Origin of the sequence: Maribacter sp. UBA3344 (assembly GCF_002362375.1) — a bacterium.
GTDB lineage: Bacteria > Bacteroidota > Bacteroidia > Flavobacteriales > Flavobacteriaceae > Maribacter > Maribacter dokdonensis.
Genome location: NZ_DERI01000008.1, coordinates 171,435 through 286,777, shown reverse-complemented (window position 1 = coordinate 286,777; position 115,343 = coordinate 171,435). Strand labels below are relative to the sequence as shown.

Genomic DNA, 115,343 nt, shown 5'->3' with positions numbered 1-115,343 from the left:
AAGATCTTGCAACCAAGTTTCTGCTACACCTTGTTTAAAAAGATGATAGGCTAGGGGTAAAAATTCTAGCACTGTGGCATTAATATCCGGTTTTAAGCAGCAATTTCCGCAATTGGCTACGCAGCCTAAACCTGTGGATTTTTGAAAGGAGCCCAACTCCTTTTCCAATTGGTAGAACATACGGTCTACCGCTCGAACTTTATGGTATATACTCACAAGTAGTTTAAAAAGTTGCGCGAAGGTAGTCTAAGTTTTCATACAAAAATCATAAAAATAAACTATTGTTAGATGGTAATTTTAAGAATGTAAATTGCTGATAAATAAATAATTAAAATTTTGAAGTCTTAAGTTTTAATGGTTTTGGATGGGTGTTCAAGACTATATTGAAACCAATAACGCCTAACACTTGTTCTTCTTCGGTCAGTACTTGTACTTCCCATTCACCGGGAGTAATATTTGATTTATACGTATAGCCTCTAAAACCACCATCTCTACCACCCGTAATATCATAGCCAATATCTTCTACCGTTACCCATTCATTGGTAAGTTCATTGTATTTTCTCCATCGATGAAATATTGACTTCTTTAAATCTGTAGGAGCAAAAATGGAAGAAAATATATACACACGTTGGTCTGGAGAATAACTAAAATCTAGTTTGTGTTTGCGCCAAAATATATGTGATTCTTCAGACTCATAGGTTACTTCATAGTTGCCATTTTTTTGAACAACGTTGTGGGCTACTATTCCTTTATCCAACGCCAAGGGAACCGGTGGTATCAATCTTAAAAAATAGAAAAGATTGATCAAACCGTATATGGCAATGATAATGAAGATCATTTTACCTAGCTTTATTTCTTTACGCGTACTTGGGCTTTTGCCATAAATGAACGTAAGCAACACTAAAGTGCTTACTAAGCTAACTGCACCTGATATTAAAAATATCGTAGAATTGAGCTCTTTTAGAAATACGGGAATCATGAACGTAAAAAAAGTGAAGCTAATAAAGTAGTACACCCCAAATTGTAAATATTTGTTGGAGATCCGTTTTTTTAGAAACTCATTGGCAATTAGTAATAAAACAAGGATAATAAAGAATGATGCCGTTTTGGATAAAGACACACTTCTTGAAAAATAGATGACATAGGCACTTGATAATCCCCCAAAAAAGAACTGAATGGCCAGTGGTAGGTATTCTTCATATCGTTCTAGTAAGGTACCCTGCCATTTGCCATCGTCTACCAAATTATATAAGTATAGTGTGATGGATAACGATGTCATATGCAAACATAAAACCGTTAAATCATAGGTACGGTCAATACGACCTAAGGTTAGGGTGTCAAAAATAAAACCACCAATAAAGAAAAGAATAGGGGCATACTTAGAGTGCTTTCTAATAAAGCTTCTAAAAGCGCTATTTCTATATCTGGCAAGGGTCTTTTTCATGTTGGTCTAGGTGCTGAGCAAAAATAGGTGTTTAAAAGCACTACAATTGACCGTAAATAATATTTGATGAACGTTAAAGGTTTACATAGACAAAGTAGTTATATCAACTCTTTGTTTCAACGTAAAAATTTGGATCTACGCGTAAGGATTCTAGGTTGCCTTTTATCTTTTTGCTTTGCCATGTTGTAGACGGGTTCAACCACACAGGTTGGTCATCAACAAAAACTTTTAATGGAATTGTAAAGTCTTTGACCGTATTAGTAAAACGATAAGATATTTTTTTATCCTTGATCGTATATTCAAATACGGGTATTTTGACAGTTCGTAAATACTGGTCAAAAAAAGGATCAAGATCAAGTTTCATTTTAGTAGCAATATACTCTTCAATCTGTGCGGTAGTAACCGTTTTATGATAGAATTCAGAATTGAGTCCACGTAAAATTGTTCTCCATTCTTTATCATCATTTACTATTTGGCGTAGCGTATGTAGCATATTGGAACCTTTATAATACATATCTCCACTGCCTTCATAATTTACATTATAGATGCCTATAATGGGTCTGTCGTTTCTAATATTGTTTCTAATACCTTGAACGTAGGCATTGGCAGCTTCTGTACCATAGTGGTAATCTAAAAACAAACTTTCAGAATAGCACGTAAAACCTTCGTGCACCCACATATCTGCAGCATCTTTATAGGTTATGTTGTTTGCAAACCATTCATGGCCAGCTTCATGGATAATGATAAAATCGAACTTTAAGCCCCAGCCGGTTTGTGAAAGGTCTCTACCCAAATAACCCTTTAAGTATTGATTACCATACGTGACTGAACTTTGATGTTCCATACCCAGATAAGGGACTTCAACCAGTTTAAACGAATCTTCATAAAATGGATACGGACCAAACCAATGCTCAAACGCCTTCATCATTTTTGGGGCATCTTTAAAATGTTCCTTTGCGTTTTCTAGATTATCCTTTAAAACATAATAATCCATATCCAAGGCACCCTTCTCTCCTTGGTATACTTCATCAAAATGAACGTAATCACCAATATTGACATTTACACCATAATTATTGATGGGATTGCCCACGAACCAGTTATAAGTATTGGTTTCTTTATGTACACTTCGTAACCTACCATTAGAAATATTCATAAGTCCTTTTGGAGCCTTTACACTGATCAGCATACTATCTACCTCGTCATACATATGATCTTTGTTGGGCCACCAGACACTGGCCCCTAAGCCTTGACAAGAGGTTGCCACAAAATCTTTACCATTATTATCCTTTTTCCAAGAAAATCCGCCATCCCATGGTGCATTGACCGCTTCTTTTGGGTGCCCTGAATAGGAAACAACAATTTCATTGAACTCTCCTTTTACTTGGGGTTTGGTCAACTGTACAAAATGTGCATTTACATTATGGGTTACGGTAAGTTCTTTTCCGTCTTGAGTAACCTTTTCAATGCTTAAAGGAGGTTGAAGGTCTACTTGTAGCACTTGATGGGATTTTAGCACCTTATAGCGAATTGTGTTGCTCCCACTTATGTATTTCTCATCTGGGTCAACGGCAATATCCAAATGATAGTAATTTAGATCCCACCATTCACGTTCTGGGGTAATGCTACCTCTTAACGTATCTTGTTTGGTAAATGTCTGTGCCTGTGAGAAACTCAAAGTTCCCAAAGCAAGAAAAAGTATGAATTTGTTCATGTATGGTTTGAATAGAATTTATCTGAATACTCCGTTTGGAAAAACGACCGGACTCTCAAATCCGTCTTCACTAACCGCTGAAACTCCGAAAAAATAGTTATCAATAACGATGCCGTCTAAAACAAATTCGGTAACATCGCCAACGTGTCTGCTATAATCCCAAGTAGGGGATGTGGTGTCTCTCCAGTAAATTTTATAGCCTTTTGCTCCATCAACCTTACTCCATTGAAATTTAGCTGCAGGTTCAACAATACCACCAATTTTAACTGTTTTTGGTGCAGGTGGGGCCCATGCTATAGATGCCAGGTTAATTGCGTTTACCGCGGTCAATTTGGCGGCGTACTCAAAATTCACATGCTCTAACACATCACCGTAGGCAATACCATCCTCTACACGAATATCTTGGTGTTGTTGCGTATAGTTTTCGTGAGCTTCCATAATACGTATGCCAGGAAAACCAGCATCATTAAAAGGTCTATGATGACCTCCACGACCAAAACGATCTAAGCGATAGATCATCATTGGGTTCATTTCTGGCATGTATTGCTTTACATTTTTGTGTACGTATCGTGCCAGTTGTCTTGAAACACCATCCACCTCACCGCCGTAAAACCTTCTGGTTTTACGTTGTTCCTCTGTTTCTGTTGGAGGTACGGGTTCAGAGAATATTCTAAAATCAACGTTACTGATAGTGCCGTCAACTCCCTTTATATTACCGATCATATCATTATTGAATATTCCAATAACCTCCCAGCCTTGGTCTTTGGCATATTGTGCTATACCGCCACCGCCAAAAAGACCTTGTTCTTCACCTGAAAGACCCATGTAGATAATACTATTTTCAAAAGTGTATTTAGAAAGTACACGAGCGGCTTCCAACGTACCTGCCATGCCACTTGCATTATCATTTGCACCAGGCGAATCATCAGTGTAATTGGTTGGGTCGCTAACGCGAGAGTCAATATCACCGCTCATAATAATGTAACGATTAGGGTATTTTGCTCCCTTTTGAATAGCAAGCACATTTACCACTTCAACATCTTTTACAATACGGTTGTTAGCACCTTTTTTGACCAAGTCTTTTTGAAAAAAAACAGTAAGACAACTGTTACAAGCTGCAGAGGTTTTTTCAAATTCACTTTTGATCCATCTTCTTGCCGCACCAATTCCCCTAGTATTGGAAACTGTATCGCTTAACGTATGTCTTGTTCCAAAATTTGCGAGTTTGGTAACATCGTTTTCTATACGTTCGGCAGAAACCGCATCAATAATATCATAAATACGTTTGTCCGTTTGTGCTGAAAGGTGAATAGCCGAGATGAATAAAGCGAGAAGTAAAAATTTTTTCATTTTAATTCTTTTGAGTGAGTAAAGTTAGTTTGGGTAATCGGTTTCTAAAATTAAGTAAAATATAGGGGCGACCATAATTTGATGTGCAAATCTATAGCTGACCAGATTGTATTTAAAAAGTTTTGTAGCATTGTTTAATACGGGTTATTTCGTTTTCTTTTTTATGAGGTGATAAACGCCCAGCAATGGTCCTAGACCTAGTGGAATGTATAAAAAATTTATCGGGATACTATTTTGAAGTAATCCTAGAAGTTGAATGCTAATTATAGTAATGGCATAACCTAAACAATTTACAATGGTTAATGCGGTACCTTTTAATTGCGGAGCTACCGATGATGCCACCAAATTGGAAAATTGAGGAGAATCTGCAGTAACGGCTATTCCCCATAGGCACCAGCTTGCCAAAAAGAGATATTGGGGCAATAGGAACAAAACAGGAGAAATAAAACAGAACACACCAGAAATAATTAAGGCAGTTAATGCTACTTTTTTGCTTCCTAAGCTATGAGCAATAATACCGCCTAGCGCACAAGACAATCCGCCAAATGCGATCACGATCCCAGTCCATAAAAATACCGATATATCACTACCGGTTTCAATGGCAAACCATTGTATGGCAATAGGGGTAAATGCCCAAAAGGCATAAAGTTCCCACATGTGACCAAAATACCCAAAAGCTGCTTTCTTAAAATCATAGTTTTTAAAAAGTCGTGGTCCCGCGTTAAACTGTAATGACGTACTTGCTACCCGATAGGGACCGTTAGGTACAAGGCCTAATAACAGCAAGCCACCCATAACGGTAATGCCAGAAGTTAGTTGAATAACACTATCTGAATCATTTGCCCATGAGGTTCCTTTAATTAAAAACGGAAAAGCAGTGCCTAAAACCAATGCGCCAACCAAAAAGCCCAATGCTTTGCCTAACCCTTTTTCAAAATAATCGGCTGCTATTTTCATACCTACAGGATAGATTCCCGCGAGGAAAAAGCCGGTACCGAATCTGGCTATCAACAAGCCGGTCACATTTAATTGTGGAACAATTAGGGTTAAATTGGATAAGGCCGCTAAACATGCACAGACCATAAAGACTTTAGAAGGTGAAAACCTATCGGCAATCATTAGAATTCCAAAAATCAATGTGCCTATGATGAACCCGAATTGTACCGAAGAAATGACGTAACTAACAATATCTGCGCCAAAATCTAATTTTTTGGTCAACGATTCTATGATGGCATTACCGGCAAACCATGTAGAGGTACAGGCAAACTGAGAAATAATTATTATGGGGAGAATATGTAACTTTTGCTTCAATAGATCAATGTAAAAAAGTAACCTTGGCTATTTTATTATTTTCTATTTCATAAATACCTATTACAGTATAAGAATCACCGTTGACGGTAATGAATTCTTCATCAATAACTATATTACCGATTACAATCCTATTCTTGATTTCACAATGAAGGTTTGGGGTAGTGCTAAAAAAGCGATCATAGCCATTTCGCATATTTTCAATACCCTCGGTTCTTAGTTCGCCGTTAGCACCATAAACTTTCACGTTTTTGGCGTATGGCTCCAAAAAGGCATTGATGTCTTTAGTATTATAACCTTCAAGTTGTTGTTGTACAGGTATTTCTGGATCTTCATTGATAGACATATCTTTTATGAAAGTCATGCTATTTATAAGTCCGTCAACCTCATAAATGGCAACTTGTTGAAATTGTTTATCGCCAATGGCTATCTGTTCTTGATCAATAACGGTCTTTCCCAAATGAATTCTAGAGGATACTTTTACATCAATATTTGGCGTACGGTCATAAAAGCTCTGATATTTTTCCTTTAAAATTTCCCGCCCAATGTACAGGGTGTCTTTTGGGTAGTTTTTTACCACAACATTTTTTGAAAAACAGTTAGCAAATGCTTGTAATTCTCGTGCGTTGAATGTTTCTACTTGTTTGTCCACAATATTTTTTTGCGAATCTTTAGAAACGAAACTTAGATAATTTCCATCTGGACTAATTGCTAATCTAGAGATTCCATTGATATCTGGGTTATTAATTTCATGAGCTATTTTCCATTCTGTATCTACTTTGGGGTCAAAGGAAAGAATGGTTGATTCAATGGCAGTAATTAATTGATTACTGCTCATCCAGCAAATGTCATCGGTGATTTTAGGTAATGAAATTATATCCTTGGTTTTTAATGATATTGGATGCAGTGATTTTACCATATTCCCATTATCCGATTTGGAAATGTAGCTTACTAGGTCGCTATTTGGTATGTTATGTAGCGATCTGCCAACATTCTGTTGAACCGTTATATTGGTATGATCTTTTAAGTTAGCTATTACAAGGTCCATTCTATTCTCGCGAAGAACTGTACAGATTATAATATCTTCAGCATACCAAACATGATAACCAACTTTTAAATCTTCTAGAAGAAGGTTTTGTTCATTGGTATCTAAGTTATATTCATAAAGTCTTTGCAATCCATCCTCATCTAATCTAATTGCCGAAACAGCATTTTTTCCGGGTATTTTTAATGGTGAATATTCGCTGCCATTTGGGGTATCTGTAATCCATGAAAGGGTTTTATCTTTTATATGAAACAGTACAATATCTGTTTGTCCATTTCTTGTTGCAGCATATAGGACCCTGTCATTATCCAAAAATGAAGGCTGATTGTCATAGCCTTCATTTTTAGATATATTTATTGCACCATTAATAATGACCGAATCTTTTTCCAACCCTAAATTGGTCAAATATACTTCTGTGCTCTGTTGTGCATGTAGCTGTATGCAAGATATAGCACTTAGCAAAAGGATAAAGCACTTCAATTTCAAGGACATAAAAAGAGATTTAGATTAGTGTTTTTCTGCAAATCTCTTTAAGATGGCACGTACATTTTTAGTATTGTCAACAAAGTATCTTGCTTGGGTTTTTTGTCTGCCCACCTTTACGGTAACAGCATCTTCTGGCAGTTCCTGGAACATAAATTCATCTGTCCAGTCATCACCTATGGCAAAAACAAAATCGTAGTCATGCTCGGTATACACACGCATAGATGCTCTTCCTTTATTTACGTTGCTGCTTTTGATTTCCATTACCTTATTACCATTGAGTACGCTGAGGTCATCGTTAGCAATAAGACTGGTTAATACCGTATTCAATTCAACCGATCTCTTCTGACCAAAATCTGGATCTGTATTTCGGTAATGCCAAGCCAATGAATAGTTTTTCTCTTCCACGAAACTACCTGGCGTACGATCTACAAAAGATTCAAGAACTGGTAATATTTTCTCCATCCAATCTTTTTTCACCGTTTCTAGCATTCTAAATTCCTCACCACCTTGAGAGATCCAAACACCATGCTCAACGATCATATTGTATTTCTTAGGAAGAAACCATTTGGTAAAGGTCTCTTTATCCCTTCCGCTAATTAAATACATATCCGTATTGGGTTGAGACGAAATTTGGTCCAATAATGCGTAAAGCTCCTCATCTGGTGACGCTTTTTGCGGATCATTATGAAACCCTGCTAAAGTACCGTCATAATCTAAAAAGACCAGTCTTCTTTTGGCGTTTTTATATTTGCTCATTACGGTATTCATAAGGTCAACCGATAATTTTTTAGATCGGTAAGTCTGATCTTTTTCTTTCTGGCTCACTAGGGAATTCATAAAATCGTTGGCCCATTTTTCTACATTATAGCGTTCCAGTCTTTTTTGTAGCAATGTATTTCTTGATACCTGCTCTTCTTCGGGCATATTGATAGCTTCATAAAGAGAGTCGGCAATTTGCTCAAAATTATTGGGGTTAATCAATAATGACTCGTTCATTTCATTTGCAGAACCTGCCATTTCACTTAGTATAAGCACCCCTGTCTTATCTGTTCTAGTGGCAATGTATTCTTTTGCTACCAAATTCATACCATCTCTTATGGGCGTTAGCCATGCAATATCAGAAGAGGTATAAAGGTCAATTAGGTTTTCAAAAGGCATAGATCTATAGAAATACCATATTGGCGTCCAGCTAACAGTGGACAACTCCCCGTTAATGCGTCCTACAAGTTCATCAACTTCCCGTTTTAATAATTGGTATTGCGGTACGTTAGATCTAGACGGAACCGCAAGAATAATAAGTCTTACTTTCTCTTTATACTGCGGATATTTTTTTAAAAAATACTCAAAGGCATTTAAGCGTTTTGCAATTCCCTTGGTATAATCTAAACGATCTATAGAAAGGAAAAATTTGGCATCGGGAGCAGATTTTTTATGAGTATCCAGTCGTTTCTGCAATTCAGACTTTTGATCCTCGGTACGTTGAGAATGTTCTTTTGCTGCATCGCTAAACTTCTTATAATCGATACCCATAGGGAAAGAGTCTACTTTTATAACCCTATCATCTAAATAGATATCGTTAAAGCTTACCTCTAAACCTAATAGCCTTCTAACAGAGCTTAAAAAGTGGCGTTCGTAGTCATAGGTATGAAAACCGATCAGATCAGACCCCAGCAAACCTTGTAATACTTCACGTCGCCAAGGTAGGGTTCTAAAAATCTCATACGATGGAAAGGGAATATGTAAAAAGAAGCCTATAGAAATATCCGGTCTTTCAGCTCTTACCATTTGGGGCACCAACATTAATTGATAGTCATGTATCCAAATAGTGTCTTCATTGTTTGCTTTTTCAAGGATGGCATCGGCAAATTTTTGGTTTACCGCTTTGTATGTTTCCCAGCTACCCAGCTCAAATTCAGAATATTCTAAGAAGTAATGAAATAAAGGCCATATGGTTCTATTACTAAATCCATAGTAAAAACCATCTACCTCTTTCTCCGTTAAATTAACTTTTGAAGATCCATGCTCCGCTAAGGCGCTATCAATTTTAGGAACCAATTCTTCGGGAATTTCTTCATCCGTTAAACCGCTCCAACCAATCCAAAGGCTATCACCGCCGGAGTGTACAGATTTCATTCCTGTGGCCAGTCCACCTACACTTGGTACAGCAGTAATGTCGCCATTGCTAATTTGTAATTGTACAGGTAGTCTATTTGAGATAATGATAGTTTTCGCCATAAAAGAGAATTTTTTGCTTCTTCTTGATAATTATTTCTCTAAATTTCGGGAAAAAGGAGGGCAATACCAATTGAAACCTCAAATGAATCAAGAATTTTATTGAATGGATAATTTAGACTACGGAATAATAGGGAATTGCAGAAGTGCAGCATTAATTTCAAAGACAGGAAGCATAGATTGGTGCTGTTTGCCAGAATTTGATAGTCCGTCTGTATTTGCCAAATTACTGGATGAAAATATAGGTGGAAGTTTTGAAATAAGGGTTGATGACAGCTATGAGATTACTCAGAAATATGAGAGGTACACCAATATATTGATTACCTCTTTTAAATCTGGCGAAGATCACTTTGAAATTCATGACTTCATGCCCAGATATCGTAAGTTGGATGGAAGTCACCATGCGCCACCAGAGTTGATCAGGTATTTTAAATTAATTTCAGGTAAGCCAAGTTTTTCTGTTTTGTATGATCCAAGATTGGAATATGCCATGGGGAAAACCGAAACTTTTATCAAAAAGGATTTTATAGCCAGTCTCACTTACGATGTTAAGTTCGATACCGTATTTCTATACACTTCTTTTGATCAAGAATCTATAGTCAATAGTGTTGAAGTAGAACTTCTTCAAGATGAGTACATGCTTATGGGCTACAATGAAAAATTGTTGTTGCCAACCACAGAAAGGGCTTATCTTGATTTACAGAACACCAAGGTATATTGGTTAAACTGGACAGATTTAACCCCAACTTACAAGAAATTTAACGATGAAATTTCCAGAAGTGCCTTGACATTAAAATTATTGAGCTATGATAAGACCGGAGCTGTTTTGGCTGCAGCTACCACCTCTTTACCAGAAACCATTGGTGAAGTACGTAATTGGGATTATCGTTTCTGTTGGATAAGGGATGCATCAATGGTGATTAAAGTAGTATCTGAATTGGGACATAAGAACGTGGCAAGACGATATTTACAGTTCATTATAGATTTGATACCCGATAAGGCAGAGAAGTTACAGATCATGTACGGGATCAATAAAGAGAAAAAACTGACCGAAGAAACCTTGGAGCACTTAGCTGGTTACAAAGGTTCTAAACCGGTGCGTATTGGTAATGCGGCATATCACCAAAAGCAGAATGATATTTATGGTATTCTGATGGATGTGATTTATGAACAAATGGTGAAATTCAGCATAGATATAGAAAATGGTGAAGACTTATGGGCCATTACCAAAGGTATTGTTTGGATCGTAAGCAACAATTGGAAGGATGCCGATAAGGGAATTTGGGAGTTCCGTACAGAGGATAGACATTTTACATTTTCTAAAGTATTATGCTGGACAGCCTTGGATCGTGCCATAAAAGTTGCTGAAATGCTGGGCAAGCAGCATAAAATTGATAAATGGGAACCAATAAGAGCGGAAATTTGGCAAGATATCTATGATAATGCCTGGAACGATGAAGTAGGGGCTTATACCCAATCTTATGGTTCTAAGGATTTAGATGCATCTGTCTTATTAATGGAATCTTATGGATGTGTTGATGCAAAAGATGAAAGATATATTAAAACCGTTAATGCCATTGGAGACGAATTAAGTAATGATGGATTGTTGTATAGATATAAGAATGAAGATGATTTTGGTTTGCCATCCTCTTCATTTACGGTTTGTACATTCTGGTACATCAATAGTTTATTTAAAATAGGGGAAGAGAAGAAGGCGTTGGAGTATTTTGAGAGATTATTAGGTTATAGTAATCATTTAGGTCTATTTAGTGAAGATATTGACTTTAAGACTAAAAGGTTACTAGGGAACTTCCCTCAGGCATATTCACATTTAGCGTTGATAGAATGTGCCATAAACTTTTCCAAGAAAGAAAGTGAGGATCAAATGTTAGAAACTTTGAGAGAATAATTACCTTATAACATAAGCCTTAATTTTATGGATTAGGGCTTTAAAATGTTCTTCCGTTGAAAACGGATTCATAACGGTTACTCTTAAGAAATGAACATTTTTTAATTTGGTCTGTACAATATAAAATTCGCCATCTTCTAAAAGATATTGGCGAATTTTTATGTTTAAGTTGTTTTGCTCTTCAAAATTGGAGTTAGGGTTTACATATCTAAAACATACAATATTTGACATTGGACGTAATGCCAGTTCAAAATTAGGTTCAGCCTCTATAAGGTCGGCAAATAAGGAACCCAAATCATATAATAGGGTAACATTGGCATCAAAAACTTCTTCACCATAGAGTTTTAGAAGTGTAAACCAATGTATGGCCATCATATTTTTGGTGCATTCAAAAGTACGCTTGCCGGAATTGTACCAATCTTCATGTTCTGAGTCGGTCAATAAGTAATCCGCTTTTTGACTAAATGTAGCCTTGGCATTGTTTTCATCCTTAAAGAGTAGGGCGGTGGTCAATGCTGGCATCATCATCATTTTGTGACCATCAATAACTACTGAATCTGCTTGAGCAATGCCTTTTAGCGTATGCTTGTATTTTTTAGAAAAAATACCGGCACCGCCATGTGCACCATCCACATGAAACCATATATTATGTTCTTGGGCAAATTCAGAAATGCATTCAAGATTATCAAAAATACCTGTAGCAGTAGATGGTGCACTACCGATTATGGCAAAGACCTCAATTCCTCTTTCTTGCGCTTCCTTGAATTTAGCTTCTAAAACATGGGTGTCTATTGCAAAATCTTTGGTAACGGGTACTTTAATTATGCCTTGATCCCCTAAACCCATAATTCTTGCCGCACGGTCTACACAGTAATGCGCTTCTTCACTGACCATTATACCTAGTTGATTTTGATTGCCATCATTCCAAATATCCTTTTTGGTAATCGCTTTTCTAGCACTTAATAATGCGGTAAGATTGGCAAGTGTACCACCAGATGTTAATAATCCTCCAGCAATACTATTAAAGCCAATTTTATGACAAATCACTTCAATGATAATGCGTTCAATAGCATTGGAAGACATGCCCATTTCATATACCGCAGTACCGTTATTTAATAGCGAACTCAATAATCCTGTGAGTGCGGTAATTGGGGCTGGAGGACTCACCTGATGACCAAGGTAATGTGGATGGTGAATGTGTGTGGTACGCTTGTTGATTTCCTGGAACAAATTCTTGCTATTTCCGTGATAAAGAAAATCCTTCCAAAACTGGAGTTCATCCTCAGGGTCGTTCCAATGAATGGCATTTGGGGATTTTTCATTTAACTTATCCTCTAAATGAGCGGTCAACTGGTCTATAAGTGCGTGCCCGTTGGTGTTAAAGTCAGGGGATGAATACACTTGTTGGAGTAATTTTTTATGCATGGCTCAAAAGTAGTCGCAATAACGATTTATACCAAACAAAAAAACCGCCCCAATTGGGACGGTTTAACATTCAAGTTACCAAACAACAAAAGTAATCTGAATTAGTCAAAGGTATACCCGTTATCTGCAGCTACCTTATCGGCAATTTGTGTGCGTAAAGCTACTACATTAGGGTAATTTGTATATTTTGTAAAACGTTTAAGTCCCATTAACATCATTCTTTGTTCATCACCTTCAGCGAAAGATACAATGGCTTCCTTACCTTTTTTAATAATAGTTTCGGTTGCATTGTACAAATATAACTTAGACATAGCAATTTGAGTGGCCTGTGCCTCTTCTCCAAAACGTTTTGCGTTTTTCTCTGTACGTAATAATGCAGATTCTGCCATATATACTTCAATAAGAATGTCAGAAGCAGCTAACATCAATTGTTGGTGCTTTTCCAATTCTGGACCAAATTTTTGAACTGCAGATCCAGCGACCATTAAGAACACTTTCTTCAGTCTTTTTAAAATATCCTTTTCTTCTGCAAACAGTTCAGAAAAATCAGGAGTATCAAAAGAAGGAATTCCCATGAGCTCTTCGCCAACTGCGGTTGCAGGTCCTAAAAGGTCTACATGACCTTTCATAGCCTTTTTAACAAGCATACCTACAGCTAACATTCTGTTGATTTCATTGGTTCCTTCGTATATACGTGCAATTCTTGCATCTCTCCAAGCGGATTCCATTGGTGTATCTGCGCTAAAGCCCATACCTCCAAAAATCTGCACACCTTCATCTGCCGTATGTTGTACATCTTCCGAAACCGCCACTTTTAAAATAGAACATTCTATAGCATACTCTTCAACACCTTTTAATTCAGCTTCTTGGTGAGTATTGCCTTCGCTTTCACGTATTGCAATTCTATCTTCAATGTTCTTTGCAGCACGGTAACAAGCAGATTCACCAACATAAGCATTGGTGGTCATATCGGCTAATTTTGCTTTTATGGCACCAAAGTTAACGATCGGAGTTTTGAACTGAATTCTTTCGTTCGCATAATTAACAGCCTCGTTGATCACCCTTCTTTGCGCCTCTAAACAAGCAGCGGCTAATTTAATACGACCAACGTTTAGGGCATTCATTGCAATTTTAAAACCGTTTCCTCTGGTGGAAAGCATATTTTCAACAGCAACTTTTGTTTCATTAAAGAATACTTGGCGGGTAGAAGAGGAGTGAATACCTAATTTCTTCTCTTCATCACCTAAGGTAATACCATTACTAGGGTCATTTTCTACGATAAACCCGGTAATATTTTTGTCATCTTCAATACGTGCGAATACGATAAACAAGTTACAGAAACCAGCATTTGAGATCCACATTTTTTGACCGGTAATACTATAAGTTTTACCATCTTCTGATAAAACGGCCTTTGTTTTACCTGAATTTGCATCTGATCCAGCACCTGGTTCGGTAAGACAATACGCTCCAAACCACTCGCCTGAGGCTAGTTTAGGTACATATTTTTGTTTTTGTTCCTCAGTACCGTATAAAGTTATTGGCATAGTACCAATACCAGTATGCGCCCCGAATGCAGTACTAAAGGATCCGGTTGCACCAGAAATATAATCACAGACTAGCATTGTAGAAACAAACCCCATACCCATACCACCGTATGATTCTGGTACTGCTACGCTCAGTAAACCTAGTTCACCGGCTTTACGCATGGTTTCTTCGGTATATGCGTAATCTTTTTTCTCAAAACGTTCCCAGTGTGCCCATAATTCTCTATCAACGAATTCTTTGGTGCTTTCACGCATCATTTTTTGTTCTTCGTTCAAATCCTCTAAAGTGAAAATATCATCACAGTTGGTTTCTTTGACAAGGAATTGTCCTCCTCTAAGAATGTCTTTATCCGATGTTTCTGTACTCATGTTGTTAATTGTATTTAGAAGTTAGAATTGAGAGAATAGAGAAGAGAACTATACGAGGCTATTTTGAAACCCCATGGTCATTTTCTGAAATTCTTCAATCTTATCTTCGAGTAATTTTAATTTAATATCTGTTATATAATTTCTATGATATGCTATTAATAATTGTGTTCCCAGTTCAAAAGAGGAACCTAAAGAAATACTTAAAAAATGACTAAACGACCTATCTGTTCTTGCAGAGCCTTCCGCAATATTGCTAGGAATAGAGATTGAACATCTGCTCATTTGTGAGCTCAAATCAAATCTCTCATGCTTAGGGAAACTTAAGAGAATATCAGATATATCATTAGCTATGCTTATACCTAATTTCCATATTTTCAAATTTCTATAGTTATGCCTTAAAGCCATATACCATTAATCTTATCTCTTTTTTCTAATATCTATATTCTATCGTTTATTTTAAAAATTCGAATATGCCTGCGGCACCTTGTCCAGTACCTACGCACATAGTAACCATACCGTACTGTCCTTGCATATTTCTTTTACGCATTTCATCAAAAAGCTGAACCGATAATTTAGCTCCTGTACAACCTAACGGATGACCTAAAGCAATAGCGCCACCATTAACATTTACAATATCTTGATTTAAGCCTAGTTCTCTAATAACTGCAAGGGATTGAGATGCAAAAGCTTCATTCAATTCAATCAGTTTTATATCATCTTGTTTTAGACCGGCTTGTTTAAGTGCTTTTGGCACCGCGGCTACAGGACCAATACCCATAATTCTTGGTGGTACACCAGCAGCGGCATAATTAACAAGACGGGCAATAGGCTCAAGATTTAATTCTTTTACCATTTCTTCGCTCATCACCATTACAAAAGCAGCACCATCACTCATTTGAGAAGAGTTACCAGCTGTAACACTACCACCGGCTGCAAATACTGGCCTAAGCTTGTTCAATACAGCAGTTGATGTTCCCGCTCTTGGCCCTTCATCTTTTGTTACGGTATATTTTTTGGTCGCTTTTTTACCATCGGCACCTACATAGGTTTCTTCTACCTCAATAGGCACTATTTGGTCTTGAAAGCGGTCTTCCGCTTGAGCACGAAGGGCTTTCATATGAGAATTATAGGCAAATTCATCTTGATCCTCACGAGATACTTTATACTCGTTGGCAACTGCCTCTGCGGTATTTCCCATTCCCCAGTAGTAATCTTCATGACCTGCTTTTACAACGTCATAATTTAATTCTGTTTTGTAACCGGTCATAGGTACTGAACTCATACTTTCAGCACCACCTGCAATAATGCAATCTGCCATTCCAGATTGAATTTTTGCAGTTGCTATACCAATAGTTTCAATACCAGATGAACAAAATCTGTTGACGGTAACTCCAGGAACATCAACAATGTCCAATCCCATAAGTGAGATTAAACGTGCCATGTTCAAACCTTGGGAACCTTCTGGCATAGCATTACCAACGATGACATCGTCAATTCGTTTTTTATCTAAATTTGGCAATTCTTTCATCATATACTCGATGGTTTCCGCTGCCAATTCATCGGTACGTTTAAAGCGAAAAACTCCCTTAGGTGCTTTACCTACCGCTGTTCTATAACCTTTAACTATATATGCTGTTTTCATTTTTTACTCTTGCTTTTAGCTATCAGCTTTACACTCATAGCATTATTTGTTGTTAAATAAGATTGCCAATAACCATAAGCTAATGACATATAGCTGCGTAAATTAATTACGTAACGGTTTTCCGGTTTTCAACATGTGTTGAATTCTTTCTAACGTTTTTCTTTCGGTACACAGTGAAAGGAAAGCTTCTCTTTCTAAATCTAACAGGTACTGCTCGTTTACCAAAGTAGGTTCAGATAAATCGCCACCTGCCATTACATACGCAAGCTTATTCGCAATTTTCTTATCATGTTCACTGATATAATGGCTAGCCTCCATAGAATCTGTTCCAACTAAGAACATACCTAATGCCTGTTTTCCTAAGACTTTGATATCTGAACGTTTTACAGGTTGCGTATAACCTTGCTCCGCCATTAATTTTGCATATGCCTTAGCAGTTGCAATTTGCCTGTCCTTATTTACCACAACTATATCTTTGCCATGTTGTAGTATTCCTAGGTCGTAAGCTTCATATGCAGAAGTGGAAACTTTTGCCATACCAATAGTTAAAAAGTATTCTTGAAGAACATTTAATTCTACATCGTTCTTTTTAAAAGTGTCTTGTGCTCTAACGGCAAATTCCTTAGAGCCACCACCGCCAGGAATAACCCCAACACCAAACTCAACAAGTCCTATATAGGTTTCAGCTGCTGCGACTACCATGTCTGCATGTAAGGAAAGCTCGCAACCACCACCTAAGGTCATACCATGAGGGGCGGATATTGTTGGAATAGCGGAATAGCGCATACGCATCATGGTGTCTTGGAACATTTTAATGGCCATATTCAGCTCATCATATTCCTGCTCTACCGCCATCATAAAAATCATACCAATATTGGCTCCAACAGAGAAGTTTGCAGCTTGGTTACCAACGACCAAACCTTGAAAATCTTTTTCGGCCATATCAATGGCTTTATTTAGTCCGGCTAAAACATCGCCACCAATGGTATTCATTTTAGATTGGAACTCCACATTCAGGATTCCGTCTCCTAAGTCTTCAACAACAACACCGCTGTTTTTGAATACTTCCTTGGATTTTCTAATATTATCAAGAATAATGAAGGAATCTTGTCCTGGTATTTTTTCTACGGATTTTTTAGGGATATCATAGTAATAGGTAGCCCCATCTTTAACGGCATAGAAAGAATTATTACCAGACGCTTTCATTTCATGTACCCAAGCAGCAGCTTCTAGACCTTCTGCTTTTATGAACTCCAATCCTTTGTCAACGCCAACGGCATCCCAAATTTGGAAAGGACCATGTTCCCAACCAAAACCAGCTTTCATTGCATCGTCAATCTTATAAAGCTCATCGGTAATTTCAGGAATTCTGTGCGATACATAGGCAAATAATTGTCCAAAACTTTTTCTGTAAAATTCTCCTGCCTTGTCTTTTCCACCAACGAGTACAGCAAAACGATCAACAACTTTATCAATAGTTTTGGTCAACTCTAATGTGCCGAATTTTGCGCTCTTTTTAGAGCGATACTCCATCGAATCCAAATCAAGGGTCAAAATTTCGGTCTTGCCCTTATCATCTTTAGACTTTTTATAGAATCCTTGTCCGGTTTTACTGCCCAACCATTTATTTTCCATCATGGTGCTGATGAAATCAGGTAATTTAAACAGGTCGTGGCGCTCATCATCGGTACAGTTATCGTATATACCGTTAGCAACATGAACAAGGGTGTCTAAGCCAACTACATCAACTGTTCTAAAGGTGGCCGATTTTGGTCTACCAATAACCGGACCTGTAAGTTTGTCTACTTCTTCAACGGTCATGTCCATTTCCTTAACCATATGGAAAAGGCTCTGGATGCTGAATATTCCTATTCTATTACCTATAAATGCAGGAGTATCTTTAGCAACTACTGAAGTTTTTCCTAAGAATTTTTCTCCGTAACCGTTTAAAAACTCTAATACCTCAGGCGAAGTTTTAGGACCTGGAATAATTTCAAAAAGCTTTAGGTAACGTGCTGGGTTAAAAAAGTGAGTGCCACAAAAGTGCTTTTGGAAATCTTCACTTCTACCTTCCGACATAAACTTGATTGGAATACCAGAAGTGTTGGAAGTAATTAGCGTACCAGGTGTACGGTACTTTTCTAAATTTTCAAATACCTGTTTTTTAATATCTAAGCGTTCAACAACTACTTCAATGATCCAATCTACCTTAGATACTTTTGCGATATCATCTTCTAAGTTTCCAGTTGTAATACGATTTGCAAATTTCTGATGATAAATAGGAGATGGTTTTGATTTCAACGCTGCCGTCAAAGAATCGTTCACCATTCTATTGCGTACTACTTTGTCTTCTAATGTTAAGCCTTTGGCTTTTTCTTTATCATTTAGTTCACGAGGAACAATATCTAGCAATAAAACCTCTACGCCAATATTTGCAAAATGGCAGGCAATACCACTACCCATTATCCCTGAGCCAATTACTGCTACTTTTTTAATGTGCTTGTTCATGTACTTTATGCTGTATTAATTGATAAGTTGAATTAAAATAATTTTTTATCTGCGATAAGCTTGTTTATGGCTTCGGTAACTTCAAAAAAATGGGCAAGCTTTTCATCGGTAACTTCATCTTTAACTACTTCATTAAATCTAATGACCGTGTTTTTTGAATCGTTTCTTTTTTCCAATCCAAATTCGGTCAAATAAATAAGAACACCCCTACCATCTTTAGGATTTGGTTTTCTTATAATTAGACCTTTTTGCTCCATACTTTTTAAAATTCTGGAGAGGCTGGTAGCTTCCATTCCCATTTTTGGTCCAAGGGAAGTTGAAGGTGTACCTGCTTTTGGGTCAATGCTCAATAAAGTAAAGCCAACGGCCATAGTAGAATCAAATTTCTTTGCTTCCTCATTATACATTCTTGCTACCGCTTGCCATGTAGCTCTCAACGCATAATCTATCGTTGCTTCTTTCATACTCCTTTAGTTGGTTCCCAAATATAATAAAATTTATTATGCATGCATAATAAATTTTATTATATTTTATTTAATTGGGTGTTACCAAAGTTATTTAAGCTAGTATAATTTAACTGTTGCTATATAGTTAGTTATAGTTGTGTGTATTCTTATCAGGTTTGCGGGCTAATAAATTAAAAGCAAGACACCCAACTAAATATTAAATGATGATTCAGTTGGGTGTCATTGTTATAATGTAAAATGGTTTCTTATCTGTTAATGCTCATAAATATTATTATACAGAGAAATGTATTTTTCCTTTATAACTTTTCTCTTCAACTTCATGGTGGGTGTTAAGTGTCCACCGTCAATACTCCAAATATCTGGGGTAAGTCTAAACTGTTTTACCTTTTCCCATTTTGCGAACTTTTCGTTGGCCTCGTCAATTTCTTGTTGATACCTTGCTAATACTTGCTCGTTCGCAATAATATCTGAATTCGTCTTAATATCAATTTTGTGTATTACAGCCCATTCTTTTAAAAATTCAAAATCTGGCTGAATAAGTGCAGCCGGCATTTTTTCGCCTTCGCCTACTACCATTATCTGCTCAATGAATCTAGACTGCTTAAATCGGTTCTCCAATAATTGTGGTGCTACATATTTACCTCCAGAGGTTTTGAACATTTCCTTTTTACGATCGGTTATTTTTAGGAACCCCTCGCTATCAAGCTCACCTATATCACCGGTTAAGAAATAGCCATCAACAATAACCTCTTTGGTTTTTTCAGGATCTTTGTAATACCCCATCATTACCTGAGGACCTTTTATGCAAATTTCACCGTCTGCTGCAATCTTTACTTCTGTACGGTCTATAGGTTTACCAACAGTTCCAATTTTAAAGCCACCATCACGCATATCGTTCACTGAAATCACTGGGGAAGTTTCAGATAAACCATAGCCCTCCATTAATCCAAATTCGGCAGCGTTGAAAATTCGTGATAATCTTGGTTGTAGGGCTGCGCTACCCGACGCGATCAAACTAAGATTGCCTCCCAGTCCTTCTTTCCATTTACTAAAAATTAGTTTTCTAGCTATTGAAAGTTGTGTTTCATACCACCAACCATTTTTACCGTATGGTTCATATTTTAATCCGAGCTCCACGGCCCAGAAGAACAATTTCTTTTTTATACCGGTAAGTTCTGTACCCTTGGCGTAAATTTTATCATATACTTTTTCTAAAAGTCGTGGTACCGCTGTCATAACATGCGGACTGGTTTCTTTTAGATTGTCACTTATTTTATCCAATGATTCAGCATAATAAATGGTTACGCCTCTAAATTGGTATAGGTAAATTAACATGCGCTCGTAAACATGGCACAGAGGTAAAAAGCTTAACGCCTTGGTTTCACCATCTACAATAGGAAAACGTTTAGAGCTTTCAATGGCATTGCTTACCAAATTGTTGTGTGAAAGCATTACACCTTTAGGTCTTCCTGTAGTACCGGAAGTATAAATTAACGTTGCCAAATCATCTGGAGAAACCTCATCTTTTAGTCTATCGACTTCCTTTTGGTTAGTGGTGTCTTCGCCTAGTTCCAATACTTTTTCCCAACTTTCACAATCCGATAGGTCATCAAATGAAAAGATGTTTTTTAAACTAGGCACCTGATCTTTGATCGCTGCTACTTTTTCATATACTTCACCACAGGAAACAAAACAATATTTTGCCTCAGAATGGTTTAGTACATAGGCATAATCTTCTTCGGATATGGTGGGGTACACCGGTACGTTCTGTGCACCAAGTTGAAGAATGCCAATATCCATAATATTCCATTCGGTTCTATTGGTAAGTGAAATAACGGCGATTTTATCGTTGGGCTGCACGCCTAATCGTAATAACCCACGACTAATGGCATTTGCTTTGTTGATATATTCTTGCGTAGATGTACTAATCCACTTTCCATTTTTTTTTGACACCAAGGCCTTATCTAAGGCATGCTTTTCTAGCTGATAATATGGGAAGTCAAAAAGACGGGTAACTTTTTGCATACTTAATTTCTAATAAGAATTGCAAAATAGTGAAAGAACTCCATATTTTAAAATTGTATTATTAAATTAATCAGCTTATCATTACAATATTCTTAATTCTAGCCTTTTATGTAGAAATATATCGATTTTAACCATTTGTCTACAATAAATTGTATTTGAGCGTGTTATGTAATCAACTTAACTTTTTGTAGGAATTTTCCTTATCAAATATAGTTAAGTTTGTTTCAATAAATGTTACCCAAATCGTAGAAAACATGAAAAAAAACTACATAACAGCTTATTTTTTCAAATTTGCAACCGTCTTCGCGTTATTAATAGGAGGGAAGGCTAAGGCGCAATCAGAACCTTTCAATTGTGATTACAATGCCTATTTATTCCAATACAATGATATTTATGCATTGGACCTAGCTTCAGGTAGTTCTTATTTAGTTGCAGAAAATATTACTCCCGGTAATGTAAATGGTGTAGGTTATAACCCTACGGATGGTTATTTATGGGGTTATTTAAAAACACCTTCAAGCACTATTGTAAGAATAGGTAAAGATTATTCTGTTGATCAATATACCATTCCGGAATTACCTACCGGAAATAAATATGTAGGTGATATTTCGCCCGATGGTATTTACTATTTTAAGGCAGGCGGCTCTTCATATTATAAAGTCGATATTAATCCAGATTCAGATACATATCTACAATATTTAGGTGCTTTTGAACTAAGTCAGAGTTTAAATATTGCAGACTGGGCTTTTAATGCTGCCGATGGTATGTTGTATACTGTAGAGGGAAGTACAAGATTGTTATATAAAATAGACCCTGCTACAGGTACGGTCTATAACTTGGGAGCCGTTCCAATTCTTGATGGTTTAAAGTATACTTTTGGCGCCGTTTATTTTGATGTGGATGGTAATTTCTACATTTCTGCCAACCAAACCGGTTCTGTTTATAAAATTGATAATGTTCAAGATATTACCTTAGGTATAATACAGTCTAACATATTTGCATTTGGTCCTGCAGCTTCTAGTAATGACGGTGCACGTTGCCCTACGGCACCTGTGCCTCAAGAAGATTGTTTAAATGGTATTGATGACGATGGTGATGGTCTTGTGGATTGCGATGACCCATCTTGTTCAGGTGTTGCTTCCTGTCCTATGATAGTTACTACCTCTAGTGCAAATAAGGGAGGGTTGGAAAGCAATGATAGATTGGCGAACTTAATCAGTAAAAGAAATTTTAACCGAGCTAAATCCAACTATATCTTTGATAAAACCAAAGCAAAAAAGTTGGTTAAAAGTGCGCTGTACGGATTAAGTTCTAAGAACGACGTAAATAACATTCCTTTAAATTCTCTTGTTCCTTTGGGTGTTGTAGGAGAAACCAGTACCATTGAATCTTCACCAAGTGATTTGTTGGATTTGACCAATGCATCGGATATTTATTCCGTAGATTATTTAAATGGTTCAACAAACTTAGGTTCTTTAATGGTGATCAAAACAGATAACACCGTTTATGAGCATAGTAAATTTATTTGTGACCGTTTTCTAGGAGCACAATTGCTATCGGTAAGTAATATTCAGTTAAGAGAAAAAGATTTTATAAAGTCTATTATTAAGCAGCCAGATGGTAGTTTGGAATTCGCCTTGACATTTTCTGCCAGAGTAAACGCAGAAGGTAACTTTACAATAGAATCGCATTGGAATATAGATGCTTATACCAGTAATACCGCTTACTACAATTTTCAAATCTGGTCTAATTCAGTAGATGACCTATTGTTGTTGGCAGACGAGATTCTTGATTTGTTGGAAGCCAATTCAGAAATATCCGGATATACCGGGTCTACACCACCGCCTGTTTTTGTAAAATCGGCCAGTTATAAGAATGGAGAAGTATTGTTGAATATCGTAAACAATAATAATTCTGAAAGCATTGACCTTGAAGGCGGTTTGAAACTAACGGAAACCAGTGTTACTGAAGTTTTGGGCGTATCCGCGGAAATAGATGGATATTTAGATTCTGTTGCCTTAAAAACAGGTACTTTATTTGATCTAGGTTTTAGAATTAGTTCTGGATCAGGTGCAACGCCAGATGATTTATTTGTGGCAGATGCTCCATGGGGCTTAGATGATTCTGCAGATGCAACTACGGTATCTACCTATGAGGTGTTGCCGGCAGAAGGTCCATATGTTGGTGATGGTTACCCTATAGAACGTAATATTAAATTATCAGGTACAACAAGTAATTACGTTGGAGTGTACAGGGCCCTGAATCCAAGGTTTACGGCGGTAGATTTAAGTGATTATTCTAAAATTAGTTTTGAAGCAAAGGGTACTGCCAATATGGATGTGCAATTGATAAAAGGTGACGGTACCATCTATAAGACCAACGTTGGTTTAGAGAATGAACTTAAAGTGTACACCTTGTCTGAAACTGATTTTAAGAATGATGCAGGTGAAGAAACTGATTTTTCCGATATAAAAGTGTTGTCCTTTAATTTGGTTGCAGAGAATGGTTATGCTGAAGAAAAATCTTTAGAGTTGCAAAATGTTGATTTCCACAATAGAGAGCCAGGTCAAGAATTTGTAGACACAGATTTAAATAAATCGGTAGTGTATCCTAATCCTATGATCGAAAGTGCCAGCCTTTATTTTTATGAGGAAAATGCAGATACTTATGAGTTGGATATATATTCTTTAAGTGGTAAGCTTATTGGCAGCCATCATATGGAAGGTGAAAGTATTGCCGGGCAAAATGAAATTATTGTAGAAAGAAAAGATTTGGCCCCAGGCCTGTACCTGTACAAACTTCAAAACTCCAAAGAAAAAACATGGAGCGGAAGGTTGTTGGTGAGATAATATGTTTTGGTTGTAAAAAAAAGCTGTGTACCCATCTATTGGTAGTACACAGCTTTTGTGGTATTAAAAGGTTGTAATTATTTCTGATTTATGATCCATTCCTTGGCATTTACAAAAGCGGTGACCCAAGGTGAAACTTCATCATTTCTGTCTTCAGGGTAATGTGCCCAGTTCCAAGGGAAAATAGAACGTTCTATATGTGGCATGGTTACAAGGTGTCTACCGGTTTTATCACAAAGCATTGCTGTGTTAAAATCACTGCCATTAGGGTTTGCCGGGTAACCTTCATAACCGTATTTAGCAACGATATCATAATTGTCCTCTGAGAGTGGTAAAGAGAATTTACCTTCGCCATGAGAGATCCATACCCCAAGTTTACTGCCTTCTAATGATGAAAGCATAACGGAGTTGTTCTTTTGTATTTCTACTGATGTAAAATTGCTCTCATGTTTGTGAGAATCATTGTACGTCATTTTGCCATGTGTTTCATGCTCCGGATTAATTAGATCCAATTCCATGAACAATTGACATCCATTACAAATTCCAACGGATAAGGTGTCTGGTCTAGCAAAGAAGTTCTTTATAACCGTATTTGCCTTTTCGTTGTATTTAATGGCGCCTGCCCATCCTTTTGCGCTACCTAAAACGTCTGAGTTAGAGAAACCGCCAACGGCTCCTAAGAACTGAATATCCTCTAGATTTTCACGACCAGAGATAAGGTCGGTCATGTGAACATCTTTAACTTCAAAACCAGCTAAATACATGGCGTTTGCCATTTCACGTTCAGAGTTACTTCCTTTTTCACGCAGAATAGCTGCTTTTGGTCTACTTTCGCCAGTGTTAAGCGCACGGCTAGGAAGGGTTAATGGAGTTGAAGAGGGAAAAGTATATTGTAACGGTTGTATTTTATAATTTTCAAATCTATCTTTTGCTAAACCATTTGCGGTTTGCTGATTGTCCAATAGATAAGATGTTTTAAACCATGTATCGCGTAGAGTCTCAATGTTAAGTCCCATTTCCATCCCGTTATTTTTAATAGTAAGGACGGCTTCATTAGAAACGGTTCCTAGTTTAACGGCATCTATAGCATTCGATTCAAAAACAGATTCAATACTGTCATCTTCTGCTTGCAACACAATACCTGCATTTTCTGAGAACAAAACTTTTATAGTATCGGTCTCACCCAAAGCGGTAAGGTCAAGGTTTGCTCCTAAATTGGTATCTGCAAAGCACAGTTCAAGAAAGGTGGTGATCAATCCGCCAGAGGCAACATCATGCCCAGCAACAATTTTATCATCTTTAATTAAAGATTGAACCGTATTGAACACAGTTTTAAAGTAAGCGGAGTCTGTAATTGTAGGCGTTTCGTTACCAATACTATTTCGGGTTTGTGAGAATGAAGATCCACCTAATTTAAAAGCATCTTTAGAAAGGTTGATGTAGTAGATAGATCCAGCATCTTTTTGTAATACCGGTTCTATTACTTTGGTAATATCATTACAATTTCCGGCAGCGGAAATGACAACGGTACCTGGGGAAATGACATCACCATCCTTATATTTTTGTTTCATGGACAGCGAATCCTTTCCGGTGGGTACATTAATACCTAGTTCAATAGCAAAATCAGAAACCGCTTGTACCGCTTTATATAAACGGGCATCTTCCCCTTCATTTTTACATGGCCACATCCAATTGGCAGATAAAGAAACAGAAGCCAATCCGTCTTTTAAAGGAGCCCAAATAAGATTGGTCAAAGATTCCGCAATACTATTTTTACTTCCCGCAGACGGGTCTATAAGTGCAGAAATGGGGGAGTGGCCAATACTAGTGGCTATCCCTTCTTGACCTTTAAAATCCAAAGCCATTACACCACAATTGTTCAAAGGTAATTGTAATGGACCTACACATTGCTGTTTTGCTACACGGCCACCTACACAACGGTCAACCTTGTTCGTTAGCCAATCTTTGCTGGCAACGGCTTCTAGTTGGAGAACGGCGTCAAGGTAATCATGAAAAAAATCTAATGAATAATTGGCATTGGCGTAATTGCGTTCAACCGTATGATCTGTCATTACGGTTTTAGGGGAGCTGCCGAACATATCCGATAATTCCAAATCCATAGGCTTGGCACCATTGGTGTTCGATTCAAAAGTAAAACGGTCATCACCGGTTACATCACCTACTTCATACATTGGTGAGCGCTCGCGATCCGCAATACGTTTTAGTAAATCGATATCTTTTTTACCGATGACAAGACCCATACGTTCTTGAGATTCGTTACCAATAATTTCTTTGGCAGATAGGGTAGGGTCGCCCACTGGTAATTTATCCAAATCTATTTTCCCACCAGTTTCTTCAACAAGTTCAGAAAGACAGTTAAGGTGGCCACCAGCTCCGTGATCATGAATGGAGACAATGGTATTTTCATCACTTTCTACCATGCCACGAATAGCGTTTGCAGCTCTTTTTTGCATTTCTGGGTTAGAACGTTGAACGGCGTTCAATTCTATGGCAGAACTAAATTCTCCTGTATCTGCACTAGATACTGCAGCACCGCCCATACCAATACGGTAGTTGTCACCACCTAGAATTACAATTTTATTACCAGTTTCAGGCTCAGCCTTAATAGCTTGTTCCACTTTGCCATAACCAATACCACCGGCTTGCATTATTACTTTATCAAAGCCTAATCTTCGTTTACTTGTTGAAGTGGATGTGTTATTTTCTTCGGATGAATCAAAAGGAGTGGAATTTTCATCATACTCAAAAGTGAGCACCGAACCGGAAATTAATGGCTGACCAAATTTATTTCCAAAATCGGATGCACCGTTAGAGGCTTTTATTAATATGTCCATTGGGGTTTGGTACAGCCAATCTCTTTCTGTCATGCCTTGCTCCCAAGTACGATTTTTTTCCAGTCGGCTATATGCGGTCATGTACACTGCAGTACCAGCTAATGGCAATGAACCTTTACCACCGGCCAATCTATCTCTAATTTCGCCACCGGCACCTGTAGCGGCACCATTAAATGGCTCTACCGTAGTAGGGAAGTTATGTGTTTCCGCTTTCAGGGAAATAACGGAGTCGAATTCTTTTTCTTGGTAAAAATCGGGTTTATCTGCACTTTTGGGGGCAAATTGTACCACTTTAGGTCCCTTAACGAATGCCACGTTGTCTTTGTATGCAGAAACGATATCGTTAGGAAATTCCTGTGATGTCTTCTTAATTAATTTGAATAAGGAAGTAGGCATCTCTTGACCATCAATAACGAAAGTACCGTTGAAAATTTTGTGTCTACAGTGTTCAGAGTTCACTTGGCTAAAACCGAATACTTCAGAATCGGTTAATTTTCTACCTAGTTTTTTACTAAGATTGTCTAAGTAAGCAACTTCTTCATCATTAAGAGCCAATCCTTCCTGTTGGTTAAAGGCGCTAATGTCCTCTATGTTCAATATAGGTTTTGGCTCAACATTTATAGTAAAGATTTCTTGGTCAAGTACCTTATATTTTTGAGAAATCATAGGGTCAAATCCCATAAAGTCTTCCTTTACACTATTGAATTCCTCAATGCGAATAATACCATCAATACCCATATTTTGAGTAATTTCAGTAGCATTGGTACTCCAAGGAGTAATCATAGCGGCCCTCGGACCAACAAAAAAGGCGTCTAGAGACGCCGCATTTATTTTAGGTTGGTTGCCAAACAACCATATCAATTTATTTGTTTCTTCTGATGAAAGCTCCTTAGCGGCCTGTACCGCAAAAACCTTGTTCGTAGGTTCCCCAAAAAAGTGAATCATTTTCGTGTGTCTGGTATTGATTTTTAAAGTACAAAATTAAGGTTTTACCCGCTACTATTTACGGGAATTTAAAACACTTTTAAACACTGATTGTTAATGAAAATAATGAGATATTGTTTTATCTTTATCCATCAAAATAAAACACCTATTCAAGTATTACTTTTAAGTCTAAAATTTAGATTAACGTTTTTAAATATATTTAAGTTTGATTTTTAGACTCATGTAGAATATTCTGATTTAGCGTTGTATTAAGTAGAAGTTATAGTAAAAAGCATGGCAAAAGAAAATATAGAAACGAAGGCTCTTGAATATTGTATGGATATGTTAGGTGGAAAGTGGAAGCCTATTATTCTCTATCATGTTTCTAAAGGAACCAATCGTTTTAATAAACTTTTTAATGAAATTGAGGGTATAAATAGACAAATGCTAAGTAAGCAATTAAAATCATTGGAAAGGTCTGGTATTCTTGATCGTACACTTTACGGGGAAATTCCTCCTCGTGTAGAGTATACGTTAACACCTTTGGGAAAATCACTTTTGCCTGTAGTTCAAGCAATGACCAAATGGGGGCAAAAACAAACAAAAGAGAAAGTTGAGGTGGTTGAAGTACCACAAAATCAACAACTACCCCTTTTTTAGCCAATTTTTCACTACTTTCTGATAACATCATTTCAATTGGGGTAAAATTCCTATTTCTTCAAAATAAGGTAAATAAGTTTTCAATTAGATAAAAATAAAGGCTAGTGCATTTTGTGCCAATGAATTTGTGTACCTTTTAGTAACTAATTCAAACTAAAATGAAACAAAAAACTACCTTATGTACATTTATGTGCTGTTTGTTTACTTTAATGGGGACATTTGCACAAAAGAAAAGATCTAATAAACAGATTGAAAAGTTAAAATCTGAAGCTGCAGTATTAGTGGAGGAGAACAAAAAATTATCGCAAGTTATGGTCGATAAAATTTTTAGTTTTTCTGAGCTCGGGTTTCAAGAAGTTGAATCTTCTAAATATTTAACGGGAATACTCGCTGAGAACGGATTTGAAATTGAGCATTCCATTTCAGGTATACCTACGGCTTGGTTTGCAACGTGGAGTAATGGAGACGGACCGGTAATTGCTTTGGGCAGTGATGTAGATTGTATACCAAAAGCGTCTCAATATCCTGGTGTGGCATATCATAAACCTATTGTAGAAGGAGCTCCTGGGCATGGGGAAGGTCACAATTCTGGAATACCCATGAATATTTCATCTGCCCTGGCGGTCAAGAAAATTATGGAGCGTGAAAATATTGGCGGAACATTATTGGTATGGCCGGGAATTGCAGAGGAATTGGTCGCCGCTAAAGCATGGTACGTAAGAGACGGTCTTTTTGATGATATTGATATGTGTATTTTTACCCATGTGGGTAACAATCTAGGAGTTTCTTACGGTCCTACTAGAGGTACAGGTTTAATTTCTGTTGAATATAGTTTTGATGGGGAAGCAGCACATTCAGCCGGTTCACCATGGAGAGGGAAAAGTGCTTTAGATGCTGCGGAGCTTATGAACATTGCCTGGAATTATAAGAGAGAGCATTTGCATCCGCTAAAACGTTCTCACTCTATATTTACGGATTCGGGAGATCAGCCAAACGTTGTACCATCAAAAGCTTCTATATGGTTTTACTTTAGGGATATTAAGTATGAAGGAATCATGGAAATGTATGCTATGGCCAATGATATGGCCAAGGGTGCGGCGTTGATGACAGGTACGACCATGACGTCTAAAGTGTTGGGTACGGCATGGCCAAGGCATTATAATAAGGTAATTGCCGAAACCATGTATAATAATATAAAAGAAGTTGGTCTGCCGCAATGGTCTGCCGCTGACCAAAAATTGGCTAAAGCGGTGCAGACAGAAGTGAACTCGGAAAAAATAGAGGGATTGCCCACTAAATTGGATGATTTAGGTTTGCCGGTAGTTGATCCAATAAGCGGAGGTTCTGATGATATTGGGGATATCTCATGGAAAGTGCCAACGGTAACTTTAAGGTATCCTTCAAATATTCCCGGATTGCAGGGGCATCATTGGAGTAATGCTATTGCCATGGCTACGCCAATTGCACATAAGGGAGTGGTTGCTGGAGCCAAGGTAGAGGCTATGACCATTATCGACTTTTTACTGAAGCCGGAACTTATGAAAGGCGCATGGGATTATTTTAATAATGAACAGCAAAAAGAAACCAAATATCAGCCGATGATATCAGAAAGTGATATGCCGCCTATTTACTTAAATAAAGACAAGCAGGATCAATTTAGACCGGCTTTGGAAAAATACTATTACGACGAAACCAAATACGATACATATTTGGAACAGCTAGGTGTTGAATACCCAACGTTAAAGGAATAGGTTGTCAAAAGTCTATTTAAAAAAAGGCTTTCTGTTTAAAAACCGAAAGCCTTTTTAATAATTGATTTATATGCTTTTCTCCAATAAAGCCATGTAAAAACCGTCATAGCCACTTTTGGAGGCATAGATTTTCTTGTCCTTTACCAAAGTAAAATCTTTCCCTTCTTCAGACTTTAAGAAAGACTGGACTTGGTGACTGTTTTCTTGCGGTAAAATAGAGCAAGTTGCATACACCATTTTACCACCGGGTTTTACAATTTTACTGTAGTTTCTAATAATTTCATGTTGAGTTTTAACAATCTTGTCTAAAAACTCTGGTTGCATTTTCCATTTTGAATCTGGATTTCTTCTAAGTACTCCCAATCCTGTACAAGGTGCGTCGATCAGAACCCTATCTGCACTTCCGTAAAGTTTCTTGTAAACCTTTGTAGAATCTATTTCACGTACTTCAATATTGTGCGCGCCGTTTCTTCTTGCTCTTCTTTTAAGTTCTTTCAATTTACTTCCGTAAATATCCATGGATATTAGCTGCCCTTTGTTTTCCATTAAAGCAGCTAAGTGTAATGATTTTCCACCTGCACCCGCACAAGTATCTACCACGCGTTGTCCTGGTTCAATATCTAAAAAGTCAGATACCAGTTGAGAAGATGCGTCTTGTACTTCGAACATTCCGTTCTTAAAAGCTTGGGTCACAAAAACATTAGCTCTTTCTACTAATTTTAGCGCAGAAGGGTAGCCTCTTATTGGTTCTGCTACTATATTTTCATCTAATAACGCTTTTCGTAAAGTCTCTTTGTCAGTTTTCAGCGTATTGGTGCGTAAAATTACTTCTGCCGGCTCGTTTAGTTTAGCAAGTTCTTCTGTCCATAATTTATCACCAAGAGCTTTTTCTCCAAGTTCGTCGATCCAATCTGGAACAGCCTCTCTAAATTTTCTTATTTGAGAAAGTTCATCGAATTTTCCTTTAATCCTTCTTTCCGGTGTAGGTTCTATCTGTTTCCAATCTGGCAATTTTATACCTTTTAATACAGCCCAAACTGCCCACATGCGAAACAGGTCTGGTCTGCTGAAAGGTGCTTTAACTTCAGCTATTTCAGTATAAAGACGTTTGTAACGAACCATTTCATAAGTTGTTTCAGCAATAAAACCACGGTCACGAGAACCCCAGCGTTTATCAAATTTTAGTACTTTTTGAACAACCTTGTCGGCATATTCGTTTTCGTTAAATATTAGGTTTAAGGCGTCTATTACGGCAAACACCAAATTTCTGTGTAATTTCATTAGAAGTGTTATTGTTACTAGTCAGAAGATTTGAAGCCGTTAATGAATTCAATGTTATTGATATAGGCTTTTGTCCTCCAAAAAATTATGGCTGCAAAGGTATTGTTTTAGAAGCGATTCCATTTATTTTTGATAAACTTTATACCCTATTTACATGCGTTATGTCATTCTTCTGGTAATTTTATTGGTTTCATGTTCAGAAAGTGTGCAACATAAGCCCTTTAATTCAGTTAAAATTGAGACTATTTATTCAGATTCTATAAGTATCAGGGCAATTGAGCTTATGGGGAATAATGTGGCTTTTGCAGCTAATAAGGGCACCTTTGGTACAGTAGATTTAATCTCTGGTAAAATCAGGGCAAACGTTCAAAAATATCATACGGGAATACCTGCTTTTAGGTCTGTGGCCCATACGTCAACAGATTTTTTCATGCTGTCAATTGAATCTCCTGCATTACTTTATAAAATAGGTGATAGCGGACGAATGGAAATAGTTTATAAAGAGGAAGGTGAGGATGTTTTTTATGATGCCATGACTTTTTTAAATGATATGGATGGTATTGCAATAGGTGATAAAGTTGGTGATTGCTTAAGTGTTATTGTAACTAAAGATGGTGGTAATACCTGGACTAAAGTTCCTTGCAGTCAATTGCCCGAAGGAATTATTGGCGAGGGTGCCTTTGCGGCAAGCAATACCAATATTAAATCAATTGGAGATAAGGTTTGGATGGCGACGACAACTGGTAGGGTTTTATTTTCTTCGGATAAAGGAAAATCTTGGGAAGTTTATCAGACACCCATACAACATACAGAACCAACACACGGTATATATTCTATAGATTTTTATGACAAAAATTTTGGAATAGCCTTTGGGGGTGATTACACCAAGCCAGATAATTCAACTGCGAACAAAGCAATCACAAAAGATGGGGGCAAAACTTGGAAATTACTGGCAGATGGTAAACAGCCGGGATACAAAAGTTGTGTGCAGTTTGTGCCAGGAAGTAAAGGTAAAGAAATCGTTGCCGTAGGTTTTACGGGCATATCTTACTCTTCTGATATGGGTGAAAGTTGGAAAAAATTATCCAATGAATCTTTCTATACCGTGCGCTTTCAAAACGATTCGGTTGCTTATGCAGCGGGTAAAAATCGCATAGCAAAACTAGTGTTCAAGTAGTTATCTACCACCTTTGTTTTGACGATACTGCTTCATTAATTGACGTTTGAATTCTTCTTCTGATCGTAGTAATAACAGTGTTTTTTTTGCCGTAATTACCTTACTGACATCTTTTAAGAATTTAGTGTCTAATGCTTCCTCTTCTTCTTCAATTTTAATGTGAAGTGCTAAAAGACTTTCCGCCTCTTTTTCGGTAAGCGCATCGGCATCCTTTATTTTACCTCTTATTTGGTCGTGATTCTTTTTCCTTAAGGCATTTCTTTTCTCTTGGTACTCGTTGTAAACGGGCCAGAAATCTTGTGCTTCCTTACTGCTTAAAGAGAGTTTTTCGGTAATAAAGGCAACTTTAAGCGTGTTTATTTTTTCCCAATTTTGGTTTCTTTGTCCAAAAGAAAGCGTGGTGATAAACAGAAATATAATAAGTACAAGTCTATTCATTTTCGTAAAAATTTAATTCGTCAAAATCACTTACATTTTCATTTAAGTAATCTAGAAGGTTATCACTCTCAATAGGAGAGCTTAAAAAATCTGAAAACTCGGTATCGGTTACCGGTAGTACTTCAGCTATCTCATAAGGAGATAATTCAAAATCATTATTTTCAAAATAGGCTTCAATATCGGTATTTGCCAAATCATTGAAACTTAGTTCTTGGCTACTGTCCCAATTGTATCCTAAAGCTATAATGGCAATTGCGGCTATAGATGCTGCTATGGCAAAAATTTTCTTGTATGGGAAAAGAGGAATCACCTTCGTCTCTGTATCAAGCTTGTTTTGTAGCCTGTCATTGAACGTTTCAAAATAATTATCGGGCACCTTGAATGCACTTTCTTCTGGAAAAGTACTTTCTGGTTGAGACAATTTATCCATCAATCTTTCTTCAAAGCTATCAAAGTAGCCTTTGGGAGTTTTAAACGGAATGTTATTTTTTTTGTTCATGATATACGTTTGACAATCAATTGTATAAAAGGTTTAATCTTCTTTTAAATACTGTTCTAATTTTTTTACTGCTAGGTGATACGATGCTTTTAATCCGCCAACGGAGGTGTTTAAAATTTCTGAAATTTCTTCATATTTCAATTCTTGAAAATATTTCATATTGAACACCAATTTTTGCTTTTCAGGGAGCGTGGCTATCGCTTTTTGTAGTTGAAGTTGTATTTCATCTCCTTCAAAATAAACGTCTGCTTCCAAATTTTCAACCAATCTATCTTGGTAGTCGGTGTCCGATACGCCCTGTAACTTTGCTTTTTGTTTTATAAAATTTAAAGCTTCATTGGTGGCAATACGGTACATCCAAGAGAATAGTTTACTATCTCCTTTAAATCCGTCTATATTTTTATAGACTTTAATAAAGGTGTTTTGTAGCACATCATCAGCATCATCATGATTTAAAACAATACTACGTATTTGCCAGTACAAGCGTTCTTTATAGGTATTTACCAATACCTCAAAAGCCTGAGCTTGTCTGCTCTTTGTTTTTAAGTCGATAACTAATGTTTCCTCTTCGATCACCAAAAATTGAGGTTTGTTTATTCTTAGACAATGAATTTAGTCAAAGGTTTAATTGTTGAAAAGAGTTATTATCATTATAACGAAGATTTTCAATATAATAAGGTTCTTTACGTTGTAAGATAAACCAAAATTAGATTTAATGATTTTACAGAAAAAATTTTACTATGTGCTTATCTTGTTCGTATCAATCTCTATTATTTCTTGTAGTGATGGTGATGAAGATGTAATTATTACTGATGTAGTTGAAGAAACCGAAACCGAAACCGAAACCGAAACCGAAACCGAAACTGAAACTGAAACAGAGACAGAAACCGAAACTGAAACAGAGACCGAAACGGAAACTGAAACTGAGGAAGAAGTTGTTGAAGAGGAGGCCGAAGAACTTGATAGTTTTATGGTTTATGAGAACGTAGCATTTGATGTTGACACAAATGGTTTGGACACAAAGAGATTTTTCTCAACCATAACAGGTGAAATATATACGTATAACGAAATTGACGCTGAAAATGGTGCTACTATAGATTTGGCATGGTATGATATGAGTCCGTCGAATCCAGGGTTTTTGTTTTGGATGAGTCCCGATGATTTATTTCAAGATGAGCAAATTGAAGGAGCAACAACTACAAAAATGGAAAATACGGCTGATCAAATGACGGTAGAAGAATTTGATGCCATTAATGAAGGTAGTCAATTAATAGATTTAGTTATTGAAAATGAGGATGAGGCAATGGGACCACAAGATTACCCGGTTGTAGTTTTATTTGAGAATGCAGCAGGTCATAAAGGCGCCATTAAGATGAAAAGTAACAATGGTGAAATAATGGTAGTAGATATTAAAGTTGCGAGGTAAACATCATTCGGATAATATGAAAAAAGCCATCTTTTATAGATGGCTTTTTTATTTTTCAGCAATATTTATGTGTTAAGCCAACGATTGCATCTCAACCAGCTTTTTATAAGTGCCGTTTAATTCTAAAAGTTCAGCATGTGTACCTTGCTCAACTATTTCTCCTTTTTGCAGTACCACGATCGTATCAGCATTCTGAATGGTTGATAACCTATGTGCAATGACGATAGAAGTTCTGTTCTTCATCATTTTTTCAAGCGCATCTTGCACCAAACGTTCGCTTTCAGTATCTAGGGCAGAGGTGGCTTCATCCAATATCATAATTGGAGGATTCTTTAGAACCGCTCTAGAAATGGATAAACGTTGTTTCTGACCACCACTTAATTTATTGCCGCTGTCCCCAATATTAGTGTCGTAACCCTTTGGGAGATTCATTATAAAATCATGTGCATTGGCAATTTTTGCGGCAGCTATAATTTCTTCGTCAGTGGCATTTTCCTTACCTAGGCCAATATTGTTCTTAACCGTATCATTAAATAGGATAGAGTCTTGTGTAACCAGACCCAACAGACCTCGGAGCGATTTTTTGTTTAGGTTTTTTATATTGTTTCCGTCAATGCTGATTTCGCCTTCATTGACGTCGTAAAATCTAGTTACAAGATTTGCGATAGTACTTTTTCCACTTCCGGATTGCCCCACAAGAGCTACTGTTTTTCCTTTTTCAACGGTTAGGTTGAAGTTTTTTAGCACATATTCATCTTCATATTTAAAGGAAATATTATCGATTTTAACAGCCTTGGTGAAATTGTCCTGTTGAATAGGGTTGTCAATTTCGGAAATAGGGTTCTCCGTTTCTAAGACTTCTAGAACACGTTCTGCAGCAGCATTTCCTTTTTTAACTCCGTAAGATGCTTTACTTATTGCTTTCGCTGGCGTTAAAATTTGGTAAGACAAAGCCATGTAAGTTATAAAAAGTTCAGCTTCAAGTGTTTTTTCAACAAGAACCATTTGTCCACCGTACCATAGAATTACACCAATGGCTGCAATTCCGAAAAATTCACTTGTTGGGGAAGCCAAGTTTTGTCTGTTTAGCAAACTGTTCGAAAAATTAAAAAATCTTTTCGTAGAAGATTGAAATTTTCTGGCGAATACAGATTCTGCATTAAACGCCTTTATAACTCTAAGCCCCCCCAAAGTTTCCTCCAAAATGGATAAGAAGTAACCTTGCTCTTGTTGAACTTTGTCCGATTTACGTTTTAACGATTTACCGATCAAAGAAATTAAGAATCCAGATAACGGAAGAAACAGAAAAACGAACAACGTCAGTTTCGGACTAATGGTGAGCATTGCTATAATCGTAAAAATTATAGTTAAGGGCTCTCTAACGATTAGCTCCAATATAGATAGAAACGAATGTTGAATTTCTAGTACATCTGAAGTTATACGGGCAATAGTATCACCTTTTCGTTTTTCAGAATAATATGAAATAGGTAATTCTACAGTTTTATCATATAGTTCATTACGTAAATCTTTAAGGACACCGTTACGTAGAAACGTAATAAAATACATTGCTAAATAATTGAAAAGATTTTTTAATAGAAACATGGTAATAATCAGCCCAACCATGTACATAAGAACTTCGCCTGAATCTGTTTGCTGGCTTTGTTTTGTTATGTAAAAGTTTAGAGAATCTGTTACGTAATCTTTTAGATCGGTTATACCGCTCCATTTTGGTTTAGTATATATTTTTTCCGTTTGGTTAAAAAGCACGTTCAACATTGGAAATAATGATATCATTGCCAATGTTGAAAACAGTGCGTAAAAGATGTTAGATATAATGTTTAAAATTGCATATATCTTGTAAGGCTTCGCAAAGCGAAGAATCTTTTTGAAATAGTTCATTAAGCTAAATTAAGCTCAGCAAGAATGCTTTTGACTTTATTGTCAAGTTCTGCCGCCACTTTTTTATAATCTTCGGTTTTTTCCAATTTTGTATTGGTACTAATGTAGAATTTTACTTTTGGTTCCGTTCCACTTGGTCTAGCGGCAATTCTTGTGCCATCTTCGGTTTCGTAGATTAAAACGTTGGATTTTGGAATATCAATAGTTTTTTCCTCACCTGTCAGTACATTTTTGGCAGTAGAAGTATTGTAATCTTCAATCCACTTTACTTTAGATCCAGCAACTGATTCTACTGGGTTCTCTTTAAAATCTTTAAGCATTTGCTTAATTTCTTCTGCACCACTAATACCTTTTTTGGTAATAGAAACTAAGTGCTCCTTATAGAAACCATAATCAACATAACATTGAATTAGGTCTTTATAGAAAGAACTGCCATTAGCTTTTGCTTGACTGGCAATTTCGCAAGCCAATAGGGTAGAGGTAACCGCATCTTTATCGCGAACAAAATCACCTACCATGTAACCAAAGCTTTCTTCGCCACCACCAATAAAGTCAGATTCAGGGAAGTCCTTGATCATTTTACCGATCCATTTAAATCCGGTCAAAGAAGTTTTGAATTCTACACCGTACGCTTTTGCCATGGCTTCCATCATTGGTGTGGAAACTATAGTTGTGGCAATAAATTCATTTCCTTTGAATCCTTTTTCCTTTCTCTTCTCCAAAAGAAATTTTGTCATAAGTACCATAGCCTGGTTACCGTTAACAATTTCCATTTCACCGTCAAGGTTTCGTACGGCAATACCTAAACGGTCGCTATCAGGATCTGTACCTACAACCATGTCTGCACCAATTTCTTCAGCCTTTTTTACAGCCATTGAAAGTGCTTCTGGTTCTTCTGGATTAGGAGATTTAACCGTTGGAAAGTTTCCGTCTGGTTTCGCTTGTTCATCAATGATGGTTACATTTTCATAACCACCTCTTTTCAGAACTTCTGGTATGGCAGTAATTGATGTACCGTGTAACGACGTGAATACAATTTTAAAATTTTCTTTCCCTGCAGCGTTAAAATTACCTGCAGCAACAGATTGAGAAATAAAAGCCTCATCAACTTCCTTATCAATTACCTCAATAAGGCTGTCATTAGGGGTGAATTTAATATCCTCAAAACCAAGCGAGTTTATTTCAGAAATAATTTCCCCATCTTGTGGTGGAACAATTTGTCCGCCATCGGTCCAATACACTTTATATCCGTTATATTCTGGTGGATTGTGAGATGCGGTCAAAACAATACCTGCATGACAATTTAGATGCCTAACGGCAAATGAAAGTTCTGGTGTGGTACGTAATTCTGAGAAAAGAAAAACTTTTATACCATTTGCAGAAAATACTTCAGCAACCGTTCTTGCCAGCGTATCGCTGTTATTACGGCAATCAAAAGCAATGACTACTTTGATTTCTTCGCCTTTGTATACTTTGTTTAAATAGTTGCTAAGGCCTTGCGTGCTCTTACCTAGAGTGTATTTGTTGATTCTGTTGGTGCCAACACCCATAACGCCTCTCATTCCACCGGTTCCAAATTCCATATTTTTATAGAAACGGTCGTTCAATTCTTCTTTGTCGTTGGCAATTAGGTGCTCAATTTCTTTTTTTACGGCTGGATCAAAAAAGTCGGTTAGCCAGGTTTTTGCGGTATCTAGGATGTTATCCATAGGTTTATAGTTTTATGTGCATTTAAGTTAATGAGAATTTTATTATTCTAAAAGAGTCGTATTCAATTCTTTGGAAATAATATATCTCTTTTCTTCTTTTTTAGAACGTATTAATATTTCTCCAATAAAACCGGCCAGGAACAATTGGGTTCCAATGACCATGGCTATTAGGGAAATATAGAATTGTGGTCGGTCTGTAATTAACCTGCCGAATTTATTTATAAATAGCTTGTCAATACCTAAATATATTGCAAATCCAAATCCAATTAAAAACATTAAAACGCCCAAAGCTCCAAAAAGGTGCATGGGCCTTTTGCCAAATCTAGAAACGAACCAAATGGTCAATAAATCTAGAAAACCATTGATGAAACGTTCCATTCCAAATTTTGTTTTACCGTATTTACGTGCTTGGTGTTTTACAACTTTTTCTCCAATTTTTGAAAAACCCGCATTTTTTGCCAATACAGGTATGTACCTATGCATTTCACCAGATACTTCAATGTTCTTTACCACATCTTTAGCATAGGCTTTAAGTCCGCAATTAAAATCATGTAGGCGCACTCCAGAAGTGCGTCTTGCGGCCCAGTTAAATAGTTTTGAAGGAGTGTTTTTAAAAATGATTGAATCGTAACGTTTCTTTTTCCAGCCAGATACCAATTCGTAACCTTCATGGGTTATCATATGATATAACTCGGGAATTTCTTCAGGGTTGTCTTGTAAATCGGCATCCATGGTAATAATGACATCGCCACTTACGGCTTTAAAACCGGCATGTAATGCTTGGGATTTTCCAAAATTGCGTAAAAAGTGAATTCCTTTTACAGAAGGGTTTTGTTGTGATAATTCTGTAATGATCTTCCAAGAATTATCCGTACTGCCATCATCTACAAAAAGTATTTCGTAAGAAAAATGATTGGATTGCATTACAGATACAATCCAATCATGAAGTTCTTTAAGTGATTCTTCTTCGTTAAGTAACGGAATTACTATTGATAATTGCATGCGCGACTTCTGGTATTCTCTCCAAAAATACTACAATTACTTAGTATTAATAAGCTGCATCTTCTTTTTTCAGAATTAATCCGGTGATTAATCCTACTATAGTAGCGAAAATTGCAGATATAAGCATAAAAACACACATTAATACCCAAAAGAAATCTTGTTGTATTTTCATACCCTGATCAAATTGTTCAGGAGTCATTTTAGGATTTTCGGCTAATGTTTTAACTTTTGCAATTTCGGCGCTTTTAGCCATGAAGTCTGGTTCTATCACATTTGAGAAGAGAAGAAACCAAATTATACCTATTATAAAGCTTATAACTGCTACTCCAGGAGCGATTTTGACCGCTTCTATAACCTTAAGTAATCCAGAATTAGATTTTTTAAATTGGATTATAGCAAGAACAACAAATGTGGCTAGAATAAGAAATTGTATTACTTGAATTGCAAACCCTTGTTCATATTGCATGTCCATTAAATAAAGTAATACGGAAAAGACTATTCCAGTAATTCCTGAAAGCCCTCCAAAAATAAGTGCAAGTTTTCCTGTTTTGGGTTGATTTTCTTCCATTGTATAAAGAGATTATAGGTTGTTTTATCTATTAGTATAGTGGTCCTCAATTTTGTTACAAATGTGATGAAATATTATTTTTGATTTTTTTACGATTTGTAATTGTTCATTTATAGATTTTCACTATTTTTGCAGCCTTAAAATGAGTGCCCGTCGGAATGGGTGCGTTAAAGTTTTTAAAATGAAAAAAGATATACACCCAGAAAATTATAGAATCGTGGCCTTTAAGGACATGTCTAACGAAGAGGTATTTTTAACAAAATCTACAGCGGATACTAAAGAGACTTTAGAGGTTGATGGTGTTGAGTATCCATTGGTTAAATTGGAAATCTCAAGAACTTCTCACCCTTTTTACACTGGTAAAGCCAAATTATTGGATACAGCTGGTCGTATTGATAAGTTCAAGAACAAGTACAAGAAATTCTCGAAAGAAGAGAAATAATTTTTTTCTTTCTTTTATAAATATAGCGCCTTCGAATTTTTTTTCGAGGGCGTTTCTTTTTCTTTTAACTTTTATATAATGGAAGTCATCCATTATTTAAAAATGCTCAAGGGATAATTGTTAATTTTGAAAAAAATCATCTAGCATGAACTTTGTTCTTTTTGATGGTCCGCGTAGAGATCATTTATTACCATTTACTTTTACCCGTCCGGTATCGGAAATTCGAGTTGGTATTTTGACTTTGAGAGAAAGGTGGGAAGCTTATTTGAAAGTGGCTGTTTCTTCCCTTACAGAAGATTATTTAAGCATTAAATATCCCGTTAATATTGAAAGTGAAAATGTATTTATAGATGCATCGGTTTTGCCTACTCCAGGTTTGGTAAATGCCTTAAATACATTGGAAGATGGGCAAGTCTTGAAATCCAAAAATTTAATGATTGCTTATTGTAGTAGTCATGTTAAAGGGGCGGAAGAGTTGGCTTCATTTTCTATTGTAGAATTTAATAATGATTTAGTCCAGATCAATAATACTTGGGATATTTTTGATAAGAATGCGGACATTTTGCAATCGGACTTTGATTTTATTACAAAAGGAAGAAAGAGTCAGCCTATTTCGGAAACCAATCAATTAATACATCCTGAGCGTATATTTCTTGAAGAAGGGGCAAAAGTTGAATTCAGTATTTTAAATGCAACGGACGGACCTATTTACTTAGGTAAGAATGCTGAAATTTGGGAAGGAAGCCTTGTAAGAGGTGCTCTTGCACTTTGTAACAATGCAATAATAAAAATGGGAGGTAAGCTTTACGGGGCAACAACTATTGGTCCCTATAGTAAAGTCTGTGGTGAAGTTAGTAATTCTGTTATTTTTGGCTATTCCAGTAAAGGTCATGAAGGCTATTTGGGTAATGCGGTATTGGGAGAGTGGTGTAATATTGGTGCGGATTCCAATAACTCTAACCTTAAGAATAACTACGCAAAAGTGCGCTTGTGGGACTACGCTACAGAGCGTTTTGAGCAAACAGGTCTCCAATTTTGCGGTTTAATGATGGGTGATCATAGTAAAACGGCCATTAATACCATGTTCAACACGGGAACTGTAATTGGGGTTAATTCCAATATTTATGTGCCGGGGTTTCCTAGAAATTTTGTTCCTAGTTTTAGTTGGGGCGGAGCTTCTGGTTTTACAGCTTATCAGCCTGCAAAAGCATTTGATGCTGCTAAGGTAATGATGGCTAGAAGAGGGGTGGAGTTCAATGAAATTGAAGCCGATATTCTTACCCATGTATTCGAGATAACTAAAAAATGGAGAAAGTATTAAGTCTTTAAATCTGAATATCAATTAGTTGTATTTTTTTAAACTAGTTGAAGTTTAAGTATTTTTGCATTCTCAAAAGAGAAGATTAGATGAAGAAAAAAGTGGCATTTTACACTTTAGGATGTAAGTTGAATTTTTCGGAAACCTCTACAATTGCCCGTAGTTTTGCAGATGAAGGATTTGAAAGGGTTGATTTTTCTGAAAAAGCAGATATGTATGTAATAAATACATGTTCTGTAACAGATAATGCAGATAAGAAATTTAAGACCATTGTTAAAAAAGCTCAGAAAATAAATGCAGATGCCTTTGTGGCCGCTGTTGGCTGTTATGCACAATTAAAACCTGAAGAGCTGGCAGATGTTGATGGTGTTGATCTTGTGTTGGGTGCTACCGAAAAATTTAAGATAACCGACTATATAAACGATTTAACTAAAAATGATCATGGTCAAGTGCATTCTTGTGAAATTGCCGACGCCGACTTTTATGTAGGTAGCTATGCAATTGGTGACAGAACCAGAGCTTTTTTAAAGGTTCAAGATGGTTGTGATTATAAATGTACCTATTGTACAATTCCGCTTGCTCGTGGAATTTCTAGAAGTGATACCTTGGAAAATGTACTGAAAAATGCTGCGGATATATCTGAACAAGGTATTAAGGAAATAGTATTGACAGGAGTAAATATTGGCGATTACGGTAAAGGTGAATTCGGTAATAAAAAGCACGAACACACTTTTTTAGATTTGGTAAAGGCGTTGGATGATGTAGATGGTATTCATAGGCTACGAATCTCTTCAATTGAGCCCAATCTTTTGAAAAACGAAACCATTGAGTTTGTTGCTCAAAGTAAAATTTTTGTACCTCATTTTCATATACCATTACAAAGCGGTAGTGATGATCTTTTGAAATTAATGAAGCGTAGGTATATGACCAATCTTTATAAGGAGCGCGTTGCAAAAATTAGGGAGGTAATTCCAAATTGCTGTATTGGTGTTGATGTTATTGTAGGTTTTCCGGGAGAGACCGAAGAGCATTTTTTAGAGACCTATCATTTCTTAAATGATTTGGATATTTCATATTTACATGTTTTTACCTATTCGGAAAGAGATAATACGCCAGCTGCCACAATGAATGGGGTAGTGACTAATAAAGTGCGTAACAAGCGAAGCAAAATGTTAAGAGGTTTGTCTGTAAAGAAAAGAAGGGCTTTTTATGAAAGTCAATTAGGTAATGATCTTACTGTTTTATTTGAAGGCGAGAATAAAGAAGGTTATATTCATGGATTCACGGAGAATTATGTTAAGGTGAAATCACCCTGGAATCCGTCGTTGGTTAATACCTTGCATAAAGTGAAGCTAACAGAAATAGACAATGATGGATTGGTTAGGTTCAATTTTGTAAAAGTAGAAGTTGAAGCGTAAAAAAAAAAGCCTTTCCGAAGAAAGGCTTTTAAATTTTGTTAGATGCGTATACCTATAGGTAGCATCTCTTTGTATTGTCTTCTATTTTTACGTAGAAATCCTGCAATATGAGGACTTGTTGGAACAACTCTAAGATTTCTTTCTTGAATAATACTTAGAACGGCTTTGATGAAGTTTTCCCTAAAACTTTCGTCTGTAATTTCTTCTGGAACTACCAATTTGGTAAGAAAGACTTTTCGTTCTTGAGAAGAATATTCTATTCTAGCAAGATGACCGTTTACCGTAGTTTCAAACTGGCGCAGAAAAGAATTGTCATTAATGATAACATCGTTCATATAGGTAATTTTAGTGTTGTTGTTAGACAAAAAAATTACGATGTTCTCAAATCGTAATTTTGTCGTTTAGAAATGCTATAAAGATTAAAACACAATGAAAAGAAAGTGTTTTTCACATTCTCTTACAAAACTAGTTAAAAAATACTTAATTTCCTAGTTTTTACTACGTTTCATGGCTATGGAAGATAATAAAATTCATTTGTATTGTATGCCGGGTATGGCTGCGAGTTCTTCAATTTTTGAATATTTAAATTTACCGGAAGAGACATTTGTAGTGCATTTGCTGGAGTGGGATATTCCTACAAAGGGTATATCCTTTACTGATTATGCAAAGAAAATGAGCGAAAAGGTAAAAGAGGATAATGTGGTTTTACTGGGTGTTTCCTTGGGTGGTCTTTTGGTGCAAGAAATGGTCAAATATATCCAAGTAAATAAGGTTATTATTGTTTCAAGTGTAAAATCGAGATTTGAATTACCTAAAAGGATGTTATTTGCAAGATATACCAGTATTCATAAATTGCTTCCTACCGGGCTCGTCAACAATGTGGAATTAGTTGCCAAATATGCATTTGGTGAAAGTGTGATAAAAAGGTTGTCTTTATACGAACGATATTTGTCCGTAAGGGATAAGGGTTATATAGATTGGTGCATACATGAATTGGTGAATTGGAAGCAAGAAGTACCGTGTGATAATTTGGTTCATATTCATGGGGAGAAAGACACGGTGTTTCCCATGAGAAATATTGCTCATTGTATACCTGTTAAGAATGGGACACATACCATGATCATACATAGGGCAAAATGGTTTAACGAGAACTTGCCAACAATTATTTTGGAATAAGATAGTTCTATATATACCTTTGGTAGACTTATAATCGGAAGAAATAATTTAAAATATAGAATTCATGAAAACTATTAAGAATATATTGATGTTGTTAGGGGTTGTTTTTGTTGCGGGTACATTGATATTTGCGGTGGGTAATACCAACAATACGGCTGTAGTAGATAATGTTGTGGTTAATGATAGTGTTCAAAAAAATGTAGCTAAATCATATAAAATATCATCCATAGAAATTCCTGAAAACTTAAATTTTGCAGGAGAGGTGGTTCCTCAAGAAGACCCGGAAATTTTAGAACGTATTGATAGGGAATTTTTGGTAAATACCTATTGGCAGTCAAATGCAGTATTGCTTATAAAAAGGGCTCATAAATATTTTCCGGTAATAGAACCTATTTTGGCAAAAAATGGTATTCCAGATGATTTTAAATATTTGGCAGTTGCAGAAAGTGGTTTAACCAATGTGGTGTCTCCTGCAGGTGCTACCGGTTTCTGGCAAATAATGAGAGATACGGGCAGGGAGTATGGTCTAGAAGTTAATTCAAATGTAGATGAGCGCTACCATTTAGAGAAGTCAACAGAAGTTGCGTGTAAGTATTTAAATAGATGGAAAAATAAATATGGAAGTTGGGCTTTGACCGCTGCGGCATATAATGCCGGTCCAGGAGCAATTAACAAATATATGGGCATACAGCAAGTAGATAATTATTGGGATCTGTTATTGGGTAGTGAAACCGGTAGATATGTATTTAGAATTATGGCAATAAAAGAAATACTGTCTAATCCTGAAAAATATGGTTTTCATATAGAAAAAGAGGATATGTATGAAGCTGTGCCAACGTTCACTGTAGAAATAGATGAGCCTGTAAGTGATTTTGCGGATTTTGCTCAAGAATATGAGATAAACTACAAAATATTAAAGCGCCATAACCCATGGTTGAGAGAGGCGCATTTAAATAATAGTTCTCGTAAGAAGTATGCTATTGAAATACCTAACAAGGGGTATTATCATATAGGTAAATGATAAATTAGATTTTTTTCATCTGTTGCTGCATCATTTTAATTTGATCGGTCAACATGTTGTTTTTGTCTAATTTCTTAGCCTCGTTCAAAAGAGTAGTTGCTTCTCTTTTACGTCGTTTCTGCATAGATATACCAGCTAAGCTTAGTTTTGCCATGGCTACATCGTAATCCATCGTTAGACCAAGCTTTAAGGCTTTCTTAAAGTATTTTTCCGCTTGGGTCAAATTGGTCTGTGAAAAAATGATACCGTGCAGGTAATTGTAATAACCTTGTTGTTTAACGGTTAGTGCAGCCTCGGGATTTTTAATCTTGTCTAACCAGTTTTTAGTTCCGGTCAAATCTTGCTTACGCATTCTTAAAAATGCTAAAAGAATAATTTCATTTCTAAAATAAAGAAATATAAAAATTAAGGAAAGTAGGATTAGAAATATACCATTTCCTATATTACCTTCTATAAATTGGTACACGGCATAGGCAATTATAAGTCCTGCAATGATTAATTTTAAATTTTTATTGAACATATTTAATTTATTTTGATCTAATAGATAGTTAAGAAAAGTTTTGGGTTTTTATTGAAACCCTATTAAAATATAGTGATTACGGCGCTAAATTTCAGTTCGGGCAAAATTAATCAAAAGCTTGGTTTTGAGACGTACGGATTTATAAAAATATTTTTTTTCATAACCCTTGCTAAAGCAAAAACTCTTTGTATATTTGCGCCCAGTTTTACCTGTCCCTTGAAAAGGACAAATTTCAAAATTAATACAAAGCATTTAATTATATAGGCGATGAGCAAGAGAACGTTTCAACCATCAAAGAGAAAAAGAAAGAACAAACACGGTTTTCGTGAGCGTATGGCTTCCGTAAATGGAAGAAAAGTTCTTGCAAGAAGAAGAGCAAAAGGAAGAAAGAAATTAACTGTTTCCTCTGAACCAAGCCACAAAAAATAATGATTTCATTGTTTTAAAAATATTTAGGTGTTACTTTTCTGAAAGTAACACCTTTTTTTTGTCCAATTCCCATATTAAATTGTTATAAAATGCCAAAAAGAAAAGATTTAAACTCTATTTTATTAATAGGATCAGGTCCTATAGTTATCGGTCAAGCATGTGAATTTGATTATGCAGGTAGTCAATCATTACGTTCATTACGTGAAGATGGTATTGAAACTATTTTGATAAATAGTAACCCGGCAACTATTATGACAGATCCGTCAATGGCGGATCACGTATACCTAAAGCCACTTACCACAAAATCTATTGTAGAAATTTTAAAAGCGCATCCGCAAATAGACGCCGTTTTACCAACAATGGGAGGTCAAACTGCATTGAATTTGTGTATAGAGGCGGATAAAAAAGGAATTTGGGAAGATTTTGGAGTAGAATTGATTGGTGTTGATATTGATGCAATTAATATTACTGAAGATAGGGAACAGTTTAGAGAGTTGATGTTGAAAATAGGAGTGGGCATGGCACCACAAGCCACTGCGACCTCTTTCTTGAAAGGAAAAGAAATTGCTCAAGAGTTTGGTTTTCCTTTAGTAATTAGAGCTTCATATACTCTTGGTGGTGCAGGTGCATCTATAGTATATAAACCGGAGGATTTTGACGAACAGTTAAGTTACGGTCTGGAAATTTCACCCATACACGAGGTAATGATAGATAAAGCCCTTATGGGGTGGAAAGAGTATGAGTTAGAGCTTTTACGTGATAAAAATGATAACGTAGTTATTATATGTACTATTGAAAATATGGATCCAATGGGTATACATACCGGAGATTCCATTACAGTAGCCCCAGCTATGACATTATCCGATAGGACTTTTCAGAAAATGCGTGATATGGCCATTAAAATGATGCGTAGTATTGGAGACTTTGAAGGAGGGTGTAACGTTCAGTTCGCTGTGAGTCCAGATGAGGAAGAGGATATTATAGCTATTGAAATTAACCCACGTGTATCTAGGTCATCTGCTTTGGCTTCAAAAGCTACCGGTTACCCTATTGCAAAAGTTGCTACAAAATTAGCTATAGGTTATTCTTTAGATGAATTGGATAATCAAATTACAAGGTCTACATCGGCGTTATTTGAGCCAACGTTGGATTATGTAATCGTAAAAATTCCACGATGGAACTTTGATAAGTTCGAGGGTTCTGACCGTACCTTAGGTCTTCAGATGAAATCTGTTGGAGAGGTAATGGGAATAGGTCGTTCTTTTCAAGAAGCCTTGCACAAAGCAACCCAATCCTTAGAAATTAAGAGAAACGGTTTAGGTGCAGATGGTAAGGGCTATAAGAATTATGAGCAGATCATTAGTAAACTAACTATACCAAGTTGGGATCGCGTCTTTGTAATTTATGATGCTATCCAAATGGGTATTCCATTAAGTCGCATTCATGAAATCACTAAGATTGACATGTGGTTCTTAAAGCAGTATGAGGAACTGCACTTTTTGGAAAAAGAAATTTCAAAATATACCATTGCTACGCTTTCAAAAGATTTGTTGTTAGAAGCAAAGCAAAAAGGATTTGCCGATAGACAAATCGCGCATATGGTAGATTGTTATGAGAGTGAAGTATACAATAAGCGAACAGAACTCAATATTAATAGGGTATATAAGTTGGTTGATACTTGTGCAGCTGAGTTTAAAGCTATGACGCCATACTATTATTCTACTTTTGAAGCTGAAATTGAAAAGCCAGATGGTACGCGTTATGTGGAAAATGACAGTGTAGTTACTGATAAAAAGAAAATAGTAGTTCTTGGTTCAGGACCAAACAGAATCGGTCAAGGTATAGAGTTCGATTATTGTTGTGTACATGGAGTATTGGCAGCAGCTGAATGTGGTTATGAAACCATCATGATCAATTGTAACCCAGAGACTGTATCTACTGATTTTGATACTGCCGACAAATTGTACTTTGAGCCGGTATTCTGGGAGCATATTTACGATATTATCCGTCATGAGAAGCCAGAAGGAGTAATTGTTCAACTAGGAGGGCAAACGGCACTTAAGCTTGCTGAAAAATTGTCTAAATATGGGATTAAGATTATTGGAACTAGTTTTGAGGCTCTAGATTTAGCAGAGGATAGAGGAAACTTCTCCGATCTTTTAAAAGCAAATGATATTCCTTTTCCACAGTTTGGTGTTGCGGAAACTGCAGAAGAGGCGTTGGCCCTATCTGATGAGCTGGATTTTCCATTATTGGTAAGACCGTCTTATGTTTTAGGTGGTCAAGGCATGAAAATTGTAATTAATAAACAGGAATTAGAAGAGCATGTAGTTGGGTTGCTTAGAAAAATACCAAATAATAAGCTGTTGTTGGATCATTATCTAGATGGTGCAATTGAAGCTGAGGCAGATGCTATTTGTGATGGAGAAGATGTTTATATTATCGGGATTATGGAGCACATTGAGCCATGTGGAATTCACTCAGGTGATTCTAATTCAACCTTGCCTCCTTTTAATCTTGGAGAATTTGTAATGCAACAAATAAAAGATCATACTAAGAAAATCGCTTTGGCATTAAATACAGTAGGTCTTATAAATATTCAATTTGCCATTAAAGATGATGTCGTTTATATCATTGAAGCAAACCCAAGAGCATCTCGTACGGTACCATTTATTGCAAAGGCTTATAAAGAACCTTATGTGAATTATGCGACCAAGGTAATGCTAGGGGAGAAGAAGGTGAAAGACTTCAACTTTAATCCTCAATTAGAAGGATTTGCAATTAAGCAACCAGTATTCTCTTTTAATAAATTCCCAAATGTGAACAAGAATTTAGGACCTGAAATGAAGAGTACGGGAGAAAGTATTTTATTTATTGACAGCCTAAAGGATGATGAATTTTACAATCTTTACGCTAGACGTAAAATGTATTTAAGTAAATAGTCTTGTAATTTGACTAATACTGTAAAGCAAAGGAAAACTCTAAAATTTAGAGTTTTCCTTCTGCATACAACCTTCTTATTTCTTTCTTGTCAAATTTCCCTACACTTGTTTTTGGTATCTGTTTTATGGTAATGTATTGATCTGGTATTTGATACTTTGCAAAGTCTTTAGATAAATATTCTTTCAATTCTTCGCTAGAAATAGTACTACTTTCATTGGTTAAAACTAAAGTTGCCAAGGGTCTTTCAGACCATTTTTCGTCAGGAATAGCAATTACGGCGGCTTCGCTAATTTTGGAATGAGACATTAGGGCAGATTCTAGAGCTACACTTGAAATCCATTCACCTCCACTTTTTATTAAATCTTTGGTGCGATCGGTAATCTGCATATATCCATCAGCATCAATGGTGCTCACATCTCCAGTTTTGAACCATCCATCGTCAGTAAAGTTATCTCGGCTATTAGTCTTAAAATAAGACTTAATGACCCAGGCTCCCTTAACTTGTAATTCGCCCATGGTTTCACCATCTCTAGGTGCTATATTTCCATTTTCATCTATAATTCTCATTTCTATTCCAGGAAATTCAAATCCTTGTTTAGCACGAATTTTCAATTGTTCTTTTCTGGTCAATTTTTCATGCTTTTTCTGTAGTCTACTAGCGGTACCTAAAGGAGATGTCTCCGTCATTCCCCATGCTTGAACACCTTTTATCCCAAAATCTTTTTCAAAATTCTCTATTAGACTTGCAGAGAGGGCAGAGCCACCTACCAAATATTCTTCTAAGGCTAATTTTGTTTTGGGCGGATTTTTTTTCATTTCTTCGTACACCCCTCTCCAAATAGACGGTACGCCATTTGCTTTGTTAATCTGTTCACTTTCAAGAATATTAATGATTGCCTTAGGTTGTAAATGAAGAGATGGCATCACCATATCAGAACCAGTCAGTAGGCACATGTATGGAAATCCCCAAGCCATGACATGAAATTGTGGTACAATTAATAAAATTTTATCACTAAAATTATAATTGCCGGCATTGGGTGAAAGAATTGTCATAGCATGCAAATATGTAGACCTGTGGGAGTATAGTACACCTTTAGGCATGCCTGTGGTTCCACTTGTGTAACACATGCCACTTGCATCGTTTTCATTTATTTCGGGCCAATCTATGGTGTCTAACTGTTCGCCAATTAAATCTTCATAATGTACAATGTTGCCAAGGCTGGTGCTAAAGTTTTTTGTGGCGTTTATTATTACATATTTTTCAACGGTTTCTAGTTTAGGTGCAATTTTTTCTAAAAGAGGAACTAAAGTAGCGTCCACAAAAATGACTTTATCTTCAGAATGGTTGATAATAAATTCTATTTGCTGAGCTGATAGTCTAATATTTATAGTGTGACAAACAGCACCAATACCTGGAATTCCATAATATAGTTCAACATGCTGATAATGGTTCCAAGCGAAAGTACCGACCATGTCACCTTTCTCAATTCCTAATTTATTTCTTAGCCCATTGGCTAATTGACAACAGCGTTTGTAAAGCTGTGCGTAAGAATACTCATGTCTAGAACCATCGGGTAAGTATGATATTAATTTTTTATCAGGAAAAGCACTATTTGCATAATTTAATATGGTGGTCGTAGTTAGGGGGTAATCCATTATTAGTCCATTCATGATAATTAGGTGTATTTCTTTGTTGATTATTAAAATAAAATAAAACGAGTATTTAATCTAGTATATAATCAATAATTTAACAATATATATTCAATAAATACATTGTTTGTGAGGGAATTGTGATAAGGCTGTTTTTACGGTTAAAAATTAATTTTATCAGGTAATCTAGTTTTTGATTTTATAGGTAAACTTGAAGGAATTAAAAGAGTATGTGTTGAAAAAATTACTATTAGGTCTTGGGGTTTTGGTGTTGGTCTTTTTGGTGATGACTTATTTTTCGCTATCAAGTACTTCAAAATCATTTAAGACTTGTGAGATTTTAGAATTGCCCGATGTTGATCAAATTAATTTTCGGGATTATGATTCAGTATTGGTTGCAGCAAGCACTTTATACGAAGGCAATGGGGTCAAAACCATAATGCAAGGCGAGCAATATAGAAAAGCCTGGTCTACTCCGGTAAAGGTTCCAATTTTGTTTCTAAACGAAATGGAAGGTAAGGTAACAATCATGGAAGAAGGAGGAGGCAACCAGACACATTCTTTAAAATTACAACTAGAAAATGGTGTGTTAATGACATTAAGAAGTGTGACTAAAGACCCATCTCCTTTAGTGCCTAAAGTAGCGGAGACTTTGGGAATAGAAAACATAATTGTTGACGGTATATCGGCTCAGCACCCTTATGCGGCATTAGTTGTTGCTAAACTTTCAGATAAGGCGGGAATATTGAATACTAGGCCAAAATTAGTGTTTGTCCCAAAGCAAGAGCAGCTTGCAGAGTATAATGATAAATTTGGTAATAGGTTGTTTCTCTTAGAGTATGAAACCGAAGGAAATGCTCAGTGGTTAGAATTAAAGAATGTTGATTCTCTTATAGATACCGATAACCTACAAAAGCTTAAAATTAAGAACTCAAACAAAGTAGTTCTTAATTCCGAAGCACTGGTAAAGGCAAGATTGTTTGATTTGTTGATAGGGGATTGGGATAGGCATGCCAAGCAATGGGGATGGGCACTTGAAAATAGGGGCGATTCTTTTCTGGCAACACCGCTACCATGTGATCGAGATAATGCCTTTTTTAATTTAGAAGGAATACTGCCGACACTTATATCTAATAATGTCTTTTTGCCGGAAGTTCAAAGCTTTGAAAATGAAATAGATTTTTTACCGGGATTGATTTCTTCGTTCGATATTTATTTTATGCGAGGCATCCCAAGAATCACATTTAAGAATGAGGCGGAAAAATTACAATTGCTGTTAACAGATGAAGTTATAGAGGAATCTTTTTCAGTATGGCCGGAATCTATTTTTGAATTAGATGGAAAGGAATTGATATCAAAAATTAAACATAGGCGCAATCAACTTGTGGAATATGCTGGGCAATTTTATGATCAATTGGATAAAAGTGAAAAACTGACTACAGCATTAAAAGGTTCAGAAGATATAGAGATGACCAATGAGGAAATGGAATGCTTTGACTGTGTTAATAAATAAGCTCCAATAAGATATAATCTAGGCAGTGTAATGGTAATTAAGGGCAATTATAAAGGAATATTATGACCAACAAACTAGTAAATACAACTGAAAAATACGTTAAGAATTTATTGGCGGAACAAATGAACAAGAATTTTCTTTTTCATACCCAGGGTTATGCCATGAAGTCTATAAGCAAGGCAAAGAAAATATTGGAAACAACTGATCTTACCAATGTTGAGGTCAATTCTATTTTAATTGCAACGTGGTTTATGCATTCTGGTTTTGCGGTGAATTATGAAAATCATTTAAACGAAAGCTTAAACTTAGCCACGGATTTTTTAAAAAATAATGGTATAGATAATGAAAATATCAACAAGGTATTGGAGTTGATTACGAGCGCTTGGGGCAAAGATGAACCTAAAAGCGAATCAGAAAAAATTATGAAGGATGTGCGAACCTGGTTTTATGCATCTAGTGATTTTGAGGAATTGTTACAGCTATTAAGACTTGAGCTTGAAAATTTTAATAAATCCGTTCCTGATATAGATACTTGGCGATTAGATTATGTTGAAGAACTTAGGGTTAGGCATAGGTTTTATTCTGATTATGCCAAGGAAAATTGGCAAGAGCAGAAAGAGGATAATATACTTTCTTTGATCTCAAGATTACAAAAGGCGGAAAAAACAGAAAAGAAAGAAGTTTTAAAGGCTAGATTAAAAGATGAGAGCCCGCAGAGGGCTATTCAATCATTATATCGAATAGAACTTAGAAATCATATAAAACTGAGTGATATAGCAGATACTAAAGCCAATATTCTTTTATCGGTAAATGCCATTATAATTTCGCTCTTATTGGCTAACCTTTTGCCTAAGTTAGACTCGCCTTCAAATTCATACTTAATTTATCCCACGGTAATATTTGTACTATTTAGTATAGCTTCAATGATAATGTCGGTTTTGGCTACAAGACCAAAAGTGGATAATGCCGAGGTGGTTGAAAATGATATTAATAAAAAGGATACGAATTATCTGTTTTTTGGAAATTTCCACACTATGGAAATTAAGGACTTTAAAGCAAAATTAAGGGATATCATAAAAAGCAAAGAATCTATTTATGATTCATTGAGTATGGATCTGTATTACTTGGGCAAGGTGCTACAAGAAAAATATAGGTTGTTAAGGTGGACCTATACGGTGTTTCTTGTGGGTATAATACTTTCTGTAATTGCCTTTGGTTTCGCATTAAAATATTATGGAATGGAAGACGAACTATTAGATGCCGTAACGCCTTTGCCAAAAGAATAAGCTATGGCTAATTAAACCAAATAGCATACTTCATTCTTCTTAATTCCAGTGCTAACTCTTTTTCAAGTTTTAAAGCTTCTGCTCTTGTTTGTACAGGGTCAATGTGGTTAAATAAACTACCACGTAAGTAAAGGCCATATTTTTCTACAATTTTTGAAGAAATATTGTGTCCTTTTTTGCTTAAACTACCACTTTTATGCTGTTCAAAACGTTCTTTTGGAGTTTTACTGGTCATGCCAACGTAAAGGCACTCAAGAACCCCATTAAATTGTGGATTGGCTTCCCTGAATTTTTTGTTCTCGGTGTATACTTTTTTTGATAATTCTATGACATAAACAGTATACATAAAAATAGGTGTGAAAAATGGACTTTAGAGTAAATATTAGGTTTTGTACTATTATTCAAAAATTTCAATACCTTCAGTAGTGAATGAAAATGCCTGTGCTCCCAAACCACCCACCATAACAGCTTGAAATAATGGATTTAATTTTCTCTTGGAATACCAATCAATCATAAAATTTGCTCCACTACCACCAGATGTATCTTGTTGCTCAATGACATAATCAATAGATTCCATTGGAGTAAGGTAAATAGGGGAGTCTATATAACTTCTTACAAGATCACCTTCTGTATTGTAATAGTCGATCTTACTTACGAACAAACTATCTTTTAAACTGGTATTTCTAATGCTCAAAGTAGCGGTCAATAAAGTTCTGGTATCTCTTGTTTGATTATAGATATCAGAATAAATAGGTACGTAAACTTGTCTTTTTAGAGAATCGTTTGAGATGGTATTTGCCTTTCTGCTCAGGGTGTGGTTGTCTAAAATTTCAACAGGAACATTTTCCGTAGATTTTTGTTTGCATGACATTACGTTCATAGCAAAAACCAACGAAAGACAAATACCACCTATAAACTTTATATTTTTCAAATGTTATTTTTTAATCTTCCCATTCTGTATGATAAATACCTTCACGATCTAAACGCTCATACGTATGAGAACCAAAATAATCTCGTTGCGCTTGTATTAAATTTAAAGGTAATTTACTTGAAGTATAGGCATCAAAATAAGTAAGTGAATTTGAAAGCCCTGGTAAAGGAATTCCGTTTTGTGCTCCAAATGCCACTAATTCTCTAGCCGCATCTACCGTTTCTTTTATTTTGCTTACAAAATTAGGAGAAAGTAAAAGGTTCGGTAGTGTTGGCTCAGCTTTAAAAGCTTCGGTAATATCAGCCAATAAACCTGCACGAATAATACAACCTGCCCTCCAAATTTTTGCAATTACGGCAATGTCTAAATTGTAACCATATTCTTTTGATGCATCTGCCAATTGGTGCAATCCTTGAGAATAGGTAATAATAAAAGAGAAGTACAAAGCCTTTTCGGAAAGCGCTTCTAATTTCTCTTTATCCATATGAGCAACGGTAGGTCTATCATAAAGTGCATCTGCTTTTACTCTCTCGTCTTTTAATGCGGAAAGTTCTCTCATGCTTACCGCAACATCAATAGATGGTACAGGTATACCCAGGTCCATCGCATTTTGGCTCGTCCATTTACCGGTACCTTTTTGCTTTGCCTTATCTAAAATTTGATCTACTAAACGTCCTTTGGTCAAATCATCTTCTTGTTCAAAAATTTCAGATGTAATTTCAACTAAGAAAGATTGTAACCTACCAGAATTCCATTTGGCAAAAGTGCTATGTAATTCATCATTATTGTAATCGCCTCCTTTTTTAAGTACATCGTATATTTCTGAAGTCAGCTGCATTAAGCCGTATTCAATACCATTGTGAACCATTTTCACATAATTCCCTGCAGATTTTGGACCTAAATAGGCAACACATGGCTCTCCGTTGTATTTAGCGGAAACCGCTTCAAAAATAGGTTTAATATGCTCGTAAGCAGATTTAGAACCTCCGGGCATAATACTTGGACCTTTACGGGCACCTTTTGCACCACCGGAAACCCCTGCTCCAAAAAAGTTGATACCTCTCTCTTGTAAGTAAGATTCTCTTCTGTCCGTATCGGTAAAGAAAGAGTTACCGCCGTCAATAATAATATCGCCTTTGTCAATATGTGGTAAAAGAGATTCTATAACGCCGTCAACAATTTTACCTGCAGGAACCAAAAGCATTATTTTACGAGGTTGCTTTAAGTTCTTTACAAAGGTTTTTATGTTGCTAGAGGCATTGACTTTTTCTACATCTCCACCTAAAGTCTTTAAGGCCTCTACTTTTTCATCATCTAAATCATATCCAAAAGCAGAAAAGCCATTATCTGCTACGTTAAGGATAAAATTTTGTCCCATTACCCCAAGACCTACTAAACCAAAATCGTACATAAATTGTATGTTTTATAATTAAAAGACATTAAAATGTTACAACACTTTAGTTATACTTTGTTGCTAACATAATGTGAATCAAAAATAATTTAAAATATTGACTTTAAATCTAAATAACATCTTAAACAAGCCTAATAATGGCTTACTTTTTAAGATATTTACAAATAAATAGAATTTCAACCTATAATGAAAAAGACAGAAAATCATATGCTCGTAATATTTGGGGCATCTGGAGATTTAACGGCAAGAAAACTGATACCTGCCATATTCAATTTATATAAAGGAAATGATCTTCCTGAAAATTTTGTGGTACTTGGCGTTAGTAGGAGTGATTTGGGCGATTTAAAGTTTAGAAATAAGGTAGTTTTAGAAAGTCCCTATCTAGAAGATGAACGAAAGGAATTTGATGAGGATTATATTCAAAAATTCGCCGATAAGCTGTTTTATGAAGATTTAGGTTCTGATTACGACACATCATATGAACGACTGGAAAAACGAATTTCAGATTTAGATCAGAAATACGGTACGAACGGAAATCATATATTTTATCTTTCAACACCACCAAGTTTATATGAGCCAATAGCTAAAAACTTGTCCGATCAAGGATTGAATGATGATTCTAATGGTTGGCGTAGACTAATTGTAGAAAAACCATTTGGTTATAGCTTACAATCTGCTAAAGAATTAAATGACGGACTACATACATATTTTAAGGAAAATCAGATTTTTAGAATTGATCATTACTTAGGTAAAGAAACGGTACAGAATCTACTGGTAACCCGTTTTGCCAATAGTATTTTTGAACCTCTTTGGAACAGAAACTATATACACCATGTAGAGATTACAAATGCTGAAAGCGTGGGTGTTGAAAAAAGAGGTGGCTATTATGATAAATCTGGGGCATTAAGAGATATGTTTCAAAGTCATTTATTGCAAATTGTAGCTTTAATCGTTATGGAGCCGCCATTAAGTGCCGATGCCGAAGAAATTAGAAATGAGAAGTTAAAAGCGTTAAAGTCGTTAAAAATAATGAACGATGAGAAAACGCTTTTTGATAATACCATAAGAGCACAATATGTTGCTTCTAAAATAGATGGTCAAGAAGTAAAGGGATATCGCGAAGAAGAGGGCGTAGATGAAAATTCCACGACAGAAACTTTTGCTGCAATTAAGTTTTTTGTAGACAATTGGCGTTGGGCAGATGTACCGTTTTATGTAAGGACAGCCAAACGTATGCCTACCAAAGTGACCGAGGTCGTTATACATTTTAAAACACCACATCATCAAATATTCAAAGAATCGGGTATTAGCAATAAAGACAATAAATTAATTATTAGAATACAGCCCGATGAAGGCATTCTAATTAAATTTGGAGTAAAGGTTCCAGGTCAAGGTTTTGAAGTAGAGCGTGCCAATATGGATTTCTACTATTCTAGTTTAACCGAAACTCATGTGATGGAAGCTTATGAAAGATTACTATTAGATGCTATGCAGGGTGATGCAACCCTATATGCAAGGGCAGATGAAGTTGAAGCTGCTTGGGCATTTGTAGATCCAATTTTAGAGTATTGGAAAAATGGTAAGGATGTAAAAATGTACGGTTATGCAGCTGGTGTTTGGGGACCTGAAAACGCAAATGATCTTATAGAAGGTGTAGGCGAATGGCGTAATCCAAGTGAGAATCTGGCAGATGAATCTGGCTATTGTGTTATTTGTTAGTCAAAGCTCACGAAATAATATTAAAGAATAAAATGGAATTAAAAGTATATCAAAATAAAAACAAGGTAGCGGAAGAGTTTTCTAAGTACTTAATTGAAAAATCAGTTACTCAGAAGGCTTTTCATATTGCCTTATCTGGTGGAAGTACCCCAAAAATAGTTTTTGACGTTCTTGCTGAGCAATTTTCAAAGGATATTAATTGGAACAACATTCATTTGTATTGGGGAGATGAAAGGTGTGTGGAACCCACGGATGCTGAAAGTAACTATAAAATGACAGTAGAACACCTTATTTCTAAGGTTGATATTCCAGAGGGAAATATACATAGAATTAAAGGTGAGGAAGATCCAAAAGAAGAAGCTAAGCGTTACGGTGCGTTATTGGAGGAAGAATTGCCAAAGGAATTAGGTTTACCACAATTTGATCTGGTTATTTTAGGTATGGGAGATGATGGTCATACAGCTTCTATTTTTCCACATGAAATCAATTTATGGGTATCACCGGATAATTGCGAAGTCGCTATTCACCCAGAATCCGGGCAAAGACGAGTATCTCTTACGGGTAGAATAATCAATAATGCTAAAACAGTAGCATTTTTGGTCACCGGCGAAAGTAAGGCAGAGAAAGTAAAGGTAATCGTTGATAGGGAAGAGGGGTATTTAGAATACCCGGCAAGTCACGTAGCACCTAAAACAAAAGACTTGGTCTGGTTTTTAGATGCTGCCGCGGCAAAGCTTCTTACTTCATATCGATCTTAATATTTTCAGATTCCAATTCTTTGATATAATCTTGAGAGTTAAAGGATTTTGACTCGAATTTAGTGTCTCTTTCTTGAGCTTCTAGTTTGCGGTATTTACTTCTTGCAAATCTTCTGACCCCTTGATCATCTGAAATTATAAGACCGGGCACGGGAACATTTTTACCATCTGTTCCCTTGGCTACCATGGTAAAGTAAGATGAGTTGCAATGTTTTTTGGTACCAGAGGTAATGTTTTCCGATTCTACACGAACACCAACCACCATAGAAGTACGGCCGGTATAGTTAATACTGGCTTTAAGGGTTACCAATTCTCCTACTTCTATAGGGTTTAGAAAGTTTACACGATTTACCGAAGCTGTTACACAATACTGTTGTGAGTGTTTAGAGGCACAGGCAAAGGCAATTTGATCCATTAAGTTTAATATATGGCCACCGTGTACCTTGCCCCCAAAATTGGAATGGGACGGCAGCATCAATTCTGTTATAGAAACTCTTGATTCTTTTACGCTTTTAAACTTTTCCATAAACTTCTCGCTATAATGTGGTTATTTAATTTCTAAAATGAGGAGATTTTTCTGCATGAACCTCTGTAATAAAGTATTTAGTGTCTCCTAGCCAAAAGAAGGTAGCATAGCGCTCAACATAACTTACTTTTACATATTGCCCTTGATATTCCTTTAATTTGTCTATAACTTCCTTGTCTTTGTCCAATACCGAAAATGAAAATATCTGAGCACCAGAGATTCCTTGGCTTATCTCGCCTTCCCAAGTTTTTACTAATACGCCTTTGTGACTTATTTTAATAAGTTCGCCAGATCTAACACCTTCACTGAAGGTTACAAAGTAGATAAAGGCATAATAAAGAGCTCCAATGAGCACTATACCCAATAAAATTAATGATACTATTTTTTTCATGTGTTTAATTTAAAATTGAATTAATGGTTGTTATCTAATGTTTTTATAGGTACTTCTTCATGTTCATCATCTTCGCTAGCACGATTTAGGATGGACTCAGGAATTGACTTTTTTGCTTTCGCACCCATTTTTTTAAGCTTCTCTATGCTGGTAATAATATTACCACGGCCTTCTACTAATTTGTTCATTGCTCCACGGTATTCACTTTTAGCCTCGTCCATCTTTTTGCCAACTTTGGTCAGGTCATTTACAAAACCTTCAAATTTATCATAAAGAGCACCTGCTTGTCTTGCTATTTCAATAGCATTTCGTTGTTGCTTTTCATTGTTCCACATGCTATCTATGGTACGTAAAGTAGCCAAAAGAGTAGAAGGGGTAACAATAATGATGTTCTGCTCAAATGCTTTATTGTATAAAGAGCTATCTTGGTTTATGGCTATTGCAAACGCAGGTTCTATAGGAACGAACATCAATACAAAATCTGGACTCTCCATCTCATAAAGGTCTTCGTATTTTTTGGCGGATAATTGGTCTACATGCCTTCTTAGGGAGTTTATATGGTCTTTTAAGAATTTCTCCTTAAAATCATCTTCTGAATTAACATAGCGTTCGTAATCGGTAAGAGATACTTTAGAATCGACCACCATTTTTTTACCATCGGGCAAATTGATGATGACATCTGGTAGCACACGACTACCATCTTCTCGTTTAAAGCTTTGCTGAACTATATATTCGCGATCCTTCTCTAGACCAGATTTCTCCAATACGCGTTCCAATACCAATTCTCCCCAATTACCTTGCATTTTGCTATCACCCTTTAATGCCTTGGTCAAATTTTCGGCTTCTTGGGTAATTTTAATGTTCTGGGTTTGTAAATGTAGTAGCTGTTCTTTTAAAGCGGAATGGATACTGATATTCTCTTTCTGACTTTCTTCTACCTTCTTTTCAAACAGAAGAATTTTTTCATTTAAGGGAGTAAGAATATTCTTGATGTTCTTCTCATTACGTTCCGTGAATTTTAAACTCTTTTCTTCCAATATTTTATTGGCAAGATTTTCAAACTCCTTTGTGAATTTTTCTTGAAGCTTTTCTACTTCTTCTTTCTGCTCTCTATTTTTAAGCTGTAAATTATCTAAATCAGCTTGATAACGCACTATTTGGTTTCCCAGCTGTTCTTTATCCGTTTGTAATTTAAATTTTTGGTTTTCACTTTCCTTTAATCTGTCCTGAAAGACAGAAAGGTTGTTTAGCATTTGCTGCTCTCGTTCCTCTAAAGTGCTTTGGCGCGATTTTGTTTTTAGAAACTGAATGTAATTACCTAAGAAGTATCCAATGGCGAGACAAAGGATTCCGATGATGAAGTAAATATAAATTTCGTTCATATGCACTGCAGTAATCATGTAAAGATACTTGATTGCTCAATAAAGTTTAAAAGAGCTGGTCTGTTTTTAATTAACATACCTACTTTAATTTCTTATAAATGTTGAAAAACCTATTTTTTGATTTTAAAAGAGCCCGTATTGGAGTCAAAAGAAATCATATCGGTTGGGAAGAGTGTATCAAAATTCTTGTTCTTTATGAGATTGCATGGTTGGTCAAAAGCATTGTTGACTCCGTCTAAAATCAGCATTTTATCACATAATTGAATAGCCAATTCAATTTCATGACTGGTATATAAAATAATTTTATTTGTGCTGTGCGCAAGGGACTTCAGTAGTTTTAAAATAGATACCTTATGATAAAGGTCCAGATGAGAGGTAGGCTCATCAAGTAGAATAATATCTGTATCTTGAATAAGGGCACGGGCAATAAGAACACGTTGCAATTGCCCGTCACTAAGCTGAAAGCATTTTTTGGATAATAACGGTTCAAGAGCTAAGAGTGCAACACTTTTATTGATAATGGCAGTATCATTAGCTGCTAATTTACCCAACCAATTGGTGTAAGGTTGTCTGCCCAGCGCCAATAACTCATACACAGATAAGTTTTTAGAGGCAATAGGTTCCGTTAAAACGACACTGACCTTAGATGCAATTTGCAATTCACTATAGTCTGTAAGTTCTTTTCCTTCAATTTGTATGGATCCAGAAAGTTTAGGTTGAAAATTACCTAAGGTACGTAACAGTGTAGATTTGCCAATACCGTTTACACCAACTATAGCAGCAAGTTCCCCTTTCATTAAATGAATTGAAATGTTAGAAACCACTATGTTATCATCATGACCAATATCAAGGTCGTTGACAAGAAATGTGCTATTTGATGTATTCTTATTGATAATACCTGTTTTTAATTAAAAAATCATTTTTCTTTTACGTAACAATAACCATATAACCACTGGTGCACCAAAAATACTGGTAATGGCGTTAATTGGTAAAACACTCATATAACCTGGTAATTGCGCAATAGTATCGCATAACAACATTAAAATGGCTCCGCAGATAAGTACAGCGGGAATTTGAATTTTATGGTCGGTCGTATGAAATATCTGTTTAGTGATATGGGGAACCGCCAGACCTACAAATGCAATAGGACCGGCAAATGCCGTAATTGATCCTGCAAGCAGTCCGGTGGCGACTATAATTATGTATCGCGATTTTTTTAGAGCAATGCCTAAACTTTTTGCATAGTTCTCACCAAGTAATAATGCATTTAAAGGCTTAATGGAAACAATGCTAAGCGTAATTCCTAAAACCGTACATAAGGCAACGATTCTTAATTGTAGCCAAGATAAATTTCCTAAACTGCCAAAGGACCAAAATATATACTGCTGTAGTTTTTCGGCCTTTGTAAAATAAGAAAGTACGCTGACTATGGCAGCAGTAATACTACCGAACATTAGACCAATAATTAACAATGCCATGGTATCCTTAACCTTTGCGGCCACGATCAATACCAAGAATAAAACTAAAAAACTACCAAGGCTAGATGCAATTGCAAGTGTAAAGTCGTTAAAAGCGGAAAAACTGAAGACTGCCGAGAGTAGTGAAGTACCCATTATTAAAATTGCCGCTCCTAAACTGGCTCCAGAGCTTATGCCCAGAACGTAAGGTCCTGCCAAAGGGTTTCTGAATAAAGTCTGCATTAACAACCCGCTTAATGACAAACCACCACCAACCATAACAGCCGTAATTGCTTTTGGTAGCCTATACTCCCAAATAATATAATAGCTAGAAGATTCTTTAAGTGTAGAGCCAAATATAATTTTAAAAGTATCTGCTAAAGGAATAGTAACAGATCCCAGACAAATATTAATGGAAAGGCAAACTATTAATAGAATTAAAAGTAAAATGAACTGTAGGCTATATGTAGTTTGTTTAAACAATTAAAGGAGGGGTTTAAAAAAGTATGGTGTATAGTTGGGTAACAAACCAGGGTGTAAAATATGAATTAAATCCTTTAAAACTAGATCAGGTCTTTGTGGTGCCAGTTCGTAATATAACGTGCCACCTGTTTCTCCTTTTGTATTTGCCGTAGTAAATACTTTTCTTTTTTTAAAGGCATCAAATCGCATGTAGTGCTCGCTTGCGTCTTGCATTTCTTGGTAAGAGGAAAATTGGGCAGGTCCTATCCAATACTCGGCATGTTGCCCAACATCTAGGGCACTTTCCCAACTTAAAGAAAGACTTCCGTTTTCATCGGTAGAATTCCATAAATACAGGGCATTGGCATCTTTTAGAAAATTCGCTGCCCAGCTTTTGCCTCCCGGCAAATACCAAACATCATTGTACATGGTACCACTAAGAACGGTAGGTTTGCTTTTAGCCCCAGCAGCTAGTTTTTTGGCTTCTAGATAGGATGTTTCAATATCATTAAAGATAGCATTGGCCTTTTGGACCTTGTTGAAAAATGGAGCAAAGAATTTAATCCATTCCGCTTTTCCTAGGGGTGTTTCTTCTACCCAATCGCCATTGTAAATTACGGGGATATTAGCGCGTTGTATGGTTTCATAAGTGCTATTGCCACCATTTATGGCAAAGCCAAAAATTAAATCTGGTTGCAATGCCAGGACAGCTTCGGTATTTATACTTTCGTTGACACCTAATTCTTTAATTTTTCCGGCATCTATTAATTTTCTTGTTGCTGTAGAAGAAATGTACTTGGTATCGGGAAAGCCAATAAGTTGGTTTAAAACTCCCAATTCTTCTAAAGCGGGAATATGAGTAGTTGAGGTCACCACAATATGTTCAACAGGTGTTGAAATTATGGCGTCATATTCATTTTTGTTTAAAGTGACACTTGCTTGTAGTTCTTTAGGAACCAAAGCGTAGGTGTATGTAGTTTTGGCATTTGCCCAAGGTTTTAATACCCTGATAATGGTAATACCGTTACTTTGGTTTTGAATTGAAAAACCATTGGCATATTTTATTAAAGTGCTTCTTGTATTGGTTTTGTTTACAATTGTTTCTTTTTTCTCCTGCTTGCATCCGCATAACAAAAGAAGGTAACTAATAAAAAGCAAGCGTTTTAACATGGTAGTAATTCGTCTATTTTTCAAAAGTAGTATTATAAAAGTTTACTTAGAAAGATTAAACTAAATGTTTACTTTCGCCATGAATTTTGGTTTTCATTATTTTTTGTAATGAAATTAAAAGGGAATCTAGTGAAAATCTAGAGCTGTTCCCGCAACTGTAAGCTTAGTCTTTGTTCTAAAGATGGCTACTATTTCTTCGGTACCACTGTTATTAGTTTAATGGGAAGGTGAATAGTAGTACGTAAGTCAGGAGACCTGCCATATTTTTAATTTAAATGCGATGGACTTTCGGGTAAAAAGTCGTTGTTGTGATGAAAAAGTTAATTTCAATAGTACTAGTGTTTTGTGCTACAGTTGGGTATGCACAACGAGATTCCATTTTAAAGTTGGATGAAGTTGTGGTGTCCGATAGTAGAGTTAAGCAGTATGCTGAGGGGTATAAAGTAACTGTATTACAAGATAGTATTATACAACGTACTAACGAATCTCTTACCTCTTTACTGGCATTTAATTCTAACATTTATTTTAAAGAGAATGGATTTGGAATGGTTTCTTCTCCTGCTTTTAGAGGAACCAATGCGTCTCATACCGCAGTTATATGGAATGGTATAAATATAAACTCACAGTTAAACGGACAAGTAGATTTTAATACCATAAACCCATTTAACTACAATTCTATTAGCATTCGTAGTGGCGGTGGAAGCGTGCAGTATGGCTCAGGAGCTATAGGCGGTAGTATTCATTTAAATAGCGATTTATTATTTAAAGAACACTTTGATAATCAAGTTTCTATTGGTTATGGAAGTTATAAAACAAAAAAAATAAATTTTCATCAGAGTTATGGTAGCCGATCAATGTCCTACAGTTTAGGGGTTAATTATAATGCATCGGATAATAACTATAAGTATTTAAACACTGGTGAGGAGAATAAGAATGGCGAGTTTAATAATCTAAATTTAAATTGGAATATAGGTTATGTTCTTTCTGAAAATCAGATACTGAAGTTATACCATCAAACTTTTATTAGTGATAGAAATTTGTCGGGAAACTTGGTGGTTTTAGGTAGAAGTAAGTATAAAGATAACCAGTATAGAACTCAGTTAGAGTGGGGGAGTTATGGACCTAAAGCGATATCTAAAATAAAACTAGCCTACTTGCAAGAAGAGTATAAATATTTTGAGAATAAAGATGCGGCTATTTACTCCTTTGGGAAGGTGTCTAATTTTTTAGCAAGATATTCTCTGGATTATAAGATTTCCAAATTTTTTAGACTTAACTCTTTTTTGGAATTTAATAACTATAAAGGCGCGGGGGATAGTTTTGGAAGTCCAGAAAGGGATGATTTTTCTGCGACGGCCCTATTAAAACATATTATTTCATCTACAATAGCCTACAATTTGAGTGTTAGGCAAGACTTTTCTTCAGATTTTTCAAGTCCGTTGGTTTTTTCGTTTGATGGTAGTTATAGTCTTACGGACAATTACCAGGTAAAGATAAATGCATCAAAAAATTTTAGGACTCCCACCTTCAATGATTTGTATTGGCAACCAGGTGGAAATTTAGAGCTTATTCCTGAAAAATCATACCAGTTAGATTTTGGGAATGTTTTAAATATTGGGGCTGTCTCTATGCAATATAACGGGTATTATATTTCAACAAAAGACATGATAAAATGGTTGCCCAATAATGAAGGGGTTTGGTCTCCTATAAATATAGACGATGTTGAAATTTACGGAGCCGAGGCAAAAATAGAAGCAAATTATTCTTTAGGTAAAAACCAAGAGCTAGGGATTAAAACAAATTATGCCTATACCGTCTCAGAAGATAAGAGTACTAATGAACAGTTAATTTATGTGCCATTCCATACGGCAAACGGTTCGTTAGAATATAGAATAGCAGACTTAAATTTGTTTTATCAGCATTTGTATAATGGTTCTGTATCTATTGTTGGAGGGGAATTGAAAGAATATCAAGTAGCAAATCTTGGGGCAACTTATACGGCGGATATATTGAAAAAAGATTTAAAATATACTATAGGAGTTACTGTTAACAATGTGTTTAATACATATTACGAAAACGTAGCATTACGTCCTATGCCCAACAGAAATATACAAACACAATTAATATTAAATTTTTAAAAATGAATTTGAAACACTTTATGTTAACAGCGGCTTTCGCCTCATTTATACTTACATCTTGTAGTGATGATGATGATATGCCAACACCGGGAACAATAGGAATAGCTACAACAGAAGATAGTTATAATGAGGGAGAAGGAACAGTAGGAATAACGATCAGTACTACTGGCGTAAATGCTATGGATGTAACCATTAATTATGAAGTAACAGGAACAGCCACTGAAGGGGAGGACTATCAATCTTTATCAGGGTCGGTGGTTTTACCGGCAGGGGAAACATCAGTACAAGAAAGTTTAATTTTAATTGATGATACGGAGGTGGAATCTTCTGAAGAGGTAATTTTTACTATTACTTCTACTAGTAATGAAGAGGATATTGTGGGAGCTAATAGTTCTTTAATAGTAACAATTACGGATAATGATTCTTACCCATTTGAAAATGGAATATTGGTTTCTCATGAAGGAAATTTTATGCAAGGAAATGCTTCTATTTCTTTTGTTTCGGATGATTTAGCCACTGTGGAAAACGATATTTTTAAAACTGTAAATGATGCAGATGCATTAGGGGACAATGCACAGAGTATGTCTTTTTACGAAAATATGGCTTATATAGTAATGAATGGTTCCCAGAAGATAGAAGTTGTAAATCGTTATACTTTTGAGTCTGTTGCCACAATTGGAGGGCCAAGCGAGACAGATTTTTTAAACCCTCGTTATATGGCAATAGCTAATGGTAAAGGATATGTTACAAATTGGGGAGACGGTTCTAATCCTGATGATGATTATGTTGCTGTAATCGACTTAGAAACAAATACCGTAGAATCTACTATTTCAGTTGCGGAAGGGCCAGAGAAAATTATAGTGAAGGATAATACCGTTTATGTAGCGCTCCAAGGAGGGTTTAATCAAAATAACGGGGTTACGGTAATTGATGCTACCACAAATACGGTTACTACGACCATTACAGTAGGAGATCGCCCTAATTCAATGCAATTAGATGATAGTGGAAATCTTTGGGTATTATCAAGTGGAAATCCATCTTGGACCGGAAATGAGACTGCCGGACAAATAGATTATATTAATACTACGGATAATACGGTTACAAAAACTATGAATTATGCAGTTACGGAACATCCAGGTAATTTAGAAATTGATGGAGCTACTCTTTATTATTATTCTGGAGGGTCTGTGTATGCTATGGATACTACAACAAGTGTATTGCCAACAACTGCGGAAATTGAAGGTCTTAATTTTTATGATATGGCTGTTATTGATGGTAAACTTTATGGAGTAGATGCCAAAGATTTTGTCAGCAATGGCTCTTTAGAGGTTTATGATTTATCGGATAATACCTTATTGGCTTCTAAAACAGTTTCTATTATTCCAGGAGGTATATATTTTAATGAAACAGCAGCCAGATAAAATCTAATTAAAAAGTACAATTTTCAATAGTCTAAATAACAGATTATTGTAAAATTTGATAATATAAAAAGCTGAACAATAGTATCATTGTTCAGCTTTTTTTAAATCGTTTTTTGGCTTCAGGAAATCTTGTATTTAAAAGCGCAATATTAAAGCCAATGCTTTAAATAACGTATTGGAATAAGTTAGAATTCCAAATCATAAACGGTATCATCCACCATCTTATCGCTCATCAAACTATTTTTCTTAGAACTGCTAATAATATTGATGGGGTATTTAACCGTAAAGTCGCGTTTACCGGTAGTACCGGTAATTACCTCAATGGCTTTTGCCAATAAAGGTTCGTTTTCTTCCCCAATAATACCAAGATTGCTATAATCTTCTTTCAACTCATAATCTGGTTGTAAACCGCTTGTAAAGTCGTAAAAACCATCGGCATTTTCATTCCTGCCAATTAAGGGTTGTATTGCCCATTGATTGTCTGGATTGATATTGTTGACTCTTGAAGGTGTGTATAAATATGAGTTTTCCCTATCATCTACCAATGTGGTGGAAAATTCATTTTTACCTCTGGTAACATCACCAATTTGAATAACATCTATATAAGGCTCCAAGCTATTGATCAATAATTCACTGGCAGAAGCAGAACTAGCAGACGTAATAACATATAATTTGTTAAAGCCTAAAGAATTAATGGTCTCCCCATTAATCTTATCGGCAAAATATACCTCTAACTGACTATCGTTAAATTGTTCTTGTAGTTTATCGTTGTATCTCTTTCTAAGAAAAATATCGGATGTGTTGGTTCCATAAATCATACTGGCTAATAATCTTGTAGTATTTACAGATCCACCTGGGTTGTAGCGTAAATCCATAACTAGATTGGTAATACCGGCAGATTTCAAATCTTGAACTGCAGCGTACAGGTCGTCATCATATTCATTGGTAAATTGGTTGTACATGATATAGCCAATGTTTTCTCCGGCAATGGTAAAAGATTTGGAAAGAAAAACAGGATTTTCAGCCAGACCTTCTTCTTTTGTTAAGGTTACCTCTTCTTCGTTAGGAACAATATTACCATTCTCAAAGTCTGCCATGTTCAAGGTATACGTATCATTATCGCCAAAAAGCAGACCAATGTAATTGTCAATGGTCAATGTTTGGCCATCAACTCCGGTAAACAGATCTCCACGTTGAATATTGGCAGAGGTTGCATTGGAATTTGGAACAATGTAGCGAACAAATCCAAAAATTTCATCGCTATCTTGAAATTGGACAAGACCAAACTCCAGGCCATTACTCTTAGAAATACCGGCTAGAGAATTGGTTAGCTCACGGTAATCTTCGTTATAGAAACTAAATCTATCTTGAATAAACTGTAGTTTATTTTCAAAGAAAGCGGCAGGGTCATCCTCAGAATCTAAAAATGCGGTATAGGCAGCTCTACCTTCTTCCGTATTTTCAAAACGATCATCTGCTAAGTCATCTACGTTAGCTTGCCAGAAATACCAAAAGTTCATGGCCTTCCACATGAAATCCTGTACTTCCACATCTGCAGAGCCATCTGGGTCTACCGTATTTGGTAATGAAAGATCATCATCTTTTGAGCATGAAAATGCTAGTACGGCAGCAAACACTATTATTATCTTCTTCATACTAAGTGTAACTAAAATGTTTTGATTTTATTTCTTTTCAGATACAGGTATTTTAGCAACAGGAACGCTGTTGTTCAATAATAGTGTTGTATTTCTCGGGTTATATAGTTTTGAACTAGAAACAACATTGGCTGGTAAAATCACATCAAAATTTCTTCTAGCTCCATTACCGTTGATTTCCTGTATGGCTCTTGCCAATAGAGGTTCATTTGCATCACCCAAAACTCCTAAGTTGGTAACATCTTCTGAAAGTTCAATATCAGGAATTAATCCATCCACATAGTCAGAAAATCCAGCACTATTTTCAACCCTACTTATTATTGGCTGAAGTCCCCACTGTACATTAGGATTAATATTATCAACTCTTTCAGGGTCATAGACATTACCACCTTCTGGATCATCCACAAATAGTACAGAGCCTTGGTTTTTACCAACGGTAGTACCACCTATATGTACTACATCAATATAAGGTTCCAAACCAACCATCACTAATTCACTAGCAGATGCAGAAGCTTCTGTAGCTATGATATACACTTTATTTAAATTTAATGTGTTCAGTGCCGCACCTGAATTACCATCAGCAGTACCGGTGGTGCTAACAAAATAATTATCCGTTAAACTACTATCAAATTCTGCTTGTAATTTCGCATTATATATTGTTTTAAATAAAAGGTCGTTGGTGTTGGTGCCTTTGATTAAACTGGCTAAAACAGCGGCAGTGGATCCTCTACCACCTGGGTTATAACGTAAATCCAATACCAGTTCATTTACACCTTGTGCTATGAAATCCGCAAAAACTGAATTAAGGTTATCTTCAGATCCAGATACAAATTGGTTGTACATTAAGTATCCAATTTTTTTGTCTCCAGATGTAATAACAGTATTTACATGGATAGGATTTTCAATTAATCCTTCAGTTTTGGTTAGGGTTACTTTTTTATCACTAGGGCTTATGCCACCATCAACAATATCAGCCATGTTAAGTGTGTAGGTGTCATTATTCCCAAAAAGTAATTCTATATAATTATCAAGGTTTAATGTTTGACCATCAACCCCTATAAATAAATCGCCTCTTTTAATGTCTTTGCCCGAAGCATCAGAATCCTTTACAATGTACTCTACAAAACCAAATACGTCTTCGGTACCAGAGATAAGACCTAAACCAAATTGTAGACCGTTACTTTTAGAAATACCTGCAGAACTGTTTACCAATTCGGTATAATCATCGCTATAAAAGGTAAACCTATCTTCGGAAAACAACAATTTGTTTTCTAATAAAGCAACCGGATCATCATTTTCTGCAAGATATTCTTCGTAAGCAGTTTGTGTATCAAATCGATCATCTGCTAAATCTGGTACATCTCCTTGCCAGAAATAATAAAGGTTCAGTGTTTGCCAAAAAAAGTTTTGGACTTCAATGTCAACTTCTACCGTTTCTTCTTCCTCTTCAGGATTTTCAATTTCTTCTTCTTCAACTACGGGGTCGTTATCATCATTACTACATGACATTGTAATAAGACCTAGACAAAGGAGGGACAAGAAAAATTTTTTCATAGTTATTTTTAATTTTAATTAAAGTGTACTGCTTTAGCCAATTTATAAGCCATCATAAACTATACCGAAAACAGAAGTTTAAATAAGTACGTATATAATTAGTAATAGGATGTTAAATTTACTTACAAGTCAAGGAAATAAAAATTAATTGTAACAAAAATCGTTCAGCGTCGTCTTCTTTTTGTAAACCTGTAAGAAAGGTTACAGACAGCCAAACCAAAATGAAACAAACGGAGTTTTTAAATATTGTATTACCATTTAAGGATAAGTTGTTCCGTATGGCCAAAAGGTTGTTGGTGTCTACAGAAGAGGCAGAAGATGCAACTCAAGAGATACTGATAAAGCTTTGGTCAAAAAAGAATAAAATGGAAAGTTATAATAATGTAGAGGCATTTGCCATGACCATGACCAAGAACTTTTGCTTAGATCGTTTAAAATCTAAACAAGCGGGAAATTTAAAATTGGTACATAGTAATTATACCGATGCCAGTACATCTTTGCAAAGCGAATTAGAGGCAAAAGATAGTATTGATTGGGTTGAGAGAATTATGGCAGAATTACCTGAGCAGCAGAAAATGGTATTACAATTACGGGATGTAGAACAATACGAATATGAAGAGATAGAAAAATTATTGGATATGAAACCTACGGCCATACGGGTAGCTTTGTCCAGAGCAAGAAAAACGGTAAGGGAAAAATTAATGGAAAAGCATAATTATGGAATTGCATAACATAGAAAAATTAATAGAAAAGTATTTTGATGCGACCACTACGATTGCAGAAGAAGAAATACTTAGGAAGTACTTTTCAGAGGGTAACATTGCTCCGCATTTAGAGCAGCATGCACCTTTGTTCAATTACTTCACAAAAGCAAAAGAAGAACGCTTTACAAAGCAGGTGCCATTAAAACCTAGAAAAAATTATTTGAAATGGGCATCCGTTGCTGCAATTGCAATCTTTATGGTAGGGCTATATTTTTATGAACCTACACCACCTCCGGTTACTTTGGCAGATGAGTACACCCCAGAGGAAATAGCATCTGCAAAAGAGGCCTTGGCCTTATTGGCAATGAATTTTAATAAGGGTACAGAGCAACTGAACCATTTAAATGAATTTGAAAAGACAACGAATAAATTTTTAACGAAAAGTAATTAAAATGAAAAAGATACTAGTATTAACACTGTTGGTGTTAGCCCCGGTAATAATTAACGCTCAAGATATTTTTGAAAAATATGAGGATAATGATAAGGTAACCTTTGTTGCCATGCAGCCCAAAATGTTTCAAATGTTGGGTAAAATGAGTGTAAGTTCAGACGATCCAGAGGCAAAGGAATTTTTTGAGTTAGTAAATTCCATAACCAGTTTTAAGGTAATTACAACTGAAGATGCGGCAATTTCCAAAGACGTGGATAGTTGGGTAACCAATAGACTTAAGAGCTCTTCTTTTGAAGAGTTGATGAGAGTACGTGACGGTAGCTCTAATGTAAAGTTTTATGTAAAGGAAGGTAAGGACAGTGATCACGTTAAAGAACTATTGATGTTCGTAACAGGGTTAAAAGACATGGATATAGATGTAAATGGTAAGAAATTGGAAACAGTCCTGTTATCCTTGACCGGAGATATCAATTTAAGGTCAGTATCAAAGTTGACCGATAAAATGGATTTGCCGGGTGGTGACCAACTGGGTAAAGCAGCTAAAAACGGAAATTAAAAATGAATTAAGTGTGTTATATTTTACAGGGCACGCTTAATTATAAGTCAATAATTCATCAATCACCAGATCCTGTAACGGGTGAAGGTATTTAAAATCAACAATCATGAAAAAAGTAGCAGTAGTATTTTTAATGGCAATTTTACCCGCGTTGGGTTTTTCACAATCCGTATTCGATAAATATGAAAATATGGATAACGTAGGGTCCGTAATAGTAAATAAAGGTATGATAGACCTTGTATCTAAATTTGGAAATCTTAGTGATGACAAAGAGGCTCAAGAATTTATGGAAATAGCCAGCGGATTAAAAAATGTGAAGGTCTTTATGACTGAAGATGCAAGCGTATCTGCAGACATGTCATCTACGGTAAAGAAGTACCTGAAATCTTCTAAACTAGAAGAATTAATGCGGGTCAAGGATAAAGATGTAAATGTAAAGTTCTATATAAAAGACGGCAAAAAGAAAGACCATGTATCGGAATTGTTAATGTTCGTTAGTGGTTTGGAGAATGTAGATGTTGGTCATAACGGTAGAAAACTTGAAACCGTACTTGTAAGTCTTACAGGAGATATAGATTTAAATAAAATAGGAACATTGACCAGTAAAATGGACCTGCCAAAGGATTTGAACAAAGCGTCTGGAAAGTAAAAATTTAATATAAAAGGTCTTCTATATATTTAGGGGACCTTTTTACTAAAAAAAACATAGTATGAAATATGTATATTGGATGATGGTTGTAATTTTTGGTTTAACCATGTCATCGTGTTCATCTGAACAGAGTTTACAAGAATATTATATTGCCAATGCAGAGAATCCGAATTTTATGTCCTTTGATTTGCCTTCCAGCTTATTGAATTTGGAAAAGGCAAATTTGAGTGCATCTGAAAAAGAAGCGGCTTCTTCCCTTAAGAAGTTGAATATTTTGGCATTTCAAAAAAAACCTGATAACGAAGCAGATTATCTTGTACAAAAAAAGACTATTAAATCAATACTGAAAGGTTCAGATTATAGTGAGCTGATGAAAATGAATACCCCTTTTGGTAAGGCGACTCTACAGCTAAAGGAAGATGGAGACACTATTGATGAAGTTATTATTTACGGAGATAACGATGAAAAAGGACTTGTTTTGGTTCGTGTTTTAGGAGATGACATGAATCCGGCCAGTTTTGTTCAATTAATTCAGGCAATGGAGAAATCTAATTTTGAAGGTAAAGGTTTAGAGCAACTTGGCGATTTAATAAAAGGTTAAGAGCAAGTTTTATTTTGTTTAAGAACAGCCCGTTACGTTTACGTAATGGGTTTTTATTTGCTGTAGAATTGTGCAACGGTTATTTTTAATGTGACCATTAAATAAAATTGGTGTCATAATAAATGAGAACAATTAAATAACAACCTAAACAAAAATTAAAAATGGAAAACGCAGAAATTTGGATTAACAAAGGAATTGATTTTATAATGCTCTATGGTCCTAAAGTAATAGGTGCCATTCTAATTTATATTATTGGTTCTTGGATAATTAAGAAGCTAATTGGTGTAGCCAACAAAGGAATGACCAAGCAACAGTATGATGAGTCGCTTAGAAAGTTCTTATTGAATTTGGCGAAATGGGCACTTACCGTATTTTTGATAATTACCGTTATCTCAACGTTAGGGGTAGAGACAACAAGTTTTGCAGCGGTTATTGCGGCGGCTGGTCTTGCAATTGGTCTAGCGTTACAAGGGTCACTTTCTAATTTTGCGGGCGGTGTATTGCTTATCATCTTTAAACCTTATAAAATAGGGGATTTAATTGAAGCTCAGGGTGTATTGGGTAGTGTAAAGGAAATAGAGATTTTTACCACCAAACTAATAACCCCGGAAAATAAATTGGCAATTGTACCTAATGGTGCAATGGCAAACGGAAACATTGTAAACTATACGGCAGAAGGTAAAATTAGAGTAGATACAACAGTAGGTGTAGATTATGGTTCTGATTTACAGAAAACAAAAGAAGTGTTACAGGCAATGTTAGAAGCTAATCCAAAAGTGCTTAAAGATCCGGCTCCATCTGTAAATGTATCTGAATTGGCAGATAGTTCAGTAAACTTGGCCGTACGCCCTTTCTGTAAGCCAGAAGATTACTGGGATGTTTACTTTGCCACCATTGAAGGTACTAAGAAAGCATTAGATGGTGCAGGTATAGAAATACCTTACCCACATGAAGTTCAAATTAATAAATAATATAGTCTAGTTAGTTAATAAAAAGCCCGTTGAACTTGCTCAACGGGCTTTTTTAATTTTATTCGATAGTCTCATATAAAATACTTTGAGCCTTATCTTAATTCATTTAATCTTTTGCAATTTGTAGATTATTTTTTCCAAAATCCAAGGTTCTGATCGGGAACGGAATGTTGATGTCGCGTTCGTCAAAATGTTTCTTGATTATTTTAATGGCTTTGTGTCTTGCTGCATGTTCCTGTTTTACATTTACACAGTCTGCCCAAAAACGCACCATAAAATTGATGGAACTATCTCCAAATTCCGTAAAAAAGAATTCTACATCTTCACCGTCGTTTTGTTGAAAGTTGTCGCTGATAATTTTTACGGTCAGGTCTTCTACCATTTGTAAGTCGCTTTCATAGCCAACACCACAGTTTACAAATATTCTATTTCTATTGTTCATAGAATAATTGGTGAACGATCCATCTATAAATTTGGAATTTGGTATCACCACTACATTATTGTCGGGTTTTTTTAGAATAATGTTTCGCAAGCTAATTTCCGTAACAAAACCAGATACACCATCTGCCGTAATAAAGTCATTTATTTTTAGCTGTGGCATGAACGAGAGTATAAGTCCGCCAAAGGTGTTGCTCAAGGTACCTTGTAGAGCTAAACCAATTGCTAAACCAACTACACCTGCACCTGCTAAAATACTTGTTAAAACCTTATCTAAGTCCAAAACGCCAAGGGCTATAAAGAAACCTATTAAAATAATGACAACAAAAACTACTTTGGCTATAATTTCTTGAATAGAAACTTGTGATATTTTTCTTAGTATGGTCTTCTTAAGTAATTTCCGTATTCCTCTTGCTAGAAAATAAAATAAGAACATTACCAAAACAGCCATGGCGAAATTTGGTAATTTTAAAATGATGGATTCTAGCCATCCATCTAATTTATCCCATAAATTACTTATGGATTCTTCAACTGAGAAATTTGTTTGCATACAATTTTAGATTTGTGTTCGTAAGGAATATATAGGATACGAATCACAATCTAAAATGCAAATCGCCCAAAACGGGCGATATGAAGTCTTTGAATTAAAGAAAAATTTTAATGCATTAAAATTGGCTTAAATGCCGGTATAATTACTGGGTGAAATTTGCTTTAATTCATTCTTAATACTGTCAGAAACCTCTAAAGTGTCTATAAAATTTGCAATGGAATCTCTATTTATTTTTTCATTGGTACGTGTTAGACCCTTTAAGGCTTCGTAGGGGTTAGGGTAACTTTCACGTCTTAATATTGTTTGAATGGCCTCAGCAACTACCGCCCAATTGTTCTCTAAATCCTGTTCAAATTTTTCCTTATTCAAAAGTAATTTGTTCAAGCCTTTTAAAGTAGATTGAAAAGCGATGATTGTATGCGCAAAAGGAACGCCTACGTTTCTTAATACGGTACTATCGGTTAAATCTCTTTGAAGTCTAGATACTGGTAGTTTAGCCGATAAATGCTCAAATAGGGCATTGGCAATACCAAGATTTCCTTCGGAGTTTTCAAAATCTATAGGGTTTACTTTATGTGGCATAGCAGAGGAGCCCACTTCGCCCGCTTTAATTTTCTGTTTAAAGTAATCCATAGAGACATAGGTCCAGAAATCTCTATCTAAGTCTAAAATAATAGTATTAATGCGCTTTAGGGTATCGAACAAGGCGGCCATATGGTCATAATGTTCTATCTGTGTTGTAGGGAACGAATGCTGTAATCCTAATTTCTCTTGAACGAATTTTTGACCGAATGCTTTCCAGTCAATAGAAGGATATGCCACTAAATGTGCATTGAAATTACCGGTTGCACCTCCAAATTTGGCGGCACTAGGTATATCGTTCAATAAATTAAACTGTTCTTTCAAACGGGTTACAAAAACCATTATTTCTTTCCCTAAACGAGTAGGGGATGCTGGCTGCCCATGTGTTCTTGCAAGCATTGGTATATCTGACCATTCTTTGGTCAATTCTTCCAATTTTTCTACAAGTTGAAAGTATTGAGGAACAAAAACATTGTTCATTGCTTCTTTAATGGAAAGCGGTATTGCAGTATTGTTTATGTCTTGTGAAGTCAGTCCAAAGTGAATGAATTCTTTAAATTCCGATATTCCTAAGTTGTCAAAGGCTTTTTTGATAAAGTACTCAACCGCCTTTACATCATGGTTTGTTGTTTTCTCTATTTCTTTTATTTCCTGCGCATCGGCAGTTGTAAAATCCGTATATATTTTTCTAAGTGTTTCAAACTTTGAAGAATCAAAGGAAGATAGTTGCGGAAGTGGAATTTCACATAGAGCGATAAAATACTCTATTTCAACTCTTACCCTATATTTTATCAACGCTTCTTCTGAAAAATATGCAGATAAAGAATTGGTTTTAGAACTATAACGACCGTCAATTGGAGAAATGGCACTTAATGCGTTGAGAGACATAAACAATGGTTAAATTATTAAGGGGCAAATATACCTATTCGAATTAAAGTTTAAAACCATAAATGCTAATAGTTATAGATGTATCGGCATCATTTTTAAGGTTTTTAACTTAATCTTTGTTAGAAGACTTTTTTTCCAGAATTTTAAGTGTTTGCCTGGCCCTTGCTTTATAAGCGGCACTTCCATCTTCGTAATTCTGTTTTAAAATGGGAATTAACTCAGGGTGAATCCAATCAATTTTAAAACCAAGCCATAAAAGAATGGTGATGGAGTAAGCCTTAGGAGCAATTTTATGTTCTCCGATCAGCCAATCAAATGCAGCTTCCGTGATGGCATTTAAATGTTCATTATTTAATTTTGGATCACATATTTTATTTTTTTCTGAAAATTCGTTCAAAACTAACAGTTCACAAATTTTAGCGGCGGGTCTTATTGATGATTCCAGTGAAATACTGTTAAGTATAGTAATGAAATCATTGATGTAAATTAAAATTGGTTTTAGGTCTTTGTTGGCAACGTATTCTAAAATCCAGCTGGCTTTACAGGATACCGGGTTGATGTCATCTTTTATGATTGAAATTAGAATAGGAACTAATTTAGGGTCTGCTAGTATAATAGAAGCCATTTTACTCCGTTTTTCCCTTAAAGCGGTAACATAATTCAGTGCTTCACACAGCTCTATCTTATTCATAAAATTGTATCTTTATTACTTATTTCCCCCAAATATGAAATTACTAAAAAGAATTAGCTTACTTGTAGTGGTCGTATTTATAGCCATGCAATTTTTTAGTCCTACCAAAAATGTATCTCCAGGTAACCATACCAAAGTCTTTATAACGGAAACGAACCCCACACCAGAACTTCAGAATATTTTTGAGAACTCTTGTTATGACTGTCATAGTAATAACACGAAATATCCTTGGTACAATAATATAGCGCCAATTTCATATTGGATGGCAAACCATGTTAATGAAGGTAAGGAACATTTAAATTTTTCTGAATGGGAAAAATATTCCTTGGATAAAAAAGATCATTTACTAGAAGAGTTAGAAGAGGAAGTAGTAGAAGGTAAAATGCCGTTAATGGAATACACTTACACTCATGGCGATGCAAAACTAACCGAAGGTCAAGTCAATGATCTTGTTGAGTGGGTAAAGCAAACAAGAATTATCTATCAATTAGGGAAGCAACCAAAGTAGGAACACCATTAACAGCGGTATCTGCAATTACCGTAACATTGTTTTTATTCGCCAATGCGGGTTTTGGGTCTATAAAAAATATAGGAGTGCTTGGTTTTACAAAGTCAATTAGACTGGCTGCAGGATAAACTTGCATTGAAGTTCCTATAATTATTAAATAATCTGCATTTTTGGTAATTTCAATAGCCTTATCTAAAAGCGGTACAGCTTCGCCAAACCAAACAATATGTGGTCTAAGCTGATATCCATTTACACAAGTGTCTCCCAATAAAATATCATTCTTGCAATCTAAAATTTCATTTTCAGAATTTACACTTCTAGCCTTTAAAAGTTCGCCATGTAGGTGAAGTACATTTGAGCTACCTGCGCGCTCATGAAGGTCATCTACATTTTGAGTAACAATATTGACGTTAAAGTGAGACTCTAAATCAGCCAATGCTTTATGCGCACTATTAGGTTCAACGGTCAACAGTTGTCTTCTTCGTTGGTTATAAAATTCTAAAACCAATTCAGGATTTCTTTGAAAACCTTCTGGGGTAGCAACTTCCATAACATCATGACCTTCCCATAGACCATTGGAATCTCTAAAAGTTTTCAATCCGCTTTCTGCTGAAATTCCTGCACCTGTTAAAACAACTATATTTTTCATGATCATTTGAAATTAAGCTTAAAAATATACTTTTCTTATCTTGGTTGCATGATAGATATGGAGCTTTTAAACTATTTAGAAGAGTTTATTTCAGAAAACAGAAAAGAAAGGTTTACAGAAATTCTGAGTCAACGTACCAATTATATCACTGTTGCTGTTGAAGATGTATATCAAATGCACAACACAAGTGCGGTAGTTAGAAGTTGTGAATCTTTTGGTGTACAAACCGCTCATTTGATAGAAGGCAAATATGGTAAGAGATTGGATGAGGAAATTGCCATGGGGGCACAAAAATGGGTAGATATCAAAAGATATCAGAACTCAAAGGAAGCTATTGATACATTGAAAAATAAAGGTTACAAGATTGTAGCCACTAGTCCGCATGCAAATAGCTCATTGTTACAAGATTTTAAATTAAATGGCAAAACAGCATTGTTTTTTGGAACCGAAAAAAATGGTCTTAGTGATTATGTTCTTGAAAATTCAGACGCTTCTTTAAAAATACCCATGGTTGGTTTTACTGAAAGCTTAAATATATCAGTATCGGCCGCAATTATTTTGCAACATGTAACTACGCAGCTAAAATCTTCTAATATAGATTGGCAACTGACAGAAGATGAGTTGTGGGAAAGACGATTAGATTGGACAAAAAAATCAATTAAAAGTATAGATGATATTTTAGAAAGGTACAAGTCAGATAATTAAAAAAAAGATTAACTTGTTGGTCAACAACAATTTAAAAAGATATGTATACCGTATTAATTATTCTTGGAGTGTTAGTGGTCTTGGTTATTCTACTAGCCTTGATTGCCCCTAAAACCTATCATGTTTCTAGAAGTATAATTTTAGACCATGACCCTGTTAAAGTTTGGCCGCACTTAAAATTTTTAAAAAAACAACAAGAATGGTCACCTTGGGTCAAAAAAGACCCAAATATGGAACTGACATTTACGGGAGTAGATGGTGAAATTGGTGCAATTAGCCATTGGAACGGTAATAAAGATGTTGGCGAAGGTGAACAAGAGATTACAAAAATAACGGAAGGGGAAAGAATAGAGCAGGATCTACGCTTTTTTAAACCATATAAATCACAATCTGATTGCTATATGAATTTAGATGCTGTAGATGGAACTAAAAGTAAGGTTACCTGGGGCTTTTCAGGTAAAAACAAATTTCCCATGAGTATTATGATGCTCTTCATGTCCATGGATAAAATGGTAGGTAAAGATTTTGAGCAAGGACTGCAAAATTTAAAGAACAACTTAAATAGTGATATATGATTTCTTGGTTTGAAATTCCGGTGCAGCGTATGCAGAGAGCACAAAAGTTTTACGAAGCCATATTTGGAGTTAAAATTTCGGTGAACGAATTTGGCGAATTTGTAATGGGATTGTTCCCAGATAAGCAGAGTATGGGGCAATCTAGTGGTGCTTTGGTGGAACATGAACAATATGTACCTAGTATGACACACGGTGCCATGGTTTACTTTGCATGTGATGATGTAGCCGTTGTGCTAGATAAAGTTGAAAAAGCAGGCGGACAAGTATTACAGCCCAAAACCGAGATTGGTGAAGGGCATGGATTTATGGGGCTTTTAAAGGATACCGAAGGTAATAGAATAGCGTTGCACTCTAATAGCTAAATTAAAGCTTACTTGAGCAGCTCCAATAATACTACATCATTTTCATTATTTAGAATTACCTTATTGTTTTCAACAACAACATCTGTTTCAGAGTAGCGATCGTACAATTTTGTTCCGTCGCCAAAAATACCTTTGACCGATATTTCTTTTTTGCCTTTAGGAGCATCTAAGGCGATCACAACCTTATCCACATATTCGTCTTTAGCAAAGTATCTGCTAAAAACATAGGGAGATTTTGTAATTTTTTTATGAATACCTGCACCAATTGAGGGATGGTCATTTCGGAACGTTCCTAATTTTTGCCAGTGCGACAAAATTTCTTTGGTTTGGGGAATACTATCTAACTCGTTCCAATTCATGAAAGAACGTAAGGTAGCGTCGCCTTCCGTGCCTTCTATGGTTAAGCTACGGGCTGTTTCATCTCCGTAGTATATTTGTGAAGCGCCAGGGGTAAGTAACAGCACGTTTGCAGCTCTTTTTGGGTCTTTTCTATCTTTATCAAAAGGTTGACCATCATCATGAGAGGTTAAGTAGTTTAATACACTCTTTTCTTTAAACTTGGTGTGTAGTAATTTGCTGTATTTCGTAAAAATGGTTTCATAATCTTTTTCGGCATCGGTCTTTAATTCAAAATTGATAAGACTTTTGAATCCGTTATCAAAGTAATTGACTTTTTTATCGCCTAAATCAAATTCTTGTCCGCCAGAAACGCCATAGTTGTACACTTCGCCAACCATATAAAAAGGATTGTTGTCCAATACCTTATCTTGGTTTTTCTTTTTCCATAGTTCAAAAGCGGCAGCAGCTTCTTTATATAGTTCTGCCCATGAATTTTCATTGGCATGCTTAACCGTGTCTACCCTAAATCCATCTACTCCGTATTTGTTAACGTAGTCCGTTAGCCATTTAATAATATAAAAACGCGGGGCTCTTGGGTAGCCTGTCCGATCAAAAAACAATTCAAGTTCATCAAGTTCTTCGCTTAATCTTCCTTCTGATTTCCATTTGGCAAGTAAGGCATCAGGTAAATTTACGGCAGCATCAGATTCCGTTCGTATGTCAGGAAGATTTGCAACCAAGGTACAAGCGGTAGTATTCTCATAGGTAGTGAATTCGCAAGTGGGAGAGGTGCGCACCCATTCTTCTGGCCATACCGGATCTTCATTGGTAACAGGACCAGTGTGATTTAAAACAACATCCAACAAAATTCTAATTCCGTTTTCGTGTGCGGTCTTTATTAAGGTCTCTAAGTCTTTATCGGTTCCAAAGTTAGGGTCTAGCGCCGTCCAATCTTTTGCCCAATAACCATGGTAGCCATAGGTATTACCGGTACCTTCGTCCGTAGCGCCATGAATTTGTTCCACAACAGGAGTAAACCATATGGCATTGACCCCTAGATCTGAAAAATAACCTTCATTAATTTTCTGGGTAATACCTTGTATGTCGCCGCCTAGAAAACCTCTCAGTTTTCCGGTTTCCTCATCACGTTCAAAATTGATGTCGTTGTTAGGGTTCCCATTATTAAACCTATCTGTCAATAGAAAATAAACGGTGGCAGCTTCCCATTGAAAATTTGGGTTCTTTTTAGGTTGGTGTACAACATCTTGGATATTGGTACTGCTTTCTAACTTTTGTTTGTTGTTAGATTGGCAAGCAATTAAGATAAGTGTGAATAGCCCTAGAAAGAATACGTTTTTCATTTTCCTGTTATTTGCATTAAAGCTATAACAAGGATTTCGTATTAAAAAATATTATTTCTTTCTGTTAAGAACTTTATACTCCTCGTAACAGCTGCTAATGGCGTCAAGTATCTGAAGGTCATTGGCTGTAGTAATAAATGATTTGGAATAATTACAATTGTTAAGGATATCCTGAATATCTACTTTTTCCAGTTGAAGAAATTCGGTAAGTGTTTCTCTATCAAATTTTGAAGCTAATAGATTACGTATGTCATCATCTTCACGCATTTGTCTAAGCTTTCGCATTTGCGCAGGTTTTTTCCCGAATAAATTCCGTAGAAGATCTGCAGGGTTTAGTATTGCCCCCAAAACTTTTGTAACGGCACTAGGGTTTTTGTTGCCACCTTCATAACTTACCCCTAAGCCAGATATGCTGTATTGGTAGGCATTATTGATAGGAAGGTTTTTAACGTCAATTTCTAAATACCCGGTAAGCTGATAAGGTCTAACAATGACCTCTTCTAATGCATAGGCCAGCTCTGTTAAGGCAATTTCTGTATTCTCAAATTTGAACATATCGTTCGTTACCCTAATTTTCTGGGATTTAAAACCAAGAAAAGAAAAATATAAAGTATCGTTTACAGCGGCAGTAATTGAAAATTCACCTTTGTCATTGGTTATTGTGCCAAATACTTGATTTAGATTAACAACGTGAACACTTTCAAGAAGTTCATCTGTTTGGGCATTTTTTACGACAGCACTAAGACGTTGGCTTTCATTGGTATCTTGCGAATAACCCAAAAATGAAATGACAATAAGTGCGATCGATAAAAAATATTTCATTGTACTAAAGCGTAATTTAAGTTGCAAACAAAATAAAAAAAATACGCCGAAGCGTATTTTTAATATACAATTAACTAAAAGAAGTTATTTTTTCTTTTGTTGCTTCTTCGTTTTCCGGAGTTTGGAGCGCTAGATTCACTTCTGTCTCTTCTTCTTCCTTTAGACTGGGAACCACCATCTTTTCTAGCATTTCTCTTGCCTTTGAAGCCGCCACCGCCGCCGCTTCTGCGTCGGCCGCCACCGCCACCGCCTGGGTTTTTGGATACCTCTACGTTAACAAAACGTCCGTCAACTTTAAAGTCTGTAAACTTGTCTAAAATTTGTTGAGTAACTTCTGCTTCAGTGTTGAAGAAAGAAAAACTCTCCTTAACATCAACCTTAAATACATCTTCTTGACCTAGACCAACGGTATCTCTAATGAAGTCTTTTAAAGACATCCAATCGTAACCATCTCTTTCACCAACGTTCACAAAATAACGAACAGAACCACTAGTTGGTATTTCTGCTTTGCCGTTATCACGATCTCTACCACTGTCAGAAGAGTTTAAATCTTTAGATTTGTTATAGTAATTGAAGAATCTTGTGAATTCTACAGATACAATTTTCTTGATCAATTCTTCACGGTCTATACCTTCAAGAACATCGTTAATTGCGGGCAAGTAGGTGTCTACTTCGTCATTAACTTTAGTGTCCTTAATTTTATTTGCTAAGTGATATAATTGAATCTCACAGATTTCCATTCCCGTAGGAATTTTTTTGGATATGAATTTCTGGTTGATCTTATTTTCAATAGCACGGATCTTACGTTGCTCGCTACGTGTAACAATAACCATAGAGATACCGGATTTACCTGCTCTACCGGTTCTACCACTACGGTGCGTATACGTTTCAATTTCGTCTGGCAATTGGTAATTGATAACATGTGTAATGTCATCAACATCTATACCACGGGCAGCAACGTCTGTAGCTACCAACATCTGAATTTGTTTTTTACGGAAAGAGTTCATTACCAAATCTCTTTGGTTTTGGCTTAGATCTCCGTGTAGTGCACCTGCATTGTAACCATCTTCAATTAATTTCTCAGCTACTTTTTGAGTATCACGTTTTGTTCTACAGAAAACAACCGAAAATATATCAGGATTCGTATCTGCCAATCTTTTAAGTGCAGGGTAACGATCTCTACCGCCAACAACATAATATTCATGTTGTACCGTTGAAGCACCAGAATTTTTGGCACCTACCGTAATCTCTTGAGGAGAGTGCATAAATTTTTTGGCAATGGTTGCCACTTCTCTTGGCATTGTTGCAGAGAACAACCAAGTAGATTTGTCGTTAGGTGTACCGGAAAGAATATCTTTGATATCTTCCATAAAGCCCATGTTCAACATTTCATCTGCCTCATCAAGTACACAGTAGTTAATTTTAGATATGTCAACAAGGCGTCTGCTGATCATATCTTTCATTCTACCTGGTGTAGCTACGATAATTTGAGCACCCCTTTTTATTTGTCTTGCTTGTTCTGTAATGCTGGCACCACCATAAATGGCAACTACATTAATATTGCGCTCGTATTTAGAATACGCTTGCATTTCTTTGGTGATCTGTAAGCAAAGCTCACGAGTAGGTGAAAGTATTAAACCTTGTGTGGTTCTACTGTCACTATCTATTTTTTGAATTAATGGAAAACCAAAAGCGGCTGTTTTACCGGTACCTGTTTGCGCAAGGGCAACTAGGTCGGTTTCACTTTCCAATAAAATTGGGATTGCTTTTTCTTGTACTTCTGATGGGGTTTCAAAACCCATATCAGTAATAGCATCTAATAAGGACTTTTCTAGTCCCAGTGCTTCAAACTTTGTCATAAATATGTTATACTAAATCGCAAATATGAATGTTGCATAGAGCGATTATCGTTTATAACCTATTTAGACTCAGCGCAACACATGCTATACCAGCGGCGTTAATTAAGCGGCAAAGGTACTGCTAATATTTGGTTCAGTATAATTTAATTGAAAAGTTATGTTATGGAGCCAAAGTATACCCATAAATGGAAAGAAAAGTGCCAATTATACCGAAGATGATCATAAGTACAATTAACCCTTTTTGCAGTGCGGGGCTATCATAAATGATGATACATACGGCGCCAAGAACTATACATATTTGAAAGAATAGAAGGGCATAATCAAATTTCTTGGTAGCGTAGTCATAGGTTTGGGTCAATTGTTCCCATTCTTTTACTCCGGTTATTTTACCCATTTCACCTTCAATGTCCTGTACCCAATTTTCTTTTCCTACTTGTGATGAACCTAAAAGAATCTCAGTTTTTTCAGCGTCATACTTTTCTATTTTTTTTTCGACTACAGAAATTTTTTGTTCAATTAAGTCGGTTTTGTCACCAGATACAATGCCACTTTCAATTAGGGCGTGCAAATAATCTAGCTCACTTTCTTTTAAACTTTCTTTGATGCTTTTAGATTGATACCAGCTAGAATAGCTTACTACATTGTTATGGGCGATCATCATTTCTTCCTCTAGCTCGCCGTTCACCATTTGTGATATGGCCATTAGGGCAGCAAACAAAGCAATTAGAACGCCACCAATAGCTTCTGCACGTTCAGATGCAACCGATACTTCTACTGTTTCTTTATTGTTTTTACCCTGTAACATGTGTAGTGTTTAAATAATCTATCAATTTTTTAAATGCCTTTGCTCTATGGCTTATGTTGTTCTTAATGGATAAAGGCAATTCTGCAAAGGTTTTATCATATCCATTGGGTTGAAAAATGGGGTCATAGCCAAAACCGTTATCACCTCGTTTGTTTTCTGTAATTACACCTTCTATTTTTCCTTCAAATATATGGGTTTTACCATTTAGGTTTAAAGCTATTACCGTCTTGAAATGGGCGGTACGGTTTTGTTCATTTTTCAAATTATCTAGTAATTTGTTCATGTTGGCATCAGCATCATTTTGTTCGCCGGCATAACGAGCGGAATAAACACCTGGTTCACCGTCAAGGGCCTCTACAAGTAGTCCCGTATCATCTGCAAAACAAGATAATTGGTACGTATTGGTTACAAAGTCTGCTTTGATTTTTGCATTACCTTCTAATGTATTGGCGGTTTCTGGTATGTTGGTCGTACAACCTATGGTTTCTAAATTTATGAGTTCAATATGATCGGGCACCATCTGTTGAACTTCTTTTAATTTGTTAGGGTTGTGGGTAGCAAAAACAAGCTTCATGGGAACAATTTGAAATCTAGTATGATAATTTTCAGTATCAAAAGTAGTAATTTTATAAAATGGAATTAAAAGTGCCGCCGGTAATTGTGTTTTTATGTTTTGGTTCAATAATGTATTTGTTGGATTTAGTATTGCCTATTGGCTATTTTGATTTCTTTGGTAGACTAATGTTGGCTAAGTTTTTAGTGGGTATAGGTATGGTAATTGCCCTTTTGGCACTGTTACAATTTAGATTGGCAAAAACCACGGTAGACCCAACAAAACCTGATAAGGCACAAAGTTTGGTAGTTAGCGGAGTATTTAAATTTTCTAGAAACCCAATGTATTTGGCCTTGTTACTGATTTTATTGGCATTGGGTATATTTTTGGGCAATGCTTTTAATACGTTGGTTGCTGCTGGTTTTGTAGCATATATGAATCGTTTTCAAATTATTCCCGAAGAGCAAATTCTCTTGAACAAATTTGGGCGTTCCTTCAAAGATTATTGTATCTTAACAAGGCGTTGGTTTTGAGGGAGTTATTCCTGTATTTGGATTACTGAATTACCTAATAACAGCAAATATTAATTAATTAGCTTATAATTTAATATATTAGCATTTTAACTAATAATCATGATAGCTATAATTACTGGCGATATAATTAATTCTGAAAATCATCCTAGTTCTGAATGGATTGGTATGTTGAAGAATTATTTCAACCAATTTGGCGAATCGCCAATGAATTGGGAGATTTATCGCGGAGACGAATTTCAGCTAAAGGTCACTGAAAAGAATGCTTTATTTACGGCAATACGTATTAAATCTATGCTTAAAACCATAAAAGGTTTAGATGTAAGAATGGGTATAGGTATTGGCCTAGAAACATATATTGGTACAGGAGTAACGGAATCTAACGGTCCGGCATACCAAAGATCGGGAAGAAATTTTGAAACACTTAAAGAAAGTAAGGTAAACCTAAGCATAGCTACCGGTGAAGCCAAAAATGATAGAACGTTAAATTTAATGTTGCGCTTGGCTTTAGACTTTATGGATGATTGGAGTGTGGTTTCCGCAGAAATTGTCACCTTAGTGCTCGATAATCCGCATTCTTCGCAAAAAGAGGTGGCACAAATGTTAGGTATAAAACAATCGGCAGTAAGCCAAAGGCTAAAAAGGGCTAGGTTAGACTTGGTTTTAGAAGTCTTGGCATATTACAAAGAATTAATTACCACTGAATAAATATGTTGATTTTTATTAAACTACTACTGGCCCACTTGGTCGGAGACTTTATTTTACAGCCTACACGATGGGTACTCCACAAACAATCCAATAAAATAACATCTAAGTTTTTGTATTTGCATGTGCTTTTACATTTTGTATTGTATATGCTGGTGTTGTGGAATTTGTCACTTTGGAAAATAGCGGCTACGGTAGCGGTACTACATTTTATAATCGACTTGTTGAAGTTATATGCCAATGACATGTTCAAGAATAAAAGTATTCCATTTTTTATAGACCAGGCATTACATATTATAGTGCTTTACTGTTGTGCTTTTTATGCTGATCTGTATGCGCATACCTTGGCTCTTTTTGAAAATTTAGATTGGTATTTAATTACGGCAATAGTATTTGTGACATTTCCGGCTTCAATAATAATGGGAAAGATTTTAGAAGGCATGTCCAACCAAATTGAAACTGATCATAAATCTTTGCCAAATGCCGGTAAGTATATTGGAATTATTGAAAGACTGTTTGTGTTGATATTTATAGTAATTGGTAGGTGGGAAGTTATCGGCTTATTAATAGCCGCTAAATCTGTTTTTAGGTTTAATGATTTAAAGGAGCGAAACAATAGAAAGCTAACGGAATATATTTTAATAGGGACATTAGTAAGTTTTGGTCTAGCAATTTTAGCTGGCTTACTATACGTTTCTTAATTAAACACCGATGTTTAAAAAGCATTTTATAAGCTGTCTTCTTGTCATTGCGTTTATGCAAAAAACAACGGCTCAAGTAAACACATTTGAATCTTTTGATGGAGTTAAAATTGCCTATACGGATGAAGGTTACGGTGAACCGATATTGCTGCTACATGGATTTTTAAATTCTAGAAAATCATGGGATAACACTGTACTTAAACAACAATTGATCAATACGGGGTACAGGGTGATCATTCCAGATTTAAGAGGTAACGGAGATTCTGATAAACCTAAAGGTGAAGGGGCATATGGGAATGGGGCGGAGATTAAGGATTTGGTGTTATTAATGAATCACCTAAAAGTTGAAAAATACAAGGCGGTAGGCTATTCAAGAGGAAGTATTGTTTTAGCGAAACTATTAACAGAGGATGATCGTATTGAAAAAGCGGTTTTAGGTGGTATGGGCATAGATTTTACAAATCCTGAATGGGATAGAAAAATAATGTTCGCTAACGCTTTCAAGGGTGAAATGAACCAACTCACCAAAGGCGCGGTAGATTATGCAAAGTCCATAAATGCTGATTTTCGCTCACTCTATTTACAACAAAAATATCAACCTGTAACTTCTGTAAAAGAGCTAAATGAATTGGTCATTGAAATTTTGGTAATATCCGGCACGGACGATTTGGATAACGGAAGTGCAGAAGACTTAAAAAATAGCTTTGTTAAAGGTAAATTGGAGAAAGTCCCCGGTGATCATAATGGCACATATAAGACTGAAGCGTTTTCAAATTCCATAATTCGGTTTTTGGGATAAATGGGGGTATTTTGTTAATTTACATCATAACATATCCTTTTTGTTTTATTTACAAAATATCACATATCAGGATAAATTAAATTTTTACTTTTGCTTCTTATTTTTAGAAACTAATATTCCTATCTAACCAAAAGAAAATGATGGTAGAAGTAAGTAGAAAATATGTTTTTGATTTCGATAGTACATTAACAAGGGTAGAGGCTCTAGATGTACTTGCAGAAATGACTTTAGAGGGAAGATCCAATAAAGAGGAGGTTATTCAAGAAATTCAGAAAATCACCAATTTAGGTATAGATGGTGATATTTCGTTTACTGAGTCTTTAGAGCGTCGTATTAAGTTGTTACATGCCAAAAAGGAAGACTTAGATGGTTTGGTAGAAAACCTTAGAAATAAAATTTCTAAATCTATTGCGGCCAATAAGGAGTTTTTTGAAAAATATGCAGATGATATTTATGTAATATCTTGTGGTTTTAAAGAGTTTATAGACCCCATTGTAAAAGAATATAATATACCTTCTGAGCGTGTTTATGCAAATACGTTTAAATTTGATGAAGAAGGTAATATCATCGGTTTTGATGAAAAAAATGTACTGTCTCAGCATAATGGTAAAATTGATTGCCTAAAACAGATGAATTTGGACGGAGAAGTTCAGGTTATTGGAGATGGTTATAGTGATTATGTAATGCGCGAAGCGGGTATAGCAGATAAGTTTTTTGCTTATACCGAAAATGTGCATAGAGAAAAAGCCGCTAACAATGCGGATTATGTTACACCAAGTTTAGATGAATTTTTATTTGTGAACAAGTTGCCAAGAAATATCTCGTACCCAAAGAATAGGATTAAGGTCCTTTTATTAGAAAATGTGCACACAGCTGCATTTGATAATTTGTCAGAAGACGGTTTCTCCGTTGAGCTGATCAAGCATAGCTTGCCAGAAGAAGAGCTGATAGAAAAGATAAAGGGCGTTCACGTTCTTGGTATCCGTTCTAAGACCCAAGTAACAAAAGCTGTTTTAGACGCAGCCGATAAGTTATTGGTGGTTGGTGCTTTTTGTATAGGTACTACGCAAATAGATCTTGAAACTGCCAAGAAAAAAGGTGTTGTTGCATTTAATGCGCCTTATAGCAATACTAGATCTGTAGTAGAATTGGCTATAGGTGAAATTATCATGTTGATGAGAAGTGTTTTTGACCGTAGCAGGGAAATACATGAAGGTCAATGGCAGAAGACTGCTGCTGGTTCTCGCGAGGTTCGTGGTAAGAATTTAGGTATTGTAGGTTACGGTAACATTGGTAAGCAATTATCTGTATTGGCCGAAGCAATGGGAATGCGCGTTTATTACTATGATGTAGATGATAAGTTGGCTCTAGGTAATGCGGTTAAGTGTAATTCATTAGAGGATTTATTAAGTGTTTCTGATGTTGTTACTTTGCATATAGACGACAATAAGGCAAACAAGAACTTCATTGGTGAGCGTGAATTGAACCAAATGAAAAAAGGCGCCATGCTAATCAACCTTTCCCGTGGGTTTGTTGTTGATATTGATGCGTTGGCAGAAAGCTTAAAATCTGGTCAAGTAGGTGGTGCGGCTATAGATGTTTATCCAGACGAGCCAAGAAGTAACGGAGACTTTAAGACCAAATTACAAGGTTTTCCCAATGTAATTCTTACTCCTCATGTAGGTGGTAGTACAGAAGAAGCCCAGAGGGATATTGCGGATTTTGTACCTAATAAGATCATGGATTACATTAATTCTGGTAATACTGTAGATGCAGTAAACTTCCCTAATATTCGTTTGCCAAAGCAAAACAAATCGCACAGATTCTTGCATATTCATAAAAATGTGCCGGGTATCATGGCGAAGATTAATAAGGTTTTGGCGCAGTACGAACTGAATATCAATAGTCAATACCTTTCTACGGATAATGAGGTGGGTTACGTAATTACCGATCTGGACAAGGAGTATAATAAAGAAGTGATCAAAGAATTAAAGAAAGTAGAGAACACTATTAAATTTAGGGTGTTGTACTAGTATTCGCTAGCGAAAGCTTCATACATTTAAAAAGTATATATAAAAAAGTGCAGGTTTAACTACTTGCACTTTTTTTGTTTGTGTTATTCAAATTTTTTACAACATTTTTTACATAAAATAGTTATGGTATAGATATATGTTATTTTGTAGGAAATATCTTTAGTTATGTTTAAAAAGATTTTGTCGAAACTAAAATCTGGTAAAAATTTTAATAATTATTATCTACTGGTCTTTACGGTGATAATATTAACAATATTAATACAGTCAATTATTCAATATTCTTTGTCAAGACAACGTCAAGACTCTCTTAGGATCAATGAGGCGGGTAGGCAAAGAATGTTATCGCAATCAATAATGAAACATGTTTACGAATGTAAGTATGGCACATGTGATTTTAGTAAGTTGCGTTTAGCAATGAATAAATTGACCAATGCAAATATTGCTTTGCAAATTGGGAATGAAGCTACAGGCATTCCTGAATTGAACAATGAGGAAATTCAGAAAAATTTTGATCTTCTGCAGCCGCATTTAAACTATATCATTGAAACTTTAGACGACTTCAATCAACTGCAGACTGTAGATGTTGAAAAATTATCAGCTGAGACCGATCAGTTTTTGTTTTTAATGGATACCATTGTTGGTCAATTTCAGAAAGCATCCGAAGAAGATATAAAGACGTTGATGATCATTGAATTGGAGTTGGCGGTTTTTTCTTTGATCATATTAATTATTGAAATATTTTTCTTTATCAATCCGTCCATAAAGAAAATGGCTATTCAAAATCAGAAGTTAAAAGAAATCAATTGGCACCAAACACATGCCTTTCAATCGCACATGAAGAATATCAAAAATTACAACCATGTGCTAAAAATTGAAAAGAATACGGCGCATAAAGAAGAGCTTATTTCATATTTAATGGAAGAGCTTACGGATTTAGAGGGAGTTTCAGATAATATGGTGAAATCCCTTGAAAAACAAGCTTGATTAATGGCGATTCACAATTATCTGTGATGATATGGTTCATTTTTTAGAATGGTAAATGCCCTATATACTTGCTCGGTAATGAACAGGCGAACCATTTGGTGAGAAAAGGTCATTTTTGATAGACTAATTTTACCAGATGCCTTGGCGTACACAGCATTGCTAAATCCATATGGCCCTCCAATTAAAAAGACCAACTGTTTTATACCAGAGTTCATTTTTTTCTGTAGATATTGAGAAAACTCAACAGAACTGAATTGTTTTCCTTTTTCATCAAAAAGAACAAGAACATCGGTAGGTGCTAATTTTTTCAGAATAAGCTCACCTTCTTTTTCTTTTTGTTGGTCTTCAGACAAGTTTTTGGTTTTCTTAAGATCGGGTATAATGTCTATTTCAAAATTTACATAATGCTGTAATCGCTTTTCATATACTTCAATAAGCTCTTGTAATTGACCGCTGTCGGTCTTGCCAATGGCTAAAAGTTTTATAGTCATATGTCAAAAGTAAATCAATTTCGCAAATGGATTTGTAAATTAGCAATACAATAGATTTTAAATATATGATTTCAGAAGACCAGTTTAAAGAAGAGATAAAATTAATCATAGCAAATGCCATTCGTGAAGATGTTGGTGATGGCGATCATAGTTCATTGGCGTGTATACCGGATAGTGCAACTGGCAAAGCAAAATTGCTGGTTAAAGATGAAGGTATTATTGCCGGAGTAGATTTTGCTGAACTTGTTTTTTATTTTGTAGATCCCAATTTAAAGATAGAAGTATTGATCAAAGATGGTTCTCCGGTAAAACATGGTGATATTGTGTTTTATGTAGAAGGAAGCTCGCAAAGCATTTTAAAAGCTGAGCGCCTTGTGCTTAATGCCATGCAAAGAATGAGCGCTATTGCTACCAAAACCAATTTGTTCGTCAATTTATTAAAGGGTACGGGCACAAAAATTCTTGATACCAGAAAAACAACACCGGGTATACGGGCTTTAGAAAAATGGGCAGTGAAAATAGGTGGTGGTGAAAATCATAGGTTTGCTTTATATGATATGATCATGTTGAAAGATAATCATATTGATTTTGCTGGTGGCATTACAAAGGCAATAGAAAAAACCAAAAATTACTTAAAAGAGACGGGTCGCGATTTAAAAATTATTGTTGAGGCGAGAGATTTAGGAGAAATTAAAGAGATTCTACTGTCAGAAGGTGTATATCGTATTTTGATAGATAATTTTAATTATGAAGATACCCGTAAAGCGGTCCAATTGATTGGTGATACTTGTTTGACCGAGTCCTCTGGTGGTATTAATGAAAAGACCATACGTGAATATGCGGAATGTGGTGTAGATTTTATTTCGTCAGGAGCGTTAACACATTCCGTTTATAACTTAGATTTGAGCTTAAAAGCCGTGTAGATGTCTTTAGAGGTCGAAGAGAAACTTGAAAAAATACCTGTTGTAAATTGGGTGGTCAGATTTTTAAAACAAATCAGGTTACCAGGATTTGAAGGGCTTTCTATTTACGACCTTTTAGAAATGTATGTTTTGGGGGTTTTAAAAGGTACACTCTCTACAAGAGCCAGTGCAATTGCCTTCAGTTTATTTATGGCATTGTTTCCATTGATCATATTTATGGTAACATTGGTGCCGTTTTTAGTGTCGTACATTAGTATTGAGCATGGTGATTTCGATGTTCAGTTTCAATTGTTCTTAGAGTCGTTTTTACCAAGTGCAACAGGTGATTATTTTGGAGAAGTGTTTACTCAGATTAAAGATCAAAAGCGTGGAGGTCTATTGTCTTCGGCATTTTTGTTATCCATTTTTTTAATAGCAAATGGGGTGAATTCTATTTTTGGAGGGTTTGAAACTTCATATCATATAGAACTTACGCGCCATTTTTTTAGACAATATCTATATGCTTTAATGGTAGGGTTAATATTGGCTATCCTAATTATTGTAGGTTTTGTAGCTTTCATTTATTTTGAATTCTACGTGCTTGGCTACCTATCTGAGTTTGCGGCAAAGCAAGGAGGCTATATTTTAGGCGAAGACGAGGTAATAGGGGTGCAGATCGCCAAAGTACTTTTCTTTATCATTCTATCATATTTTACAACGGCTATTCTGTATTATTTTGGAACCAGAGAGGGTAAGCAGGCAAAATTTTTCTCTGTAGGGGCATTAATGACCACTATATTATTCTTAATTACATCATATCTCTTTGGTATTTATGTTGAAAAATTCGCTAGATACAATGAATTGTATGGGGCATTAGGAGGATTATTGATTTTAATGGTATACATCTGGTTAAATTCTAATATATTGCTACTTGGGTTTGAGTTGAATGCATCACTCAATACATTACGTAAAATCACAAAAAAAGAATGATAGACAAAACCGTACAATTAAGCATTTTCTTTACATTATTTATTTCAATGAGTATTTCTGCACAATCTGTATTTGGAACGTGGAAAACCATAGATGATCGTACGGGTAAACCAAAAGGCCTTATTGAAATCTATGAAAAAGATGGATTAATGTATGGTAAGGTGGTTGATATTCTAGAAGAGGGAAAAGAAAATAAGGTTTGTGATAAATGTGATGGGGATTTAAAGGATAAGCCCGTAAAAGGAATGGAGATTATTACTGGTGGCGAAAAAAATAATGATGGTGAATGGAAGGGAAAAAGATTGTTTGATCCAGAACAAGCAATGACCTTTCGTTTTAAAATATGGTTGAACCCAGATAATCCAGATGAATTAAAGGTTAGGGGGTATTTGGCTTTTATCTATAGAACCCAAACATGGTTACGGGTGCAAGGATAGGAATGTTGAACTTTGTTAATGTAATATTGCCAATACCTTTAGAGCGTAGTTTTACTTATGCTATTTCTGATGAAGAAGCATTGGTTTTACAGCCAGGTATGCGTGTGGCGGTTCCCTTTGGGAAATCTAAGATTTATACCGCAATCATCTATAGCGTACATCAGAATCCACCAGAGGCATATGAAGCAAAGGAAATTCATGAAATATTAGATGATTACCCAATAGTTACCCCTGTTCAACTAAAACATTGGGAGTGGATAGCTTCTTACTATATGTGTACGCTAGGAGAAGTAGTACGCAGTGCTCTTCCGGGAGCATTTCTATTGGAAAGTGAGACTTTGATACTGAGGAATACCGCATATGAAATTGATGAAAATGAACTTTTAGATGATGAGTTTTTGGTTTTCGAGGCACTTCAGCATCAATCTATTTTAAAGGTTCAAGAAGTATCGGCAATCATAGAGCGTAAAAATGTATTGCCCATATTGCAAAGGTTGCTTGATAAAAACGTAATCTTACTGAAAGAAGAGGTATATGAGCAATATAAACCTAAATTAGTTAGGTACGTTAAATTAGGAGCTGAGCATACATCCGATCAAAAATTAGAAGAACTTTTAAATTCATTGACCAGGGCGCCAAAACAAAGCCAGGTGGTTTTGTCATTGTTTCAATTGCAAGGCAAAAGTCAAAAACCTATTAAGGTTTCTGGGTTAGAGAAAGCTAGCAATTCTTCAAAAGCGGTAATAAAATCATTAGTTGATAAGGGAATTTTAGAAGAGTACTTTATTAAGACCGACCGAGTAAATTATGAAGGGGAAAATGACAATTCTGAGTCTAAAGATCTAAATGAATATCAAGAAGCGGCTTTAGCTGATATCAAATCTTCTTTTGAGGCGGGTAAGGTTACGTTGTTAAAAGGTGTGACTTCCTCTGGTAAGACTGAAGTTTATGTGAAATTGATTGAAGAATGTCTGGAAAAAGGCTTGCAAGCATTGTACCTGTTACCGGAAATAGCGTTAACTACTCAGCTTATTAGTAGACTCCAAGAATATTTTGGTGAGAAAATAGCCATATATCATTCAAAATATAATGTACAGGAAAGGGTAGAGGTTTGGCAAAATGTATTACAGTCTAAACCCAAAGCGCAGCTTGTAATTGGTGCAAGATCGGCAATGTATCTGCCCTTTGGTAAGTTGGGGCTTATAATTGTTGATGAAGAGCATGAGGGTTCATTTAAGCAATTTGATCCGGCACCAAGATATCATGCAAGAGATGCGGCTATTGTTTTAGGGCATTTTCATAAAGCGAATATTTTATTGGGTTCTGCAACGCCCAGTGTAGAGAGTTATTACAATACCCAAACCGGTAAATATGGTTATGCTGAAATTACCAGGCGTTATGGCAACGTGCTTATGCCAGATATGGAATTGGTTGATATAAAAGAAGCGCAAAGGAAAAGAAAAATGAAAGGACATTTTTCCGAACGTCTTTTTTTGGAGATGGAAGAAACCCTAAAGGAGGGTTCTCAAATCATACTTTTTCAAAATAGAAGGGGGTTTGCACCATTGATGGAGTGTTTAACATGTGGTCATTCTCCCCAATGTCCAAATTGTGATGTAAGTTTAACCTACCATCAATATAGGAACCAATTACGCTGTCATTATTGCGGTCATCATACGGCATTACCAGAAGCTTGCTTTGCTTGTGGTAGTCCAGAATTGGATACCAAAGGATTTGGAACCGAACAAATAGAAAAGGAAGTTAAGGAGTTATTTCCAGAGGCCAAGGTAGGGAGAATGGATTTGGATACTACTCGTGGCAAACATGGTTATGAAAAGATAATTAATGCCTTTGAGCAACAAGAGCTGGATGTTTTGGTGGGTACCCAAATGCTGACCAAAGGCCTTGATTTTAGAAATGTGAATTTGGTTGGGGTAATGAATGCAGATTCATTATTGAATTTCCCTGATTATAGAGCGCATGAAAAAACCTATCAATTGTTAACTCAAGTATCGGGTAGGGCAGGGCGAACCAAGAAAAGGGGAAAGGTTTTAATACAAACCTATAATCCGTACCATCAAATATTAAAACAGGTGACAACGGGTGATTACGTGAATATGTATAAAGAACAGCTATATGAGCGAGAACAGTTTAAATACCCGCCCGTAAATAGAATTATAAAAGTAACGTTCAAGCATAAAAACTACAATGTGCTTAATGAGGCTGCAGATTGGTTTACAAGTGCATTGCGTACCAATTTTGGCGGTACGGTATTAGGACCGGAATACCCACCGGTAGCAAGAATTAGAAATCAGTACTTAAAGCATATAGTAGTAAAGGTTCAAAAGGCAAATTCTTTGGTGCAGACAAAAGCGAATATTAGAAGAATAGAGAAGTCATTTAAATCTGTAGCTATGTATAGAAGTGTTCGGGTTATTTATAATGTAGACCATATATAAAAAAAGACCGCTGATCAGCGGTCTTTTTTTGGAGAGTAAAATTATACCATATATTATACGTTACTAAGCGCTTCGGCAAGTTCTGTTTTCTTATTTCTACTTAACGGAATTGATCTACCGCTAACTTCAACATTTTTACTGTTGAATTTTTCAACCTTTTCTAGGTTAATGATATATGATTTGTGAATTCTTAAAAACTTATCTTCTGGCAATTGCTTTTCAAAAGACTTCATTGTTGATAAGATTACAATATTAGCTTCGTCTGTTACCAACTTAATATAGTCACCAAGAGCTTCGATCCACTTAATATCATTTAAAATGACCTTTCTTTTCTTGAGGTTACTTTTTACAAAAATATGCTCTTCGTCTTCATTGACTCTATGCATTTGTTCGTAATTGGCAACGGCTCTTTTTACAGAGGCATCAAAACGTGCCATGGTAATCGGTTTATGTAAATAATCCGTTACATCATAATCAAATGCTTTAAGGGCATAATCAGGTTTACCGGTAATTAAAATTACCTGAGGACTGTTTTCTAGTGACTCGAGTAGGTCGAATCCTGTAATAATTGGCATTTCAACATCAAGGAATATAAGATCTATCTCATGGTTCTTGATTCCATTTTTAGCTTCGATAGCATTACTATATTCAGCTACCATAGTTAAATTTGGATGATTGTTTACCAACTTGGCAACGGCCATCCTTTGCATAGATGAGTCGTCAACGATGATACTTCTTAACTTCATAAGGGTTGATTTGTGGGGTTAAATCATCGACAAAGAACCGAAAAAACATGCTGAACTGCAACAAAAGATGTGAACAATGCGCTGTTGATCGTGTAATTGGTAATGATGATATATTTAAGATTTGGTTTACTTTTTAAATGTTAATACCATTCAATAACGAAGAATATTTGCATTTCTTATATTTATTTTAAAAAAATATCTATTTTTGCACTCCTTAAAAACAAATATAATATGAACCATTACGAAACTGTTTTCATTTTGAATCCCGTTCTATCTGATGTTCAGATAGAGGAAACAGTTAAGAAATTTGAAGATTTCTTAATTAACAATGGCGCCAAAATGGTAGCTAAAGAGAATTGGGGGCTAAAGAAATTAGCTTATCCTATTCAAAACAAAAAGAGTGGCTTTTACCACTTGTTTGAATTCACTAGCGATGGTGAGGTAGTATCACCTTACGAGCAGGAATTTAGAAGAGATGAACGTGTTATGCGTTTCTTGACCGTTAAATTGGACAAGCACGCAATTGCATGGGCAGAAAAAAGAAGAACAAGAAACAAAACCGCTAAAGCTTAAGTATTATGGCAACATTACAACAACAGGCAAAAGGAAAGAAAGATGGAGAGATCAGGTATCTAACTCCATTGAACATTGAGACCAACACTAAGAAAAAGTATTGTCGTTTTAAAAAATCTGGTATTAAATACGTAGATTATAAAGATGCTGATTTTTTATTGAAGTTGGTAAACGAGCAAGGTAAATTGTTACCTAGAAGACTTACAGGAACTTCATTGAAGTATCAAAGAAAAGTGGCACAAGCCGTAAAAAGAGCTCGTCATTTGGCTTTAATGCCATATGTTGCTGATTTATTAAAATAATAAGACAAAGAATCATGGAGCTTATATTAAAAGAAGACGTACAAAATTTAGGTTTTAAAGACGACGTAGTGAATGTTAAGAACGGTTATGGAAGAAATTTCCTTATACCACAAGGCTTAGCTACTATGGCTACGGTTTCAGCTAAAAAAGTTTTAGCTGAAAATTTAAAACAAAGAGCACATAAAGAGAAAAAAGTAATTGATGCAGCTAAGAAAACTGAAGAGGCATTAAAAGCTTTAGAATTAAAAATTACCGCTAAAACTGGTGCTGCCGACAAATTGTTCGGTTCTGTTACAAATGGTGATTTAGCTGGTGCTCTTGAAAAAGAAGGTCACGCAATTGACAAGAAATATATTAGCATACAAGGTGGTGCCGTTAAAAGAACCGGTCCTTATAATGCTCAAATCAGATTACACCGCGAGGTAATTGTTGATTTTGGTTTCGAAGTTGTTGCCGAGCAGAAATAATTAACTCTCTAAGTTAATAACTTTAAAGAGCTATGCATGCATAGCTCTTTTTTTTTGGTATTTTTGTTAAAGAACTCATAAATAACTCTAAACCAAAAATTCCATGAAAAACAACTTGTTTTTTCAATTGTTGTTGTTGCTTTTTGTAAGCGCAACTTACGGTCAGGTTACCACCTCTAACATTAGAGGTTTGGTAATGGATGACCAAGATCAACCACTATTTGGAGCAAATATTGTAGCCATACATACCCCTACAGGTACTAAGTATGGTTCTATTTCTAATGAAGATGGTAGATTTAACCTACTTAACCTTCGTGTTGGTGGTCCTTACACGGTAGAAATCTCTTATGTAGGATTTAAACCTTATTTACTTACAGATGTTAATTTATCATTAGGCCAAACATTTAACGTTGATGTTAAATTGGCAAGTGAAAGTCAAGCATTGGACGAGGTCACGGTAGTATCTGATCGTTCTGGTACTTTTAGCAGTGATAGAACTGGTGCAGAAACTAGTGTGGGTAGAAGAGAGTTGACGCGTTTACCTACAATTTCACGTTCTGCTGCAGATTTTACACGTTTAGAGCCAACAGCAAGCGGAAATTCTTTTGGTGGTAGAAATGACCAATTCAATAATTTTTCCCTAGATGGAGCAATTTTCAATAACCCATTTGGGTTAGATGCAGCTACACCAGGAGGTCAGACAGATTCTCAACCAATTTCTTTGGATGCTATTGAGCAAATTCAAGTATCAACAGCACCTTATGATGTAACTCAGTCCGGTTTTACGGGGGCTTCAGTTAATGCCGTAACCAAGAGTGGATCTAACGAATTTCACGGTACGGTTTACGGTTTTTTCAGAAATGAAGATATGACCGGGGGAAAAATCAAAGGTGATGACATTGTAAAACCAAAATTAGACCAAAGTCAATACGGTGTAAGTATTGGTGGTCCGGTAGTGAAGAACAAACTATTCTTTTTCGCTAATTTCGAAAGAGATGAGAGAACAGATTTAGGAACTAATGGCTGGGTACCAAACACAGGTTCGGGAGCAATCAATGAATCTAGAGTATTGGAAAGTGATTTAATTGCTGTTAGGGATCAATTACTGGCAGTAGGATATGATCCAGGTGCTTATGAAGGTTTTACCCATGATGCGGAATCTACAAAAGGGCTTTTTAAATTAGACTGGAACATAAACGATAATAATCGTTTAGCGGTAATTTATAACTTTTTGAATGCATCCAAGCAAAAACCGGCACACCCTACGGCAATACAATTTAGAGGTCCTAATGCAAATACGCTACAGTTTCAAAATTCTGGCTATGAGCAAAATAACGAGCTTAAATCTGTTCAGGTAGAATTGAATTCATCATTATCCGAAACAGCATCTAACAAGCTTCAAGTGGGGTATACTCATTTTAATGACTATAGAAATCCATTTTCGTCTCCTGCTCCATCAATCAATATTGCTAAAGATGGGTCTAATTACATTATTGCTGGTCATGAACCATTTTCTGCTCACAATAGATTGGATCAAAAGGTATTTCAAATTACGAACAACCTGAATTTTTATAAAGGAGATCATACGTATACGGTAGGGTTTTCTCTTGAGAAATTCATGTTCGATAATTCATTTAACCTTACGGCATATGGTTTTTCAAAATTTGGAAGCGTAGATATAGCTGATTTCGATGCAACTTCGTATGACTTTGCAGGACCGCAAGCAACATTTAATGCCAATAACGCTGTACCAGATGGCGAAGGTTGGGCATTGGCAGAAACAAATGTAGGTCAATTGGCTTTTTATGTACAAGATGAATGGAACGTAAACGAGAAATTTAAATTAACCTATGGTGTACGTTTTGATAAGCCTTTGTTTTTTGATTCCGCACAGAAAGCACAAGATGTTATTGATAGAGGTTTTGTAATTGCTGATCAACCTTATGAAAACCCTAATACAGGCGAAACGGTTTTTATTGATAATACACAAATGCCAACTAATGATTGGCTAATTTCCCCAAGAGTAGGTTTTAACTATGATGTAAATGGGGATAAGTCGCTACAGCTTCGTGGTGGATCAGGTTTGTTTACAGGACGTTTTCCATTTGTATGGTTAGGAAACCAAATTGCTAATCCAGATGTATTTTTCTTGCAGGCAGTTGATCCAGATTACAAATTTCCACAAGTATGGAGAACTAATTTAGGTGTTGATAAGCGTTTAGATGATGGTATGGTGCTTACTGCAGACCTTTCTTATACAAAAGATATCAATGGTCCACACGTTCAAAACTGGGCATTGACATCACCATCTGGTAATTTATCAGGTGTAGATACAAGAGCAACCTATACTGCTGATGATTTATTGAACAGCTTTGGTTTAGGTGCTGGTCCATATGTGTTTACCAACTCAAATAAAGGAAGAATTTGGAATGCATCTTTGAAGGCCCAGAAAAACTTTAATAATGGTCTGTACACAATGTTGGCATATAGTTATTTAGATGCCAAGGACGTAAACTCCATTGAAGCAGAAATTACTTCAGATGCTTTTGCAGGTAACCCAATTATTAATGACGCCAACGCAGATATATTAGCACCATCAAAATATGGTGATAAACATAGGTTTATTGGTGTAGCTAGCAAAAACTGGGAGTATGGTAATGGTAAATGGGCATCTACACTTTCCACATTCTTTGAATATGCTCAAGGCGGTAGGTTCAATTATACGTACGGTGGTGATATCAATGGAGATGGATCTGGTATTAATGACCTTATTTATGTTCCTACCTCAGCTGAAATTGGTCAAATGCAATTTTCCGGTGCAGGTCAAGGAGCGGCTTTTGATGCCTATATTGCACAAGATGATTACTTAAGTGACCGTAGAGGTCAGTATGCAGAGCGTTACGGAGCTTTAGCACCATGGAGAGGAAGATGGGATGTGAAATTCTTGCAAGATTACAAAATCACCGTATCCGAAGGAAAAACCAATACTATACAATTTAGTGTAGATGTATTGAACATAGGTAATTTGATCAGTTCTGATTGGGGCTTGGTACAACAGCCAAATAATGTTCAACCTGTTGGTGTAACTGTTGATCCGGATACTAATGTGCCTACCTACACATTTAATCCTGAATTGACAGAGACATTTGGGTACGATGCAAGTCTGTTGTCTAGATGGCAAGCACAAGTAGGATTGAGATATATCTTTTAAGTTTATAAAATTAAGTTGTAAAAGCCCTAGCAAATATGTTAGGGCTTTTTATTTTTGCAAAATGAAATATACGCGGCTAACAAAAGAGCAACTGGAAGAATTGCATCCAGAATTTATCAATTTTCTTGCGACACAATCAATCACAAGCGATGAATGGGATGATATTAAAAAGAACAAGCCCAAGGTTGCTGAGGAAGAATTAGATGTTTTTAGCGATTTGGTATGGGAAGGTGTTTTAGCAAAAGTGACCTATTTGGAGAATATTTCCAACAATCAAATGCACCTATTTCATTTAACGGATAAAGAAATGAAATTGATTTCCGTAAAGGTGATGAATCCTGAAATTGATTTAACCACAACTGTTGGTTTCGATTGGTTCAAGAGAAACTGGCAATCGGATTTTGTAGAGTATTTAACTGCATCTAAAGCGTACACCGATGATAAAAACGTAGATAAGTTTTTATTGATAAAGCAAGGGGCGGTAATTACCAAGGGAGAATTATACCAATGGTTCGAGAAAGTTATCGTTACTAAATAGAACAATAAAAATCTAAAATCCATACTATTAAAATGTAGCCTTGTTTTATGGAAGGTTATATTTGCAATACAATATAAATTTAATGGCACAGAAACCATCTATACCTAAAGGCACCAGAGATTTTAATCCTTCTGAAATAGCAAAACGTAATTACATTTTTGATACTATCAAAAAGAACTTTCAAACTTATGGATTTCAACCTATTGAAACTCCTTCTTTTGAGAATTCAGATACGTTATTGGGTAAATATGGAGAAGAAGGTGATCGTTTGATTTTCAAAATATTGAATTCCGGTGATTTTCTTAGAAAGGTTGATGATGCTACCTATACTAATAAAAATTCGAACAGTATAGCTCCTAAAATTACTGAGAAAGCATTGCGCTACGATCTTACTGTACCTTTTGCACGTTACGTGGTAATGCATCAAAATGAGTTGGATTTTCCTTTTAAACGCTATCAAATTCAACCAGTTTGGAGAGCCGATAGACCACAAAAGGGTAGATTTAGAGAGTTTTTTCAATGTGATGCCGATGTTGTTGGCTCAGATTCATTGCTTCAAGAAGTAGAGCTGGTTCAGTTGTATGATGCTGTATTTTCCGATTTAAAATTGGAAGGTGCAACTATAAAAATGAACAATAGAAAAATCTTGGCAGGTATTGCAGAAGTAATTGGAGCTAAGGATTTATTGATAGATTTTACCGTTGCATTGGATAAGCTAGATAAAATAGGGGAGGACGGAGTCAAAAAAGAAATGCTCGCTAAGGGTATTACCGAAGAAGCAATTGAAAAAGCATCACCATTATTTTTACCACAAGGTAGTAACAACGAACAATTAGAACGCTTGGATGGTCTTTTAAAAGATTCTGAAGAAGGTAAAAAAGGATTGAACGAGCTGCGTTTTATTCTAGAGACTATTTCTGCCCTGGGTCTACAATCTGCTAAATTGTCAATAGATGTCACCCTGGCACGCGGATTAAACTATTATACCGGCGCTATATTTGAAGTTGCGGCGCCTGAGGGTGTTAAAATGGGATCTATAGGTGGTGGTGGCCGCTATGATGACCTTACGGGAATTTTTGGTTTAAAGAATGTAAGTGGTGTGGGAATTTCTTTTGGTCTGGATCGTATTTATTTAGTACTAGAAGAACTTGATCTTTTTCCTGAAGCAATTGATCGCTCGCTACAAGTACTTTGTGTCAACTTTGGGGAAAAGGAAGCTATGGCGGCCTTAAAATTGGTTACTCAGTTGCGAAAAGCCGGCATAAAGGCAGATATGTATCCTTCAAGTGCCAAAATGCAAAAGCAGATGAAGTATGCCAATAATCGCAATGTACCTTATGTTATATTAATTGGGGAGCAGGAGTTGAGTAATAATTCATTTGTTGTAAAGAACATGAATGAAGGCTCTCAACTAGAATATAGCTTAAACAACGTTGGTGCTTTCATAGATTATTTGAGTTAAGTACCTTAAAATCAAATATAAGCTTACTGAGTCATTTTTGATTATATTTGGTTAACCAATTTGGTTGTGCAGTTTTCAATTGCCGATCAAAATGGTTTAGAACCAAAATACAATCAAGTTTTATAATTAAAAGAATCATGACGAATAGTAACAAATTATTTGGTAAAAATGTATTGATTACCGCCGGTGCACAAGGAATAGGAGAGTCTATCACCAAACATTTCATTGATAGTGGCGCAAATGTTTCCATTCATTATTTCTCAAGTGCAGATACCGCAGATAAGCTTGTAGCCTATGCTAAGGATAAAGGTGTAAAAGCAATTGCGGTAAGTGGTGATCTCACAAAAGAAAGCGATGCAAACACATTGGTAGAAAAGACAGTTGAAGCATTGGGCGGACTTCATATTTTAATCAATAATGCAGGTTCTTTAGTTGCCCGTAAAATGCTAAGTGAAATGGAAACGGATTTTTGGCACAAGGTGATGGATATTAATATGACTTCAATGATGTTCGTTACACGGGCAGCAGCACCATATTTGGCAAAGAATGAAAATAGTAGTATGGTCAATTTAGCATCATTGGCAGGTCGTAAAGGCGGTCACCCGGGATCATTGGTATATTCAACCAGTAAAGGAGCTATTTTAACGTATACAAGGGCACTTTCTTCTGAATTAGGACCACAGGGAATAAGAGTTAATGCTGTTGCGCCAGGGCTCATCTTAGGTACTTCATTTCACAATACGCATACAACAAAGGAATCAGCTGCAGAAACTACAAAAGGTATTCCTATTCAAAGAGCAGGTAACGCTGATGATGTAGCTAGAGCTGTATTGTATCTGGCATCTGAATACGATGGCTTTATTACTGGAGCTACGCTAGACATCAATGGTGGCGTCTATAATATGTAAAAAATCGATTAAAAATAAAACACTGGTTGCCATTTGGTAGCTAGTGTTTTATTCTCATATTTATTTTAAAAATATAATTATGCTTAAGACTCCGGTTATTCATCCTACTATAATGGAGGTTCTTGCACGTTCTGGACATTTTGCCCAAGTTGTTATTGCAGATGGTAATCTACCTGTTGGCGCAATGAACGGTCCAAATTCCACAACAGTACATTTAAATTTTAAACCAGGCCTGTTAGATGCATTGACTGTTCTTGAAGGTATACTTGAGGTTTGTCCAATACAAGGAGCAATTGTAATGGAAAAACCACCTGAAGCAAATGCTGAAATACATTTGGCATATAAAGAATTGCTGGGAGATGTTAGTTGGAGTGAAATGGAAAGGTGGGCATTTTACGACCAAATCCGTGATAAGACCACTACACTAATCATACAGACAGGTGAACAACGACGTTTTGCCAATTTAATTTTAACGGTTGGAGTAGTTAAAATGGCTGAGGAAAGCAGTTTTTAAACTATAAGAGGTAACATTGAAATCCTGGCTTTTAATTGCTTGTTGCCAAACATTTAGAAATTTCCTTGGTGATAGTATTATAGTACGATATTTCATGTGGTACGTACTTAAACTTTGAAATATCACCTAATTCTTTAGTGAATTGATCCATTGGAATCAATTTTAAGTTTTCTACTTCACTTTCTTGCTTTCGTAAATCATGTAATGATAAATGTAAGGGAGCCAAAAATGTATGATGAAACTCATAATCCATCAAATTTTTGGAATGATTGTGTACAGATTTAAAAACTCCAATTTTTTGCAATTTTTCAGGTTGAATGGTTAAACCGATTTCTTCTTCTATTTCCCGTAGTGCAGAGGTAATTATATTTTCGCCAGCACCAATATGACCTGCAACGCTAACATCCCAAAGTAGGGGGTAAACATCTTTGTTCTTACCACGTTGCTGTAAAAGAACTTTGCCATCTAAGGTGTAAAACCAAATATGAACCGTTTGGTGAAACCATCCGTTTTTATGGGCTTCACTTTTCATTGCCGTTCTATTGGTTATTCTTCCATCAGCATCTAAAATATCAATTAGTTCATCCATAGCGTAAAAAAAAATCCCTCCAAATTGGTGGAGGGATTAAATAAGATTATTCGAAATAGCTAAAAGTTTCGCCATCCTTTATCGTTAACAATGTTTCGTAGATCAGACGAATTACATTTTCAACATCATCTTTATGAACCGTTTCTACGGTAGTGTGCATGTAACGTAACGGTAAAGAAATTAAAGCAGAAGCAACACCGCCATTACTGTAGGCAAATGCATCTGTATCTGTACCGGTAGATCTAGATGCAGCCATTCGTTGAAATGGTATGTTTTTCTTTTCGGCCGTCTCAATGATACGTTCACGTAATTTGTTCTGTACCGCTGGGGCATATGAAATTACAGGTCCGGCTCCAATTTCGGTATGTCCCTGAACCTCTTTTTTGATCATTGGAGTTGTAGTGTCGTGACAAACATCTGTAACAATAGCAATGTTTGGCTGAATAGTTTGTGTAATCATTTCCGCACCTCGTAATCCAATCTCTTCTTGAACAGAGTTTGTAATGTAAAGTCCAAAAGGTAATTCTACTTTATTCTCATGCAATAGACGTGCAACTTCGGCAATCATAAAACCACCAGCTCTATTATCTATAGCTCTACAAACATATTTGTTCTTATTAAGAATTTGAAATTCGTCTGGGTATGTAATTACACAACCTACATGTACACCAAGTTTTTCAACTTCTTCTTTGGTGGTTGCACCAACATCAACGGTAATATTCTCAATTTTTGGAGTTTCCTCTTTATCCCCTTTACGGGTATGAATAGCTGGCCAGCCAAAAATACCTTTTACGATTCCGTTTTTAGTATGTATGTTTACCCATTTAGATGGAGCAATTAGGTGATCGCTTCCACCATTTCTTATAACGTGAATAAGTCCGTTATCCGTAATATAATTAACGTACCATGAGATTTCGTCTGAATGCCCTTCAATGACCACTTTATATTTAGCATCAGGATTTATAACTCCTACCGCAGTACCATAAGTATCTGTTATAAATGTATCTACATAAGGCTTTAGGTAGTCCATCCATATTTTTTGCCCTTCCCACTCATAACCTGTAGGAGCGGCATTGTTCAAGTATTTTTCAAAAAAGTCTTCAGACTTTTTGGTAATTATTTTTTTCTCAGCCATCAATGTTAATTTAAGATACAAACTTAAGAATATTAGCGTTGTATTAATAATAACCTTCTTTAATATTCGTTAATTTTGGCAGGACTTTTGTTAAGCCTATGGTAATGAAATATAACTTTTTAATACTTTATCTACTGGTCTCCGGTGTTTTTATCTGTACAGCTCAGGTTGAGGAACAAGAGCTTGATTCTGTTGCGGAAAAAATGATTATCGTAACAGGGGACTCATTGCTGCAAAGTTCTATAGCATTAGAGGAAGCGTATGTTTTTGGTAAACTTAAGTTCTCGTCTTATGATGAAAAATTACGCTACTATATTTTAAGGAGAAAAACGCAAAAAGTATATCCATACGCTAAAATGGCTGCGGAGCGTTTGGTTGAGCTAAACGATAGTTTGGCGAATATGAAGAACAACCGTAAACGCAAAAAGTATACTAAAAAAGTACAGAAATTTATTGAAGAAGAATTTTCTGAAGAGTTGAAAAAATTAACTAGAACTGAAGGTCAAATTTTGGTGAAATTAATTTATAGGCAAACGGGTACAACCGCTTTTGATTTGGTCAAGGACCTTAGAAATGGCTGGAGAGCTTTTTGGTATAATACCACGGCCAAATTGTTCAATATAAGCATTAAGGAAGAGTTTCATCCAGACCTTGTAGAAGAAGACTACTTGATAGAAGATATTTTGCAACGCGCTTTTTCAAAGGGTAAATTAGAACGGCAAGAAACGGTTTTAGACTACGATTACGATAAGCTTTATAATAAGTGGAAGAAAACGACCAAAATACCAAAAGGCTAAAGTTTTTATTTTTTACCGAACATTGAATCCATTATTGTCATAATGCCCTTAAACCCCATATAAACGGCATATGCGGCAAGAACCAATCCTAAAATACAAACCGGCCAGAACATAGAGTGGTCTTGGTTCTTGAAAGCCTGCCATAGTACAAAGGGGGCAGTGAACATTAATAAAACGGTGAATGCCAATCTTTTTAAACCTGTTACAAGTAAATCTTTATCAGTTCTCCTCATTGTTTGTAATTGTTATGCTATCTGTATATTCTTCTACAATGGCGAAATAACCCAATGCAAAATTATCTGAACGTTCAACATTGTCAACAACCTCGTCGTTATCAATTCCGGTAACATTTATTATATTACCACGAACAGTAGCTGCCGGGGTTTGAAACGGACCTTGATCGCCACCGGACTGAACAATGATTTGGTTCATGTAATTGTAAAATTGTTCATCTACACCCAGTAAACTTATATTTACTACAGAGCTTGTATTTATTGCTAATTCATTATCGTAAAAATATGAGAATACAAAAGTCTGCCCTTGATAAAATTCATCTTCTGTTACTAAAAACTCTCCAAAATCCAAGTCGAGCAAATAAAAATCGTTGCTTTCCCCCGGGTCTGTAAATGTTACTATTACTTCTGTTTCATCACCTGAAAATAGGGTTTCGTCACCTTGCTCTAAGGAATCTATAGGCACAGATTTCACATAGGTAGTCGTAGCAAAAAATTGCTCATTTTCTGTTTCTAGAATAAGTTGAAAAACATCTCCTTCTTCAATACTGCTAACTCTAATTCTTTGATCACTATCAAAACTAGGGTCAGGTACCCAAATACCGCTACCTGGTTCTACTTCAGCTAAATTGGAAATACCACCTCCTTCTAAAATTTCCGGGGCATCGGCGTTAGGGGTACCATAATAGATAATAGCACTTTTTAATGATGCTACCGTGTTTTCGTCAAAAAAAGAGCTGCTTTCGGAAACAGCTATTTCAATGGGTAGAAATTCTTGATTTTCATCTACGCGTATTACACCGTTAACAACTAGTCTGGTGTCATTTTCCGGTAATTCAACCTCTATGACATCTTCACATGAGATAAATAGAATAAAGCCTAATATGATTAATATAAAGCGTTTCATTTCCTAAAGATTAAAATTGTAAGTTACTGCCGGCACTATGCCAAATATAGAGGTTCTTACAGCCTCATTTACTCCGGTGTCATCATTCTGTCTAAAATTAATAGAAGCTGCATTTCGTCTATTATAAACATTATATAAGCTAAAGACCCATTCACCTTTTAATTTTCGGTTCTTATTTTTTTTAGGTTTCAAAGTAGCCGATAGGTCAAGGCGATTGTATGCCGGTAATCGTTGAGAATTTCTTAAACCGTAATAAGGCACGGTTAAATCTTGAAATTCAAATTGACCGACGGGGTAATTGGTAGGTTGTCCGGTTTGGTATGTGAAATTTCCACTAAAACTCCATTTATCGGTTAGATCATAACTTAAGAACAAAGAAATGTCATGCGTTTTATCGTAAGGCGTATTGTACCAATTCCCAAAATTAATTCCGGTTTCAACATTGCTACGACCATTGTCTATAACAGGCGCTCTACCAGGTGTGCGTTGTTCGGATTTAGACAGGGTATAGGCTAGCCAACCCTGTAGTTTTCCCTCATTTTTCCGCAAAAGAAACTCCAGCCCATAAGCACGCGCTTCGCCATTTAGAATTACTTGTTCAATGGCATTATTGGCAATAAGATTAGCACCGTCTATATAATCTATTCTATTTTGGACATCTTTATAGAAGACTTCAGTTTCTAAGGAGAAATTTCCATCATTAATATTTTTAAAGTAACCAAAAGCATATTGATCTAATAGCTGTGGCTTTGTAAATGGTCCACTTGGTGTCCAAACGTCTAAAGGGGTAGGCGAGCTGGTATTTGAAAGTAGATGTAGGTATTGAGCTAATCTAGTGTAACTCGCTTTAATAGAGCTAGATGGATTTAAGGTATATGAAAGGGAAACTCTTGGTTCAAAATTGCTAAAATGAGACAGCGTAGTTCCTCTACCGGGATTTATAACATCTATAGGGTCTGCTTCTTGATAGATGAGTAAAAAGGGATCATAAGTAACCGGATTGTTATTGGCATAGACATTTAATTCATCTTGCCCTAGTCTCATAAAGTGACTAAAACGCAGCCCGTAACCTACACTTAAATTTTCGCTTAATCTGTGTTCAAAATCAACATAAGCGGCAAATTCATTAGCATATTTTTCAATTAGTTGTTCTTCAATAATGCCAGACTCTGAATTGCTTGGTTCAATTTTACCTGGGTTAAACTGGTAGTAGACGTTGTTAATGCCGTAATTGATCTGCAATTTGTCTGTGGCGTAATGTTTAAGGTCATATTTAAGATTAAAGTTTCTTATGCCTGAGTTCCAATTAAACCCTACAAAATCTAGTTTTAACCCGTAATAGTAATCAGAGTAAATTAAAGATAGGTTGGAGAAAAGTTTGTCGGAGAATAAATGGTTCCATCTAAAATTACCCACAGCATTACCATAGGTGTTTACAAAACTATCGTTGATACCAAAGACATCTCTACCAAAATATCCAGAAAGAAAAATGTTATTTTTCTCATTCAACCTATAGTTGAATTTAGTGTTTAGGTCATAGAAATATGCTGTGTTATCAACATCGAACAACGGAAGGAACAAATGGGCGTAAGAAGCTCTACCGCCAATTAAAAAAGCTGCTTTATCTTTTTTAATGGGACCTTCTAGCAACAATCTACTGGCAACTGCACCAATACCGCCATTCATTTTAAACTCTTTGCTATTGCCTTCTTTTTGAAATATATCTAGCACAGATGAAACTCGACCGCCATAGCGGGCAGGTATGCCACCTTTATATAGTTTTACATCTTTAATGGCATCTGGATTAAATACAGAGAAGAATCCAAAAAGGTGAGAAGAGTTAAAGATGATGGCTTCATCTAATAGAATAAGGTTTTGATCAGCTGCTCCACCTCTCACGTTAAAACCCGAGGCACCTTCACCGGCATTGGTTACACCCGGTAATAGTAATATGGATTTTATGACATCTGCTTCACCTAAAATCACCGGTATTTTTTTAATAGTACCTACTGAAAGGGTGTTAACGCTCATTTGTGGCTTTCTGATATCCATTTTTTCCACATTTTCCGTAACCACTACTTCCTCTAATTGTTCAGCTTCTTCGCTTAACAAAAAATCTTTACGTCTATTTTCTGTCAATGTTATTTGTTGAGTGATATCCTCAAAACCTAAATAACTTATTAGTACGGTATAGGTACCTTCTGGAAGGGTGATGGAATAAAAACCGTATTCATTGGTGGTGACACCGGTTTTTAATTCTGGAATTGCCACTGTAACTCCAATTAATGTTTCGTTACTGCTTACTTCAGATATAGTACCGCTTAGTGTATATTTTTGTTGGCCCTTAATAGTATGGGGTAAGCTTAAAAATAAGATGATAAGAATCGGTAAAAGTACTTTCATCAATTTTTTAGTGTAAAAATACTTAGAATAGATCTATACTCCTAAAAGTAATTAAAGGTCAAAAAAAATACCCTTAAATTTAATTAAGGGTATTCATAGAAGTTAAAGTTGAATTAAATGGATTCTAATATTCCATTTAAAGTAGTACTTGGTCTCATTGCTTTTTGAACCAAAGCGGTGTCTGGTTTATAATAACCACCCACATCTTGTGCTGATCCTTGTGCATCTATCAATTCTGAAAGGATATCATTTTCCTTGTTATTGATTTCTGAACTTACTTTAGAGAAAATAGCTTTTAATTCAGCGTTATCATCTTGTAGCGCCAATGCTTCTGCCCAGTATTTTGCCAAGAAAAAATGACTACCCCTTGTATCCAGTTCTTTTACTTTTCTTGAAGGAGACTTGTCGTTCAATAAAAATTTCTCGGTAGCGCTATCCAAGGTGTCACCAAGAACCTTTGCTGCTGCATTTCCATTCTTTTCTCCATAGAACTCCAAAGAAACGCCCAATGCTAAGAATTCACCCAAAGAATCCCATCTTAAATGACCTTCCTCTAGGAATTGTTCTACGTGCTTTGGTGCTGAGCCACCTGCTCCTGTTTCAAAAAGTCCACCGCCGTTCATTAAAGGAACAATCGATAACATTTTGGCACTTGTTCCTACTTCCAAAATAGGGAAGAGGTCAGTAAGGTAATCTCTTAATACATTTCCGGAAACAGATATAGTATCCTTGCCATCTTTCATTCTTTTTAATGTGAAAGCTGTGGCTTTAATTGGAGACATAATTTGGATGTCCAAACCATTAGTGTCCTCTTGTGCTAAATATGTATTTACCTTCTTAATTAACTCGGCATCATGTGATCTGTTCTCGTCTAACCAGAAAACAGCAGGTACATCGGTAGCTCTTGCTCTAGAAACTGCCAATTTTACCCAGTCTTGAATAGGAGCGTCTTTAACTTGGCACATACGCCAAATATCGCCACTGTTTACAGTATGCTCAAGTAATACTTTACCACTAGAGGTGTCAACTACCTGTACAGTTCCGCTTTGGCTAATTTCAAAGGTTTTGTCATGAGAGCCATACTCCTCTGCCTTTTGTGCCATTAGACCAACATTTGGTACGGTACCCATAGTGGTAGGGTCAAACGCACCATGTTCTTTACAGAAATCAATGGTAGCCGTATAAATACCTGCATAGCTACTATCTGGTATAACAGCCTTGGTATCTTGAGATTTACCTTCCGCATTCCACATTTGTCCAGAGTTTCTGATCATAGCTGGCATAGATGCATCAATAATAATATCACTTGGAACGTGTAGGTTGGTAATTCCTTTGTCTGAATTTACCATTGCTAGATCTGGTCCATTAGCCAAAGCTTCATCTAAATCTTTAGTAATGGCATCTTTTTCACTAGCGGTTAATTTTTCAATCTTCTGATATAAACTGGCAAGGCCGTCATTAGGGCTAATACCTAATTTATCGAAAGTATCTGCATATTTTACAAATACGGGTTTAAAGAAAGTTTCAACAACATGACCAAAAATAATAGGGTCGGAAACTTTCATCATTGTAGCCTTTAAATGCACTGAAAAAAGGATGCCTTTATCTTTTGCATCTTTAATTTCTGCTTGAAGAAAATCTAGCAAGGCTGTTTTGTTCATTACCGTTGCATCGATAATTTCACCCTTAAGCAGGCTTAAATTATCTTTTAGAACAGTTTCTGAGCCTTCAGAAACCAATTTTATCTGTACCGTAGTGGCATTGGCTAATGTTGTTGATTTCTCATTGGCCTGAAAATCGCCATCGCCCATTGTTGCTACATGAGTTTTAGAGCTAGAGCTCCATGCACCCATGCTATGAGGATTTTGCTTTGCGTAATTCTTTACAGCTCTAGGAGCTCTACGGTCAGAGTTACCTTCCCTTAAAACAGGGTTTACGGCACTACCTTTAATTTTATCGTACTTCGCCTTTATTTGCTTTTCCTCATCAGTTTTAGGCTCGTCTGGGTAGTTTGGTATGTTGTAACCCTTAGCTTGCAATTCTGCGATAGCCTCGTTCAATTGAGGAACCGATGCACTTATGTTAGGTAATTTTATAATGTTTGCTTCTGGCTGTTTTGCCATGTTGCCCAATTCTTCCAAATCATTGGACACCTGTTGTTCTTTCGATAAAAACTCTGGAAAGGTAGCAGCAATTCTGCCGGCTAAAGAAATATCTTTAGTTTCGATTTCAATTCCTGATGATTTTGTGAAAGCTTTTACAATAGGTAAAAAAGACTCTGTAGCCAATGCAGGCGCTTCGTCTGTTTTGGTATAAAAAATTTTGGACATTTGCAGTTTGTTTTAATTTAAGCGGAACAAATATACAATTTTCTAAAGGTATGAAAGTGTTGAAAATGGCTTAATATTTCAGGCAGGAGGGAAGTTTTGTTAAATAACAAAAGCCATATCAATGTACGCATACAATGATATGGCTTTTTAGAAAAAGTTTACGGACAGTTTGTTTTGATTTTTCATCAAAACGGCAACCCTTGATTGCATCCGTTTTACTGATTCAACGTTTAAAATGTTTTTCGATTCCCAGGTTAGGCAACCCGGCATCTACACAGCATTTCTTTTTCATTGTCATCATTGAATAATAAAAACCTAATTTATAGTCTCTTTACTATTCAACTAATCTCAAATTCAATTAGCGACAGCCAACAAATTTAAAAT

102 protein-coding genes and 1 riboswitch (1 of these 103 only partly in view) are annotated in these 115,343 nt (G+C 35.8%); of the genes, 48 read left to right on the top strand and 54 right to left on the bottom strand.

Going from position 1 to position 115,343, the window contains the following annotated elements:
- From B2Z27_RS04430 to B2Z27_RS04400, 7 genes are all read right to left on the bottom strand, one after another.
- A protein-coding gene (locus B2Z27_RS04430) for a YkgJ family cysteine cluster protein (RefSeq protein WP_286812711.1) crosses the window boundary here: on the bottom strand, nt 1-216 show its 5' end (the start). It extends 390 nt beyond the left edge of the window; only the first 216 of its 606 coding nucleotides appear in the window; the start codon lies at nt 214-216; its stop codon lies beyond the left edge, outside the window.
- 112 nt (nt 217-328) lie between these two features.
- The gene (locus B2Z27_RS04425; RefSeq protein WP_286812710.1) at nt 329-1,444 is read right to left on the bottom strand and encodes a DUF2914 domain-containing protein; all 1,116 of its coding nucleotides are present in this window, start codon (nt 1,442-1,444) and stop codon (nt 329-331) included.
- A gap of 103 nt (nt 1,445-1,547) precedes the next feature.
- The gene (locus tag B2Z27_RS04420) at nt 1,548-3,155 is read right to left on the bottom strand and encodes a M1 family metallopeptidase (RefSeq protein WP_286812709.1); all 1,608 of its coding nucleotides are present in this window, start codon (nt 3,153-3,155) and stop codon (nt 1,548-1,550) included.
- Nucleotides 3,156-3,173: 18 nt separating this feature from the next.
- Entirely contained in the window at nt 3,174-4,505 is a 1,332-nt protein-coding gene (locus B2Z27_RS04415; RefSeq protein ID WP_286812708.1) for a M28 family metallopeptidase, read from the bottom strand.
- 144 nt (nt 4,506-4,649) lie between these two features.
- On the bottom strand, nt 4,650-5,816 hold the full coding sequence (locus B2Z27_RS04410; RefSeq protein ID WP_286812707.1) for an MFS transporter: 1,167 nt from the start codon (nt 5,814-5,816) through the stop codon (nt 4,650-4,652).
- Between the two features lie 4 nt (nt 5,817-5,820).
- Nucleotides 5,821-7,350: a nuclear transport factor 2 family protein gene (locus tag B2Z27_RS04405; RefSeq protein WP_286812706.1), complete on the bottom strand. Its 1,530-nt coding sequence runs from the start codon at nt 7,348-7,350 to the stop codon at nt 5,821-5,823.
- Nucleotides 7,351-7,365: 15 nt separating this feature from the next.
- Nucleotides 7,366-9,579 (bottom strand): bifunctional alpha,alpha-trehalose-phosphate synthase (UDP-forming)/trehalose-phosphatase, encoded by a 2,214-nt coding sequence (locus B2Z27_RS04400; protein ID WP_286812705.1) that lies wholly within the window; start codon nt 9,577-9,579, stop codon nt 7,366-7,368.
- Between the two features lie 103 nt (nt 9,580-9,682).
- On the opposite strand from B2Z27_RS04400, the gene B2Z27_RS04395 reads away from it, so the two are divergent.
- Nucleotides 9,683-11,485, top strand: coding sequence for a glycoside hydrolase family 15 protein (locus B2Z27_RS04395; protein ID WP_058103077.1), 1,803 nt, complete (start codon nt 9,683-9,685; stop codon nt 11,483-11,485).
- Here B2Z27_RS04395 and B2Z27_RS04390 read toward each other — a convergent pair whose 3' ends face one another.
- The 7 genes from B2Z27_RS04390 to B2Z27_RS04360 all read right to left on the bottom strand — a co-directional run bounded on the left by B2Z27_RS04390 (nt 11,486) and on the right by B2Z27_RS04360 (nt 21,465).
- Nucleotides 11,486-12,910 carry a pyridoxal phosphate-dependent decarboxylase family protein gene (locus B2Z27_RS04390; protein ID WP_286812704.1) on the bottom strand — a complete coding sequence of 475 codons (1,425 nt, stop codon included), beginning with the start codon at nt 12,908-12,910 and terminating at the stop codon, nt 11,486-11,488.
- Nucleotides 12,911-13,011: 101 nt separating this feature from the next.
- A complete protein-coding gene (locus B2Z27_RS04385; protein WP_071339632.1) occupies nt 13,012-14,823 on the bottom strand; it encodes an acyl-CoA dehydrogenase family protein in 1,812 nt (603 codons plus the stop codon).
- A 48-nt stretch (nt 14,824-14,871) separates the two neighbouring features.
- On the bottom strand, nt 14,872-15,228 hold the full coding sequence (locus B2Z27_RS04380) for a four helix bundle protein (protein ID WP_286812703.1): 357 nt from the start codon (nt 15,226-15,228) through the stop codon (nt 14,872-14,874).
- A gap of 46 nt (nt 15,229-15,274) precedes the next feature.
- Nucleotides 15,275-16,465, bottom strand: a complete 1,191-nt coding sequence (locus B2Z27_RS04375; protein WP_058103074.1) for an acetyl-CoA C-acyltransferase — start codon at nt 16,463-16,465, stop codon at nt 15,275-15,277.
- 102 nt (nt 16,466-16,567) lie between these two features.
- Entirely contained in the window at nt 16,568-18,973 is a 2,406-nt protein-coding gene (locus B2Z27_RS04370; RefSeq protein WP_099193111.1) for a 3-hydroxyacyl-CoA dehydrogenase/enoyl-CoA hydratase family protein, read from the bottom strand.
- A 32-nt stretch (nt 18,974-19,005) separates the two neighbouring features.
- Nucleotides 19,006-19,437, bottom strand: a complete 432-nt coding sequence (locus B2Z27_RS04365; protein ID WP_058103072.1) for a MarR family winged helix-turn-helix transcriptional regulator — start codon at nt 19,435-19,437, stop codon at nt 19,006-19,008.
- Between the two features lie 255 nt (nt 19,438-19,692).
- Complete coding sequence (locus B2Z27_RS04360; RefSeq protein WP_286812702.1) at nt 19,693-21,465, bottom strand: AMP-dependent synthetase/ligase; 1,773 nt, start codon at nt 21,463-21,465, stop codon at nt 19,693-19,695.
- A 254-nt stretch (nt 21,466-21,719) separates the two neighbouring features.
- On the opposite strand from B2Z27_RS04360, the gene B2Z27_RS04355 reads away from it, so the two are divergent.
- On the top strand, nt 21,720-24,314 hold the full coding sequence (locus tag B2Z27_RS04355) for a DUF6923 family protein (RefSeq protein ID WP_286812701.1): 2,595 nt from the start codon (nt 21,720-21,722) through the stop codon (nt 24,312-24,314).
- Between the two features lie 77 nt (nt 24,315-24,391).
- Here the strand turns inward: B2Z27_RS04355 and purL are convergent, their stop codons facing one another.
- Nucleotides 24,392-28,114: a phosphoribosylformylglycinamidine synthase gene (gene purL, locus B2Z27_RS04350; protein ID WP_286812700.1), complete on the bottom strand. Its 3,723-nt coding sequence runs from the start codon at nt 28,112-28,114 to the stop codon at nt 24,392-24,394.
- A 273-nt stretch (nt 28,115-28,387) separates the two neighbouring features.
- On the opposite strand from purL, the gene B2Z27_RS04345 reads away from it, so the two are divergent.
- Nucleotides 28,388-28,753 (top strand): winged helix-turn-helix transcriptional regulator, encoded by a 366-nt coding sequence (locus B2Z27_RS04345; RefSeq protein ID WP_074674233.1) that lies wholly within the window; start codon nt 28,388-28,390, stop codon nt 28,751-28,753.
- 158 nt (nt 28,754-28,911) lie between these two features.
- Entirely contained in the window at nt 28,912-30,504 is a 1,593-nt protein-coding gene (locus tag B2Z27_RS04340) for an amidohydrolase (protein WP_286812699.1), read from the top strand.
- A 66-nt stretch (nt 30,505-30,570) separates the two neighbouring features.
- Here the strand turns inward: B2Z27_RS04340 and B2Z27_RS04335 are convergent, their stop codons facing one another.
- Nucleotides 30,571-31,785 (bottom strand): RsmB/NOP family class I SAM-dependent RNA methyltransferase, encoded by a 1,215-nt coding sequence (locus B2Z27_RS04335; protein ID WP_286812698.1) that lies wholly within the window; start codon nt 31,783-31,785, stop codon nt 30,571-30,573.
- Nucleotides 31,786-31,939: 154 nt separating this feature from the next.
- On the opposite strand from B2Z27_RS04335, the gene B2Z27_RS04330 reads away from it, so the two are divergent.
- Nucleotides 31,940-32,962, top strand: coding sequence for a WD40/YVTN/BNR-like repeat-containing protein (locus B2Z27_RS04330; protein ID WP_286812697.1), 1,023 nt, complete (start codon nt 31,940-31,942; stop codon nt 32,960-32,962).
- Here B2Z27_RS04330 and B2Z27_RS04325 read toward each other — a convergent pair whose 3' ends face one another.
- Genes B2Z27_RS04325 through B2Z27_RS04315 form a run of 3 tightly spaced genes read right to left on the bottom strand, consistent with a single transcriptional unit; the run spans nt 32,963 to nt 34,475 of the window.
- Nucleotides 32,963-33,400 (bottom strand): hypothetical protein, encoded by a 438-nt coding sequence (locus B2Z27_RS04325; RefSeq protein ID WP_058103065.1) that lies wholly within the window; start codon nt 33,398-33,400, stop codon nt 32,963-32,965.
- Nucleotides 33,393-33,899 (bottom strand): hypothetical protein, encoded by a 507-nt coding sequence (locus tag B2Z27_RS04320; protein WP_286812696.1) that lies wholly within the window; start codon nt 33,897-33,899, stop codon nt 33,393-33,395. Before B2Z27_RS04320 ends, B2Z27_RS04325 begins: the two co-directional genes overlap by 8 nt.
- A gap of 33 nt (nt 33,900-33,932) precedes the next feature.
- Nucleotides 33,933-34,475, bottom strand: a complete 543-nt coding sequence (locus B2Z27_RS04315; RefSeq protein WP_058103063.1) for an RNA polymerase sigma factor — start codon at nt 34,473-34,475, stop codon at nt 33,933-33,935.
- 139 nt (nt 34,476-34,614) lie between these two features.
- On the opposite strand from B2Z27_RS04315, the gene B2Z27_RS04310 reads away from it, so the two are divergent.
- Nucleotides 34,615-35,325: a hypothetical protein gene (locus B2Z27_RS04310; protein WP_286812695.1), complete on the top strand. Its 711-nt coding sequence runs from the start codon at nt 34,615-34,617 to the stop codon at nt 35,323-35,325.
- A gap of 72 nt (nt 35,326-35,397) precedes the next feature.
- On the opposite strand, the gene B2Z27_RS04305 is transcribed toward B2Z27_RS04310, so the two are convergent.
- The 4 genes from B2Z27_RS04305 to B2Z27_RS04290 are packed head-to-tail and all read right to left on the bottom strand — an operon-like array spanning nt 35,398 to nt 40,503.
- A complete protein-coding gene (locus B2Z27_RS04305) occupies nt 35,398-37,224 on the bottom strand; it encodes an ABC transporter ATP-binding protein (protein ID WP_286812694.1) in 1,827 nt (608 codons plus the stop codon).
- Nucleotides 37,224-38,933 carry a phospho-sugar mutase gene (locus B2Z27_RS04300; RefSeq protein ID WP_286812693.1) on the bottom strand — a complete coding sequence of 570 codons (1,710 nt, stop codon included), beginning with the start codon at nt 38,931-38,933 and terminating at the stop codon, nt 37,224-37,226. The genes B2Z27_RS04305 and B2Z27_RS04300 overlap by 1 nt, the downstream gene beginning before the upstream one ends.
- A 42-nt stretch (nt 38,934-38,975) precedes the next feature.
- Nucleotides 38,976-39,935: a glycosyltransferase family 2 protein gene (locus tag B2Z27_RS04295; protein WP_091603528.1), complete on the bottom strand. Its 960-nt coding sequence runs from the start codon at nt 39,933-39,935 to the stop codon at nt 38,976-38,978.
- Between the two features lie 46 nt (nt 39,936-39,981).
- Entirely contained in the window at nt 39,982-40,503 is a 522-nt protein-coding gene (locus tag B2Z27_RS04290; protein WP_074674223.1) for a DUF4199 domain-containing protein, read from the bottom strand.
- Between the two features lie 181 nt (nt 40,504-40,684).
- Here B2Z27_RS04290 and B2Z27_RS04285 point away from each other — a divergent pair, with 181 nt between their 5' ends.
- The 3 genes from B2Z27_RS04285 (at nt 40,685) to mtaB (ending at nt 43,681) form a co-directional block, all read left to right on the top strand.
- Nucleotides 40,685-40,945, top strand: a complete 261-nt coding sequence (locus B2Z27_RS04285) for a type B 50S ribosomal protein L31 (protein ID WP_058103056.1) — start codon at nt 40,685-40,687, stop codon at nt 40,943-40,945.
- 145 nt (nt 40,946-41,090) lie between these two features.
- On the top strand, nt 41,091-42,266 hold the full coding sequence (locus B2Z27_RS04280) for a GlmU family protein (RefSeq protein WP_286812692.1): 1,176 nt from the start codon (nt 41,091-41,093) through the stop codon (nt 42,264-42,266).
- Between the two features lie 86 nt (nt 42,267-42,352).
- Nucleotides 42,353-43,681 carry a tRNA (N(6)-L-threonylcarbamoyladenosine(37)-C(2))-methylthiotransferase MtaB gene (gene mtaB, locus B2Z27_RS04275; RefSeq protein ID WP_286812691.1) on the top strand — a complete coding sequence of 443 codons (1,329 nt, stop codon included), beginning with the start codon at nt 42,353-42,355 and terminating at the stop codon, nt 43,679-43,681.
- A 38-nt stretch (nt 43,682-43,719) separates the two neighbouring features.
- Here mtaB and B2Z27_RS04270 read toward each other — a convergent pair whose 3' ends face one another.
- Complete coding sequence (locus tag B2Z27_RS04270) at nt 43,720-44,016, bottom strand: GNAT family N-acetyltransferase (protein ID WP_058103053.1); 297 nt, start codon at nt 44,014-44,016, stop codon at nt 43,720-43,722.
- Between the two features lie 178 nt (nt 44,017-44,194).
- Between B2Z27_RS04270 and B2Z27_RS04265 the strand changes: the two genes are divergently transcribed.
- Nucleotides 44,195-44,857 (top strand): alpha/beta hydrolase, encoded by a 663-nt coding sequence (locus B2Z27_RS04265; protein WP_286812690.1) that lies wholly within the window; start codon nt 44,195-44,197, stop codon nt 44,855-44,857.
- Between the two features lie 64 nt (nt 44,858-44,921).
- On the top strand, nt 44,922-45,878 hold the full coding sequence (locus tag B2Z27_RS04260) for a lytic transglycosylase domain-containing protein (protein ID WP_099193095.1): 957 nt from the start codon (nt 44,922-44,924) through the stop codon (nt 45,876-45,878).
- A gap of 4 nt (nt 45,879-45,882) precedes the next feature.
- On the opposite strand, the gene B2Z27_RS04255 is transcribed toward B2Z27_RS04260, so the two are convergent.
- Nucleotides 45,883-46,398, bottom strand: a complete 516-nt coding sequence (locus B2Z27_RS04255) for a hypothetical protein (RefSeq protein WP_058103051.1) — start codon at nt 46,396-46,398, stop codon at nt 45,883-45,885.
- Nucleotides 46,399-46,665: 267 nt separating this feature from the next.
- Here B2Z27_RS04255 and rpmH point away from each other — a divergent pair, with 267 nt between their 5' ends.
- The gene (rpmH, locus tag B2Z27_RS04250) at nt 46,666-46,827 is read left to right on the top strand and encodes a 50S ribosomal protein L34 (protein WP_036155072.1); all 162 of its coding nucleotides are present in this window, start codon (nt 46,666-46,668) and stop codon (nt 46,825-46,827) included.
- 89 nt (nt 46,828-46,916) lie between these two features.
- Entirely contained in the window at nt 46,917-49,769 is a 2,853-nt protein-coding gene (carB, locus tag B2Z27_RS04245; protein WP_286812689.1) for a carbamoyl-phosphate synthase large subunit, read from the top strand.
- A gap of 46 nt (nt 49,770-49,815) precedes the next feature.
- On the opposite strand, the gene B2Z27_RS04240 is transcribed toward carB, so the two are convergent.
- Entirely contained in the window at nt 49,816-51,441 is a 1,626-nt protein-coding gene (locus B2Z27_RS04240; protein ID WP_286812688.1) for a long-chain fatty acid--CoA ligase, read from the bottom strand.
- Between the two features lie 214 nt (nt 51,442-51,655).
- On the opposite strand from B2Z27_RS04240, the gene B2Z27_RS04235 reads away from it, so the two are divergent.
- Nucleotides 51,656-52,933, top strand: a complete 1,278-nt coding sequence (locus B2Z27_RS04235) for a hypothetical protein (RefSeq protein WP_286812687.1) — start codon at nt 51,656-51,658, stop codon at nt 52,931-52,933.
- Nucleotides 52,934-52,995: 62 nt separating this feature from the next.
- Nucleotides 52,996-54,219 (top strand): Pycsar system effector family protein, encoded by a 1,224-nt coding sequence (locus B2Z27_RS04230; protein ID WP_286812686.1) that lies wholly within the window; start codon nt 52,996-52,998, stop codon nt 54,217-54,219.
- Nucleotides 54,220-54,226: 7 nt separating this feature from the next.
- On the opposite strand, the gene B2Z27_RS04225 is transcribed toward B2Z27_RS04230, so the two are convergent.
- From B2Z27_RS04225 to gndA, 3 genes are read right to left on the bottom strand one after another with little or no spacing between them, the layout of a single operon-like run.
- The gene (locus B2Z27_RS04225; protein WP_286812685.1) at nt 54,227-54,565 is read right to left on the bottom strand and encodes a GIY-YIG nuclease family protein; all 339 of its coding nucleotides are present in this window, start codon (nt 54,563-54,565) and stop codon (nt 54,227-54,229) included.
- Nucleotides 54,566-54,616: 51 nt separating this feature from the next.
- Nucleotides 54,617-55,150 (bottom strand): DUF3124 domain-containing protein, encoded by a 534-nt coding sequence (locus B2Z27_RS04220; RefSeq protein ID WP_091603546.1) that lies wholly within the window; start codon nt 55,148-55,150, stop codon nt 54,617-54,619.
- Between the two features lie 10 nt (nt 55,151-55,160).
- Entirely contained in the window at nt 55,161-56,561 is a 1,401-nt protein-coding gene (gene gndA, locus B2Z27_RS04215) for an NADP-dependent phosphogluconate dehydrogenase (RefSeq protein WP_286812684.1), read from the bottom strand.
- 186 nt (nt 56,562-56,747) lie between these two features.
- On the opposite strand from gndA, the gene zwf reads away from it, so the two are divergent.
- On the top strand, nt 56,748-58,280 hold the full coding sequence (zwf, locus tag B2Z27_RS04210) for a glucose-6-phosphate dehydrogenase (protein ID WP_286812683.1): 1,533 nt from the start codon (nt 56,748-56,750) through the stop codon (nt 58,278-58,280).
- A gap of 32 nt (nt 58,281-58,312) precedes the next feature.
- Nucleotides 58,313-59,038: a 6-phosphogluconolactonase gene (pgl, locus tag B2Z27_RS04205; RefSeq protein WP_286812682.1), complete on the top strand. Its 726-nt coding sequence runs from the start codon at nt 58,313-58,315 to the stop codon at nt 59,036-59,038.
- On the opposite strand, the gene B2Z27_RS04200 is transcribed toward pgl, so the two are convergent.
- From B2Z27_RS04200 to B2Z27_RS04175, 6 genes are all read right to left on the bottom strand, one after another.
- A complete protein-coding gene (locus tag B2Z27_RS04200) occupies nt 59,019-59,564 on the bottom strand; it encodes an acyl-CoA thioesterase (protein WP_058103043.1) in 546 nt (181 codons plus the stop codon). The genes pgl and B2Z27_RS04200 overlap by 20 nt on opposite strands.
- A 25-nt stretch (nt 59,565-59,589) precedes the next feature.
- Nucleotides 59,590-59,955: a 6-phosphogluconate dehydrogenase gene (locus B2Z27_RS04195; RefSeq protein ID WP_286812681.1), complete on the bottom strand. Its 366-nt coding sequence runs from the start codon at nt 59,953-59,955 to the stop codon at nt 59,590-59,592.
- Nucleotides 59,956-59,975: 20 nt separating this feature from the next.
- Nucleotides 59,976-61,337: a DNA recombination protein RmuC gene (rmuC, locus tag B2Z27_RS04190; protein ID WP_286812811.1), complete on the bottom strand. Its 1,362-nt coding sequence runs from the start codon at nt 61,335-61,337 to the stop codon at nt 59,976-59,978.
- Nucleotides 61,338-61,447: 110 nt separating this feature from the next.
- Complete coding sequence (locus B2Z27_RS04185) at nt 61,448-62,161, bottom strand: ABC transporter ATP-binding protein (protein ID WP_339632418.1); 714 nt, start codon at nt 62,159-62,161, stop codon at nt 61,448-61,450.
- Between the two features lie 84 nt (nt 62,162-62,245).
- Nucleotides 62,246-63,277: a FecCD family ABC transporter permease gene (locus B2Z27_RS04180; protein WP_286812680.1), complete on the bottom strand. Its 1,032-nt coding sequence runs from the start codon at nt 63,275-63,277 to the stop codon at nt 62,246-62,248.
- On the bottom strand, nt 63,278-64,450 hold the full coding sequence (locus tag B2Z27_RS04175) for an ABC transporter substrate-binding protein (RefSeq protein WP_339632415.1): 1,173 nt from the start codon (nt 64,448-64,450) through the stop codon (nt 63,278-63,280).
- Nucleotides 64,451-64,496: 46 nt separating this feature from the next.
- A riboswitch (cobalamin riboswitch) is annotated at nt 64,497-64,703 on the top strand.
- Nucleotides 64,704-64,737: 34 nt separating this feature from the next.
- On the opposite strand from B2Z27_RS04175, the gene B2Z27_RS04170 reads away from it, so the two are divergent.
- Nucleotides 64,738-66,564, top strand: a complete 1,827-nt coding sequence (locus B2Z27_RS04170) for a TonB-dependent receptor plug domain-containing protein (RefSeq protein ID WP_286812679.1) — start codon at nt 64,738-64,740, stop codon at nt 66,562-66,564.
- A 2-nt stretch (nt 66,565-66,566) separates the two neighbouring features.
- The gene (locus B2Z27_RS04165; protein ID WP_286812678.1) at nt 66,567-67,985 is read left to right on the top strand and encodes a DUF5074 domain-containing protein; all 1,419 of its coding nucleotides are present in this window, start codon (nt 66,567-66,569) and stop codon (nt 67,983-67,985) included.
- 185 nt (nt 67,986-68,170) lie between these two features.
- Here the strand turns inward: B2Z27_RS04165 and B2Z27_RS04160 are convergent, their stop codons facing one another.
- Both B2Z27_RS04160 and B2Z27_RS04155 read right to left on the bottom strand, forming a co-directional pair.
- Nucleotides 68,171-69,640: a S41 family peptidase gene (locus B2Z27_RS04160; protein WP_286812677.1), complete on the bottom strand. Its 1,470-nt coding sequence runs from the start codon at nt 69,638-69,640 to the stop codon at nt 68,171-68,173.
- Nucleotides 69,641-69,667: 27 nt separating this feature from the next.
- A complete protein-coding gene (locus B2Z27_RS04155) occupies nt 69,668-71,194 on the bottom strand; it encodes a S41 family peptidase (RefSeq protein ID WP_071339599.1) in 1,527 nt (508 codons plus the stop codon).
- Between the two features lie 221 nt (nt 71,195-71,415).
- On the opposite strand from B2Z27_RS04155, the gene B2Z27_RS04150 reads away from it, so the two are divergent.
- The 6 genes from B2Z27_RS04150 to B2Z27_RS04125 all read left to right on the top strand — a co-directional run bounded on the left by B2Z27_RS04150 (nt 71,416) and on the right by B2Z27_RS04125 (nt 75,126).
- Nucleotides 71,416-71,925 (top strand): RNA polymerase sigma factor, encoded by a 510-nt coding sequence (locus tag B2Z27_RS04150; RefSeq protein ID WP_058103033.1) that lies wholly within the window; start codon nt 71,416-71,418, stop codon nt 71,923-71,925.
- Nucleotides 71,912-72,349 carry a hypothetical protein gene (locus B2Z27_RS04145; protein WP_091603575.1) on the top strand — a complete coding sequence of 146 codons (438 nt, stop codon included), beginning with the start codon at nt 71,912-71,914 and terminating at the stop codon, nt 72,347-72,349. The genes B2Z27_RS04150 and B2Z27_RS04145 overlap by 14 nt, the downstream gene beginning before the upstream one ends.
- Before the next feature lies 1 nt (nt 72,350).
- Nucleotides 72,351-72,905: a DUF4252 domain-containing protein gene (locus tag B2Z27_RS04140; protein WP_058103031.1), complete on the top strand. Its 555-nt coding sequence runs from the start codon at nt 72,351-72,353 to the stop codon at nt 72,903-72,905.
- 106 nt (nt 72,906-73,011) lie between these two features.
- A complete protein-coding gene (locus B2Z27_RS04135) occupies nt 73,012-73,554 on the top strand; it encodes a DUF4252 domain-containing protein (protein ID WP_058103030.1) in 543 nt (180 codons plus the stop codon).
- Between the two features lie 61 nt (nt 73,555-73,615).
- Complete coding sequence (locus B2Z27_RS04130; protein WP_215998078.1) at nt 73,616-74,155, top strand: DUF4252 domain-containing protein; 540 nt, start codon at nt 73,616-73,618, stop codon at nt 74,153-74,155.
- 161 nt (nt 74,156-74,316) lie between these two features.
- Entirely contained in the window at nt 74,317-75,126 is an 810-nt protein-coding gene (locus B2Z27_RS04125; protein ID WP_215998079.1) for a mechanosensitive ion channel family protein, read from the top strand.
- Nucleotides 75,127-75,232: 106 nt separating this feature from the next.
- Here the strand turns inward: B2Z27_RS04125 and B2Z27_RS04120 are convergent, their stop codons facing one another.
- The 3 genes from B2Z27_RS04120 to B2Z27_RS04110 form a co-directional block, all read right to left on the bottom strand.
- Nucleotides 75,233-76,114 (bottom strand): mechanosensitive ion channel family protein, encoded by an 882-nt coding sequence (locus B2Z27_RS04120; RefSeq protein WP_058103027.1) that lies wholly within the window; start codon nt 76,112-76,114, stop codon nt 75,233-75,235.
- Between the two features lie 126 nt (nt 76,115-76,240).
- A complete protein-coding gene (gene purB / locus B2Z27_RS04115) occupies nt 76,241-77,584 on the bottom strand; it encodes an adenylosuccinate lyase (RefSeq protein WP_074674204.1) in 1,344 nt (447 codons plus the stop codon).
- A gap of 109 nt (nt 77,585-77,693) precedes the next feature.
- Nucleotides 77,694-78,275, bottom strand: coding sequence for a hypothetical protein (locus B2Z27_RS04110; protein WP_091603591.1), 582 nt, complete (start codon nt 78,273-78,275; stop codon nt 77,694-77,696).
- A gap of 34 nt (nt 78,276-78,309) precedes the next feature.
- Here B2Z27_RS04110 and B2Z27_RS04105 point away from each other — a divergent pair, with 34 nt between their 5' ends.
- Complete coding sequence (locus B2Z27_RS04105; protein WP_286812676.1) at nt 78,310-78,783, top strand: heme-binding domain-containing protein; 474 nt, start codon at nt 78,310-78,312, stop codon at nt 78,781-78,783.
- Here B2Z27_RS04105 and B2Z27_RS04100 read toward each other — a convergent pair.
- Nucleotides 78,752-79,432, bottom strand: a complete 681-nt coding sequence (locus tag B2Z27_RS04100; RefSeq protein WP_286812675.1) for an SIR2 family NAD-dependent protein deacylase — start codon at nt 79,430-79,432, stop codon at nt 78,752-78,754. The two genes, B2Z27_RS04105 and B2Z27_RS04100, sit on opposite strands and share 32 nt — an antisense overlap.
- Nucleotides 79,433-79,480: 48 nt before the next feature.
- Here B2Z27_RS04100 and B2Z27_RS04095 point away from each other — a divergent pair, with 48 nt between their 5' ends.
- From B2Z27_RS04095 to B2Z27_RS04085, 3 genes are read left to right on the top strand one after another with little or no spacing between them, the layout of a single operon-like run.
- Entirely contained in the window at nt 79,481-80,137 is a 657-nt protein-coding gene (locus B2Z27_RS04095; protein WP_286812674.1) for a TrmH family RNA methyltransferase, read from the top strand.
- A 41-nt stretch (nt 80,138-80,178) separates the two neighbouring features.
- On the top strand, nt 80,179-80,712 hold the full coding sequence (locus B2Z27_RS04090; RefSeq protein ID WP_286812673.1) for an SRPBCC family protein: 534 nt from the start codon (nt 80,179-80,181) through the stop codon (nt 80,710-80,712).
- A complete protein-coding gene (locus tag B2Z27_RS04085) occupies nt 80,709-81,074 on the top strand; it encodes a VOC family protein (protein ID WP_286812672.1) in 366 nt (121 codons plus the stop codon). Before B2Z27_RS04090 ends, B2Z27_RS04085 begins: the two co-directional genes overlap by 4 nt.
- Before the next feature lie 8 nt (nt 81,075-81,082).
- On the opposite strand, the gene B2Z27_RS04080 is transcribed toward B2Z27_RS04085, so the two are convergent.
- From B2Z27_RS04080 to B2Z27_RS04060, 5 genes are all read right to left on the bottom strand, one after another.
- Nucleotides 81,083-82,774 (bottom strand): alpha-amylase family glycosyl hydrolase, encoded by a 1,692-nt coding sequence (locus tag B2Z27_RS04080; RefSeq protein WP_286812671.1) that lies wholly within the window; start codon nt 82,772-82,774, stop codon nt 81,083-81,085.
- Nucleotides 82,775-82,825: 51 nt separating this feature from the next.
- Nucleotides 82,826-83,596, bottom strand: coding sequence for a carboxypeptidase-like regulatory domain-containing protein (locus tag B2Z27_RS04075; RefSeq protein ID WP_058103019.1), 771 nt, complete (start codon nt 83,594-83,596; stop codon nt 82,826-82,828).
- 74 nt (nt 83,597-83,670) lie between these two features.
- The gene (locus B2Z27_RS04070; RefSeq protein WP_286812670.1) at nt 83,671-85,455 is read right to left on the bottom strand and encodes a DEAD/DEAH box helicase; all 1,785 of its coding nucleotides are present in this window, start codon (nt 85,453-85,455) and stop codon (nt 83,671-83,673) included.
- Nucleotides 85,456-85,615: 160 nt separating this feature from the next.
- Nucleotides 85,616-86,260, bottom strand: a complete 645-nt coding sequence (locus tag B2Z27_RS04065) for a DUF4337 domain-containing protein (RefSeq protein ID WP_074674197.1) — start codon at nt 86,258-86,260, stop codon at nt 85,616-85,618.
- Nucleotides 86,247-86,834, bottom strand: coding sequence for a non-canonical purine NTP diphosphatase (locus B2Z27_RS04060; protein ID WP_286812669.1), 588 nt, complete (start codon nt 86,832-86,834; stop codon nt 86,247-86,249). The genes B2Z27_RS04065 and B2Z27_RS04060 overlap by 14 nt, the downstream gene beginning before the upstream one ends.
- A gap of 59 nt (nt 86,835-86,893) precedes the next feature.
- On the opposite strand from B2Z27_RS04060, the gene B2Z27_RS04055 reads away from it, so the two are divergent.
- From B2Z27_RS04055 to B2Z27_RS04030, 6 genes are all read left to right on the top strand, one after another.
- On the top strand, nt 86,894-87,346 hold the full coding sequence (locus B2Z27_RS04055) for a methyltransferase family protein (RefSeq protein ID WP_286812668.1): 453 nt from the start codon (nt 86,894-86,896) through the stop codon (nt 87,344-87,346).
- A 99-nt stretch (nt 87,347-87,445) separates the two neighbouring features.
- Nucleotides 87,446-88,051, top strand: a complete 606-nt coding sequence (locus B2Z27_RS04050; RefSeq protein ID WP_074674195.1) for a SatD family protein — start codon at nt 87,446-87,448, stop codon at nt 88,049-88,051.
- A gap of 2 nt (nt 88,052-88,053) precedes the next feature.
- The gene (locus tag B2Z27_RS04045) at nt 88,054-88,749 is read left to right on the top strand and encodes a DUF3307 domain-containing protein (RefSeq protein ID WP_071339586.1); all 696 of its coding nucleotides are present in this window, start codon (nt 88,054-88,056) and stop codon (nt 88,747-88,749) included.
- Between the two features lie 55 nt (nt 88,750-88,804).
- Entirely contained in the window at nt 88,805-89,548 is a 744-nt protein-coding gene (locus B2Z27_RS04040) for an alpha/beta fold hydrolase (protein ID WP_286812667.1), read from the top strand.
- Nucleotides 89,549-89,688: 140 nt separating this feature from the next.
- On the top strand, nt 89,689-91,581 hold the full coding sequence (gene serA / locus B2Z27_RS04035; RefSeq protein WP_058104257.1) for a phosphoglycerate dehydrogenase: 1,893 nt from the start codon (nt 89,689-89,691) through the stop codon (nt 91,579-91,581).
- Nucleotides 91,582-91,746: 165 nt separating this feature from the next.
- On the top strand, nt 91,747-92,565 hold the full coding sequence (locus B2Z27_RS04030) for a type IV pili methyl-accepting chemotaxis transducer N-terminal domain-containing protein (RefSeq protein WP_286812666.1): 819 nt from the start codon (nt 91,747-91,749) through the stop codon (nt 92,563-92,565).
- Nucleotides 92,566-92,582: 17 nt separating this feature from the next.
- Here the strand turns inward: B2Z27_RS04030 and rlmH are convergent, their stop codons facing one another.
- Nucleotides 92,583-93,056, bottom strand: a complete 474-nt coding sequence (rlmH, locus tag B2Z27_RS04025) for a 23S rRNA (pseudouridine(1915)-N(3))-methyltransferase RlmH (protein ID WP_058103011.1) — start codon at nt 93,054-93,056, stop codon at nt 92,583-92,585.
- A 65-nt stretch (nt 93,057-93,121) separates the two neighbouring features.
- Here rlmH and nadC point away from each other — a divergent pair, with 65 nt between their 5' ends.
- From nadC to priA, 4 genes are read left to right on the top strand one after another with little or no spacing between them, the layout of a single operon-like run.
- Complete coding sequence (nadC, locus tag B2Z27_RS04020) at nt 93,122-93,979, top strand: carboxylating nicotinate-nucleotide diphosphorylase (protein WP_286812665.1); 858 nt, start codon at nt 93,122-93,124, stop codon at nt 93,977-93,979.
- Nucleotides 93,980-94,948, top strand: coding sequence for a YihY/virulence factor BrkB family protein (locus tag B2Z27_RS04015; RefSeq protein WP_058103009.1), 969 nt, complete (start codon nt 93,980-93,982; stop codon nt 94,946-94,948). It abuts the gene before it with no gap.
- A complete protein-coding gene (locus B2Z27_RS04010) occupies nt 94,945-95,385 on the top strand; it encodes a DUF2147 domain-containing protein (protein WP_058103008.1) in 441 nt (146 codons plus the stop codon). Before B2Z27_RS04015 ends, B2Z27_RS04010 begins: the two co-directional genes overlap by 4 nt.
- A 2-nt stretch (nt 95,386-95,387) precedes the next feature.
- Nucleotides 95,388-97,844 carry a replication restart helicase PriA gene (priA, locus tag B2Z27_RS04005; protein ID WP_286812808.1) on the top strand — a complete coding sequence of 819 codons (2,457 nt, stop codon included), beginning with the start codon at nt 95,388-95,390 and terminating at the stop codon, nt 97,842-97,844.
- Between the two features lie 53 nt (nt 97,845-97,897).
- Here the strand turns inward: priA and B2Z27_RS04000 are convergent, their stop codons facing one another.
- Entirely contained in the window at nt 97,898-98,590 is a 693-nt protein-coding gene (locus B2Z27_RS04000; RefSeq protein WP_058103007.1) for a LytR/AlgR family response regulator transcription factor, read from the bottom strand.
- A 231-nt stretch (nt 98,591-98,821) separates the two neighbouring features.
- Here B2Z27_RS04000 and rpsF point away from each other — a divergent pair, with 231 nt between their 5' ends.
- The 8 genes from rpsF to B2Z27_RS03960 all read left to right on the top strand — a co-directional run bounded on the left by rpsF (nt 98,822) and on the right by B2Z27_RS03960 (nt 106,565).
- Nucleotides 98,822-99,163 (top strand): 30S ribosomal protein S6, encoded by a 342-nt coding sequence (rpsF, locus tag B2Z27_RS03995; protein WP_058103006.1) that lies wholly within the window; start codon nt 98,822-98,824, stop codon nt 99,161-99,163.
- Nucleotides 99,164-99,168: 5 nt separating this feature from the next.
- Nucleotides 99,169-99,465, top strand: a complete 297-nt coding sequence (gene rpsR / locus B2Z27_RS03990) for a 30S ribosomal protein S18 (RefSeq protein WP_027067300.1) — start codon at nt 99,169-99,171, stop codon at nt 99,463-99,465.
- 14 nt (nt 99,466-99,479) lie between these two features.
- Nucleotides 99,480-99,932 (top strand): 50S ribosomal protein L9, encoded by a 453-nt coding sequence (gene rplI / locus B2Z27_RS03985; protein ID WP_058103005.1) that lies wholly within the window; start codon nt 99,480-99,482, stop codon nt 99,930-99,932.
- 103 nt (nt 99,933-100,035) lie between these two features.
- Nucleotides 100,036-103,143: a TonB-dependent receptor gene (locus B2Z27_RS03980; RefSeq protein ID WP_286812664.1), complete on the top strand. Its 3,108-nt coding sequence runs from the start codon at nt 100,036-100,038 to the stop codon at nt 103,141-103,143.
- A 61-nt stretch (nt 103,144-103,204) separates the two neighbouring features.
- Entirely contained in the window at nt 103,205-103,681 is a 477-nt protein-coding gene (locus B2Z27_RS03975; protein WP_286812663.1) for a DUF6495 family protein, read from the top strand.
- Nucleotides 103,682-103,763: 82 nt separating this feature from the next.
- On the top strand, nt 103,764-105,143 hold the full coding sequence (gene hisS / locus B2Z27_RS03970) for a histidine--tRNA ligase (RefSeq protein WP_286812662.1): 1,380 nt from the start codon (nt 103,764-103,766) through the stop codon (nt 105,141-105,143).
- 137 nt (nt 105,144-105,280) lie between these two features.
- Nucleotides 105,281-106,051 (top strand): SDR family NAD(P)-dependent oxidoreductase, encoded by a 771-nt coding sequence (locus tag B2Z27_RS03965; protein ID WP_286812661.1) that lies wholly within the window; start codon nt 105,281-105,283, stop codon nt 106,049-106,051.
- Between the two features lie 79 nt (nt 106,052-106,130).
- Nucleotides 106,131-106,565 (top strand): RbsD/FucU domain-containing protein, encoded by a 435-nt coding sequence (locus B2Z27_RS03960; protein ID WP_091603650.1) that lies wholly within the window; start codon nt 106,131-106,133, stop codon nt 106,563-106,565.
- Between the two features lie 31 nt (nt 106,566-106,596).
- Here the strand turns inward: B2Z27_RS03960 and B2Z27_RS03955 are convergent, their stop codons facing one another.
- Both B2Z27_RS03955 and B2Z27_RS03950 read right to left on the bottom strand, forming a co-directional pair.
- On the bottom strand, nt 106,597-107,154 hold the full coding sequence (locus tag B2Z27_RS03955) for an NUDIX hydrolase (protein WP_286812660.1): 558 nt from the start codon (nt 107,152-107,154) through the stop codon (nt 106,597-106,599).
- Between the two features lie 46 nt (nt 107,155-107,200).
- Nucleotides 107,201-108,289, bottom strand: a complete 1,089-nt coding sequence (locus B2Z27_RS03950) for a M42 family metallopeptidase (protein ID WP_058102998.1) — start codon at nt 108,287-108,289, stop codon at nt 107,201-107,203.
- A 104-nt stretch (nt 108,290-108,393) separates the two neighbouring features.
- Between B2Z27_RS03950 and B2Z27_RS03945 the strand changes: the two genes are divergently transcribed.
- Nucleotides 108,394-109,086, top strand: coding sequence for a DUF4294 domain-containing protein (locus tag B2Z27_RS03945; RefSeq protein WP_058104255.1), 693 nt, complete (start codon nt 108,394-108,396; stop codon nt 109,084-109,086).
- A 5-nt stretch (nt 109,087-109,091) separates the two neighbouring features.
- Here the strand turns inward: B2Z27_RS03945 and B2Z27_RS03940 are convergent, their stop codons facing one another.
- The 4 genes from B2Z27_RS03940 to B2Z27_RS03925 all read right to left on the bottom strand — a co-directional run bounded on the left by B2Z27_RS03940 (nt 109,092) and on the right by B2Z27_RS03925 (nt 114,959).
- Nucleotides 109,092-109,319 carry a DUF6095 family protein gene (locus B2Z27_RS03940; protein WP_071339577.1) on the bottom strand — a complete coding sequence of 76 codons (228 nt, stop codon included), beginning with the start codon at nt 109,317-109,319 and terminating at the stop codon, nt 109,092-109,094.
- Nucleotides 109,306-110,226 (bottom strand): DUF4249 family protein, encoded by a 921-nt coding sequence (locus B2Z27_RS03935; protein ID WP_058102996.1) that lies wholly within the window; start codon nt 110,224-110,226, stop codon nt 109,306-109,308. The genes B2Z27_RS03940 and B2Z27_RS03935 overlap by 14 nt, the downstream gene beginning before the upstream one ends.
- A gap of 3 nt (nt 110,227-110,229) precedes the next feature.
- Nucleotides 110,230-112,629, bottom strand: a complete 2,400-nt coding sequence (locus tag B2Z27_RS03930) for a TonB-dependent receptor (RefSeq protein WP_286812659.1) — start codon at nt 112,627-112,629, stop codon at nt 110,230-110,232.
- A gap of 113 nt (nt 112,630-112,742) precedes the next feature.
- Nucleotides 112,743-114,959, bottom strand: a complete 2,217-nt coding sequence (locus tag B2Z27_RS03925; protein WP_286812658.1) for an NADP-dependent isocitrate dehydrogenase — start codon at nt 114,957-114,959, stop codon at nt 112,743-112,745.
- Nucleotides 114,960-115,343: the final 384 nt, after the last annotated feature.

Bases quoted from the DNA above. Each gene is read 5' to 3' on its own strand.
- B2Z27_RS04425 (WP_286812710.1), bottom strand. From the start codon at position 1,444: ATGAAAAAGACCCTTGCCAGATATAGAAATAGCGCTTTTAGAAGCTTT.
- B2Z27_RS04420 (WP_286812709.1), bottom strand. From the start codon at position 3,155: ATGAACAAATTCATACTTTTTCTTGCTTTGGGAACTTTGAGTTTCTCA.
- B2Z27_RS04415 (WP_286812708.1), bottom strand. From the start codon at position 4,505: ATGAAAAAATTTTTACTTCTCGCTTTATTCATCTCGGCTATTCACCTT.
- B2Z27_RS04405 (WP_286812706.1), bottom strand. From the start codon at position 7,350: ATGTCCTTGAAATTGAAGTGCTTTATCCTTTTGCTAAGTGCTATATCT.
- B2Z27_RS04400 (WP_286812705.1), bottom strand. From the start codon at position 9,579: ATGGCGAAAACTATCATTATCTCAAATAGACTACCTGTACAATTACAA.
- B2Z27_RS04395 (WP_058103077.1), top strand. From the start codon at position 9,683: ATGGATAATTTAGACTACGGAATAATAGGGAATTGCAGAAGTGCAGCA.
- B2Z27_RS04390 (WP_286812704.1), bottom strand. From the start codon at position 12,910: ATGCATAAAAAATTACTCCAACAAGTGTATTCATCCCCTGACTTTAAC.
- B2Z27_RS04385 (WP_071339632.1), bottom strand. From the start codon at position 14,823: ATGAGTACAGAAACATCGGATAAAGACATTCTTAGAGGAGGACAATTC.
- B2Z27_RS04380 (WP_286812703.1), bottom strand. From the start codon at position 15,228: ATGGCTTTAAGGCATAACTATAGAAATTTGAAAATATGGAAATTAGGT.
- B2Z27_RS04375 (WP_058103074.1), bottom strand. From the start codon at position 16,465: ATGAAAACAGCATATATAGTTAAAGGTTATAGAACAGCGGTAGGTAAA.
- B2Z27_RS04370 (WP_099193111.1), bottom strand. From the start codon at position 18,973: ATGAACAAGCACATTAAAAAAGTAGCAGTAATTGGCTCAGGGATAATG.
- B2Z27_RS04365 (WP_058103072.1), bottom strand. From the start codon at position 19,437: ATGAAAGAAGCAACGATAGATTATGCGTTGAGAGCTACATGGCAAGCG.
- B2Z27_RS04360 (WP_286812702.1), bottom strand. From the start codon at position 21,465: ATGCAAAAAGTTACCCGTCTTTTTGACTTCCCATATTATCAGCTAGAA.
- B2Z27_RS04355 (WP_286812701.1), top strand. From the start codon at position 21,720: ATGAAAAAAAACTACATAACAGCTTATTTTTTCAAATTTGCAACCGTC.
- purL (WP_286812700.1), bottom strand. From the start codon at position 28,114: ATGATTCACTTTTTTGGGGAACCTACGAACAAGGTTTTTGCGGTACAG.
- B2Z27_RS04345 (WP_074674233.1), top strand. From the start codon at position 28,388: ATGGCAAAAGAAAATATAGAAACGAAGGCTCTTGAATATTGTATGGAT.
- B2Z27_RS04340 (WP_286812699.1), top strand. From the start codon at position 28,912: ATGAAACAAAAAACTACCTTATGTACATTTATGTGCTGTTTGTTTACT.
- B2Z27_RS04335 (WP_286812698.1), bottom strand. From the start codon at position 31,785: ATGAAATTACACAGAAATTTGGTGTTTGCCGTAATAGACGCCTTAAAC.
- B2Z27_RS04330 (WP_286812697.1), top strand. From the start codon at position 31,940: ATGCGTTATGTCATTCTTCTGGTAATTTTATTGGTTTCATGTTCAGAA.
- B2Z27_RS04325 (WP_058103065.1), bottom strand. From the start codon at position 33,400: ATGAATAGACTTGTACTTATTATATTTCTGTTTATCACCACGCTTTCT.
- B2Z27_RS04320 (WP_286812696.1), bottom strand. From the start codon at position 33,899: ATGAACAAAAAAAATAACATTCCGTTTAAAACTCCCAAAGGCTACTTT.
- B2Z27_RS04310 (WP_286812695.1), top strand. From the start codon at position 34,615: ATGATTTTACAGAAAAAATTTTACTATGTGCTTATCTTGTTCGTATCA.
- B2Z27_RS04305 (WP_286812694.1), bottom strand. From the start codon at position 37,224: ATGAACTATTTCAAAAAGATTCTTCGCTTTGCGAAGCCTTACAAGATA.
- B2Z27_RS04300 (WP_286812693.1), bottom strand. From the start codon at position 38,933: ATGGATAACATCCTAGATACCGCAAAAACCTGGCTAACCGACTTTTTT.
- B2Z27_RS04295 (WP_091603528.1), bottom strand. From the start codon at position 39,935: ATGCAATTATCAATAGTAATTCCGTTACTTAACGAAGAAGAATCACTT.
- B2Z27_RS04290 (WP_074674223.1), bottom strand. From the start codon at position 40,503: ATGGAAGAAAATCAACCCAAAACAGGAAAACTTGCACTTATTTTTGGA.
- B2Z27_RS04285 (WP_058103056.1), top strand. From the start codon at position 40,685: ATGAAAAAAGATATACACCCAGAAAATTATAGAATCGTGGCCTTTAAG.
- B2Z27_RS04280 (WP_286812692.1), top strand. From the start codon at position 41,091: ATGAACTTTGTTCTTTTTGATGGTCCGCGTAGAGATCATTTATTACCA.
- mtaB (WP_286812691.1), top strand. From the start codon at position 42,353: ATGAAGAAAAAAGTGGCATTTTACACTTTAGGATGTAAGTTGAATTTT.
- B2Z27_RS04270 (WP_058103053.1), bottom strand. From the start codon at position 44,016: ATGAACGATGTTATCATTAATGACAATTCTTTTCTGCGCCAGTTTGAA.
- B2Z27_RS04265 (WP_286812690.1), top strand. From the start codon at position 44,195: ATGGAAGATAATAAAATTCATTTGTATTGTATGCCGGGTATGGCTGCG.
- B2Z27_RS04260 (WP_099193095.1), top strand. From the start codon at position 44,922: ATGAAAACTATTAAGAATATATTGATGTTGTTAGGGGTTGTTTTTGTT.
- B2Z27_RS04255 (WP_058103051.1), bottom strand. From the start codon at position 46,398: ATGTTCAATAAAAATTTAAAATTAATCATTGCAGGACTTATAATTGCC.
- rpmH (WP_036155072.1), top strand. From the start codon at position 46,666: ATGAGCAAGAGAACGTTTCAACCATCAAAGAGAAAAAGAAAGAACAAA.
- carB (WP_286812689.1), top strand. From the start codon at position 46,917: ATGCCAAAAAGAAAAGATTTAAACTCTATTTTATTAATAGGATCAGGT.
- B2Z27_RS04240 (WP_286812688.1), bottom strand. From the start codon at position 51,441: ATGAATGGACTAATAATGGATTACCCCCTAACTACGACCACCATATTA.
- B2Z27_RS04230 (WP_286812686.1), top strand. From the start codon at position 52,996: ATGACCAACAAACTAGTAAATACAACTGAAAAATACGTTAAGAATTTA.
- B2Z27_RS04225 (WP_286812685.1), bottom strand. From the start codon at position 54,565: ATGTATACTGTTTATGTCATAGAATTATCAAAAAAAGTATACACCGAG.
- gndA (WP_286812684.1), bottom strand. From the start codon at position 56,561: ATGTACGATTTTGGTTTAGTAGGTCTTGGGGTAATGGGACAAAATTTT.
- zwf (WP_286812683.1), top strand. From the start codon at position 56,748: ATGAAAAAGACAGAAAATCATATGCTCGTAATATTTGGGGCATCTGGA.
- pgl (WP_286812682.1), top strand. From the start codon at position 58,313: ATGGAATTAAAAGTATATCAAAATAAAAACAAGGTAGCGGAAGAGTTT.
- B2Z27_RS04200 (WP_058103043.1), bottom strand. From the start codon at position 59,564: ATGGAAAAGTTTAAAAGCGTAAAAGAATCAAGAGTTTCTATAACAGAA.
- B2Z27_RS04195 (WP_286812681.1), bottom strand. From the start codon at position 59,955: ATGAAAAAAATAGTATCATTAATTTTATTGGGTATAGTGCTCATTGGA.
- rmuC (WP_286812811.1), bottom strand. From the start codon at position 61,337: ATGAACGAAATTTATATTTACTTCATCATCGGAATCCTTTGTCTCGCC.
- B2Z27_RS04170 (WP_286812679.1), top strand. From the start codon at position 64,738: ATGAAAAAGTTAATTTCAATAGTACTAGTGTTTTGTGCTACAGTTGGG.
- B2Z27_RS04165 (WP_286812678.1), top strand. From the start codon at position 66,567: ATGAATTTGAAACACTTTATGTTAACAGCGGCTTTCGCCTCATTTATA.
- B2Z27_RS04160 (WP_286812677.1), bottom strand. From the start codon at position 69,640: ATGAAGAAGATAATAATAGTGTTTGCTGCCGTACTAGCATTTTCATGC.
- B2Z27_RS04155 (WP_071339599.1), bottom strand. From the start codon at position 71,194: ATGAAAAAATTTTTCTTGTCCCTCCTTTGTCTAGGTCTTATTACAATG.
- B2Z27_RS04150 (WP_058103033.1), top strand. From the start codon at position 71,416: ATGAAACAAACGGAGTTTTTAAATATTGTATTACCATTTAAGGATAAG.
- B2Z27_RS04145 (WP_091603575.1), top strand. From the start codon at position 71,912: ATGGAATTGCATAACATAGAAAAATTAATAGAAAAGTATTTTGATGCG.
- B2Z27_RS04140 (WP_058103031.1), top strand. From the start codon at position 72,351: ATGAAAAAGATACTAGTATTAACACTGTTGGTGTTAGCCCCGGTAATA.
- B2Z27_RS04135 (WP_058103030.1), top strand. From the start codon at position 73,012: ATGAAAAAAGTAGCAGTAGTATTTTTAATGGCAATTTTACCCGCGTTG.
- B2Z27_RS04130 (WP_215998078.1), top strand. From the start codon at position 73,616: ATGAAATATGTATATTGGATGATGGTTGTAATTTTTGGTTTAACCATG.
- B2Z27_RS04125 (WP_215998079.1), top strand. From the start codon at position 74,317: ATGGAAAACGCAGAAATTTGGATTAACAAAGGAATTGATTTTATAATG.
- B2Z27_RS04120 (WP_058103027.1), bottom strand. From the start codon at position 76,114: ATGCAAACAAATTTCTCAGTTGAAGAATCCATAAGTAATTTATGGGAT.
- purB (WP_074674204.1), bottom strand. From the start codon at position 77,584: ATGTCTCTCAACGCATTAAGTGCCATTTCTCCAATTGACGGTCGTTAT.
- B2Z27_RS04110 (WP_091603591.1), bottom strand. From the start codon at position 78,275: ATGAATAAGATAGAGCTGTGTGAAGCACTGAATTATGTTACCGCTTTA.
- B2Z27_RS04105 (WP_286812676.1), top strand. From the start codon at position 78,310: ATGAAATTACTAAAAAGAATTAGCTTACTTGTAGTGGTCGTATTTATA.
- B2Z27_RS04100 (WP_286812675.1), bottom strand. From the start codon at position 79,432: ATGAAAAATATAGTTGTTTTAACAGGTGCAGGAATTTCAGCAGAAAGC.
- B2Z27_RS04095 (WP_286812674.1), top strand. From the start codon at position 79,481: ATGATAGATATGGAGCTTTTAAACTATTTAGAAGAGTTTATTTCAGAA.
- B2Z27_RS04090 (WP_286812673.1), top strand. From the start codon at position 80,179: ATGTATACCGTATTAATTATTCTTGGAGTGTTAGTGGTCTTGGTTATT.
- B2Z27_RS04085 (WP_286812672.1), top strand. From the start codon at position 80,709: ATGATTTCTTGGTTTGAAATTCCGGTGCAGCGTATGCAGAGAGCACAA.
- B2Z27_RS04080 (WP_286812671.1), bottom strand. From the start codon at position 82,774: ATGAAAAACGTATTCTTTCTAGGGCTATTCACACTTATCTTAATTGCT.
- B2Z27_RS04075 (WP_058103019.1), bottom strand. From the start codon at position 83,596: ATGAAATATTTTTTATCGATCGCACTTATTGTCATTTCATTTTTGGGT.
- B2Z27_RS04070 (WP_286812670.1), bottom strand. From the start codon at position 85,455: ATGACAAAGTTTGAAGCACTGGGACTAGAAAAGTCCTTATTAGATGCT.
- B2Z27_RS04065 (WP_074674197.1), bottom strand. From the start codon at position 86,260: ATGTTACAGGGTAAAAACAATAAAGAAACAGTAGAAGTATCGGTTGCA.
- B2Z27_RS04060 (WP_286812669.1), bottom strand. From the start codon at position 86,834: ATGAAGCTTGTTTTTGCTACCCACAACCCTAACAAATTAAAAGAAGTT.
- B2Z27_RS04055 (WP_286812668.1), top strand. From the start codon at position 86,894: ATGGAATTAAAAGTGCCGCCGGTAATTGTGTTTTTATGTTTTGGTTCA.
- B2Z27_RS04050 (WP_074674195.1), top strand. From the start codon at position 87,446: ATGATAGCTATAATTACTGGCGATATAATTAATTCTGAAAATCATCCT.
- B2Z27_RS04045 (WP_071339586.1), top strand. From the start codon at position 88,054: ATGTTGATTTTTATTAAACTACTACTGGCCCACTTGGTCGGAGACTTT.
- B2Z27_RS04040 (WP_286812667.1), top strand. From the start codon at position 88,805: ATGCAAAAAACAACGGCTCAAGTAAACACATTTGAATCTTTTGATGGA.
- serA (WP_058104257.1), top strand. From the start codon at position 89,689: ATGGTAGAAGTAAGTAGAAAATATGTTTTTGATTTCGATAGTACATTA.
- B2Z27_RS04030 (WP_286812666.1), top strand. From the start codon at position 91,747: ATGTTTAAAAAGATTTTGTCGAAACTAAAATCTGGTAAAAATTTTAAT.
- rlmH (WP_058103011.1), bottom strand. From the start codon at position 93,056: ATGACTATAAAACTTTTAGCCATTGGCAAGACCGACAGCGGTCAATTA.
- nadC (WP_286812665.1), top strand. From the start codon at position 93,122: ATGATTTCAGAAGACCAGTTTAAAGAAGAGATAAAATTAATCATAGCA.
- B2Z27_RS04015 (WP_058103009.1), top strand. From the start codon at position 93,980: ATGTCTTTAGAGGTCGAAGAGAAACTTGAAAAAATACCTGTTGTAAAT.
- B2Z27_RS04010 (WP_058103008.1), top strand. From the start codon at position 94,945: ATGATAGACAAAACCGTACAATTAAGCATTTTCTTTACATTATTTATT.
- priA (WP_286812808.1), top strand. From the start codon at position 95,388: ATGTTGAACTTTGTTAATGTAATATTGCCAATACCTTTAGAGCGTAGT.
- B2Z27_RS04000 (WP_058103007.1), bottom strand. From the start codon at position 98,590: ATGAAGTTAAGAAGTATCATCGTTGACGACTCATCTATGCAAAGGATG.
- rpsF (WP_058103006.1), top strand. From the start codon at position 98,822: ATGAACCATTACGAAACTGTTTTCATTTTGAATCCCGTTCTATCTGAT.
- rpsR (WP_027067300.1), top strand. From the start codon at position 99,169: ATGGCAACATTACAACAACAGGCAAAAGGAAAGAAAGATGGAGAGATC.
- rplI (WP_058103005.1), top strand. From the start codon at position 99,480: ATGGAGCTTATATTAAAAGAAGACGTACAAAATTTAGGTTTTAAAGAC.
- B2Z27_RS03980 (WP_286812664.1), top strand. From the start codon at position 100,036: ATGAAAAACAACTTGTTTTTTCAATTGTTGTTGTTGCTTTTTGTAAGC.
- B2Z27_RS03975 (WP_286812663.1), top strand. From the start codon at position 103,205: ATGAAATATACGCGGCTAACAAAAGAGCAACTGGAAGAATTGCATCCA.
- hisS (WP_286812662.1), top strand. From the start codon at position 103,764: ATGGCACAGAAACCATCTATACCTAAAGGCACCAGAGATTTTAATCCT.
- B2Z27_RS03965 (WP_286812661.1), top strand. From the start codon at position 105,281: ATGACGAATAGTAACAAATTATTTGGTAAAAATGTATTGATTACCGCC.
- B2Z27_RS03960 (WP_091603650.1), top strand. From the start codon at position 106,131: ATGCTTAAGACTCCGGTTATTCATCCTACTATAATGGAGGTTCTTGCA.
- B2Z27_RS03955 (WP_286812660.1), bottom strand. From the start codon at position 107,154: ATGGATGAACTAATTGATATTTTAGATGCTGATGGAAGAATAACCAAT.
- B2Z27_RS03950 (WP_058102998.1), bottom strand. From the start codon at position 108,289: ATGGCTGAGAAAAAAATAATTACCAAAAAGTCTGAAGACTTTTTTGAA.
- B2Z27_RS03945 (WP_058104255.1), top strand. From the start codon at position 108,394: ATGAAATATAACTTTTTAATACTTTATCTACTGGTCTCCGGTGTTTTT.
- B2Z27_RS03940 (WP_071339577.1), bottom strand. From the start codon at position 109,319: ATGAGGAGAACTGATAAAGATTTACTTGTAACAGGTTTAAAAAGATTG.
- B2Z27_RS03935 (WP_058102996.1), bottom strand. From the start codon at position 110,226: ATGAAACGCTTTATATTAATCATATTAGGCTTTATTCTATTTATCTCA.
- B2Z27_RS03930 (WP_286812659.1), bottom strand. From the start codon at position 112,629: ATGAAAGTACTTTTACCGATTCTTATCATCTTATTTTTAAGCTTACCC.
- B2Z27_RS03925 (WP_286812658.1), bottom strand. From the start codon at position 114,959: ATGTCCAAAATTTTTTATACCAAAACAGACGAAGCGCCTGCATTGGCT.